This window comes from Providencia sp. PROV205 (assembly GCF_028479505.1).
In the GTDB taxonomy this organism is placed as follows: domain Bacteria; phylum Pseudomonadota; class Gammaproteobacteria; order Enterobacterales; family Enterobacteriaceae; genus Providencia; species Providencia huaxiensis.
This window is the reverse complement of the sequence record NZ_JAMPNU010000028.1, coordinates 1-83,728: the sequence shown is the minus strand read 5'-3', so window position 1 is coordinate 83,728 and position 83,728 is coordinate 1. Positions and strand designations below refer to the sequence as shown.

The window sequence follows — 83,728 nt, the reverse complement described above, 5'->3', positions numbered from 1 at the left end:
ATAAGTGATTTAGGTGTGTTACAAATAATATTGCATTATTTACTTGTAGAATAATATTACTTGTTACTATTAGGGTTATCTTTATATTTTATAGAAATCAAATATATCCATAGGTATTTAGCTGTTTTATTACTTTATCTGTTAGTTCATTAGCGCGACTCCATTGATTAATCTTAGCTAACTTTGTGTTGCTACCGAGTCTTAAAACAAATTGGTCGAGTTGCTCTACAATAAAATTATTTTGATTAATTTCTTGATTTCTTTCATTAAAAGGGAGATTTTTCTCTACTTCATATCGGTTATTACATTGTTTTAAAGACAGTTTGTCTGAAACCTTTCCTGTATTGAAAAAGATTTCAAATGAAATCAATAAACCACCTTCTTGGCGAAAGTTAATCATCAATACATCGCCATCAGCTCTTTTCGTGAAGGGATGTGAGTATTGGATCGCAGGGTTTGAAAGTACAACATCAGGTATTAAAGATAACAATAGTTCTATATTTTTTGCGATAGTGTTTCGTAATGTATTGAATGGCAATTGGTTTTCAGTCTCTAATATTCTGTGTGTTACGATACGTAATAACCCTGTTTCTGTGCCACGTTTAGACATTAATGACGTTTTTATTTGGTTGAACTGGTAATCAAAGCTAAGAGGCTGGCTATAGTTAATCAATGTGTCATGGAATATTGCTTTCTTTAATACTTCCTTCAATTCGCTTTCACTATAGTTGGGGATATCATTTAATAGGATATCTTTTCCTGCTGTTACAGCCATCTGAATAGCAAATTTTAGTAACTCATCACTGCAAGTGGATGTCATTATGATGCAATCAACATCGTCATTATTGATCAGTTCTTCTATCTTTTTCTTTTGGCACATAAAGTCAGTCATAGAAGGGAGTGATGGAGTCAAATGGCAAATTGACTTTAGCTCACTATGATGGGTGCAGCATTTTATCGCATCAATATAAAGTTGGTTATAAGGTGCTGTGCCGATTAAACCAATACCAGAGCGATTAATTGACGTGACAGAATGCTGTTCTTCAAGTAAACGAAGGTGGCCGAGTAAATAAAGAAAGTGTGTATTTAACATGCTTAGCCCTCATTCTTGGTTTTATCTAACGCGAGATATAATCCCAACATAGCAGGGTGAAATAATAATTTCATTTGATTGTCTTTTTAGAATTTGTATTTTCTGATGAGATTCACAAATCCAAGAAAAAGATGAAACTTAATTAACATTCAATAAATACGTTTATGTTAATGAGGGAGAGGATTGGAAGAGGCTCTGAATTAATGGAGGTGTTTAATTACAGAGCCGTATAACTTAGACTAAGCTGCTGCCCTGGCGATAGGCTAATGCCACTGTCAGTGATTGTGCTAAACATAAGGTGGCTGATTGCGAACGAAATGCATCTACTTGGGCTTCTTTGATAACAAAACAAACATCACTGAAACTTGCCAACGGGCTGATTTGGCTGTCAGTAATAACGATCTGTTGTGCACCTGCTTGAGCTGCTTTCTCACTTACCATGACCGTTTCCGAGGCGTAAGGTGTGAAACTGATTGAAATAACAACGTCATTTTCACTGATCCGGCTGATCTGCTCCTTGAACATCCCACCAAGTCCATCAATGAGTACTGGGCGACATTCCAAATGGCTAAGGGCATAGCTCAAATACGTTGCAACGCTGAATGAGCGACGCAAACCGATAATGTAGATATTTTGTGCGTTCGCTAATAACGATACCGCTTTTTCGATATCCTCTGCGGGAGTTCTAGCTGCCATTTGTTGCAAAGCTTGGGCGTTAGAGTGCGCGAATTCCTTCAAAATTTGTGAAGGATCATCACTTAGTTCTTGAGAGCCATCCATTTCACGAAACATGCGCGCTCTATCGGTGTAGCTGGCGGTTTCTTCAACAAGGTTCATACGAAACAATTGTTTCATTTCATTAAACCCACTGAAATTAAACGCATTTGCAAAACGGATCAGCGTCGAAGGCGGAACTTTCGCTTCTTTTGCAATGACGGCGACAGTATCAAATGCGACGCTATTCGTATTGTCTAATACGTAGCGTGCCACTTGCTGTAGCCGTTTACTTAATTCGTCGTATCGCGAGCGAACCTGCTCTTGAAACTCATTTAAATTTGATGCACTTGACATATAACCTCCAGAATTTGGCTCTAATTGTAGTTGTTTTACGGCGTTAGTCGAATCTTTTTGAAACACTTAGTTCATATTTAAAAATTTTCTTTTCTTGAAATCTCAAAATAATTTGAATTTGGGATAATAAATTGAACAGCTTACATCAATTTGTTCTCTTGTTTTCTTGATTGAAAGCAAGACATATTTTGCTCAACACAACAGCCAAATAGCCAATAAATAAGTGATGAAAGTAAGTTTAAGTCTGGTGCTTTTTCGTCACTATTAGAAATTACATAAAAACTTTGTCTAGATCACATAAATTGAATGTTATTTCAAATTTAGTTGTAAGTGAAACAAATATTTCATATACATTGAGTAACTAGGTAACTCTGTCAGCTAAAGAGAGGCAACATGGAACAGATTCATAATTTTATTGGTGGTGAAATAGTATCCAGTAAAAGTGGGCGTTTTGCGCCCGTATTCAACCCAGCAACGGGGGAGCAAAGTGCTCAGGTTGTGCTTAGCAGTGCCGATGAAACAAAAAAAGCCATTGAAATTGCGAATAAAGCATTTCCTAAATGGTCAAAACTTTCTCCTTTGAAACGTTCTCGGATCTTATTCAAATTTAAAGCATTGCTTGAAGAGAATATGGATGAACTGGCGCGTTTAATATCACAAGAACACGGTAAAGTTTTTTCTGATGCGGTAGGTGAATTAACTCGTGGCTTGGAAGTTGTTGAATTTGCATGTGGTATTCCTCACTTACAAAAAGGTGAGCACTCAGCCAATGTTGCTACAGGGGTTGATAGCCACTCATTAATGCAGCCTTTGGGAGTTTGTGCGGGGATCACGCCATTTAATTTCCCAGCAATGGTACCGATGTGGATGTTCCCAGTGGCTATTGCAACAGGAAATACCTTTGTTTTAAAACCGTCAGAAAAAGATCCTTCTTTAGCCTTAGCATTAGCTAAATTGTTAAAAGAAGCTGGCTTACCTGATGGCGTATTTAACGTTGTTCAAGGGGACAAAGAATCTGTCGATGTGCTCTTAACTGCACCAGAAGTTCAGGCAGTTAGTTTTGTTGGTTCAACGCCTATTGCTGAATATATTTACACGACGGCATCAGCGCATGGCAAGCGCTGCCAAGCACTCGGTGGCGCAAAAAATCACTGTATCTTAATGCCGGATGCGGACATGGGACAGGCAGCTAATGCTATTATGGGTGCGGCATTTGGTGCTGCAGGTGAGCGTTGCATGGCATTATCCGTCGTCTTGGCAGTCGGTGATGAAACAGCAGATGCACTCATTGCTAATTTGAAAGGCCAAATTGCTAAAATGTCCGTTGGTCCTGGTATTACCGAAGGCAAAGAAAATGACATGGGACCCGTCATTTCAGCACAGCATAAAGCTAAAATCTGTGACTATATTACCAGCGGTGAAAAACAAGGTGCGACTTTATTGGTTGATGGCCGTGATTTTAAAGTTAAAGGCTTCGAAAATGGTTATTTTGTAGGGCCAACATTATTTGATAATGTCACCCCTGAAATGGACATTTATAAAGAAGAAATTTTTGGGCCTGTATTAGCGGTGGTGCGTGTTCCAGATTTCGAAACAGGTTTGAAACTAATTAACCAACATGAATATGGTAATGGAACAGCGATTTTTACCCGTGATGGTGAAACTGCGCGTGAGTTCCAAGAAAATGTCCAAGCGGGGATGGTTGGCATCAATATTCCGATTCCAGTACCGATGGCATTTCACAGTTTTGGTGGTTGGAAACGCTCTATTTTTGGTCCATTAAATGTACATGGAAATGACGGTGTTCGCTTCTATACTCGCATGAAAACAGTCACTAGCCGTTGGCCTGCAAGCGTTCGCTTAGAACACCATGAAAGTAGTTTCACAATGCCTACCATGGAATAAACGGAGACCCGTATGAATAAGCAGAAAATGACGACAGCTCAAGCGTTGGTTAAATTTCTAAACCAACAATACGTTGATGTTGATGGTGAGCAGTATCCGTTTATTCAGGGGGTATTTACGATTTTTGGCCATGGTAACGTTGTGGGATTAGGTCAGGCGCTCGAAGAGGCGCCTGGGCATCTACGTGTTTACCAAGGTTGCAATGAGCAAGGCATGGCACATATTGCCACAGGCTTTGCAAAGCAAAAAAAACGTAAACAAATTTTTGCGGTTACGTCCTCTGTTGGCCCTGGTGCTGCGAATATGATCACAGCTGCAGCAACAGCAACGGCGAATCGCATCCCACTGTTATTACTACCAGGCGATACCTTTGCAACACGTCAGCCAGATCCCGTTTTGCAGCAAGTTGAACAGTATGGTGACGGAACAATAAGCACCAATGACTGTTTTCGTCCTGTTTCACGTTATTGGGATAGGATCTCACGGCCTGAGCAATTGATGACGGCCATGATCAATGCGATGCGAGTGTTAACTGACCCTGCAGATACTGGTGCAGTAACCATTTGCCTTCCGCAAGATGTTCAAGGTGAGGCGTGGGATTACCCCGATTACTTTTTTGAAAAACGGGTTCATCGTATTGAGCGTAGGCCACCGACGACGGTGAGTATCGAAGAAGCCGTAAATTTGATCCGCAGTAAGAAAAAACCACTGCTTGTGTGTGGCGGTGGTGTACGTTACTCCGAAGCTCACGAAGCATTTTTGCAATTTGCTGAAGATTATCAGATTCCATTTGGTGAAACCCAAGCGGGTAAAAGTACTGTGGTTGCCTGCCATCCCTTGAATATGGGGGGAATTGGGACAACAGGTGGGTTAGCCGCAAACTTGTTAGCTAAAGAGGCCGACTTAGTTATTGGTGTCGGTACGCGTTTTACTGATTTTACCACCGCATCAAAGTCTTTATTTAGTCATCCAAATGTGAAGTTCTTGAATATCAATGTTGCGGAGTTTGATGCAAGTAAGTTAGATGCATTGAAAGTGGTTGCGGATGCCAAAGAAGCGTTACAAGCACTGAGTATAAAATTGAAAGATCCTCACTATGAAACTCAATGGGGGGATGAAATTCAGCAGGCTAAGCAACAGTGGAAGGATGAGCTAGAACGATTATTTAGTATTCAGTATCGCCCATTGGATTTTGTTCCTGAGATTGCAGGCCATCTTGATGATAAGCTTGAAGAATACAGTAAAACTTTAGGTACAGAGCTGGCGCAAACACGGGTATTAGGTTTGATGCAACAATACATGGAAGACGATGCCATTATTGTCGGGGCAGCAGGTTCATTACCGGGTGATTTACAACGTATTTGGCTACCAAAACAACGAGATACCTATCATCTTGAATATGGCTATTCATGCATGGGGTACGAAATTGCGGCCGCTGTTGGGGCTAAAATCGCTGCGCCGAAGCAACCTGTTTATGCGATGGTCGGAGATGGCTCTTATTTAATGCTACACAGTGAGCTGCAAACCGCGATTCAGGAGAATATTAAGGTCACCATCTTACTGTTTGATAATGCAGGATTTGGCTGTATTAATAACCTGCAGATGAGCCAAGGAATGGGGAGTTTTGGTACAGAAAACCGCTACAGGAACCCACAAACGGGCTTGATGGATGGGCCGTTAGTGAAGGTGGACTTTGCCAAAAATGCAGAAAGTTATGGTTGTAAAAGTTATCGGGTACATGATGAGAAACAATTGATTGCAGCCCTGGAAGACGCTAAATCTCATTCAGGCTGTGTATTGATTGATATTAAAGTACTCCCAAAAACAATGACAGATGGTTATGAAGCGTGGTGGAGGACAGGAACAGCACAAGTTTCTAAAAAGCCTCAAATAGTTGCTTCCGCTGAAAAAATTAAACAGATGGTTGAGCATAAAGTTCGTCTTTATTAATCAATCTATTGCGGTAGTGCTTTATATTATCGAAATAACTCGACGGTGTTTTACCGTCGAGGAATGTTCTTCGTTTTCTTAATGAGTCTGATGTAACTAAGTAGGGTAGTTATTGGAAATTTAGCAAGGATTGCTTTGGTTTTAATTTACATAGTGGTTATTACTCGTCGTTCTATATTCGTCATACTTCAAGTTGCATGGGGAACTGCGCTACGCTAGTCGCCTACATTCAACTCGAATTATTTGGATCATATACCCAGCTTAGGCTGGGTTTTTTTGTGATTTTTATAGTTTAAAAATTTCACAATTGAAATGTATGTTTTGTTTGGGGGTGGGTAAAAATTTAAAAAAGAGGCTATGAAAAATTAATATGCCAGCAAACACAGACTTTATTGTTAAATGCTTCTCGCTTACATTGTCAATTTGTGATCTGAATAACACTAAAAATACACTTTAATATAACATTTGTTATCTAGAGCCCAAAAATATAACTTTCAAAAAATTATAAATTGAAATGAATGTTTTATTTGGTATATTCCATGATATCCAAATAGTGGATTTAAGGTATCAAGGAGCATTTGAATGTTCAATATAGCACTATTCGGCGCAGGACGTATCGGACAGGTTCATGCTGTTAATATTGCCGGCCATAAAGAAACTAAACTTTATTCTGTCATCGACCCTTACCAACCGAATGCGGTTGCCTTGGCTGAAAAATACCAAGCAAAAGTGCAGACGACAGAAGAAGCGATGCAAGACCCTAATGTACAGGGTGTCTTAATTGCATCAGCCACAGATACTCACGCTGATTTAATCGAACTAGCCGCTAAACATAAAAAAGTGATCTTCTGTGAAAAACCGGTTCATCTAGATCTTGAGCGTGTGAAACAGTGTTTAAAAAGTGTGAAAGACCATAATGTTCCACTGTTCATTGGTTTTAACCGTCGCTATGACCCTCAATTTCGCCACTTGAAAAATTTATTCCAACAAGGCGCGATTGGTAAAGCAGAATCTTTAATTATCACGTCTCGCGACCCATCACCACCACCTGCAGAATACGTCAAAGTCTCTGGTGGTATGTTCAGAGATATGACTATTCATGATTTTGATATGGCTCGCTTTATGATTGGTGAAGAGCCTTGTTCTGTCTACGCACAAGGCAGTAATGTTGTTGACCCTGCTATAGGTCAAGCAGGTGATATTGATACCGCGTTTATTATCTTAAAATTCCCATCTGGTGCAATGGCGACAATTTCTAATAGCCGTCGTTCAGGTTATGGTTATGACCAACGGATTGAATTGCATGGTGAAAAAGGCTTATTAACGGCAGGAAATATCAAAGAGAATAGTGTTGCGCTTTTAAGTGAAGTTGGATGCTTATCTGCTAAGCCAGAATATTTCTTCCTGCAACGTTACCACGAAGCATACAAAGCAGAGTGGCAGCATTTTGTTGATATCTTAGCAGGTCGTACGGTGCCTGAAACAACAGGTACCGATGGCGAGCTGGCTTTATATCTTGCAGACAAAGCACTGGAGTCACTCAAAACAGGTAAAGAAGTTAAATTGTAATTAATACGATAATACTATTTAACTTGGTTATAAGCTTGCGGTTAAAAAACGCTTTTTGGCCGCAATAGTGAATATATTTATTTATCAATGAATATATAAAATATTGACCTTACATTTTATTTAATACTCTTTAGGCTTTCAATGAACAGAGATTAATTGAGGCTGTTGTAATCTTATTTTTTTAATTTAGCTGCTGTATTTATTATTTTAAATTTGCGAAAACTATTTTTAATAAGTTTATAGAACAGGCCTAAAGCTAGCAAAGTAGCGATTCAAACCAGAGTGCCAGAAATCATTTCATTATTTAATCTTTAACATTAAACATTTATTTAAATATTGAAAAATTGTTTTTTTGGTAAGACATAATGATTCAAATAATAAGGTAATAATATGTCATTAATCATGAATCTCAATCAACAACAGAGAAAAAGGTTGCACCAAATAACCTTGGTTGCAACCTTTGGTGGATTACTATTTGGTTATGATACAGGCGTCATTAACGGTGCATTTTCATCATTGAAAGAAAACATGAGCTTAACGCCAACCACGGAAGGGCTGGTGATGAGTGTCCTATTAGTGGGCGCGGCATTAGGCAGTGTGTGTGGTGGACGTGTAGCAGATTTTATTGGACGTCGGACTTATTTGCTTTATCTCTCATTTCTGTTTTTATTTGGGGCATTTTTATCTGCAGCAGCCCCAAATATTGAAATTCTTCTTATTGCTCGGTTTATATTGGGCTTTGCGGTGGGTGGGGCCTCTGTGACGGCACCGACATTTATCTCTGAGGTGGCTCCGACTGAAATGCGGGGAAAACTCACCGGGCTAAATGAAGTTGCTATTGTTATCGGGCAGTTAGCGGCATTTGCTATCAATGCGATTATTGGTTCAATTTGGGGCCACCTTCCTGATGTTTGGCGTTATATGCTGTTAGTACAAGCTGTGCCCGCACTGTGCCTGCTATTTGGTATGTGGAAAGCGCCTGAAAGCCCGCGTTGGTTAATGAGTAAAAACCGTCGTGAAGAAGCCTTGAAAATACTGAAGCAAATTCGCCCTGAAAAGCGTGCCATTCAAGAATATGAAGATATCGTGACCTTGTTAGATGTTGAAGCTGCGGAAGCTAAACGTCATCCGAATGCCAATAAACAAAATTTAGCGTTAATTTTTAATACGCCTTGGATTTTTAAATTGGTATTAATTGGGATGGTGTGGGCGGCATTACAGCAAACGACCGGGGTTAACGTTATTATGTATTATGGTACAGAAATTCTCAAAACAGCGGGTTTTTCTGAGCAAACCTCTTTAGTTTTCAACGTATTAAATGGTGTTTTTTCTGTTGGTGGTATGGTGATAGGGGTGTTATTCCTTGTCGACAGATTTAAGCGTAAAACACTGATAGTTGGTGGTTTTGCACTAATGGCATCGCTACACTTATTGATTGCAGCAACAGATTACTTCTTAACAGGGGATGTTAAAGCCACATTAATTTGGTTACTTGGTGCGGTATTTGTTGGGGTTATGCAAGGAACGATGGGCTTTTTAACGTGGGTGGTTCTTGCCGAGCTATTCCCACTTAAAATCCGCGGGTTATCCATGGGGATCTCGGTCTTCTTTATGTGGATTATGAATGCGATTGTGAGTTATTTATTCCCTGTATTACAAGCAGAACTTGGTTTAGGCCCAGTATTCTTAATTTTTGCGGTAATAAACTACTTAGCTATCGTTTTTGTGGTGAAGTTATTGCCAGAAACATCAAACAAATCATTAGAGCAATTAGAAGAAGAGCTCTCATCAATGTAATTATTACTTATTGGTGGTGTGAATATACCTAATTAACTTAATCGAGGGTTGGATATGATAGAACAACTAACCACAAGTAATTTGCATTTAGGTTGTCAGGCAAGAAATAAAGCTGAAGTACTCAAAATGGTTGGTACGGAATTTAAAAATAAAGGTTATGTTGATAGGGACTGTGTCCATTTCTTAACGGAAAGGGAACAACAGATATCAACATTCTTGGGGAATGGTATCACATTGCCACATCTCCCTAAGTCGGCCAATGATATTATCTTGCATACTGGTGTTGAAATTTTTCAATTCCCTGATGGTGTGATATGGGACAGAACCAATGTGATGTTTATCGCAATAGGTGTGATTGCAAAATCAAGGGAACATATTGATGTACTTAGGGAAATAGCATTGATTTTTAGTGATGAATTTATTGCCAATGCATTGTCTCTGACGTCAAGTAAGGAAGAGTTTTTAAGTATTCTTCATCGCTAGTTTTTGCTTTTGAAGAGAGTATGGGATTTTTGCCGGATCCCATACTCAATAAATTTCATTTTTAGTTATTCTATTTCATTTCATTCCGCTCTATTACGTCCCTATTGTTTTCTATTCCTCTGAATTGAATATTTATTTTCTTATATATTAACTAATTACATCAAAAGTTAACGTCAGATCACATAATGAAATTAATATTTCCAATAATATTGAAAATGAAATGAATGTTCCGTATAACATGATTATTGAAATAAAATCTGGAACGAATATTGGGCCAGCCATTGCACTACAGGAAATGAGCGAGAGGTAGAACAGATGAAAGAGATCCGTATCGGGATGATAGGTACTGGCTATATAGGGCGAGCTCATGCCATTGCTTATGCACAAGCTCCAACCGTTTTTCCATTGCAGGGGAAATTGGTTCGCGAAATGATTGCAGAAATTACCCCTGAGCTAGCACAAACCCGAGCTCAGGAAATGGGGTTTAACCGTGCAACAGATGACTGGCGCAAATTAGTTGCAGATCCAAATATTGATGTAGTGGATATTTGTTCGCCTAATTTCCTGCACAAAGAAATGGCAATGGAAGCTATCAAGCATGGTAAACATGTTTATTGTGAAAAACCATTAGCACTCAATTCTGAAGATGCCAAAGAAATGGTCGAAGCGGCTAAAAAGGCTGGCGTCCTAACGTTAGTGGGTTTTAACTATATGAAAAACCCCACCTCGCAGCTAGCCAAAGAAATTATTGCTAATGGTGAAATCGGCGAAGTTATCCATTTTTATGGCACCCATAATGAAGATTATATGGCTGACCCTAGCGCGCCAATTCACTGGCATTGTTTTAAAGAAAAAGCAGGGTTAGGTGCTTTGGGGGACTTATCTGCACACATTATCAATATGGCGCAATTCCTAGTAGGCGATATTGAAACCGTCTGTGGTGATATGGAAATTGTGATTAAACAGCGTCCTGAAAAGGCGGGTTCAACCGTTATGGTTACGGTTGAAAATGAAGACCAAGCGCATGCCATGGTACGTTTTGCTGGCGGCGCCATGGGCGTCATTGAAACTTCACGCATCGCAGCTGGTCGTAAAATGGGGCTAACCTATGTGGTGACAGGCACCAAAGGAACGCTGTCTTTCACTCAAGAACGAATGGCAGAGCTAAAGCTCTATCGTCATGATGAACCTAGCAACCGCCAAGGCTTTAAAACCATTTTTGTTGGGCCAGAGCACCCAGATTACGCGCCATTTTGTAATGGTGCGGGTCATGGTATTGGCTTCAATGACCAAAAAACGGTCGAAGTACGCGATTTAATTGATGGTGTTGCAACAGGGCAACCAATGTGGCCTGATTTTGAAGAAGGCTGGAAAGTATCACGAATATTAGACGCGATAGCACGTTCATATGATGAACAACGTTGGGTTAACGTTAAAGAAATCAATTAATTCTGTTGTAGTTAAGGGGTAATTAATGGATAAGCAGAAGAAGTTAGATGTTATCTGTATGGGCCGTATTGCCGTTGACCTGTACGGACAACAGATAGGTTCTCGTTTAGAAGATGTGAGCTCGTTTGCCAAATATTTAGGCGGCTCTTCAGGAAACGTTGCATTCGGCACTGCAATACAAGGATTGAAATCATCAATGCTTGCCCGTGTGGGGGATGAGCACATGGGGCGTTTTTTACGTGAGGAATTACAGCGTGTAGGTTGTGATACCAGCCATCTTATAACAGACAAAGACAGATTAACGGCATTAGTTATCTTAGGGATCAAAGATCAGGATACTTTCCCATTAATTTTTTATCGTGATAACTGTGCTGATATGGCGATTACGCCAAATGATTTTACAGAAGAATATATTGCATCCGCACGTTGCTTGGCAATTACAGGAACGCATTTATCTAATCCAAAAACTCGCGCTGCAGTATTGAAAGCATTGGAATATGCTAAACGTAATAACGTCAAAACAGCTATTGATATCGATTATCGCCCAGTCTTATGGGGGCTGACCTCTTTGGGTGATGGTGAAACGCGCTTTATTGCTTCCGATAGTGTCACGCAACAACTGCAAGATGTGTTATCGATGTTCGATTTGATTGTCGGGACAGAAGAGGAGTTTCATATTGCAGGTGGGACAACGGATACTGTACAAGCACTCAAGAACATTCGCCAATTAACGGGTGCGGAACTGGTGTGTAAACGTGGATCTCTTGGTTGCTCCGTATTTAGCGGTGCGATCCCTGAAACGCTGGACGAAGGGATCACCGTTCATGGTGTGAGAGTTGAAGTACTTAACGTATTAGGTGCTGGCGATGCATTTATGTCTGGCCTACTACGCGGTTATTTAAACGGTGATGGTTGGGAAAAAGCCTGCGCCTACGCGAATGCTTGTGGGGCTTTAGTGGTTTCGCGCCATGGCTGTGCGCCTGCAATGCCAACAAAAATCGAGTTAGATAATTACCTTGAACGTGCTGCGGCAGTTCCTCGCCCAGATCTCGACCCGATGCTTAACCATTTGCACCGTGTAACCACACGCAGCACACAATGGAATGAACTTTGTGTCATGGCATTCGACCATCGCATTCAATTTGTTGACATGGCACGCCTCGCAGGGGTTGATATTTCTTGCATTCCAACCCTGAAAAAATTGATTTACCGCGCTAGTAGTGAAGTGGCCGAAGAGGCAAATCTGCAGGGGAAAGCAGGGTTACTCTGTGATAGTACATTTGGCCAAGACGTATTGAATGATGTGACCGGACGTGGTTGGTGGATAGGCCGCCCAATCGAGCTACCTGCCTCAAGACCATTATGTTTAGAGCATGGCAATATCGGCTCTCAGCTGATTAGCTGGCCAAAAGAGCATATTGTGAAATGTTTGGTATTTTTCCACCCAGAAGACAACCATCCACTGCGCTTAGAGCAAGAAAAAACCGTTCAAGAAGTGTATAGCGCATGCTGCCAATCAGGGCATGAATTATTGCTCGAGGTGATATTGCCCGCAGATATGGAACGCAACGATGAGCTGTACTTACGCGCAATCAAACGCTTCTATAACTTAGGTATCAAGCCTGACTGGTGGAAATTGCCACCACTACAAGCGGAAAACTGGGATGCCGTTGATCAATTAATTCAAGAACGTGACCCTTATTGCCGCGGTGTCGTGCTCTTAGGGCTTGATGCACCACAAGCTGAGTTACAAGCTGGTTTCAATGCAGCAGCAGGTAAATCAATCGTCAAAGGATTTGCCGTTGGCCGGACTTTATTTGGTAAGCCTTCGTTGGAGTGGATGAAAGGTGAAATCAATGACGATGAGCTGGTACAGAAAATCAAAACTAATTACTTAAACCTGATAGCCCTATGGCGTCAGCGTAAATAATATTACTTTTACCTACACAGGAGCTTCATCATGGCAATCCAACTTGGTATCAACCCGTTGACATGGACGAATGATGATTTACCCACTTTAGGGGCAGAAACGTCTCTAGAAACATGTTTAACTGAAGGCCGTCAAGCAGGTTTCGCTGGTTTTGAGTTAGGTAATAAATTTCCACGTAAAGCGGAAATTTTAGGGCCGATTTTAAAACAGTATGACTTACAACTGGTTTCAGGCTGGTATTCGGGAGAATTATTATCTCGCAGTGTGGAAGAAGAAATTGAAGCGGTACAAGAGCACTTAGCGTTATTGCGTGATTTAGGCGCTAAAGTGATGGTTTTTGCGGAAGTGACCCATTGTATTCATGGCGATCAAAATAAACCTGTTCATATGCGTCCATTGTTCCCAGCCGACCAATGGGAAGAATACGGCAAGAAACTGACTGAATTCGCAAAATATACGTTATCTCAAGGTGTGAAAATTGCCTATCACCACCATATGGGAACTGTGATCGAGTCTGCAGAGGATGTGGATAATTTAATGAAGCACACGGGTGATGAGGTCGGTTTATTGCTAGATACTGGCCATTTAACCTTTGCTGGCGCAGACCCTGTTGAAGTGGCAAAACGTTGGGCAAAACGTATCAATCACGTGCATTGCAAAGATGTCCGTGCAGATGTCCTAAAAGATGTTAAAAACCGTAAAACCAGCTTCTTAGATGCAGTATTAGCAGGGGTGTTCACGGTACCTGGAGATGGCTGTGTTAACTATCCCGAAGTGTTTAAAGTATTGAAAAATAGCCAATATGAAAATGGTTGGCTAGTGGTTGAAGCAGAGCAAGACCCTGCGATTGCACACCCATTGACTTATGCCACACTGGGTTATAAAAATCTGTCTAAGTTTGCTAAGGATGCAGGTTTAATCTAAATCGTCGTCATATTTCAGTCTGTGGCGTTGTTGGCTTCGTTTGCCAACTCTAGCCACAAACTGAAATATTTAATTGATAAAAAGGTTAGTGGCTGAAAAGAATTACCTATCTATAACCTAAAAAGTGTCAGAGGAAAGTTATGTCAAAATTACTGTCGAAATACCATGCTCCAGATGCACATAAGCGTACTCAGCATATCACTCCACAAATTGCTAGCTGGGGATATGTTCACTTTGATGTATTTGAATTAAAACAAGGCGAATCAATCTCTTTGCCTGCTTCTGAAAACGAAATGTGCTTAGTGCTGGTGGCGGGGAAAGCGACGATTAAAACGCCTAATCAAACGTTTGAAAATATTGGCGACCGTATGGAGCCTTTCGAACGCAAGAAACCTTATGCGGTCTATGTTACAGCACAAGAGTTTGCTGAAGTCATCGCAGATACCGACCTTGAATTGGCAGTTTGTAAGGCTAAAGGAAAAGGAACGTATCCAACTCGTTTAATTGGCCCTGATGATATTAGTGCGGAACAACGTGGCCATGGTTATAACAAACGCTATGTGCATAATATTTTGCCGGATAATAAAGCGGCTGACAGCTTATTAGTTGTGGAGGTCTTTACAGACGAAGGCTGCACTAGTTCTTATCCAAGTCATAAACATGACACCGATAATGAACCCAATGAAACTTATCTAGAAGAAACCTATTATCATCGTTTAAACCCATCTCAAGGTTTCTGCATGCAGCGCGTTTATACGGATGACCGAGAGTTAGATGAGTGTATGGCGGTGTATAACAAAGATGTTGTCATGGTACCAAAAGGGTATCATCCAATGGCGACTGTGGCGGGTTATGATAACTATTACCTTAATGTGATGGCAGGGCCAACACGTAAGTGGTTATTTACATGGGAAAAAGACCATAATTGGGTGAATAGCGAAGCCTATGCCGCTAAACACCGTGAAAAGTAAGTCAAAACAGTAATATGTGAATTAAGTTCTGTTATCTATCTTTGCCGGTAAATATTTACCGGCTTTTTTTATACCTAAATTTATTTTGTTTCTCTAAATAACTTCAAGATAATACTCGTCATAATGGCTATGGCTCCCCCTAAGGCAGTTTCAAGAACGCGGTCAAACAATAGTTCATAGGTTGGGTGACGCCAATATACAACGAGCTCAAGAATGGACAAAATTAAGCTTGTCACGACAAACGTCATAAATGTATATCCGTGATGAAAACTCATTGGCATTAAAAAGGCGAATACCACAACTGCAATTAAACCGATGTATGGCATAAAGGATAAATTGAACAGAAAATATAGTAATAAGACAGAAATGAGGCTGCCTAAGACCCTCTGCAAAGTAATTTTAACGATACTTTGTGATTTTGGGTGCAATACAAAAACGAAGGTCAGTAATGTCCAATAAAAGTGCCCTAGATCTATACTGCGTGGAATGGCTAGTGTGAGTAATAGCCCGAAAGTATAAATCATTGAACGTGGAATAATGTTTTTTCTTAAGGTAAACAAATTTTGTTCAACTAAAGCACTCGTAATTACGCTATGGCGTGTCATTTTATGGCTAAGGACATAATACGTAATCAACGTGACTCCACTGCCAATAATAAAGCCTAACGCTAAGCTCTTCGATATATCAGGTAATATGGTCCCAATTGTTGACATGATGATCATAAACTTCATGGTTAAATCCATCGCGGGATCTGTGCCATACAGTTGGTAATAAATGAACGAAAAAATAGCGAGATAAATATAATATGCTGTACCGAGACGTAAGGTATCGCCAATAAAAATAGCCACTAAAATCATCAACAAACAACAAGCCGTGTAGGCATAGTTTTTATATTCTTTTGCCGCATTAAATAAATTGAATGAATACAGTGTTGAGAATGTTGCCCACATTGCGGCTTGTGCATCTAAAATCACAAAAGCGGTTGCGGCACTAAAAAACATACAACTGGTAAAAATAACGCCATCGTGGATAGCAGGAAACGTTCTCATAATGCGATGCTCAAAAAAAGATACCTAACTTATTAATTAATAACATAATTAGATAATATATGGTATGAAATTTCAAGGTGAAAACTCAGTATTTATGACAAGTTATCATTAAATGGCATCAGTGAAATTGTTGGTTGCGATATTCTGTTTTTATGTGACAAAAAAGGCATAATAGGGGTGAGCAGTCGTAGCAATCATAAAGGGAATAAAATGCAAATAATTAATCCGCATGATTTTGTTTGGGTTGGTAGTAATGAAGACGTTGCGCTAGATACGCTTCCAGAATGGGTTGCCTCACAGTGGAATAATAAACTTCCTCTGACTGTTTATCGAGATAAAGCAGAAAATAACAAGCTAACAGTTGCTATCAGAGGCATAAAACCACATCAACGTGTGACCACTCAGATTGAAAAATCGGCGATCACTCACATTATGAATGTTGAGTCACTGGTTGCTAATTCAGTTGAATTACAACGTTCTATGTTTATTGCATTACCGCCAGTTCAAGTTTTATGGATAATTTCACAGACTAAATGGCCTTGGCAATGGGGAGTTACAGGGAGTTGTGCTTACACTTTAGCGACAGATATCCAAAGTATGTTGTCAGACTGCGACCTTGATGTGGTCATTCGCTGCCCACATCCTCAAGAAAAAGAAGATTTTGCTGAGTTTGCTATTAAGGCGAATACTCCTTATTGCCCAATTGATATTCATATCGAAACCCCTAAAGGTGGGTTTTCATTAGCTGAGTGGTTTAAAAATGAACAAGTTACATTACATACACCACTTGGCGACGTGATGACGTCAGACCCTTGGGATGAAAAGCTATAGGCGGTTAATTGTCTGTTAAATAACCTATCGTGGTTTGAATAGCCAGCAAATTGGTTGAATATTAATTTTGATGTTCGAGCAGGTGATTTTTTTCTAATCAAATAAAATGGAGGCACATATTGCCTCCTTATTCGCCCATTTTAATGCTCAATATTCGGCTCTTGTAAGCCGGCTTCATGCCACTCTTTCATTGCGGGTAAAACTAAAATTCGGTCAACCCATTGTTTAGCCGCTGGGTTTACAGGTAAGTGATAACTGCGAATTCGGAAGGCAACTGGTGCAAAAAAAGCATCTACAGCCGTAAATTCACTACCTGCAAGCCAAGGGCCACCAAATTGGTTTAGCCCATCTTGCCATAATTTCTGCAAGCGGTTTAAGTCAGTTTGTAATTCAATTGAAATATTATTAAGTGGTGCATTATGAGCACCATCCATAGGACACTGCTGGCGTAGTGCACTAAAACCTGAGTGCATTTCTGCGCTAGCACTTCGAGCCCATGCTCTGGCTTTGCGATCTTTTGGCCAGACTTGAGGAAAGTCTTCTGCAATATATTCGCAAATGGCTAAAGAATCCCATATTGTTTGGTTTTCATCGATTAAACAAGGGACTAAACCGGTAGGGGAAAAACGACTGAATTTTTCATGGCTGCTTTTACCGTTTTCAAATAAACACAAATTTTCTTCAAACGGGATTTGTAATACCTTTAGTAAAACCCATGGGCGCAATGACCATGAAGAGTAGTTTTTATTTGCTATCCAAAGTTTATACATAGTATTTAACCTATCAGTCAGTTCGCAATGTTAAAAGGAAGAATACCAATGTATGGGGAAAAAGGCAGACCTACAAATGTTATTTTATCGAAAATAGCTTATATCCATTAGGAATAAGTTAGATTTAATTGAAATTAATAAATAAATGAACTAAGTATTTAGTTACGACCATTTACAAAAGTGGAAGAATCTTTATTCAACTTTTATAATTAAAACTAGACAAAATCAAATAGTAATCTATTTTTTATTATGTTGATCGTATTTGAATATCTTCAACAAAATATTTGTTTAACTTTGGGATAGGAATAAAATTAATTTCACCTTATGATTATTACGGCTTAGTTAATAAAATATTACCTTCTTCTCTAAATGGTTTTTATCATGCAATGGAAAAATAATGCAAGCCGCTATGGGCATATCTCTTTGCTCGTACATTGGCTGGTCGCAATTGTCGTATATGGAATGTTCGCTTTAGGTTTATGGATGGTGACACTAGGTTATTATGATAGTTGGTATCATCAAGCTCCAGAGATACATAAAAGTATAGGAATATTATTATTTATTGTTATGGCATTTCGTGTGATTTGGCGATTTATTTCACCGCCACCGAAGCCATTAGCAAGCTACAGTAAATTAACGAAAGCTAGCTCTATTATTGTTCAAATTCTGATTTATATTATTTTATTCAGTATTTTGATCAGCGGTTACTTAATCTCAACCGCTGATGGACAGCCTATCAGTGTATTTGGTTGGTTTGATGTACCTGCACTATTTACTGGTGCTGCAACACAAGCGGATACCGCAGGTGAAGTTCATTTATATTTAGCTTGGGCAGTGGTTTTATTATCAGTGTTGCATGCTTTTGCAGCTTTTAAACATCACTTTTTTGATCGTGATATTACATTAAAAAGAATATTGGGTTTTAACCCCGATAAGTAACGTGGAGATAATTATGTTGAAGAAAACGGTTCTTGGTCTGGCTACTGGTGCACTTTTTTTAATGGCAGGTTCAGCATTAGCAGAAACTTACCAATTTGATAAGCAAGGCCAACACGCGTTTATTGAATTTCGTATTCAGCATTTAGGTTATAGCTGGGTATATGGTAGTTTTAAAGACTTTGATGGGACTTTTACTTATGATGCAAAAGATCCATCAAAAGATAAAGTTGAAGTGACTATCAAGACTGGCAGCATTGACACTAACCATGCAGAGCGTGATAAACATTTACGCAGTGGTGATTTCTTAAATGCAGCAAAATTCCCTGAAGCGAAATTCGTTTCAACAGAAGTGAAGAAAGACGGTGAAGCATACAAAATAACGGGTGATTTCACGTTAAACGGTGTCACTAAACCGATTACGTTAGATGCTAAATTAATGGGCGAAGGTAAAGATCCTTGGGGTGGATACCGTGCAGGTTTTGAAGCTCAAGGTAATATCAAGTTGAAAGAATTTAACATCAAATCTGATTTGGGGCCTAAATCTCAAGAAGCACAACTGTTAATTTCAGTTGAAGGTGTTCAAGTTAAATAAGATTTTTGCCATAAAAAACCTTCGGGCTTTCGAATCCTGAAGGTTTTTTTATATCCAACGTATTATAAATTGCTTCTTTGTGGCAAATTCCCTCGTCTTAACCTCGCAATTTCCTTTATTCCTATAGCTAGACGACTTTGATACAAGCTAAAATAAGCATTATCACTTTTTATAGATCAATTCATGGATTAGCGCTTTAGATACGTGAAGATTAGCGTTTTTAGATGCCATGACATTATATTCAATTAGTTTTGCAATCTATAATCAGCTTGAAAGTGTTTGTGGGGAACCGTTTTACCAAGAAAAGGCAGGGTAACTTTGAATACAAATAACTCACGTAAAACCGCATTAATTGTTAGCATTATTTTTATTGCATTTGCATTCGGTTTTTATTGGTTAAGTAAAGATAACAATGTGTTATCTACAGAAAATAATAGTGCCATTCATTCAGAAGCACTTGCTCAAGTAGAAAAAGAACTGCCGATTATCGCGACGGTTAAGAAAATAAGCCCTGAAACCTACCAAAGTTTTGAGCACTTAATTACACAGTACGACCCAGCTAATGAAGACTTACGCCGCCAACTGTTTGATCAGGTTGTTGGAAATGTCATGAAGTTAGTACTCGAACGAATGGAATATGCCTCTGATGATTCCGTGATTAATTTTACCAGTAGAGTGAATGATTACCTGAAAGTCTTATTGGAAGAAGATCCAACAGGAAAAACATGTTTTTATTCATTGTTTCCGCACCTAAGAGAAACAGCAGAAATTATTCCGCCACAAAAAAGCCAAGCTGTTTTGCTGAAGCAAATTCAAGCAACTAATGAACTCTTAATTTCCAGTGAGGAAGGCGTAAGACAGACATTGATGTCCCCTAAAGAGTATTCGGATGAGTTAACGCAACTTGCTAGCGGTCTTTCTGCAAAGTATGGTGCAGATACTGCAATCCTTGGGAATTTAGAGGCTGGGAAGAAATCTCCTGCACTAGCTTGCCGTATTTCTATCAGCTTTTATGATGAAATATTATCGATTCCAGATAATCCGAAAAAAGCCGCATTGTTACGTTCTTTATTTTCATCAGTAAATAATTAATTCTTTCTCGCAAAATGGCACTGGTTAATATGGGTGCCATTTTGTGTCATTATTTATTATATTTCATTGTGTTAATCGCACTTTTTTTAATACATTATTCTTTGAGCATAAATAGTTCGTATTTATGTAGTATGCTTATTATGTAAATTTATTTTTAACTATTTTGGAGATGGCATGCAATTTATTAAGAAAAGTATCGTAGCACTTGCCGCAACTGCAGCGATATCAATGCCGATTACAGTTAGCCAAGCTTGTACTCGAGTTGTTTATTTAGGTGAAAATGAACAAATAATGACCGGAAGAACAATGGATTGGAAATATGATATTGGTACCAATCTATGGATCTTTCCTCGAGGCATGGAGCGTGACGGTATTGCAGGGCCTAACTCTTTAAAATGGAAATCAAAATACGGTAGTGTGATAGCCTCGGGTTATGACATTTCAACGACTGATGGAGTGAACGAGGAAGGCCTTGTTGCTAATTTACTCTGGCTTGCGGAATCAAAATACCCTCAACTCGATAACAAGCAACCTGCATTGTCGATATCTTTATGGGCGCAATATGTTCTAGATAATTATGCGACAGTAGAAGAGGCGGTAGCTGACCTAGAAAAAAATCCACTTGTCGTCGCAACGGATAATGTTCCAGGACAAGATAGACTAGCAACGTTGCATTTATCATTATCAGATGCGAGTGGCGATAGCGCAATTATTGAATATATTGATGGTAAGCAGGTCATTCATCATAGCCGCAAATATCAAGTGATGACTAACTCACCGGCTTATGAAAAGCAATTAGCAATGCAGGAATATTGGCAAGGTATTGGTGGCACTGTCATGTTACCGGGGACTAACCGTTCCGCTGATAGATTTGCTCGCGCTCAGTTTTATATTAATGCAATCCCTCAAAAAACAACGCCTAATAAAGCGGTAGCTAGCGTTTTCAGTGTGGTACGTAATGTGTCCGTTCCTTACGGATTGACGTCCGAAAGTTCGCCTGAAATTTCATCTACACGTTGGCGAACATTAGTTGACCATAAACGCCAGCTCTACTTTTTTGAATCGGCATTAACGCCAAATATTTTTTGGACTGATTTAGCAAAAATTGACTTTTCGGCTGAAACGGGAAAAGTGAAGAAATTGGACCTTGGTGAAGAGCAGAGCCATATCTATTCAGGGGATGCGACCAACAGTTATGTAGTTTCAAAACCTTTTGAATTCTTAGGATTAAGCGCGGAACAATTAAGTTATTAATATCGCTTATAAAGCATATCAGCCTTCTTTACCTTTAGGGGGTTGATATGAATCAAGTCCTCGATAGTTTATTCATGAATATTTTGCAGATAGCAAACTAACGGTATAAGATGTATTTAAAATGCAACTTATTGATGGTGATGATATGAATGATCTCGTGTGTTACAAAACTATGCCAGTTTGGAATAAAAATTCCTTACCGTTAATGTTCCAAGAGCGCCATAATACAAAAGAGGATACATACGCACAGTTGAAAGTGCTAAAAGGCTCTTTAGACTTTATCATTTTTAATGAAGATGGCAGCGAGCAACACTTTACCTTTGATATTCATAACCAACCGCCTATTATTGAGCCTCAGGTTTGGCACCGCATTTTCGCGTGTAGTGATGACATGGAGTGCCAACTCGATTTTTTATGCAAATCAGAACTGAAATTTTATAAAGAGCACGGGCTAACGACCCCACATTCAGAAGTGCGCTATTTGTGTGAGAATCACCTTAGTAAGCCATGTAAAACATTGGACTTAGGTTCAGGACGGGGCCGCAATAGTTTTTATCTTGCCTTGCAGGGGTACGACGTGACCTCGGTAGATATTAACCCTCAACATATCCAAGCGATTGACTTTGTTAAAAAACAAGCCGGAGTTGAAAATATTCATACAGCGGTTTACGACATTAATAGTCACCAGATACAAGAGGATTACGAACTTATTATTTCCACTGTTGTACTGATGTTCTTGCAAAGAGAAAAAATTGCCAATGTTATTACTAATATGCAAGAACATACTCTGCCAGGGGGAGTTAACGTTATTGTGTGTGCTGTTGAAACGCCAGATGCACCACTGGATTTAGTGCCATTCAAATGCTTCTTAAAACCAGGCGAGCTAGAAGGGTACTATAAAGATTGGGATATTTTGAAATATAATGAAAATCCTGGTCACTTACATCGCACGGATTCACAAGGTAACCGTATTAAATTAAACTTTGCGACACTCATTGCCAAGAAAAAATAAGTAAGAAACTAGCATAGGTTATCTTAATAAAAGAGTTGCCACTGTCGGCAACTCTTTTTACTTCTACTATTTAAGGTTTGTCAGTGGCGGGGGGAGCGGTTTCTTTTTCGCTACGGGCTAAGGTTTTTTCTAACAACACAGAGTAAAGCGGTTTGCCACCTAAAAATTGAGCCACCATTGTGGCGCCAATGCAGGTAATAATCATAGGTAAGATTAACTGGTAGTTATTTGTCATTTCTAAAACTAAAACTATTCCCGTTAATGGCGCTCTGACGGTTGCGGCAAATAAAGCTCCCATGCCAGCAATAGCGAAAGTAGCCACTTCAATTTGGTAATTAGGGAATATTTCGAGGGCAGCATAGCCGAAAACACCACCAAATAAGGTCCCAAGGGCGAGTAAAGGGGAGAAAATGCCCCCTGGAGCACCAGAGCTAAAGCTGATCGTTGAAGTCAAAAACCGTAAAGCAAAAAATATGAATAACAATGTGATGGTGAATTGGCCTGCAACCATCTGGTGGATCACTGAATAACCACCACCAACAATTTCAGGCAGGTAAACACCAACTGCACCACAGGCACCACCAATTAACCCGCCCATCAAGACAAAGCGAGAAATTTTATTTTGGTAAAATGCTAAAAATTTGCTTTGTAAGTACAATAAAAAGCCATTAAAACAGATACCGATGACACCAAACATTAAACCTAAAATTAAATAAAGCCATAAAGTATTCATTGGCGCAGAAGAAAATTGGCCGATATTTAATACAATAGCTTCCCCATTAATTAACCGATAGACAATCGTGGAGGTAACAACACCGATAAATACCGCTTTAATTGAAATTAAACTGTATTTAAATTGTGGGCGCATTTCTTCAATAATAAATAAAATACCGGCTAAAGGGGCATTAAATGCAGTGGATAAACCCGCGGCAGCACCAGAGGCAAGCAACGTATGGCGTGACTCATTGTCTTTTAAACGAAATAAATCATAGAACATTTGGCTAAGGTTCGCACCAAGTTGCACGGTTGGCCCTTCTCGTCCTAACACCATGCCTGAGCCCAATGTCCCTAATCCACCAATAAACTTAACCGGGATGACCCTCCACCACCTTACAGGGCGTAAATCCTGTAATGCACCTTCAATTTCTGGGATCCCAGACCCACCTGATTCAGGAGAGAACCGTTTAACAAGGTAGTAACCTAACATGGCAAGAAGTGCAGAGATAAAAAACATCCCCACAACCATCAACCATTTAGGGGCAACCCATTCACTCACCGATTGAATGCGATAGTTGCTAATCCAAGTTGTTCCTAATTCAAATAGTGAGCCGATAAGACCGACTGCTGCACCAATCAGTGCGGCGAGTAGTAAGATTTTTACAGGTGTTTTATCTGACTCTTTTAACCGTTTAAAAATCCGCAATCTATTTTTCATCATAGATTTACTTACTGAATTTACTTGGCTCATCTTTATTGGATTCTCTTTATACGATGGAATAACAAACACTTATAGGTAAGTATAACAAGAGTTATCGTAAGAACGTTATCAGGAATAAAATAAAATGCAAAATAGGGAATTTAAGCAAGAAAGGTGAAAAATAAAATTAATCAGCACGAATAGCATACTTTTAATATTGTTAATAGTTCTCATTTGCAATGAATATTAATATAGATCAATAAACCGTTAGATAACGAATAATTCCACTTTTTTATTCTAATAAAGAGCGTAGTCTTAATGTTGTATTTGAAATGCAACTTTAAGAGGCCAACAACATGTACTGTGTGCAATGTGAACAAACAATTAGAACTCCAGCTGGAAATGGCTGTGCATACGCGCAGGGTATGTGCGGTAAAACAGCAGAAACATCTGACCTACAAGATTTATTAGTTGCTGTATTGCAAAGCTTATCTGCAAGCGCAGTCACTGCTCGCTCACTGGGTATTATTGACCATGATATTGATAGTTTTGCTCCGCGCGCATTTTTCTCTACCTTAACCAACGTCAACTTTGATTCAGAGCGTATTATTGGTTATGCCCGTGAAGCTATTTATTTACGTGATAAATTAATCAAACATTGCCTATCTGTGAATAGTGCAGTGGCTTTCAATCACCCATTAATTAATTTGCAATTAAATGGGACTGATATTCCAACCTTGCAGGAACAGGCGGCTCAATTTTCATTAGATATTGATAAAGCTGAAGTCGGTGAAGACATTCACGGTTTACGTATGTTATGCCTGTATGGCTTAAAAGGTGCAGCAGCCTATATGGAACACGCCCATGTTTTAGGCCAGTATGATAATGATGTTTATGGTCAATATCATGAAATTATGGCTTGGCTTGGAACATTGCCATCAGATATGAATGAGCTGCTTGATAATGCCATGGCAATTGGTTTGATGAATTTCAAGATCATGGAAATTCTGGATGCAGGTGAAACGAGTGAATTTGGTCATCCAACACCAACGGAAGTCAACGTTCGCCCAGTCGCTGGGAAATGTATTTTGATTTCAGGCCATGACCTGAAAGACTTAAAAATGCTGTTAGAGCAAACCGAAGGTACGGGTATCAATATTTATACTCACGGTGAAATGCTGCCAGCACATGGTTACCCAGAACTGAAAAAATACCCTCATTTAGTCGGTAACTATGGTAGCGGTTGGCAAAATCAGCAAGTGGAATTTGCAAAATTCCCAGGGTCTATCTTGATGACCTCTAACTGTATCATTGACCCTGATGTTGGAGATTATAAAGACCGTATCTGGACGCGTAGTATTGTGGGTTGGCCTGGTGCAAAACATTTAGTTGGCGATGATTTTTCTGCAATGATAGCTCAAGCTCAGTCGCTTACCGGTTTCCCGTATACTGAAATCGAGCACAAAATTACCGTTGGTTTTGGTCGTCAAACACTGTTAGGCGCGGCAGATGCGGTGATTGATTTAGTTTCACAGAAAAAATTACGTCACGTATTCCTTGTTGGTGGTTGTGATGGTAGCCGCGGTGAGCGTAGCTATTACACAGATTTTGCGCGTAGTGTGCCTGAAGATTGCTTAATCCTAACACTTGCTTGTGGTAAGTATCGTTTTAACAAATTAGATTTCGGTACATTAGAAGGGCTGCCACGCTTACTGGATGTAGGACAATGTAACGATGCGTATTCTGCAATCATGCTTGCAGTGAATCTATCAGAAAAACTTGGTTGTGGTATTAATGATTTGCCATTGAGTTTGATTCTGTCTTGGTTTGAGCAAAAAGCGATCGTTATCCTCTTAACATTGTTAGCGTTGGGTGTGAAAAATATTTATACCGGCCCAACAGCACCGGGTTTCTTAACTGAAAACTTATTAAATGTGCTAAATGAGAAGTTTGGCATGCGTAGTATTACGACGGTTGAGCAAGATCTGGCAGAAATCTTACCTGCATGATCAATAAAACGATAGAAAAAGCTTAAAAACGATGTGAAAGACGGGGGCTGCGACCCCCTTTAAAGGAGTAGCGCGATGACCATGCCAAGCAGTTTATGTCCAAATAGAATGCAAGTTCATTCGATTATCCAAGAAACATCGGATGTCTGGACAATCAATCTTATCAATCATGATTTTTATACATATTCACCTGGTCAATATGCCTTGGTCAGTATTAAAAATAGTGATGATGTCATGCGTGCTTACACTCTTTCATCATCACCCGGGCAAAGTCGATTTATATCCATTACAGTCAGGCGTTTAGATGATGGTCAAGGGTCAAATTGGTTAACACGTTCGGTTAAAGAGGGCGATTATCTTTGGCTTTCTGAAGCTCAAGGGGAATTCACATGTGCTAATCTAAAAAATACTCAGTATTTGATGTTAGCAGCAGGGTGTGGTGTGACACCGATTATGTCAATGACTCGTTGGCTGATGGTAAATCGTCCGAGTTCTCATGTAAAAGTACTCTTTAATGTTCGCGATGATAAGCAAGTTATTTTTGCGCAGGAGTGGCAAAAGCTGGTTCAGCTATACCCAGAACGATTGCAGTTGTGTGTCATGCCAGAAACTCCCGATAATGGCGATGTTGCTCAAGGGCGTTTAACTGAAGAGAAACTAAAAGCTTTAGTACCCGATATTGATTCACGAATTGTAATGACATGTGGGCCAGTGCCTTATATGAAAAATGCACAGCAATTTGCTGCGAATTTAGGTGTTCCTACTGAACATTTCTTTATGGAGCGTTTTTCTACTGAACCAGATATTGTTGATAGTGAAGATATTCTTACGTTAAAAATTCGTCAACGATTGGTCGATTTTAAAGTCCCAGTAGGTACTTCTTTATTATCTGCACTGGAGCAAAATAAACAGCCCGTTATTGCGGCTTGCCGAGCAGGGGTTTGTGGAAGCTGTAAAACAAAAGTGCTATCAGGGAAATACACAACAACAAGCACAATGACATTAACTGAAGCAGAAATCGCTGAAGGTTATGTTTTAGCTTGCAGCTGCCAATTACAAGGTAACACTGAAATAGCGTAAAACCATTTAATATACGCAAACTGTCTCATTAGATTATTAATGGGACAGTATTATAAAATAGATCATAGTAATTATTTACAGTACTCAGAATGAGAGTGTAATTAATGTTCTGGTAGTGAACCACGTAAAAAATAAATAGATAGCTTACTCAGTGTATTAATCGCTGATACAGCCACTTCTTTGTTTGGATCTTGACATAACTCTATGATCCGAATGATGGCATCATTATATTCAATCGTTGCTTTGAAATCACCTAAAGCGGAAATAGCTGCAATTTTGATTTCATCGTTTACGCGAAATGTTAAATTTGTTAACATCCCAACAATTACTTTATCCATAATAAAACTTTCACTGTTAAATAAAATAAAAAATATTCTAAGATAATTCCCGTAATATTTAATACTAAATTGATGCTTGATATTAAATATTAACAATCTAAAAAAATGCTTTCCAATAACAATGTCGATTTAAATAGCGACATAAGTGTATTTTCTTATTTCATTATTTGTTTATTTGCACATTGTTAATATAAAAAACCAATTGGCAGTTGGCATTAGTTATTGCATCTACTCTTATAGAGCGTATTGTTTATATTTAATTATGCTTACTCCTTTATGTTGTTATTTTTGTATTGTAAGGTAAATAGAAGGATAAGTTTTGACTAATTATCGATAAGATTTGTTAAATAATATTACAGATCTTACTTTGATTTATCCAAGGATTGGTTGTAGGGAAGTAACTAAATATATTTATTTTAATTTGAATATCTAATTTTATTATTAGTTACATTTTATTACATTATGTGGATGTAATTCATATGAACTTAAACAGAACTTAAACAATAAGTTTCCCATGCGTAAAAAAACGTAGATATAGGGTGGCAATTAATTCACCAGTGGGTATAATTCGCGCCGCATCCAAAGTGCAGTATCTCGTTAGGCGAGGCTCCTATACAAACATAGGTTACTGATCTGACGACGTCGAGAGACGCCCAAGATCAGGACAGGATATATCGACCGAAGGTATATCCCCATGTAACTTCCTGCTAAAGTCAGGATACGTTGTATAGTGCTAAAACCGAGACGAAGAGATAGCTTTTGCATTCTCTCATCTGGTTTCGCCCCTATGTGAGTACTGTTTGAGTAACCAACAGTAATAGGGACTAAAAAATGACATTCACTACCCAGAACAAAGCGGGAGCAGTTGCTATTGCTCAGTCCGCAATGAAAGGCGCACGCCTCAAAGACAATAATACACAATCACCAAAAGTTGATGATGCAACAGTAAGTGCTTATATGAGCCAATCATATTTGCCAGTATCTGTCGCGGACTCAATAGCTTGCGTGAAACAAAATCTTATTGAGCATCTTGATGGCGAGCAAATCCCAACCTATTTATTTGTTGTCGACAACGACAATTATTTAAATGGTATTCTTTCAGTCAAATCATTATTAGCTTCACCTGAAAATTTATTAGTGTCTGATATCATGCGACACAATTATTTTTCTGTTGCCCCGGAACAGTCGCGTCATGATGTTTATGATCTGATTAATCATAGCGGTTTAGATATGATACCTGTGGTGCAATTTGGCAAATTAATGGGTGTTTTGCGTCCGCAAGATATCGCCGAACTGATTGAAGATGAGAATACACTTGATGCGCAGTTACAAGGCGCGACCACCCCGTTAGATGAGCCTTACTTAACGACAAGCCCTGTAACTCTATGGCGTAAACGTGTCGTTTGGTTGTTGATGCTATTTGTGGCCGAAGCGTATACAGGAACAGTGTTAAAAGCGTTTGAAGAACAACTCGAAGCAGCAATTTCGTTAGCGTTTTTCATTCCACTGTTGATTGGTACAGGCGGTAATAGTGGAACGCAAATTACATCGACATTAGTCCGTGCAATGGCGCTCGGCGAGGTGAGTTTACGCAACCTTGGTACCGTTCTGAAGAAAGAGGTCTCCACCTCATTTTTAGTGGCGGTGACTATCGGTGGTGCAGCATTAATCCGTGCGTGGATTTTAGGTGTTGGCCACGAGGTCACTATTGTGGTTAGCTTAACCATCGTTGCTATCACAATGTGGAGTGCGGTTGTTTCTTCAATTATTCCAATGGTATTGAAGAAGTTAAAAGTGGACCCAGCAGTTGTTTCTGCACCGTTCATTGCGACTTTTATTGATGGAACTGGCTTAATTATCTACTTTGAAATCGCAAAATTAGTGATGACGGAGTTTGCTTAAGCGCACACCTCAAACTTGATGCGGCAGAAAAGCTAATTTTCTGTCGCAACGATAGAAATCTCTTCTTGTTTTAACACTTCCCCACATTTTCGACATAAATATTGGTTCTCACCCCGTAACACTTTGTTATGACGGCGTATGGTTAATTCATGGGTCATTTCACAGGCACAACGGTAGCGAAATGTTCGACTTTTTACTGTTGTAACCGCAAAGTTGTGTGTACGTTTCGCAGTGACTTCCAGTACATGTTGCATCATCCATTTCCATTCTTTGCCATGTGGAGCGATACCTTTGCGGCCAAATACATGAAAAACCAACAGATGTGCTAATTCATGAGGCACAACCTCATCAATAAATTGTTCTGTATTTTCGATGAGTAAACTGGGGTTAAGGCGGATTTCCCATTCTTTTAAATAAGCACTCCCCGCGGTTGTCCCTCGTTGCTTGTAATTAACCGTTGGTTCCGAAAATGACTGCTCGAGTTTGTGCTCTGCAAGTGCGAGCTTTTCTCGCAATATGCGCATGACTTGTTGCTGTAAAAAGAGTGGCACACGGATTGTTTTCATGGGGTAAAGGATACGTGAAGGTAATGGACATAAACAAGCAATAATTGACATACATTATACCGAAAGATATATTGTATTTTTATATAATAAATGTCAGACATAACATATGCACAATAATACCTCTGAACAGCAACTGTTAGCGATGAAGCAGGCCGCGTTAGAAACAGCTTCGTTACTGAAAACACTAGGGAATCCAGATCGTTTAATTTTACTATGCCAGTTAACACAGGGTGAAGCCTGCGTTAGTGAGTTAGAAGAGCAGCTAGGAATATTACAACCGACACTCTCTCAACAATTAACGGTATTGCGTAATGAAGGCTTAGTGATGACGCGCCGAGAAGGAAAGCGTATTTACTATGCGATTGCAGATGAGAAATTATTTACGCTGCTCAATACGTTATATCAGCTTTATTGCCCCGTGAAGGAGAAATGAAATGACCATAGATTGGGCTAATTTTACGCCACTGTCTGCCGCAGTTGGGGGAGTGTTGATTGGCTTAGCCGCTGCAATTTTATTAGTATTTAACGGTCGTATTGCCGGTATCAGTGGTATCCTAGGCGGGTTGTTGAAACCGACTAAGGGGGATACAGCGTGGAAAGTGGCTTTTATTATTGGCCTGATGAGCGCTCCAATGTTATTTACATGGTTGGTGTATACACCTGAAGTTAACATTGCGACCAGCACACCTATTTTAGTTTTAGCTGGGCTGTTTGTCGGCTTTGGCTCACGGCTGGGAAGTGGCTGTACTAGCGGTCATGGGATCTGCGGTATGGCAAGGTTATCCCGTCGTTCCATTGTTGCAGTATTGCTCTTTATGATCGTTGCTTTTGTGACTGTCGCTCTAGCCAACCATTTTGGGATAGGGAGATAAAGCAATGCCTATTCTTATCGCATTAATTTCAGGGATATTATTTGGCCTAGGATTAGTCATTGCCGGAATGGGAAACCCAGCAAAAATTTTAGCGTTTTTAGATATTACTGGAACGTGGGATCCTTCTTTATTAATTACGATGGCCGTTGGAATGGTAATTAGTGGAATGACTTTTTTATGGGTCAAAAAACGTTCTGTTAGCCTACTTAACTGCCCATTACAAATACCCACAAATCAAACGATTGATAAAAAACTAGTCACTGGAAGTGTGTTATTTGGTGTGGGGTGGGGGCTAGCCGGGATCTGCCCAGGGCCTGCATTATTGTTAACAGGAATGGGATTAACGCAAGGAATAATATTCACATTAGCGATGGTTGCTGGAATGGCAATTTTTCAGTTTACGCAAAAAAATTAATCGTTCATTGTGAGCAATAAAAAACCCATCAAATGATGGGTTTTTTTGTATGTAATTTATTTACTAAAGTAATTACAAGCCCGCAGCGGCGCGCAATGCTTCTGCTTTATCCGTTTTTTCCCAAGGGAACTGAGAACGACCAAAATGGCCATATGAAGCAGTTTGTTGGTAAATAGGGTGTAATAAATCCAGCATCTTAATTAAGCCGTAAGGACGTAAGTCAAAGAATTCACGAACTAATTGGATTAACAGTGATTCATCAACTTTACCTGTGCCGAACGTCTCTACCATAATCGAGGTAGGTTCTGCGACACCGATAGCGTAAGAAACTTGGATTTCACAACGGTCTGCAAGGCCAGCTGCGACAATATTTTTTGCCACGTAACGTGCTGCATAGGCTGCTGAACGGTCAACTTTTGATGGGTCTTTACCAGAGAATGCCCCACCACCATGGCGAGCCATACCGCCGTAGGTATCTACAATGATTTTACGGCCTGTTAAACCACAGTCACCCATAGGACCACCGATAACAAAACGGCCCGTTGGGTTAATAAAGTATTTTGTCTCTTTTGATAACCATTCTGCAGGGAGAACTGGCTTGATGATTTCTTCCATCACGGCTTCATGCAGGTCTTTTTGTTGAATATCTTCAGAATGTTGAGTAGATAAAACAACAGCGTCAATACCCACAATTTTATTATTGTCGTATTGGAAAGTAACCTGACTTTTCGCGTCAGGGCGTAACCATGGCAACGTGCCATTTTTACGAACATCTGCTTGGCGCTGCACTAAGCGGTGTGCATAAGTAATAGGAGCAGGCATTAATACATCAGTTTCGTTGGTTGCATAACCAAACATCAGGCCTTGGTCACCCGCGCCTTGTTCTGATGGGTCAACACGGTCAACACCTTGGTTGATATCGGGCGACTGTTTACCAATCGCACTTAAAACGGCACATGAATTGGCATCAAAGCCCATTTCGGAACTGGTATAGCCAATTTCGCGAACAGTTTTGCGCGTGATTTCTTCAATATCAACCCAAGCGCTGGTGGTGATTTCTCCCCCGACCATTACCATACCTGTTTTGACGTAGGTTTCGCAGGCAACGCGAGCTTTCGGGTCTTGTTCCAGAATAGCATCAAGTACTGCGTCAGAGATTTGATCAGCAATTTTATCTGGATGCCCTTCTGATACAGACTCAGAAGTAAAGAGATGTGTAGCCATGAGATTAATACCTTAAGAATTCGCAAATTTATAATTGGATGTTTTAACATCTAGACGGCTATTTTAGTCCCATACAGTAAAAATTTCTACCTGTATTTATACAAAAAACGAATAGGGACATAAAACAGCAATAGGTAAAGTTTTATCGCAATTTAGTCATTTTGGTTTTGCTTTTTGAGCGTAATAGATGTATAAACTGCGACCGTAACGGATGGTTGTTATTTCCCGTTATATACCAGCAGGATAATATAAAATGACTGCTATCTATCAGGAATGTTTATAAGCTTTTGAATTTCAATAAAAAATAAGGTGATATAGCTTAAATCAACAGGTCAACCTGCCAAAATAGTGCTACCACATTGAAATTTTAAAAGGGTAAACAGTTATATTGGGGGTTAATGGGTAATGATCCATAATCTACTGAATAACAGTATCCAACCGTCATATGCGGACCGCCGCGTGACTTTGGCATTTACTTTCCTGTCATTCTTTACTTCATCACGAAGTTACCGTCACATCTTTAATACACCTTCGAGGCTGAGTCATTAATCTGTCAGCTTAAGGTCGTATATTGTCACTGTTTAGAAGTTCTAAGCACTTTTTATTAAAATCTGAGTATTGCCGTTTCCCCAACATAACTGCCTTGCAGTGTTATGTCTTCACTGACATACATCAGGAAGGAGAACGCGTCACTCACCCCTCCATAAAGGAGTTTATTATGAATGATAATATCGCTCGCAAAATGCGTCAGACGTACAACATCGCGTATTGGGGTGGTGGTTACTATCAGGTGAATGAGCGCGGAAATGTCTGTGTTTGCCCGAACCCTGAGAACCCTGACACCTTTGTTGATTTAGCTGACCTTGTTAATCAAGTGAAAGAAGAGCAGGAGCATTTACGCTTACCTGCACTGTTTTGTTTCCCGCAAATCTTACAGCACCGTTTGCGTTCAATAAACGCAGCATTTAGACGCGCACGTGAGTCTTATGGCTATAAAGGCGATTACTTTTTGGTTTATCCAATAAAAGTTAACCAACAACGCCGAGTCATTGAATCATTAGTTAATTCTGGGGAACCGTTAGGGCTTGAAGCTGGCTCAAAAGCTGAGTTAATGGCAGTTTTAGCGAACGCAGGTAAAACACAAACCGTTATCGTCTGTAATGGATATAAAGACCGTGAATATATCCGATTAGCGTTAATTGGGGAAAAATTGGGTCATAAGGTTTACCTTGTTATCGAAAAAATGTCTGAAATTGAGATGGTGTTAAAAGAAGCGGAAAGCTTAAATGTCACGCCACGCTTAGGGGTTCGCGCCCGTTTGGCTTCTCAAGGCTCAGGTAAGTGGCAAGCAAGTGGTGGTGAAAAATCTAAATTTGGTTTGGCTGCAACCCAAGTATTACAGTTAGTGGAAATTTTACGCAATGCAAATCGCCTAGATAGTTTGCAGTTGCTTCATTTCCATTTAGGCTCTCAGATGGCCAATATTCGCGATATTGCCACTGGTGTCCGTGAATCAGCCCGCTTTTATGTGGAATTGCATCGCTTAGGTGTCAATATCCAGTGCTTTGATGTGGGCGGTGGCCTTGGTGTTGATTATGAAGGCACTCGTTCTCAATCCGATTGCTCCGTCAACTATGGCTTAAATGAATACGCTAACAACGTCATTTGGGCGATTGGGGATGCGTGTGAAGAGTTTAATTTACCGCACCCAACGGTGATCACGGAGTCTGGCCGAGCACTTACCGCTCATCATACCGTTTTAGTCTCCAATGTGATTGGGGTTGAACGCAATGAATTTACCAAAACAACACCGCCACATGAAGATGCACCGCGTTCATTAATTTCCTTATGGGATACCTGGGAGTCGATGCAGCATCAGGGCAATAGCCGTTCATTACGTGAATGGTTGCATGATAGCCAATTCGACTTACAAGAAGCGCACACTCAGTATGCACATGGCGTGTTAGATTTGACTCAACGTGCATGGGCAGAAGAGCTATACCTGAATATTTGCCGTCGTATCCAGCAAGATCTCGACCCAAGCAATCGTGCTCATCGTCCAATCATCGACGAACTGCAAGAGCGTATGGCTGATAAGTTTTATGTGAACTTTTCTTTATTCCAATCGCTGCCAGACTCTTGGGGAATTGACCAAGTGTTCCCAGTATTACCGATTGAAGGGTTAGATAAACCATTAGACCGCCGTGCGGTATTGTTAGATATCACCTGTGATTCTGATGGTATTATTGACCACTACGTTGATGGTGATGGCGTTGAAACCACAATGCCAATGCCGGCTTATGACCCTGAAAACCCGCCGATGATAGGTTTCTTTATGATTGGCGCGTATCAGGAAATTTTAGGAAATATGCATAACTTATTTGGTGATACTGCCGCAATAGATGTCTGGGTTGATAGCCAAGGTAACCTGCGTTACTTGCAAAGTGAAGAGGGCGATTCTGTGGCAGATATGCTGCAATACGTTAAATTAGTCCCTGAAGTCCTATTAGAAAGTTTCACAGAGCAAGTAAAAGGCACGGGTTTGAGTGAGCAGTTGCAAAAAGACTTTGTCGAAGAGTTCGAGAATGGTTTGTATGGGTATACTTATCTCGAAGACGAATAAATGCTCAATGCGCGTTATATTTCGCACCGTCGCGTTGTTGGCTGCATTTGCCAACCCTAGTCACATACTTGTGTATGCTCCTAGGGATTGGCTCATCTTGCCGCCTAGCGACAGCACGAACTATTTAGCGCACTATATGAGTCATAACGTATTAAGATACTGAACAGATAATAACTTTGTGCAAATAATATGATTTGTTTATTATTTATACTGTGCGAAGTTAATTAGGTAAAAACTATTCGAATTGAATATTAAAAGGGCTTGCTAATGGGCCGGCCCGTTTTGAGGAACAGAAATGATTAATAGTACTTTAGGTAATCAAGTTGATAACTCACTGGTTTCTAACGCATTTGGTTTCTTACGTTTTCCGCTGAATTTTCAGCCTTATAGCTCAGATGCAGAGTGGGTGATCACCGGTGTACCGTTTGATATGGCAACCTCTGGTCGTGCTGGTAGCCGTCATGGGCCAGCTGCAATTCGCCAAGTTTCCACGAATCTTGCGTGGGAAAGCCACCGCTGGCCATGGAACTTTAAGTTAACTGAACGTTTAAATGTGGTTGACTGTGGTGACGTGGTATTTGCTTTCGGTGATGCACAAGATATGAGTGACAAACTGCAAGCCCATACTGAAAAACTGCTTGAATCAGGTAAACGTTGCTTGACCTTTGGTGGCGACCACTTCGTTACATTGCCATTGCTGCGTGCTCATGCGAAACACTTTGGGAAAATGGCCTTAGTTCATTTCGATGCACATACAGATACTTACGGTAATGGTAGCAAGTTTGACCACGGAACCATGTTCTATCATGCGCCAAAAGAAGGCCTAATCGACCCAAATCATTCAGTGCAAATTGGTATTCGTACTGAACATGACAGCGACAATGGTTTTACTGTATTGGATGCAGCTCAGGTGAATGATCGCAGTGTGGATGACATGGTTGCACAGATCAAAGAGATTGTTGGCGATATGCCTGTTTATCTGACTTTCGATATTGACTGCCTTGACCCTGCCTTTGCGCCGGGAACGGGAACCCCTGTTATTGGTGGTTTAACGTCAGATCGTGCATTGAAATTATTGCGTGGAATACAGTCATTAAATATCGTGGGTATGGATTTAGTGGAAGTCGCTCCCGCTTATGACCAATCTGAGATCACAGCATTAGCCGCCGCATCTATCGCATTAGAAATGTTATATATTCAAGCCGCTAAAAAATAAACAATTTAACGTTTACGCGAACAAAAGCCACCTACTCGGTGGCTTTTTTATATTCAAACCTCATTAAATCGTTTGTTAATCGTACAAAGTTAAAGGAATAGCATTTTTTGTTTATCTTATTGAGAATGATTTTTATTAAAGATTATCTTCGAATTTCATTATTCATACCTTTTTCTTTGGTAAATAAAAAATATTCACAGTCTCAATAGTGAAATGTTTTTTATTAGTTAGGAATAGTAGGTAAAAATCATTACTTTGTAACTTGTTGTTATTATTGTTAACTTATGAGGATTGGTGGACTAGTCAATTTGGCTATTATTCAGTAGGAGATAAGTATGGCGTTAAATAATAAAGTTATTTTAGTTACTGGTGCAGCGCAGGGTATTGGTCGTGGTATCGCACTGCGTTTAGCGAAAGAAGGGGCTGATATCGCACTGGTGGATTTGAAAAAAGACAAACTCCAAGATGTTGCCAAAGAAATTGAAGCATTAGGCCGTAAAGTTACCACATTTGCTGCAGATATCAGTCAGCGTGACCAAGTCTTTGCCGCGGTGGCTCATGCAGAAGCGGAGTTAGGTGGTTTTGATGTAATGATTAACAACGCAGGGATTGCACAAGTTAAGCCAATCGCTGATGTTCGCCAAGAAGATATGGATTTAATATTCAAAATTAACGTAGATGGCACCATGTGGGGTATTCAAGCCGCGAGCGAGAAATTCCAAGAACGTAAACATAAAGGGAAAATCATCAATGCATCCTCTATTGCAGGGCATGATGGTTTCGCGATGTTAGGTGTGTACTCTGCAACTAAATTTGCGGTTCGTGCGTTAACCCAAGCCGCGGCCAAAGAATACGCAAGCTCAGGTATAACGGTGAATGCGTATTGCCCTGGTATTGTTGGTACTGATATGTGGGTGGAAATCGATGAGCGCTTCGCTGAAATTACAGGAGCGCCAAAAGGTGAAACTTACAAAAAATATGTTGAAGGGATCGCGCTTGGTCGTGCTCAAACCCCTGATGATGTCGCGGGTCTAGTGGCATTCTTAGCAAGCGATGACTCTGACTATATTACTGGTCAATCTATTTTGACTGACGGTGGGATTGTCTATCGTTAATTCACTCATGTGAATTTAGGGTGTAAATAATAGCCGCGATGAATAACTCATCGCGGTTTTTGCTTATGCAGCATGCTGCTGAATATCGGCTAAAATAGCTTCCGCTTGTGTCCAAAGTAGTGAGCCTCCCTCATCGCTTAATAAATGATGTTGGCAATTGGGAAAACGGCTGGCTAATATTTTGCCAAAATCAGGGGAATGGACTGTGCTCATATCGAGTTCGCCATACCATAAAGAGACGGGCACGCAGGTCGTTTCAGGGGCGAATTCCCATTTCTGCAATGCAATTAATAAGTCTTGAACATATCCTTGGTTGCCTTGGGCGAAAGCACGTCGCATGCAATGGCTATATGCCTCAAGGAAATGTTCTTCATTGTAGAGTTGTTGGTCGATTTCTGCACTGCAATTAAGAATAAACGCCAATAGCCACTCACCAGTGACATTTTTTAATAGCCAATCAGACAGCGCTTCAGGGCTGTTAAGGGCTTGCTCTTGCATGTTCACGATATCAGCACTGAGTATTGCGCGAGTTGCAGGGTATTCAAATTGGTCTTGCCCTGACACAATAGACAGTGAGATAGGTTGGCAATAGTGAGCGATAGCCATGGCAAAAACAGCACCTTGAGAAAAACCGATGACAGAATATTGAGTAATGGACTGCTTATCTAACAGTGCTTGAACATCCATAGCAAAATTTTTTAATGATTTTTCAGGGTGAAATGTTGACTCACCAAGCCCCGCACGTTCAGGAACAATCAAACGAATATTCAGTTGTTCGAGTAAATCCAAACCAAATCCTAATGAACCACTCATACCCGCACCGGTACAAAAAATAACAGGAAAGCCTGTTTTAGGGCCCGACTCAAACCAGCAAAATTGACGGCTATCAGGTAATTGCATCGTGTGTTGATGTGGGTTGGTCAGTGGCGCGTTATACATGGTGAATTCCTAACACAAAGCAGGTACAGATGGGTGATAAGATAGGTCAGTTAATAATTATTAAAACTGGCATTGTTATAGTTGCAATTTTAAAGTATTAAATAGGTAAAATGCAAAATATTCGCTTAATAAATATCAATTCATTCACAAGAGGATCGTCAAATGGCATTTTCCGAATCAGAAAAACAGATTTTATTGGCTGTCAAAGGTGTTGGCCCCATGGTGATTAGCCGTTTAGAACAAATGGGGTTTAGTTCACTCGCACAATTAAGTGAAGCCTCCTATGATGAAATTTTAATTTCTGGAGCCGCATTAACAGGCTCAAGCTGCTGGAAAAATAGCCCACAAGCAAAAAAAGCGGTAGAAGGGGCTATTTTAGCGGCTAAACAAGCGGTTAGATTGCCATCTTAATCAGTTTGGTTTCTGTTTTTCCATTTCTTACTGCGCAAGATATTGAGAACTTGCACTGCCATAGAAAAAAACATAGCAAAATAAATGTAGCCTTTAGAAACATGGACTTGAACACTTTCAAGCAGCAATGTGAAGCCAACTAAAATCAAAAATGATAAGGCCAAGATTTTTACGGAAGGGTAACGTTCAACAAAGTCGCCAATGGGTTTGGCCGCAAGCATCATAATGAGTACAGCGATGACCACTGCTGCCATCATGATAAATAAGTGGTCTGAAAGCCCCACCGCGGTGATCACTGAATCTAAACTGAAGATAATGTCTAATAAAGCAATTTGTACGATAGCGCCCCAAAATGAGCTCACTTTCTTATTGGCTAGATTATTTTCACCTTCTCCTTCAATGGTTTCAAAAATTTCTTGGCTTGCTTTCCAAATAAGGAATATTCCACCTGCGCATAATATGAGATCGCGTGCAGATACCACATGGTCAGCAACTGTAAAAAGTGGGGTGGTAAGGCGTGATAACCAAGCAATCGAAGCCAATAGCGCAAGGCGCATCACCATTGCTGCAATAAGGCCTGTCCGTCTGGCACTATTTTGCTGGTGGCTCGGAAGCTTGCTCACCACAATACTCAGAAAAATAATATTATCGATGCCTAGGACAATTTCTAATATGGTTAGGGTGGCAAGTGCCATCCATGCATTGGGGTCGAGTATCCACTCAAACATCTGTGCACCTTCTACAATGAAACAGTGATAAATTTTTATCGTCTGCTTTGGTACAGGCGACACCTTGTTGATTAAGATAAACTAAAATGCCGTGCTAACAGCGGGCCTGTAAAATCCTTTTTTAGATAAAAGCCACGAGGTAGCGTCATAATAGGTTGACCAAACTCACCAATAGCTTCAGTTAATGCTTTATTGTTCGCCGCTTTAGGACGGATCTGTAATACCTGCCCATGACGTGCAGTGATACTTTCCACTTTGCCTAACACAATGAGATCCATTAACTCTTCCCAATCTTGTCGTAGTAACTGCTCTTCTAAGGGGGAGGGGCTCCAGATTAATGGGTTTGCGACTCGGCGCTGTGAGAGCGGAATTTGCCTTTCCCCTTCGATAGGAAACCATAAAATACGGGATAGTTTGCGACGAACATGGCTATTTTCCCATGTTAAGCCGCTATTTCCCGTTAACGGTGCAACAGAAACAAAGGTGGTTTCGAGTGGAGCACCATGACGGTCAATAGGAATAGTTTTTAATTCAATACCAATATGGGCGAAATCTTGCTCTGCCTTACTTCCCGCGCTCGCGCCTAAATAATATTCCAATAACATGCCAACCCAGCCTTTGTCTCGCTTGAGATCAGGAGGAATAGGGATCGCTGCATGTTGGGCGAGTTGACCAAGCGTGTAGCCAGCAAGAGCTTGCGCTCGGGCCATTAAGGTCGCTTCGTTATCTGGTGGTGGCGGTGCAATAAATGGCGTCATGGTTTGAATAGTAATGTATAAAAAGTAGCCAGTGGAAATACATATAACTTAAGAAGTATAACACTTTTTCTATGGTATTTTTAACCATATGATATATATGAATATAATGTTATTTATTTATCTGAATTATAAATTATTACAGAGGTTATTCAAGTTCATCCCAAGATAATCACAGGATCATGCACTAGGTTATCCACAGGATTTCTGGATAACTGTGAAAAATCGAGATTACTGTGTGTATTTACAGCCTTGACGAAACGGTTTTTATGACGAGAGTCACAGAATATGAGTAAGTTAAGCACATATCTTGTGGATAAATACAACGTTGTTTGATCTTTGCTCAGTTGAAGTCTTAGGCATTTTAGTAAAAAAAATAGTCAGTGGATAAACTGATTTTTCGTTATTTATTTATTTGATTTATCAGTGATTATTTAATTTTTCTTTTTTCTGATAAAAAAGTGATTTGGGGATATACCCTGATTACCATGAGGTTGTTCACATGGATATCCACAGAAAAAGTGAATAACATCCTTATTATTCATTTTATCTGTTCATAACTATCAATATTTTGTTAGGTTATCCTCAGAAGGTTTAAACCAGGCGGATTTAAAATCAAACCAGCCAAAGGTGTTCATCCGTACACCGCGCATGGTGTTTTGGCCTTGCAGTTCGAGCCAATGATGAAAGATGGGGTGAAAAATTTGTGAGTCAATTAAGCTTTCACACCAAGCTTCAACATCTAATTGGTTATTACGCCATAGATTGAGTTCATCACTGAGGGGGTTATTAAGGCACTGACGTAACAACGGCATTTCGTACAAGGTTGCAAAAATGGAAAACTCAAGAGGTTTAAAAAAGTTAGCGGTTGTTAACCAGATATCACTTTGCCCATTGCCATTAAACCAATCATCGTAATCAATAATATTGATCTTGAGCTCCACACCTTGCTGCTGCAACACGCGTTTCATGATTTGGCTAATCGCATAGAACTCATGGTGGTTGCGATAAAAAGTGACAGTTAGCTCTGTTAAATCTTCAGGCTTAGGGAACAAGGTTAGCATTTTACTGTGGTGCCAATGGAGTAACAGGCCATAAGCAGGGGCCCAATGGCGCTGATAAAACGGCTCACAGTGGGCAAGCAGGTTAATTGGGGTTAAAAAGCTACACAACCATTTACGGACATCTTCACGCTGAGTAATGGTTGAACGCTGGTCCATTAACAGAAAATAACAGCCTTCTTCCATACGGCTTTCGAGCGAGCCATTATGGTGCTTATCACCATCCATTTTTAATGTCGTACAAACCATTTGTTCTGAGAGTTCAGGAACCACCCAAATAGTCACTTCATCAAGCAGCGCACGATAACCAAAATAGCGGTCAAAAGCCGTAATAGTGAGTTTTTGTGGCAAGTTTTTTTCCACTTGATAAGGACCCGTGCCGATTGGGCAACGGCTAAAATTTTCTAGGCTCTCCCACTCCTTCGGTAAAATAGCCGCATGATGGCTGCCTAACAACCAAGGCAGTTGTTTATCAGGCTCACTTAACGTGATATCAATAACATAAGGGTGTGGTGAGCTGACGGATTGTATATGAGAGAACAGAGGCCAACAGGTTTTTAAGCGTAAAAGGGAATAGATAATATCGTCAGCAACCATTTCTCGCCCATGATGGAAATAAATAGCGGGGCGTAAATAGAAACGCCATTGGGTCTCATTGACGGACTGCCAATGGTGGGCAAGGCCATTTTCCACTTCCCCTTTTTCCTCATTTATATGGGTAAGGCCATTAAATATTTGGCTCATTAAGTGAATTTCTGAGCGGCGCATTGGCGCACCGGGAAGCAGTGTCGGAAAATCACGATAATAAATAATCCGTAATAAGTTTTTACCTTGTCGATAGCTGCGTTCCAGTTCAGACAATACCATTTGGCGAATGGTTTCCTTATCACCAACCAGTGCAACCAATTTCTCAATACTTTCTTCTTTGAGTAATTGTTCAGCCTGTGCCTGTTGTAGCTCTAAGCCATTAACATGGAAAATAAGAGTGGAGCGCTTTCCTCGACCAGACTCTGCTTGCCAGCTAAGCCAACCGTGTGATTGCATATTATTAAGCAGTGTCCGAACATGACGGCGAGAGCAAAACAGCGTATCAGCTATATCTTGCAGCGTTGTTTCACTGTCTTGGCCCTGAAAATGTTGCCAGAGACGAATAAATTGGGTTTGTAATCGAGAATTAGACATAAAAGAGGAACTCCGGCAAAAAACACATCAATTTTAATTTCCTAAAATCTCACGATAATAGAAGGCAGTAAGTAGCTCGTTTGGTCTGCATGTTGCCGACCGACTCCCCCATTTAGAGTAATGGTGTTTATCACCGAGCCGGTTTTTACCGGCTTTTTTTTATTTTTTCGTCATATTTTGCGCCGTGGCTGTGTTGGCTGCGCTCAGCTATCGCCGTCACATACTTATTTTTTCGTCATATTTTGCGCCGTGGCTGTGTTGGCTTCACTCCGCTACCCTAGTCACATACTGGTGTATGCTCCTAGGGATATCCTCGTTTGCCGCCTTGCCACAACACAAACTATTTAGAAAAAATAGTTAAGCCAAAAGCCAAAAGCCAAAAGCCAAAAGCCAAAAGCCAAAAGCCAAAAGCCAAAAGCCAAAAGCCAAAAGCCAAAAGTATGTAATTTGTAGTGGTATTGGTGTCGTCGAAAGATATTTGAGTTAATTATACAGGAAGAATTTAATGGGGAAGTACTTTTAGGTCGTAAATTTGTTAATAAGGATTAATTCCGCATTTTTGGTGCGAAGTAGGCGGTTTAGTTGGAGAATTAGAGCTAAAAGAGGAACTACGCCCACCAAAGTAGGCGTAGAAAAGGATTTATTGCATAAATGATGGGATCTTGCTTTCAAAATCCTTGATTTGGTCGACATGTTGCAGTGTCAAACCAATGCTATCCAAACCATTCATCATGCAGTGGCGGCGGAAGCTGTCGATTTCAAAATGATAGGTTTTATCTCCTGCGGTCACGGTTTGGGCTTCTAAGTCCACCGTAAATTGGCAACCTTCATGGCTATTAACATAATTAAACAGCTCATCCACTTCGGTTTCACTTAATTTAATTGGTAATAATTGGTTATTGAACGAGTTACCATAAAAAATATCAGCAAAACTTGGGGCGATAACCACTTGAATACCAAAGTCAGTTAATGCCCAAGGTGCGTGCTCACGAGATGAGCCACAACCAAAGTTTTCACGAGCTAATAAAATACTTGCCCCTTTGAAAACTGGTTTATTTAATACGAAATCAGGATTAGGCTGTTGCCCGTTCTCATCTAAAAAACGCCAGTCATTAAACAAATGTTGGCCAAAACCCGTCCGCGTGACTTTTTGTAAAAATTGCTTAGGGATAATGGCATCAGTATCAACATTTGCTGCATCTAAAGGAGCGACAATCCCGACGTGTGTAATAAACTTTTCCATCATTTTTCTCCTTAGATTTGAATATCACGTACATCAGCAAAATGGCCATTAATCGCCGCAGCGGCTGCCATTGCTGGGCTAACCAAGTGAGTACGACCAGCACGACCTTGGCGGCCTTCAAAGTTACGGTTACTGGTTGATGCACAGCGCTCGCCTGGGTTTAAACGGTCATTATTCATCGCTAAACACATGGAGCAGCCTGGCAAGCGCCATTCAAAGCCTGCTTCAATAAAGATTTTATCCAAACCTTCTTGCTCAGCTTGGGCCTTAACTGGGCCAGATCCGGGAACAACAATGGCTTGTACGCCATTCGCCACTTTTTTGCCTTTGGCAATTGCAGCGGCAGCACGTAAATCTTCAATACGTGAATTCGTACATGAGCCAATAAAGACTTTATCAATTTTGACGTCAGATAATTTAATGCCAGACTCTAACCCCATGTAAGCTAATGCTTTTTCAGCAGATGCTCGCTCAACGGGGTCTGCAAATGACTCAGGAGCAGGGATCGGTTGGTTGATGGCAATCACCTGCCCAGGGTTGGTTCCCCAAGTAACTTGTGGTGCGATGCTACTAGCCTGAATTGTAATGATTTTATCGAACTCAGCATCGTCATCGGTTTTTAATGTTTTCCAATAAGCAACTGCATCGTCCCATTGTTGGCCTTTAGGTGCAAATTGGCGGCCTTTCATATAGGCAAAGGTGGTTTCATCCGGTGCGATAATCCCGGCTTTTGCGCCTAACTCGATAGCCATATTACACACAGTCATACGGCCTTCCATACTCAAGTTTTCGATGGCTTCACCGCAAAATTCAACAATATAGCCAGTACCGCCTGCGCTGCCAGTTGTACCGATAATGGCTAACACGATATCTTTTGCGGTAATACCTGCTGGAGCTTTGCCTACGACTTCAATTTTCATTGTTTTAGCGCGTGCTTGTTTCAGCGTTTGAGTCGCCATCACGTGCTCAACTTCAGATGTTCCGATACCAAAGGCTAATGAGCCAAATGCACCGTGGGTTGCGGTGTGGGAATCGCCACATACAATGGTCATACCGGGCAAAGTAATACCTTGCTCAGGCCCCATCACATGGACAATACCTTGGTATGGGTGATTCAAATCATACAAAGTTACGCCGAACTCTTTACAGTTCTTCATTAATTCTTGCATTTGAATGCGGGCCATATCACCACAAGCATTGATATCTTTGGTTTGTGTCGATACGTTGTGATCCATTGTTGCAAATGTTTTACTTGGCTGATGCAACGGGCGGTTTTTAGTTCTCAAACCGTCAAAGGCTTGAGGTGATGTCACTTCATGCACCAAATGGCGATCGATATAAATCAAAGGGATTTCATTTTCGACCTCACGGACAACGTGGGCATCATACAATTTTTGATATAAAGTCTTGGCCATGTTAAACCCCTTCTGCAATATAACGAGCAATAATATCGCCCATTTCACTGGTACTTATTGACTGACCTGCACCTGCTAAGTCTGATGTTCTATAACCTTCTTCTAAGGCTTTATTGACTGCGCGTTCGATGGCATCTGCGGCATCGGCTTGGTCTAAGCTAAATCTTAGCAGCATGGAAGCAGATAAAATTTGTGCGATTGGGTTAGCAATATTTTTTCCAGCAATATCTGGTGCAGAGCCGCCCGCAGGTTCATACAAACCAAATCCTGCTTCATTCAAGCTCGCAGAAGGCAGCATGCCCATGGAGCCAGTGATCATCGCACATTCATCAGAAATGATATCGCCGAACAAGTTAGAACATAACACCACATCAAACTGAGATGGGGCTTTGATCATTTGCATGGCCGCGTTATCAATATACATATGGCTGACTTCAACATCTGGATATTCTTTTGCGATTTGATTGACCACTTCACGCCATAATACTGAGCTTTGCAATACGTTTGCTTTGTCAATTGATGTGACTTTGTTATTACGTTTGCGAGCCGATTCAAACGCAATACGTGCAATGCGCTCGATTTCATAGCGGTGATAAACTTCAGTATCAAATGCATACTCTTCTTGGCCTTCACCTTTACGGCCTTTGGGTTGACCGAAGTAAATCCCACCGGTTAATTCACGCACACAAAGAATATCAAAGCCTTGAGCTGCGATGTCTGCACGTAATGGGCAAAATGCTTCTAATGCTTGATATAAACGAGCAGGGCGTAAATTACTGAATAATTTAAAATGCTTACGTAAAGGTAATAATGCACCACGCTCAGGCTGGCTGTCGGGTGGCAAGTGTTCCCATTTCGGCCCACCGACAGAACCAAATAAGACAGCATCAGCTTCCTCACAACCTTTTACAGTGGCCTGTGGTAATGGCTCACCGTGTTTGTCGATTGCCGCACCGCCCACATCATACTCAGTGGTGTTGATTGTTATTGCAAAACGTTTGCTGATAGCAGCTAAAACCTTGTGAGCTTGCGCCATCACTTCTGGACCGATGCCATCACCCGGTAATACGGCAATTTTATAACTAGACATTGTTAAACAGCTTCCTTTGTGTTTGATTGTGATTCTTGATTTATTTTTTGTTTTTCTTTTTCAACTTGCTCTGAGCGCCAAATGCTATTCAACACATGCACCATGGCTTTTGCTGATGATTCGACGATATCTGTCGCTAACCCCATCCCGTGGAACTTACGGTTATGGCACTCAACCACGATATCCACTTGACCTAATGCATTTTCACCGTGGCCTTTAGCCGATAACTGATAAGAGACTAATTTCATAGGGAATTGGGTAATGTTGCTGATGGCTTGATAGATAGCATCAACAGGGCCATTGCCGGTTGCCGCTTCAGATTTTACTTCATCGCCACACTGCATTTTGACTGTCGCTGTTGCGACGATACTCGAGCCTGATTGTGTACTGAAATAGTCCATGACGAAGTGGTCAGTCTCATCTTGTTGTTTTGTGAAGAAAGCCAAAGCTTCTAAGTCATAGTCAAAGACTTGGCCTTTTTTATCGGCTAAATTCAAAAATGCAGTATACAATTCATCCAATTTGAAATCTTTACCTTCGTGATACCCCATCTCCTCCATACGGTGCTTAACAGCGGCGCGGCCAGAACGTGAGGTTAAATTCAATTGCTGTTCTTTTAAACCAATGGACTCTGGCGTCATAATTTCGTAGGTTTCACGGTTTTTCAGCACACCATCTTGGTGAATTCCTGATGAGTGAGCAAATGCGTTGCTGCCGACAACCGCTTTATTGGCTGGGATTGGTGTATTACATAATTGGCTAACTAATTGGCTGGTACGGTAAATTTCTTTGTGATTAATATTGGTATGCACATTCAACATTTGTTCGCGCAATTTAATGGCCATAATCACTTCTTCTAATGCCGTATTGCCTGCGCGTTCACCTAAGCCGTTGATGGTACCTTCTACTTGGCGGGCACCGGCTTGCACGGCACTGATTGAGTTAGCAACGGACATCCCTAAATCATCATGGCAATGAACAGAAATAACGGCTTTATCAATATTAGGCACTCGGTTATACAAATCAGTGATAATACCACCAAACTGGTAAGGTGTTGTATAACCGACAGTATCTGGAATGTTAATCGTGGTTGCGCCTGCATTAATCGCGGTTTCTACAATGCGGCACAAATTGTCGGGATCAGTACGGCCGGCGTCTTCACAGGAGAATTCAACGTCGTCGGTATAGCGTCTAGCGCGCTTGATGGAGTTGATTGCCATATCCATTACACCATCAAATGATTTATTTAATTTTTTCTCCATATGCAAGTTGGAGGTGGCTAAGAAAATATGAATACGGAAAGCTTCGGCAACTTTTAATGACTCGGCGGCCACATCAATGTCATTTTCAATACAACGCGCTAATGCGCAAATTCGGCTATTTTTTATTTCTCTCGCGATAGTTTGAACAGATTCGAAGTCACCCGGTGAAGAGACTGGGAAACCAGCTTCAATGATATCAACGCCTAAACGCTCTAATGCGAAGGCGATTTGTAATTTTTCTCTGACTGACAAACTTGCCTGTAATGCCTGCTCACCGTCGCGTAAGGTGGTATCGAAGATAATGACTTGGTTGCTCATATTGTGTTCCTCATATCGAATTTTGTTTTTACTTAGCGTTATGTTCTTCCAAAGCCGCAGGCATAAAAAAACCCGCGGGTTGCGCGGGTTCTTCATGTTTGTGGACAGTTTATTTCTATTTTTCGTCCATAAGCATACCGCGCAAATTTAATGCGAGTAGTAGTAGGCTTAGTAGGCGAATAGAAAATGTCATTTTAACTGTCTCTCTTGAGTATCTTAATCAAACTGTATTTATTGATACGTTATCTTAAAGTTAATGTCAATCATAGATTTTTAGCATATTTTTACCAATCATGAATTATGGCTCTCGCTTGGTGGTTGTTGCTATTTTTTTGGTGTATCTCTTCTGTTTTATCTGGATTTCTATGTAGTTATAAGGGTAAAATTCTTTCGTTAAGTGTGGTTGAGTGTTGTTTTGATTAAACTCATTGATTTTTATGTGGTTTTTATTGTTTTGATGTGAAGTGAGACTCAATACAGGGAATAAATCATCTTCGCCAATACTTTTTAATTAAGTTAATTATCTAATAAATGAGTATTTAAAAAATAATCTGATAATGAGAATATTTATTGATTCTAAATGCGATTTATTATGATTTCTTGCAAAAATTGCTTTATTATTTTTATGGTGAGTGAGCGAAAGGCTAATAAGTGGTTATCATTCATTATGTTGATGAATATTTACGTTTTATAATGATATTTATACTGCAAGTTTAATTAATAGGTTAAGTAATATAAACGTCGTTTTAATAAATGCAGGGAAAGCGAAATAGCTTATTATCTATAAGTTGTTTTAAGAATAATATTTAATGAATTTATATATTCGTCGGTTTTTAAGATGAATGACTCTTTTCGTTAATGAAAAATGATAAATATATTAGTGGAGTAAAAAATGACTGATTTTGATACAATTTCAACAGCTAAAAAAGACAGTAGCGATATTCATTTGCGTAATGTTGACCTCAACCTATTAACGGTTTTTGACGTAGTGATGCAGATGCAAAACGTAACAAAAGCGGCGCAAGTTCTAGGGATGTCTCAGCCTGCAGTGAGTAATGCAGTTTCACGTTTAAAATCAATGTTTAATGATGAATTGTTTGTGCGCTATGGGCGTGGTATTCAGCCGACATCTCGTGCTAAGCAACTGTTCGGGCCTATTAGGCAAGCATTACAATTAGTTCATAATGAGTTACCTAGTGCAGGCTTTAATCCGCAAAATAGTGAGCGAGTATTTAATTTATCTATTTGTTCGCCATTAGACATTCGTCTGGCTGCTATTATTGTCGAAAAATTTAAGGTAGTCTCGCCTAATATTAATATAGTTATCCACTCTTTCATGGATAATAAGATTGCTCATCAATTAAAATACCAAGAAATGGATTTTTTCCTTGGCTATAACCAATTAGAAAAGGCAGAGTTCCAACATCAAGTTTTATTTGATGATGAATTGGTCTTAGTAGTTGCAAATCATCATCCACGTATTGGTAATTCAATTTCTGAAATTGAACTAAATAATGAACGTCATGCCATTATGTCGATGGATAACATGGGGTCATTTAGTAAACCTTATTACAATAATACTGAGTTATCGCATACGATTAGCTATCAAGGTACTGACTTAAATAGTGTATTGAGCATTGTTGCTCAAACGGATCTCGTGGCTATTGTACCCAAATGGCTAGTGGGTCATTACTTTGGCCAACTGAAATTACGTACATTAACATTACCTTGGCTTAGGGACTCACTACCTTGCTATTTAACGTGGCATGAATCAACGGTTAGAGATAAAGGCCATCAATGGATGAAATCTCAATTTAACCAATTGATTGAAGAACTCCCTGAACAAGCCGCAGCAGCGTAGAACGCCTATTTAAACATTGTGAGAGGTTGTAGGCTGTCCTAGACATGATGAAAAATAAATAGTCATTTTGTTAAGGCTTACAATCTCTATGTTCTTGCAGACGCACCTATAAATATACACACCAATAAGGTAATTAACTCATTATAGTTAGCCCTATGATGTGTTTTGTTGCAGACATAACATTTGCAAAAAATTTACATATAAATGCTTTTCACGCATCTCTTTAGTCGATACACTGCGAATATTCAGCTAACACTTGTAAGCTGAAATAATAAGAATGGTTAAGTGCTTGTGAATGTGCCGGGTAACTTATATCGATAATGACTTATAGGGAATACACTTTGATTACTGAAAATCTATATCCATACCACTTGGTTAATCGCTTACGTAGCAGGGTCACTGCACACGAATCAGCGAACCGGATAGCTTTCAGTCAATGGGATAACGGGCAACGAAGCTCATTAACGTGGGGTGAGGTAGGCGATCGTACATCAGCGATTTCTCTGCGTCTCTTAGCATTAAACGTTATCGCACAAGAAAATATTGGGTTATTTGCCCATAACAGTATGAACTGGTCATTGGTTGACTTTGCCGCGCTACAAATTAGGGCAGTCACGGTGCCACTTTATGCAACTAGCAGTATCGAGCAAGCCGCGTATATTATTAATGACGCGAATATTAGAGTGCTGTTTGTTGGGGACGATGCGCAATATCAAGTTGCATGCCAATTACCCGCTCTTTGCCCTCAATTAACGACGATTGTTGCGATGAATGACAATGTTGAGTTAGCTGATATCTCAATCGACACATTGCATTTATCCACCTTTATGGCGCAATCACAAGCGACATACCAAGCAGAACTTGATGAACGCATCGCTGCACATAATCTCAGTGATTTATTCACCATCATCTATACATCAGGCACCACCGGAGAACCAAAAGGCGTTATGTTGGATTACTACAACATGGCTGCGCAACTGTATCTCCATGACGAACGATTACAACTAACTGCTGATGATGTCTCTTTAAGTTTCTTACCACTTTCACATGTTTTTGAACGTGCGTGGAGCTTTTACGTTATGCACGTTGGCGCACTAAACGTTTATTTAACGGACACCAATCAGGTCCGGGAAGCGTTAGCTGAGATAAAACCAACAGTGATGTGTGCGGTTCCTCGTTTTTATGAAAAAGTTTATTCAGCAATACAAAGTAAAGTAGCAAAAGCGCCTCTAGTGCGTAGAGCGCTATTTCGCTGCGCAATATCTCTTGGCAAGCAGCGTGTGAAAGCCTTAGCTAAAGGCCGCAAACCCTCTTTTATTAACCGCGCTATTTTCCCGATAGCCGATAAACTGGTACTCAATAAAATTCGTGAAGGATTAGGTGGACGAATTCGCTTCATGCCAGCCGCAGGCGCTCGTCTAGATGACGATGTGATTGCGTTTTTCCTTTCCGCAGGGGTAAACATCAAATATGGCTATGGTATGTCAGAGACCTGCGCCACGGTATCTTGCTGGGAAGAGGGCAAATACCCATTAGGCTCGATTGGTACACCGCTATCTTCTGTTTCAGTGCGTATTGGCAGGGACGATGAAATACAAGTGAAAGGGCCGGTGGTTATGAAAGGCTATTACAACCGCCCGATTGAAACCTTAGATACGTTTACAGCAGATGGCTGGCTTAAAACGGGTGATGCAGGGAAAATTGACGAACAAGGCAATTTATATATTACAGATAGACTAAAAGATTTAATGAAAACGTCTAACGGAAAATATATTGCACCACAAATGATTGAAGGCGTATTAGGGCAAGACAAGTTTATTGAGCACATTGCAGTCATTGCCGATGCACGCAAGTTTGTTTCAGCGCTGATCGTACCTTGCTATGAGAGCCTAGAAGAATATGCGAACTCAATAAATTTGAAATATCGGGATCGTTTAGAACTCTTAAAAGACTCGAATATTGTGGCATTATTTGAAAACCGTTTAAGAGATTTACAGAAAAATATCGAAAACTTCCACCAAGTTAAGCGCTTTACTTTGTTACCCACAACTTTTTCAATGGAAAAAGGCGAATTAACACCGACTTTAAAGCTGCGACGTAAAATTATTTCTGAGCGCTATCAATTAGAAATTGAATCAATGTACAAAGAATAATTTATAACTTAAGTAACCTAGCTTACCCGTATTATGGGTAGGTTGGGCCTTGTTTTTGTTCTATTTTTATCAATTTATTCAGATAATCGCTTAATATCACAATTTTAACGGTGCCAACTAATTAAATTGGCACTGTATTTTCATTCATACCAGTCATTTTTCCTCCCATTATTTTTATCTGCAGTCAATTTATCTATCAAATACCCATGTTCAAGATGATGTGAAAGTTTCGTGATCCTTGCACTGAAATGGTGTTTGCTTCGTTTCAGCCAGAGCGATATGTTAATAGCACGAATTTCATAATTTAAATGATAAAAATAAAGGGGTAGATCATACCTCTTCACTTGCAAATAATGTCTGGGGGCAAACTCATGGAGATGTTGTCGGGAGCGGAAATGGTCGTCAAATCGTTGATTGACCAAGGAGTAAAGCACGTGTTTGGTTATCCAGGCGGTGCAGTATTAGATATTTATGATGCACTTCATACAGTTGGCGGGGTAGAACATATATTAGTGCGTCATGAACAGGCTGCGGTGCATATGGCGGATGGTTATGCACGTTCAACAGGGGATGTTGGGGTCGTGTTAGTGACATCCGGCCCTGGGGCAACGAATGCTATTACTGGTATTGCGACCGCGTATATGGATTCTGTACCGATGGTGGTGTTATCGGGGCAGGTTGCAAGCTCGCTAATTGGTAATGATGCGTTCCAAGAGTGCGACATGGTTGGGATCTCAAGGCCAATAGTTAAACACAGTTTTTTAATTAAAAGCGCAGAAGAAATTCCTGAAACTATTAAGAAGGCTTTTTATATTGCGGCAAGTGGGCGCCCCGGTCCTGTAGTGATTGATTTCCCTAAAGACACCGTTAACCCTGCCTTAAAGTTTGCTTACCGTTATCCCGAAAACGTTTCTTTGCGTTCTTATAACCCAACGTTGCAAGGCCACAAAGGGCAAATCAAAAAAGCATTAACCAAATTGGTTTCGGCAAAAAAACCAGTTTTCTATATTGGCGGGGGTGCGATTAACGCGAATTGCTCTGCTGAACTTATTGAGTTGGCAGAAAAACTGCAATTACCAGTGGTATCAACCTTAATGGGATTAGGGGCTTTCCCAGAAACTCACAAGCAGTCTGTCGGGATGCTTGGAATGCATGGAACTTACGAAGCCAACAAGGTTATGCACAACTCTGATGTGATTTTTGCCGTTGGGGTTCGTTTTGATGATAGGACAACGAACAATTTAGAAAAATACTGCCCAAATGCGACAGTCATTCAAATTGATGTTGACCCAACGTCTATTTCAAAAACAGTTAATGCGGATATCCCAATCGTGGGTGATGCGAAACTCACATTAAAGCAAATGTTAGGTCAGTTAGACCAAGCTTCAGCTAAACAAGATAGCCAAGCACTCACCTCATGGTGGAAAGAAATTGAACAATGGCGTAGTAAACAATGCTTACGCTACGAAACAAGCCAAACCAAAGTTAAACCACAACAAGCCATTGAAATGATTTACCGTTTAACAAAAGGTGAAGCCTATGTGACGTCTGACGTTGGGCAGCACCAAATGTTTGCGGCATTGTATTATCCCTTTGATAAACCTCGCCATTGGATAAACTCAGGAGGGCTTGGAACGATGGGATTTGGTTTGCCTGCCGCATTAGGGGTGAAATTAGCGCATCCAAAATCAACCGTTGTCTGTGTGACGGGGGATGGCAGCATCCAGATGAACATCCAAGAGCTTTCAACCGCTCTGCAATATGGCTTACCGGTTTTGGTTCTCAATTTAAACAACGGTTTCTTAGGTATGGTAAAGCAGTGGCAGGATATGATTTATCAAGGCCGTCACTCACAATCCTACATGCAGTCATTGCCTGATTTCATCAAGTTAGCGCAAGCGTATGGCCACGTTGGTATTTCAATATCAACACCTGATGAACTGGAAGAAAAACTAAAACAAGCCCTTGTTGAAGTGAATGAAAATCAGCGATTAGTCTTCGTTGATGTCAATATTGATGAAACTGAGCACGTTTATCCAATGCAGATCCGTGGTGGTGCAATGGATGAAATGTGGTTGAGCAAAACAGAGAGGACCTGATCATGCGTCGTATTTTATCCGTTTTATTAGAAAATGAATCAGGTGCTTTGTCCCGTGTCATCGGTCTGTTTTCTCAGCGTGGTTATAATATTGAAAGTTTGACCGTTGCACCAACAGATGACCCAACCTTGTCACGTATGACTATCCAAACGAAAGGGGATGCAAAGGTTCTTGAGCAAATTGAGAAACAACTGCATAAATTGGTTGATGTGTTGCGTGTCAGTGAGCTGACGGCGTCAGCACATATCGAACGTGAAATCATGTTAGTGAAGCTACAAGCCTCTGGATATGGGCGTGACGAAGTGAAGCGTTGTGCGGATATTTTCCGTGGACAAATTGTTGACGTCACTCCAACGCTTTATACCGTTCAGCTAGCGGGAACAAGCGAAAAACTGGATGCTTTCATCGAATCAGTACGTGGTGTTGCTGAAATTGTTGAAGTTGTACGCTCAGGGATCGTCGGTGTTTCACGCGGTGATAAAATTATGCGATGAAAAATTTATCATCCGAAGGTAGAATAAACGCGTTTAAGGCCCCGAATGACTCGGGGCTATTCCCAAAATTGTAAAGAGGTTAACGTGAAACTGGATGAGATAGCCCGTCTAGCGGGTGTTTCCCGCACAACGGCTAGTTATGTGATCAACGGCAAGGCCAAGCAGTATCGAGTCAGCGATAAAACTGTAGAAAAAGTGATGGCAGTCGTCAGAGAACACAATTACCATCCAAATGCAGTTGCTGCGGGGCTACGAGCAGGGCGCACCCGTTCGATTGGGTTAGTGATCCCTGACTTGGAGAATACTAGCTATACCCGTATAGCAAATTACCTTGAAAGGCAGGCGCGTCAACGTGGTTATCAATTGCTGATAGCATGCTCGGAAGACCAACCCGACAATGAAATTCGTTGTGTTGAGCACCTTTTACAGCGGCAAGTTGATGCGATTATTGTCTCGACAGCATTACCGCCAGAGCACCCGTTTTATCAGCGTTGGGCGAACCGTTCGTTACCGATTATCGCACTTGATAGAGCCCTTGAAAAAGAACACTTTATTAGTGTCGTTGGTGATGACCAAGAAGATGCTTTCATGATTTCAGCAGAATTACGCAAATTTAAAGCTGAGTCAGTGTTGTATTTAGGGGCGTTACCTGAACTGTCAGTCAGTTATCTACGCGAACAAGGTTTCCGTAAGGCGTGGAATGAAGACCCGCGCAAGATTGATTACCTGTATGCAAATAGCTATGAACGCGATTCAGCCGCAGAGGTGTTTGCGCATTGGCTGGATAGCGGTAATGAGATGCCAGACGCGTTATTTACAACATCATTTTCCTTACTACAAGGTGTCTTGGATGTTGCGTTGAAGCGCAGTGGTCGTTTACCTGAGCACATGGTTATTGCCACATTTGGTGATAACGAGCTATTAGATTTTCTTGAATGCCCAGTGTTGTCCCTTGCACAGCGCCATAGAGATATCGCTGAACGTATCTTAGAACTGGTTCTTGCCAGCCTTGATGAAAAGCAAAAACCAGAAGCGGGTATTACTCGTATTCGTCGTGATTTATGTCGCCGCGGAAGCTTAGGTCGTAAGCAGTAATAAAACAGGCCTAACTTTAATCGAATAGTGAATATTTACACGATAATGAGTGATGTTAGTCACAATAATGAGTAATATAACGGCCCCTATCTTGTAGGGGCTTTTTTTTTATAGGCTAAAAATAGGTAAATATTTAACTTTAGGATTTATCTTAATATATTTATTGCTGATTTTAAAATGAAAGCTAAATTGGATTATGAAATTAATACAAATTTATTGTGGGTGTATTATTGATTCGTGCGATAAATATTTAAAATTGAATACTGTTTATTAAAACAGTTATTTATTGTGTTGATATTTAATGATTTTATTTTTCTTTCGGGGTGATTTTATCATCACTAGATATTAACGATTATTTGAGGACTCAATAAAAGTAAATTACCGGTACAAGATATACTGATTAAAAATGAGACATAAGTTGAATTTATGATGATTTGTATGATTTTGCAGCAATCTATAGTGATCACGCTTATTTAAGTTGCACTCTATAAAATATATTAATTATATCAACCTGTTATTTCCCATTTTCTTTCCAAGTTATATTTTACCTATCCTTATTTTTTCTGAATTGTTCTGTAAATAAAGCTAAAGCTGAGTGCGACTGGCTTGACAACGTTTTCATACCATTCGTAAACTTTATATGTGGTGAATTGTGGGGTAAAGTGGGTGAGTTGAAAATAAAAGGGGTATAATCGGGTATGTTTCGTGGGGCAACACTGGTTAATCTCGACAGCAAAGGGCGTCTAACCGTGCCGACTCGTTACCGAGGTATGCTGAACGAGGAATCGAAAGGGCAAATGGTCTGTACCATTGACCTTCACCAGCCGTGCCTACTGCTTTATACCTTACCGGAGTGGGAGATTATCGAAGAAAAGCTTTCTCGGTTATCGACGATGAACCCAGCGGAACGACGCGTGCAACGGCTGTTACTGGGCCATGCAAGTGAATGTCAAATGGACAACGCGGGGCGTCTTTTGTTAGCCAATACATTGCGTCAGCATGCAGGGCTAACAAAAGAGGTCATGTTGGTTGGCCAGATTAATAAATTTGAACTTTGGGATGAACAAACTTGGTATCAGCAAGTGGAAGATGACATTGCCGCTGAGCGCCTTACCAATGAACCACTTTCAGCCCGCTTACAGGATTTGTCACTTTAATAATGACGCAACAGCAATTTAAACACGTAACAGTATTACTGGATGAAGCCGTGAACGGCTTAAACATTAAACCTAACGGTATCTATATCGATGGCACATTTGGGCGTGGGGGCCATTCAAGGCTGATATTAAGCCAGCTTGGCGAACAAGGGCGGTTGATCGCCATTGACCGTGACCCAGAAGCGATAAAAGCAGCTCAAGCAATTGATGACCCTCGTTTTATGATTAAACACGGCCCATTTTCTGCGATTGCAGAGTATGTGGAAGAAGAAGGTTTAGTTGGGCAAATTGATGGTGTATTGCTGGATTTAGGCGTCTCTTCACCGCAGTTAGATGACCCAGAGCGTGGCTTTTCATTTATGCGTGACGGGCCGTTAGATATGCGAATGGACCCAACCAAAGGGCAATCTGCACAGCAATGGTTGATGGACGCAGAAGCGGATGACATTGCTTGGGTTTTAAAAACTTTTGGTGAAGAACGTTTTGCGAAACGAATTGCGAGAGCGATTGTTGAGCGTAACCATAACCCAGAAGAAGAGCCATTAACGCGCACACGGCACCTGGCTGAATTAATCGCAAAAGTTAGTCCGATGAAAGATCGGCACAAACACCCAGCGACGCGTAGCTTCCAAGCCATACGGATTTATATCAATAGTGAATTGGAAGAGATAGAAAAAGCGCTAGAAGGCGCAATGAACGTTTTAGCTCCACAAGGTCGTTTATCGGTTATTAGCTTCCATTCTTTGGAAGACAGGTTAGTAAAGCGGTTTATCCGCAAAAATAGTAAAGGGCCATCAGTACCAGCAGGTATTCCGCTAACTGAAACGCAGATTAAAGCATTAGGCGCAGCGCAGTTACGTGACCTAGGCAAGATGAAACCTTCTGAAAACGAAATTGACGAAAATCCACGCGCACGGAGTTCTGTGTTGCGGTTTGCTGAAAAGGCGGCGGAATAATGGTTCCAGAAAGGCACAGCCTAGCACGCGTCATTGGGCGTGATTTATTTCGTTATGGCATCGTTCCTTTGATTTTATTGTCTGCAATTATAATTAGTGCCGTTTTTGTCGTGACTACCGCACATGAAACGCGTTTGTTAACGGCCGCAAAAGATAAATTGTATGAAGAAAAAGACTTATTAGATATCGAATGGCGCAATCTGATCCTTGAAGAAAATGCCCTTGCGAGCCATAGCCGAATAGAACGTTTATCGGTTGAAAAATTACAGATGGTACAAGTTGAACCATCACAAGAAAAAATTATTGTTTCTAAGCAATAAAAAAGGTTCCTAATGAAAGCACCAAAAACAGCGAAAAATAAGAAACAAGAAGAAAGCACCAGCTTTGTCCGCTGGCGCTTTATTTTGCTGTGCGGATGCATTGTCTTGGCGTTAGCAGGGTTGCTAACTCGGGTGGCTTATCTGCAAATTATTGCGCCAGAGAAACTGGTGAAAGAAGGCGATATGCGTTCTTTACGAGTGCAAGAAGTTGCAACCTCTCGAGGTATGATCAGCGACCGAGAAGGGCGGCAACTGGCGGTAAGTGTGCCAGTCAATGCGATTTGGGCAGACCCCAAAGAGGTGTTTGAAAAAGGGGGGATCAGCAATGACGAACACTGGAAAGCACTGGCAGACGCACTTGAAATTCCACTAGAACAAATTACGAGCAAAATATCGGCCAATCCAAGAGGCCGTTTTGTGTATTTAGCGCGCCAAGTTAACCCCTCTATTGGCGATTACGTTAAAAAACTAAAAATACCGGGTATTTACTTACGTAAAGAATCTCGTCGTTATTACCCATCAGGCCCAGTTACCGCTCACTTATTGGGGGTAACAAACATTGATGGTGAAGGGATTGAAGGGGTTGAAAAAAGCTTTGACCGTTGGTTAAAAGGTGCGCCGGGCGAACGTACAGTCCGCAAAGACCGTAATGGGCGAGTGATTGAAACGATTTCGTCTATTGACAGCCAAGCTGCGCATAATTTGACATTAAGTATTGATGAACGAATTCAATCGATTGTTTACCGTGAACTAACACGTGGCGTGCAGGAAAACAAAGCTGAATCGGGTGTGGCAATTTTAGTGGATGTTCATACCGGTGAAATTTTAGCTATGGCGAATAGCCCATCCTACAACCCAAATAACTTAACCGGTACATCAATGGATGCAATGCGTAACCGCGCCATTACGGATATTTTCGAACCGGGTTCGACGGTAAAACCGATGGTGGTAATGAGTGCGCTACATAACAGAATTATTAAAGAAAACTCAGTAATTAATACTTATCCATATCGTATTAGCGGCCATGAAATCAAAGACGTAGCACGGTATGCAGAGCTAACAATTACTGGGATTTTACAGAAGTCGAGTAACGTAGGTGTTTCAAAACTTGCGTTAGCGATGCCTGCCACTGAGCTGGTGGATGTGTATAGCCGCTTTGGGTTTGGCAAGCCGACTAATCTGGGGTTAGTCGGGGAAAGTAGTGGCATCTTTCCAAGTAAAAAAACACGGTGGTCTGATTTAGATAGGGCCACCTTTTCTTTTGGCTACGGGCAAATGGTAACACCGTTACAGTTAGCGCGAGCCTACGCAACCATTGGTAGTTTTGGTATTTATCGGCCGCTATCCATCACAAAAGTTGATCCTCCTGTGTCAGGAACACGCGTTTTTCCTGAACCAATCATGCGAACAGTGGTTCATATGATGGAAAGCGTGGCTTTACCCGGAGGCGGGGGAGCACGAGCGGCAATTAAAGGCTACCGTATTGCGATTAAAACAGGGACTGCGAAAAAAGTGGGTCCTGAAGGGCGTTATATTAATAAATATTTAGCTTACGCTGCTGGTGTTGCTCCTGCGAGCAATCCACGCTATGCGTTAGTGGTGCTTATTAATGAGCCAAGCGCGGGTAGTTATTATGGTGGTGCAGTATCTGCACCGATATTTGGTTCGATTATGGGCGGCGTTTTACGGTTGATGAACGTTGAACCTGATGCATTGCAACCAAATGAACAAAATGAAATTGTAAATAGTCAAAAAGAGGTTAAAAGTGGCAGATCGTAATCTTTGTGATCTACTCTCACCCTTTGGTGTGAGCACAACTCCAATCTCACTACGTGAGATGACGCTAGACAGCCGAAAGGCTGCCGCGGGCGATCTGTTTATTGCAATAAAAGGCCATCAATCGGATGGGCGACACTATATTCCTCAAGCGATTGCTCAAGGGGTTTCCGCTGTGATAGCGGAAGCAGAAGGTGAAGCCGTTGAAGGCGAAATTCGTTTTGTTCACGGTGTACCTGTTATTTATTTAAATGACCTGAATAACCGTTTATCAGCTCTTGCGGGTGAGTTTTATCAGCAGCCATCAGCAAATATGAAACTTGTTGGCGTGACCGGTACTAATGGCAAAACAACCACGACACAATTAATTGCTCAGTGGGCTCATGGACTAGGGGAAACTAGCGCTGTAATGGGAACTGTGGGTAATGGCTTATTAGGCCATGTATCACCAAGCGAAAACACCACAGGCTCTGCGGTAGATATCCAACTTGAATTGACTCAGTTATTAAACCAAAAAGCGACATTAACCGCGATGGAAGTGTCTTCTCATGGCTTAGTGCAAGGTCGTGTTGCCGCTTTACAGTTCGATGCCGCTGTGTTTACTAATTTAAGCCGTGATCACCTTGACTATCATGGTGACATGGAGAGTTATGAAGCCGCGAAATGGCTATTGTTTTCTACACATAATGCAAAATCGCAAATCATCAATGCAGATGATGTTATTGGCTTGAAATGGCTACAACGTTTACCACAAGCTTGCGCTGTTACGATGGAAAACCGTATCCCAGCAGACTGGCAAGGGCCATGGTTGAAAGCCACTGAAGTGGAATACCACGACAAGGGCGCGACCATTCATTTTGACTCCACTTGGGGCAAAGGCGCATTTGAAAGCCCACTGATGGGGGCATTTAATGTCAGCAACTTATTAGTTGCAATGGCAACCTTGCTAATGATGGAGTATCCATTGGATAAACTGCTTGCGGCGGCCTCTTCATTGTCACCCGTTTGCGGTCGAATGGAAGTGTTCAGTGCACCAAACAAACCGACCGTTGTTGTTGATTATGCACATACACCAGATGCGTTAGAAAAAGCCTTAGCGGCAGCGCGTTTACATTGTAAAGGGCAACTTTGGTGCGTATTTGGGTGCGGTGGTGACCGTGACAAAGGCAAGCGCCCTCTAATGGGAGCAGCCGCAGAAGAGTATGCAGATAAAATCGTTATCACTGACGATAACCCACGCAGCGAAGACCCAATTGATATTATCAACGACATCATGGCGGGCTTATTAGATTCGAGCCGTGCTTTGGCCATTCCGGGTCGCCCAGAAGCCGTGACAAACACCATTTTACAAGCATCTCCTGATGATGTGATTGTGATCGCTGGTAAAGGTCATGAAGATTATCAAATTATTGGCAATCGTAAATTAGATTACTCAGACCGTTTAACGGTAGCACGTCTGCTGGGGGTAATCGCATGATCTCGCTAACACTCGCTCAATTGGCACAAGTAACTCAAGGGCAGGTTGAATCTGTTGCAGATACAACGCTCTTGATTAGCGCAGTGAGTACGGATAGCCGCAAAATTGCTGAAAATTGTCTCTTTATTGCTTTAAAAGGTGAACGCTTCGACGCCCATGATTTTGTACAGCAAGTGGTGGTTTCGGGAGCGAAAGCATTACTCGTTGAGCGCAAACTGGAAGTGGATTGCCCTCAAGTCATCGTAAAAGACACGCGTATTGCGATGGGCCAATTAGCAGCATGGGTTCGTCAGCAAAGTAGAGCTCGAATTGTTGGTTTGACGGGGTCTTCAGGCAAAACATCGGTCAAAGAAATGACCGCATCCATATTATCTGAGCGCGGTAAAACTTTATATACTGCCGGTAATTTAAACAACGATATTGGTGTGCCTTTGACACTATTTCGTTTAACCCATGATGATGACTTCGCTGTGATAGAAATGGGTGCTAATCACCCAAATGAAATCGCCTACACAACCAATATTGTTAAACCAGAAGCGGCGTTAGTTAACAATTTATTTGCTGCGCACTTAGCGGGCTTTGGTTCACCTGAAGGGGTTGCTAAAGCGAAAGGTGAAATTTATCAAGGCGTTCCTGAAGAAGGAACCGCGATTGTTAACCTTGATAGCTACAGTGAAAAATGGCAGTTTCAGCCACGCCAAACAGTGTGGCATTACTCGCTAACGCCACAAGCAAAAGCGGATTTCTATCCTTCTGATATCCAAGTGAAACAGCTGACTACGGATTTTGTGTTACATACCCCTGTTGGAAGCGTTGATATCACTTTGCCATTACCAGGGCTACATAATATCGCGAATGTATTAGCAGCGAGTGCATTGGCGATTTCAGTTGGCGCTAGCCTAGAAGACATCAAAAACGGCTTAGCAAAAACACAAGCAGTACCAGGGCGTTTATATCCAGTGCGCTTGAGTGAGCACAAAGTGGTATTAGACGACACTTATAACGCGAATGATGGCTCGATGATTGCGGCAATTCATGTCCTTGAAAAAATGCCGGGCTACCGCATCTTGGTGGTTGGGGATATGGGAGAGCTGGGCGATTATGCAGAAGATTGCCATCAGCGTGTTGGTGTTGCCGCTAAGCAGGCTGGCTTAGACAAAGTATTCAGTGTTGGTCAATTAAGTGAGTTGATCAGCCAATTTAGTGAGTGTGGTGAGCATTTCACAGTGAAAGCAGATTTATTAACCCGACTAATTCCGCTAGCACAGCAGAAGGACGTTGTTTCTATTTTAGTTAAAGGTTCACGCAGCTCCGCGATGGAAGATGTGGTGAATGCATTGAAGGAGTGCTTCGAATGTTAGTCTGGCTTGCCGAAATGTTGGTCCACAAGTTTTCTGTTCTGAACGTCTTCTCTTATTTGACGTTCAGGGCCATTGTCGGTTTGCTGACAGCACTCGCTATTGCATTGTGGATGGGGCCTCATTTAATTGCTTACCTACAAAAAATGCAAATTGGTCAAGTCGTTCGTAACGAAGGCCCTGAGTCTCACTTTAGTAAGCGTGGAACCCCAACCATGGGCGGGTTATTGATTTTATTTTCAATCACCGTTTCAACGTTGCTATGGGCTCGCTTAGACAACCCTTACGTTTGGTGTGTTCTGCTTGTGCTCGTTGGGTATGGTATTGTCGGTTTTGTTGATGATTACCGTAAAGTGGTACGCAAAGATACTCGTGGTTTAATCGCCCGTTGGAAATATTTCTGGCAATCCGTGATTGCGTTAATTGTTGCCTTTTCCATGTACGCGATTGGTAAAGATACCCCGGCAACTCAGTTAGTTGTGCCATTTTTCAAAGACGTAATGCCACAGCTGGGCATGCTGTATATTTTGCTGACGTATTTTGTGATTGTTGGAACCAGTAACGCCGTAAACCTAACCGATGGTTTGGATGGCTTAGCTATCATGCCAACGGTATTTGTTGCAGCAGGTTTTGCATTAGTGGCATGGGCAACAGGTAACGTCAATTTTGCCAGTTACTTACATATTCCATTCTTACCCCACGCAGGTGAATTAGTGATTGTCTGTACTGCCATTGTTGGAGCAGGGTTAGGCTTCTTATGGTTTAACACTTATCCAGCGCAAGTATTTATGGGGGATGTTGGCTCATTGGCGCTTGGTGGTGCTCTAGGGACTATTGCGGTATTACTGCGCCAAGAGTTTTTATTAGTGATCATGGGCGGTGTGTTCGTCGTTGAGACGCTGTCAGTTATTTTACAAGTCGGTTCATTTAAATTGCGCGGACAACGTATTTTCCGTATGGCACCAATTCACCACCATTATGAATTGAAGGGTTGGCCAGAGCCACGTGTTATCGTGCGTTTCTGGATTATCTCGCTAATGTTAGTCCTGATTGGGCTGGCAACCTTGAAGGTGCGTTAATATGGTCGATTATCAGGGTAAGAACGTAGTCATTATTGGGCTGGGGATCACCGGCCTATCTTGCGTTCACTTTTTCTTGGCACGTGGTGTTGTACCCCGTGTTATGGATACCCGTGCAGTGCCGCCAGGTGTAGACAAACTCCCAGCAAGTGTGGAATGCCATAGCGGTAGCTTGAATAATAGCTGGCTACAAGCAGCCGATTTAATTGTTGCTAGTCCAGGAATTGCGTTGGCAACGCCTCAGTTACAGCAAGCGGCAGAAAACGGCATCGAAATTGTGGGTGATATCGAACTGTTTTGCCGTGAAGCGGATGCACCGATTGTCGCCATTACCGGTTCAAATGGTAAAAGTACCGTCACGTCATTGGTGGGTGAAATGGCGAAAGTAGCGGGTATTTCAGTTGGTGTTGGTGGAAATATTGGTACGCCTGCGCTTTCATTACTCAATGCAGGGCATCGTTTATACGTTTTAGAGCTTTCAAGCTTCCAACTAGAAACCACATCAAGCCTAGAGGCGACCGCTGCGACGGTCTTAAATATTAGTGAAGATCATATGGATAGATATCCATTAGGTCTAGAACAGTACCGTGAAGCGAAATTAAAAATTTATCACAATGCTCAAAACTGCATTGTTAACGTACAAGATGCGCTGACCTTACCTACGAACCATACATTGGGTGAATGCATTAGCTTTGGCTTAAATAGTGGTGATTATTTCTTTGATACTCAAAAACGGGTGTTAGTGGCGAAAGGAAAAGAGCTGCTCGATGTCAACGAAATGCACCTAACGGGTCAACATAATTATCTCAATGGGTTAGCCGCGTTAGCATTGGCGGATGCCGTAAATGTTCCTCGCCCTGCATGCCTTCAAGTCTTGAAAGAATATACGGGGCTAGCACATCGCTTCGAGTTAGTGTTATTCAACAACGGTGTGCGCTGGATTAATGACTCTAAAGCCACAAACGTTGGAAGTACGGAAGCGGCGTTAAATGGGTTACATGTGGATGGCAATATCTATTTATTATTGGGTGGTGATGGTAAGTCAGCTGATTTTTCACCATTAAAACAATATATTGCTGCGGATAACTACCGTCTATACTGTTTTGGTCGTGATGGGAAAGCATTAGCCGATATGGCACCTGAAAAATCCGTATTGACTGAAACTATGGAACAAAGCTTACGCCAAATTGCGCCACAATTAAAAGCGGGGGACATGGTGTTGTTATCCCCTGCATGTGCCAGCTTGGATCAGTTTAAAAGTTTTGAGCAGCGTGGGACCGTCTTTGCTCAATTAGCCCAGGAGCTAGGTTAATGACGATACCGGGTGCGATGCGTTTAAAAAATTGGGTCATTGGTGAAAAAAATGGCGTGATTTCAGGCTCAACGCTTTACGACCGTACATTGGTGTGGTTGGCATTCGGTTTAGCCGCGGTGGGTTTTATTATGGTCACATCCGCCTCCATGCCAGTTGGCCAGCGCTTAACGGAAGATCCTTTTTATTTTGCTAAACGTGATGTGGTGTATATCGTCATCGCGTTTATTTTAGCCCTAGGTGTCATGCGTATTCCGATGGCGGTTTGGGAAAAGTACAACTTCGTATTGTTGATGGTTTCACTTGGCATGCTCGTCGTGGTACTGGTGGCAGGGAGTTCAGTTAACGGGGCATCTCGCTGGATAGATATCGGTTTGGTTAAAATTCAACCGGCAGAAATTTCGAAATTTACGTTATTCTGTTACGTGTCCAGTTATTTAGTGCGTAAGTCTGATGAAGTCAGAACCCGTTTTCTTGGCTTTATCAAACCGATGTGTATTTTGATTGTGATGGCGTCATTGCTTTTATTACAACCTGACTTAGGGACCGTTATCGTATTAGTGGTAACCACTCTGGGGTTGTTGTTTTTAGCGGGAGCAAGGTTAGCCCCCTTTATTATTGGTATTGCCGCTTGTGCGGTGGGGGTATTGGCTTTGATTTGGTTCGAGCCGTACCGCTTACGTCGAGTGACGTCGTTTTTGAACCCGTGGGATGACCCGTTTGGCAGTGGTTATCAGCTAACCCAATCTTTAATGGCCTTTGGTCGTGGTGAAATGTTTGGGCAAGGGTTAGGAAATTCAGTACAAAAATTAGAATACTTGCCAGAAGCACATACTGACTTTATTTTCTCAGTTTTAGCCGAAGAGCTCGGGTACTTTGGCGTTGTATTGGTTCTGCTGATGGTCTTTATGTTGGCATTTAGGGCGATGATGATTGGCCGTCGCGCATTGATGTCGAACCAATTATTCGGTGGTTATTTGGCTTGTTCAATTGGTATTTGGTTTACCTTCCAAGCTTTGGTTAACGTCGGTGCCGCATCAGGCATGTTACCAACAAAAGGTTTAACACTGCCGTTAATTAGTTATGGTGGTTCGAGTTTACTGGTGATGGCTGCCGCCATTGCGATATTACTGAGAATTGATTTTGAAACACGCCTTGAAAAAGCGCAGGCGTTTGTAAGGAGCACTAAATGAGTCAGGCAAAGAAATTACTCGTCATGGCAGGTGGAACCGGAGGGCATGTTTTTCCGGGGTTAGCTGTGGCTCATTATTTGCAGGCTCAAGGCTGGGAGATCCGTTGGTTAGGTACGGCTGACCGAATGGAAGCCACATTAGTCCCTAAGCATGGTATCGATATTGAATTCATTCAAATTTCGGGACTCAGGGGTAAAGGTATTGCCGCACAACTGGGGGCACCATGGCGTATTTATAAAGCTATCCGCCAAGCAAAAACGATTATCAAACGTTATCAGCCAGATGCAGTATTAGGCATGGGGGGCTATGTTTCAGGTCCTGGTGGTATTGCGGCATGGCAATGCGGTGTACCCGTTGTGCTTCATGAACAAAATGGAATCGCGGGTTTAACGAATAAATGGTTATCGCGGATCGCAAAAAGAGTGTTACAAGCCTTTCCGGGCGCATTTCCTGACGCACCAGTTGTCGGGAACCCGGTACGTGAAGATGTTTTAGCACTACCGGCACCCCAGGTACGTTTAGCAGGCCGAGAAGGCGCTGTACGCGTATTAGTCGTTGGTGGTAGCCAAGGGGCACGGGTTTTGAATCAAGTGATGCCTCTTGTTGCTGAAAAAGTAGGCAAACAGTTAAATATCTGGCATCAAGCGGGAAAAGGCAGTAAGGAATCAACAGAAGCATTGTATAATGAGCATATGCAAGTTTCAGGCAATTCCGAGTATAAAGTTACTGAATTTATTGATGATATGGCGCAAGCTTACGCATGGGCAGATATTGTCGTCTGTCGGTCTGGTGCACTAACAGTAAGTGAAATTGCAGCCGCAGGTTTACCGGCTATTTTTGTTCCTTTTCAACATAAAGACCGTCAGCAGTATTGGAATGCATTACCGCTAGAAAAAGCAGGGGCGGCTAAAATTTTAGAACAGTCACAATTTACCGCAGATGCTGTGGCGAGCTTATTAGAGCAATGGGATAGAAACGAATTACTCTCAATGGCTGAAAAAGCGCATAGCTGTGCAATTACTGATGCAACAGAACGAGTTGCTGCCGTGATTTGCGAAGTGGCTAAATAATATTAGCCATAATTGATACCGAATTAATTAGAAGCGAAGAAATATAGTGAATACACAACAATTAGCGAAATTAAGAACATCAGTGCCAGAAATGAGAAGAGTCAGGCACATCCATTTTGTCGGCATCGGCGGTGCTGGCATGGGTGGTATCGCTGAAGTGTTGGCAAATGAAGGCTATGAAATTAGCGGTTCAGATTTAGCACCCAATGCAGTGACACAACAATTAACCGCATTAGGCGCAACGATTTACTTTAATCACCGCCCAGAGAACGTTGAAAATGCGAGCGTTGTCGTCGTATCAACAGCGATTTCAAGCGAGAATCCTGAAATTCAAGCCGCCAAAGAATTGCGTATTCCAGTTATTCGCCGTGCAGAAATGTTAGCTGAATTAATGCGTTACCGTCATGGTATTGCCGTTGCAGGTACCCACGGGAAAACCACCACCACAGCAATGATTTCTGGGATTTATGCACAAGCAGGCCTTGACCCTACATTTGTGAATGGGGGCTTAGTTAAATCAGCAGGAACACACGCGCGTTTAGGTAGTAGCCGCTACTTGATAGCAGAAGCTGATGAAAGCGATGCTTCGTTCTTACATTTGCAACCGTTAGTTGCCGTTGTGACAAATATCGAAGCAGACCATATGGATACTTACCAAGGCGACTTCGATAATTTAACGAATACCTTCATTAATTTCTTGCACAATCTGCCATTTTACGGGCGTGCAGTGATGTGTATTGATGACCCAGTGATCCGCTCGTTACTACCAAAAATTGGTCGTTACATTACCACTTATGGTTTTAGTGAAGACGCTGATGTGCGTATCACCCAATATGAGCAAAAAGGAAATCAAGGCTTTTTCACCATTGCCCGTGAAAATATGCCAGAGCTGACGGTGGTTCTAAATGCACCGGGACGTCACAATGCCCTTAATGCGACAGCTGCCGTTGCTGTTGCAACTGAAGAAGGTATTGATGACCTTCATATTTTATCTGCACTAGTTGAATTTCAAGGTACGGGTCGTCGCTTTGATTTCCTAGGGAATTTCCCTCTGCGTAATGTGAATGGTAAAGAGGGGGAAGTGATGCTAGTCGATGACTATGGTCACCACCCAACGGAAGTTGACGCAACGATTAAAGCAGCGAGAGCAGGTTGGCCAGATAAACGCATTGTTATGGTATTCCAACCGCATCGTTATACTCGTACTCGTGACTTATACGATGATTTTGTTAATGTTTTAGGGCAGGTAGATGTGCTGCTAATGCTAGATGTATATTCAGCGGGTGAAAAGCATGTACCGGGTGCGGATAGCCGCTCATTATGTAGAACAATTCGTGGCCGCGGTCAGATTGATCCTATTTATGTAGCAGATACTGAACAAATTCCACATATTTTAGCTCAAACTCTTGATGAAAATGATTTAATTTTAGTTCAAGGCGCAGGAAATATTGGTAAAATAGCCAAAAACTTGGCAGAAGCAAAATTACAGCCACCGATGGTTGAGGAATAAAAATGACAGAGAAAGTTGCGGTTCTATTAGGGGGCTCATCCGCTGAACGTGAGGTTTCACTTCAGTCAGGAAATGCTGTGCTGGCGGGGTTACGCCAAGCAGGCATTGATGCTCATCCTATTGACCCCCAAGATTTCCCTGTAGAAACACTGAAAGATGCAGGTTTCAATAAAGTTTTTATTGCATTACATGGCCGTGGTGGTGAAGACGGGACATTGCAAGGGCTGCTAGAAACATTAAATCTGCCTTATACCGGCAGTGGTGTTATGGCTTGTGCACTTAGCATGGATAAGCTGAGAACAAAACAATTATGGCAAGGTGCAGGGCTAAGTGTATCGCCATATGTTTACTTAACAAAGCAGCAGTATAAGCAGGCTTCTCGTGAACAAATTGTTGCTAAAGTACAATTGCTAGGGTTACCGCTCATTGTGAAGCCGAGCCTAGAAGGCTCAAGTGTTGGCATGAGTAAAGTTGATAGCTTAGAGGCATTGCCCGCTGCATTGGAGCTCGCGTTTCAATTTGATGAAACATTGTTAATTGAAAAATGGTTGAGTGGCCCTGAGTTCACGGTTGCAGTGTTGGGAGATAACGCTCTGCCGTCAATTCGTATTCAACCACCGGGTATTTTTTATGATTACGAAGCGAAATATTTATCTGATGAAACCCAATACTTTTGCCCAAGTGGCCTAGGTGAACAGCTCGAGTCTGAACTCACAGACTTAGCGCTGAAAGCATACCAAGTTGTTGGCTGCGAAGGTTGGGGACGAGTTGATGTAATGCAAGATAACGATGGTCAATTTTATCTGCTGGAAGTTAATACATCGCCAGGTATGACAAGCCATAGCTTAGTACCGATGGCAGCTCGTCAAGCGGGGATGAGTTTTTCACAGTTAGTTGTACAAATTTTGAAATTGGCTCGTTGATATGTCACAAGCAGCACTAAATGTTAGGCATCATAATCAGAAGAACGACGAGGATCCGCGTTCAGGGCCAAGTAATGGTGCGTTTTTAGGTGGGTTATTTTTCTTTCTATTTGTGGTTGGCACTATCATCTGGAGTGGTTGGATGGTGATGACTTGGATGAAAGATGCTGACAGGCTGCCGATGTCTAAATTGGTGCTAACGGGTGAACGCCATTACACCAAAAATGATGATGTCAGAAAGGCCATTTTAGCGTTAGGGCAGCCGGGAACGTTTATGACCGTCGATGTCAACGCTATCCAAAACCAAATAAGTATGATGCCATGGGTACGCCAAGTGACAGTGCGTAAACAATGGCCAGATGAATTGAAAATTCATATTGTTGAATACCGCCCATTCGCTAGGTGGAATGATCAAAACATGGTGGATGAACAAGGCCGAGTATTTAATTTGCCGGTTAGCGAAAATGGTAAAGGGGACTATGTGTTGCTTTATGGGCCACAAGGTAGCCAGAAAGAGGTTCTCAAAGAATATTCTATCTTTAAGAACACATTAGCGGCACATAACCTAAAGCTAAAATCACTATCGATGACAGCCAGACACGCATGGCAAATTATTTTAGACAACGATGTTAGAATTGAATTAGGTAAGAAAGAAGTGTCAGAGCGGTTAAATAGGTTCCTTGAACTGTATCCGCTTTTGCAGCAAACAACGGATAAACGTGTTGACTATGTTGACTTACGTTATTCCAGTGGTGCTGCGGTGGGCTGGGCGCCACTCTTGGTCGATGCTCCACCGGAGTTACAATAAAGACGATGACTAATAACAAAAATTAGGCAGAAAAAATGATTAAAGCAACGGACAGAAAATTAGTGGTAGGCCTTGAAATTGGAACTTCCAAGGTATCAGCCCTTGTTGGCGAAATTCTGCCCGATGGTATGGTTAATATTATTGGGGTGGGAAGTTGTCCATCTCGTGGAATGGACAAAGGTGGCGTAAACGACCTTGAATCAGTGGTAAAATGTGTACAAAGAGCCATTGATCAGGCGGAACTTATGGCCGACTGCCAAATTTCATCGGTTTACCTTGCACTATCGGGTAAGCACGTCAGTTGCCAAAATGAAATTGGTATGGTGCCAGTTTCAGAAGAAGAAGTGACGCAAGAAGATGTTGACAGTGTTGTGCATACAGCAAAATCAGTGCGTGTTCGTGATGAACACAGAATTTTGCACGTGATACCGCAAGAATTTGCAATAGATTACCAAGAAGGGATTAAAAACCCAGTTGGTTTATCGGGTGTACGTATGCAAGCTAAAGTTCATTTGATTACCTGCCATAACGATATGGCGAAAAATATTGTTAAAGCCGTTGAACGTTGTGGGTTAAAAGTTGATCAGCTTATTTTTGCTGGTCTCGCTGCAAGTTATAGCGTTTTGACGGAAGATGAGCGTGAATTAGGTGTATGTGTCGTCGATATCGGCGGCGGTACTATGGATATGGCGGTTTATACTGGTGGGGCTTTGCGTCATACGAAAGTGATCCCCTATGCAGGTAACGTGGTGACAAGTGACATCGCGTATGCGTTTGGAACACCTCCAAGTGATGCCGAAGCCATTAAAGTGCGTCATGGTTGTGCAGTCGGTTCTATCGTTAGTAAAGATGAAACTGTCGAAGTGCCAAGTGTTGGTGGGCGACCACCACGAAGTTTACAGCGTCAAACCTTAGCAGAAGTTATCGAGCCACGGTATACTGAGCTGTTAAACTTAGTAAATGAAGAAATTTTAAATTTACAGGAACAGTTGCGTCAACAAGGTGTCAAACACCATTTGGCAGCTGGTATCGTGTTGACGGGTGGAGCCGCACAAATTGACGGTCTAGTCGAATGTGCGCAAAAAGTGTTCCATACGCAAGTGCGAATTGGTACACCGCTCAACATCACAGGGTTAACGGATTATGCGCAGGAGCCATATTACTCAACAGCAGTAGGGCTTCTGCATTACGGTAAAGAAAGTCACTTAGGCGATGATACCGAAGTAGAAAAACGTGCATCAGTTAGCGGATGGTTTAGTAAAATCACCAGTTGGCTGAGAAAAGAATTTTAATTTTGATAAAGAAGCATATTATTAGCTTCAAAAGTAGTAAGCACAAAACGGAGAGACATTATGTTTGAACCAATGGAGCTAACCAACGATGCGGTGATTAAAGTCATCGGCGTTGGCGGCGGCGGCGGAAATGCCGTTGAACACATGGTGCGTGAACGTATTGAAGGCGTCGAATTCTTCGCTGTCAATACAGATGCACAAGCGCTGCGTAAAACCGCAGTTGGACAAACTATCCAGATCGGTACAGGTATTACCAAAGGTCTGGGTGCAGGTGCAAACCCTGAAGTTGGCCGTAATGCCGCTGAAGAGGACCGTGAAGCGCTGCGTAATGCTTTAGATGGCGCAGATATGGTCTTTATCGCAGCCGGTATGGGCGGTGGCACAGGGACTGGCGCAGCTCCGGTTGTTGCCGAAGTTGCCAAAGAATTGGGTATTCTGACAGTTGCTGTTGTGACTAAACCTTTCAATTTCGAAGGGAAAAAACGCATGGCATTCGCAGAAGCCGGTATCACTGAGTTGTCAAAACATGTTGACTCACTGATCACTATCCCAAATGATAAATTATTAAAAGTACTTGGTCGTGGTATCTCATTACTGGATGCTTTCGGTGCGGCAAATGACGTACTAAAAGGTGCAGTACAAGGTATCGCTGAACTGATTACTCGCCCAGGTTTAATGAACGTAGACTTTGCTGACGTACGTACTGTGATGTCAGAAATGGGCTACGCGATGATGGGGTCAGGTGTTGCTCGTGGTGAAGATAGAGCAGAAGAAGCGGCAGAAATGGCTATTTCTAGTCCACTTCTTGAAGATATCGACCTGTCTGGTGCACGTGGTGTATTAGTTAACATCACGGCTGGCTTCGACCTGCGTTTAGATGAGTTTGAAACGGTAGGTAACACTATTCGTGCCTTCGCATCTGATAATGCAACAGTGGTAATCGGTACATCTCTTGACCCAGAAATGCACGAAGAACTGCGTGTCACTGTTGTTGCTACAGGTATTGGTATGGACAAACGTCCAGAAATTACTTTAGTTAGCAACAAAATGTCTCAGCAGGCGTCAATGGAGCAACGCTATCAGCAAATGCAAAATAGCATGTCTTCATTAACAGAAGAGAAACCAGCTGCTAAAGCAGTTAACGACCAAAATACGCAAACAAACAAAGAACCAGATTATCTTGATATTCCTGCGTTCTTGCGTAAGCAGGCCGATTAATTTTATTTATATTGGTTTCTCCGCTTTTTGTGCTAAAATTTCCTACTGATTATCTTGTATGATGATCAGTAGGACTTATAACATTGCGAGAAAAATACGATGATCAAACAACGGACACTAAAACGTATTATTACAGCGACTGGTGTTGGTTTACATACCGGCAAGAAAGTTACGCTTACATTACGTCCAGCGCCGGCCAATACCGGGGTCATCTACCGTCGTACTGACCTTAATCCACCGGTTGATTTTCCGGCAGATGCGAAATCAGTTCGTGACACCATGTTATGTACATGCTTAGTTAATGAAGATAACGTGCGTATTTCGACTGTTGAGCATTTGAATGCTGCCTTAGCAGGGTTAGGTATCGATAACATTGTTATTGAAGTCAATGCGCCTGAAATCCCTATTATGGATGGCAGTGCAGCACCATTTGTATTCTTACTGCTTGATGGCGGTATTGAAGAGTTAAATTGTGCGAAGAAATTTTTACGTATAAAAGAAACTGTACGCGTTGAAGATGGTGATAAATGGGCTGAAATGCGACCTTATAATGGGTTTAGCCTTGATTTCACAATTGATTTTCAACACCCAGCAATTGATAGTAGCACACAACGCTACTCACTTGATTTCTCAGCGGAATCATTTGTAAATCAAATTAGCCGTGCGCGTACTTTTGGCTTTATGCGTGATATTGAATATCTGCAATCAAAAGGCTTATGCTTAGGCGGTAGTTTCGACTGCGCCATCGTTGTTGATGACTATAAAGTTCTTAACGAAGATGGTTTACGTTTTGAAGATGAATTCGTTCGTCACAAAATGTTAGATGCAATTGGTGATTTATTCATGTGTGGGCACAACATTATTGGCGCATTCACTGCGTTTAAGTCAGGCCATGCATTGAATAACAAGCTGTTACAAGCAGTTTTAGCGAAAGAATCTGCTTGGGACCTCGTCACATTTGAAGACGAAGCTCAATTGCCTGTCGCATTCAAAGCACCTTCAACGGTGTTTGCATAATACTTGATTATGCAGCTACCTTCGAAAGCTAATCGAAGCTAGCCTTTTCTGTTGGTTGCACTAGTACTCTCTCCGGCTAGTGCAGCCAGCCGCTCAAATCTTTCTTTTAATCCTTTCGGGCTATTTTCCGCTAATTTCAAAAGTGTTTGCGCTGTTTGTGTGCTAATCTGACGTTCGTTCATTTTTTGACTTGTTGAAGCTGTTTGCTTAGTTATTGAGCTATTTTGCTTCGATTTTCGCACAAGATCGGGATTGATTCTGATGTCGATAGAAGATAAAGATGGTAGAATAGATGTTCTTAATGCAGAAAGAAGATTGATTTTTTCGTAATTAAGTCGGGTCATCCAACTGGCATTTGCCACTTCAATGACCATAATATTATTACGGTAGTTTGCAACACGGCACATGGGTTTAATTTCAGCCGGTAGTAACCCTTTTACAGCCCGATTCAGTTTGATAATTGCTTTTGCATTACGCTGAATAGTTTGTAAAGTGTTCGATGATGTTGCCAATGATCCTTCAAGAACATCAAAAAGTGCTTGTGGATGACTATCTCTCATTTTTAGCTCCAGCTGAGAATGAAACAACGAATTACAGATAATAATTTTGTCACTTATTTATTATATAAGAGTTTGATGGGCATTTTAAATTTTTGGCGACAACTTGGTAGAAAATACTTTTGGTCCCACCTGTTATTAGGTGTGGTTGCCACGGGTGTCGGCTTGCCTACAATTTTAAATGCGTTATCAGAGTCTCAACATACACAGGTTAACTCTTCACCAGTTAATCGCCAAAACCAAGCTGTTAATGCTTTTGACAATTTATTTGCTCAACAGAATTCCCAACGCTCTTCGTCATCATCGTCATCTTATTCAGTAAATTACTGGCAGCAACATGCGGTAAGAAATGTCATTCGGCAGCTAACTTTTGCTTTTTCGGCAACGGAAGACGATGATGTAAACGCTGCAACAGAAGAGACTGAACAGCTTATTGTTCCACAATTGATGTTAGATACGCTGTATGCCATGTTAGCACAGCGCTCACTTCAGTGGGATGAAAGTGTTATCCAATTTAGTCATTATAACTATCCTCATATTATTGCCTACCAGCCTGCAATTTGGATTGCCCAAGTTCACGGTATTCGTGCCGGTCCGTTAACAGCCTAATCATCATTCATGACAAGCCAGCTTATTGCTGCGCTGTTTTATGTCATAAAATTTATTAAAATTTAAAACAATTAATTGATTATTAGAGATTAAAATATGTTAACAAAGATTTTAACCAAAGTTTTTGGTAGTCGTAATGACCGCACGTTACGCCGCTTACGTAAAGAAGTTGAAAAAATTAACCGCCTTGAGCCAGACTTCGAAAAATTATCTGATGATGAGCTAAAAGCAAAAACGGTGGAGTTTCGTGAACGTCTAACGAAAGGTGAAAGCTTAGAAAGCATCATTCCTGAAGCATTTGCAACTGTTCGTGAAGCGAGTAAACGTGTATTTGGCATGCGTCACTTTGATGTACAGCTTATCGGTGGGATGGTACTGAATGAACGCTGTATCGCTGAAATGCGTACGGGTGAGGGTAAAACATTAACGGCAACATTGCCCGCTTATATCAACGCGTTAAGTGGCAAAGGAGTTCACGTAGTTACGGTGAATGACTACTTAGCCAAACGTGATGCTGAAAATAACCGTCCATTATTTGAATTTTTAGGCCTAACGGTAGGTATCAACCTGCCAGGTATGGCTCCTCCTGCAAAACGTGAAGCGTACGCGGCAGATATCACTTACGGTACGAATAATGAATTTGGTTTCGACTACTTACGCGACAACATGGCATTTAGCCCTGAAGAGCGTGTTCAACGCAAATTGCATTATGCATTGGTGGATGAGGTCGACTCCATTCTTATCGATGAAGCACGTACACCGCTGATTATTTCAGGCCCTGCAGAAGACAGCTCTGAATTGTACCAAAAAGTAGATAAACTTATTCCACATCTACAACGTCAAGAGAAAGAAGATTCAGACACTTTCCAAGGGGAAGGCCACTTCTCTGTTGATGAAAAAGCACGTCAAGTGACCATAACTGAACGTGGGCTGGTATTAATCGAAGAGCTTCTGGTAAAAGAAGGTTTAATGGATGAAGGTGAGTCCCTATATTCGCCTTCTAACATCATGTTAATGCACCATGTAATGGCAGGTTTGCGTGCACATGCGTTGTTTACCTTAGACGTTGATTATATTGTAAAAGATGGTCAAATCGTCATTGTTGATGAACACACTGGCCGTACAATGGAAGGGCGTCGTTGGTCTGACGGTTTACACCAAGCAGTTGAAGCGAAAGAAGGGGTTGAAATTCAAAATGAAAATCAAACCTTAGCTTCTATTACTTTCCAGAATTATTTCCGTTTATATGAAAAACTTGCAGGTATGACGGGGACTGCAGATACCGAAGCATTTGAATTTAGTTCAATTTATAAACTCGATACAATTGTTATCCCAACTAACCGCCCAATGGTTCGTAAAGACTTACCTGATCTCGTTTATATGAACGAAACTGATAAGTTTGCAGCAATTATTGAAGATATTCGCGAAAGAACCGCCAATGGACAACCAGTTCTTGTTGGTACGATTTCTATCGAGAAATCTGAATTGATTTCTAATGCATTGAAAAAAGCCAAAATTGCTCATAATGTTTTGAATGCTAAATTCCACGCAATGGAAGCGGATATCATCGCGAATGCAGGTCAAGCTGCTGCTGTGACGATCGCAACTAACATGGCGGGTCGTGGTACTGACATTATGTTAGGTGGTAGCTGGCAAACTGAGGTTGCAGCATTAGAAGAGCCAACCCAAGAGCAAATCGATGAGATCAAAGCAAACTGGAAAGTACGCCATGATGCAGTATTAGCGGCGGGTGGTTTGCATATTATCGGTACAGAGCGTCATGAGTCACGTCGTATCGATAACCAGTTACGTGGTCGTGCGGGTCGTCAAGGGGATGCGGGTTCATCTCGTTTTTACCTATCTATGGAAGATGCGCTGATGCGTATTTTTGCCTCAGACCGCGTTACTGGAATGATGAAAAAGTTAGGTATGAAACCGGGTGAAGCTATCGAGCACCCATGGGTGACTAAGGCTATCGCTAACGCACAGCGTAAAGTTGAAAGCCGCAACTTTGATATTCGTAAACAGTTACTTGAATATGATGATGTTGCAAGTGACCAGCGTCGTGCTATTTATACTCAACGTAATGAATTACTTGATGGCGGTGATATTAAAGAAACGGTTGATAGCATTCGTGAGGATGTGTTAACCACAACTATGGATGCCTATATTCCACCTCAATCACTTGAAGAAATGTGGGATATTGAAGGTTTACATCAGCGTTTAGTCAATGATTTTGACCTCGATTTACCAATCAAAGAGTGGTTAGACAAAGAGCCTGAGTTACACGAAGAAACATTGCGTGAACGCATTATGGCAAAAGCGATTGAAGTTTATGGTCGTAAAGAAGAAATTGTTGGCGCAGAAGCGATGCGTAATTTCGAAAAAGGTGTCATGTTGCAAACATTAGACACGTTATGGAAAGAGCACTTAGCGTCAATGGATTACTTACGCCAAGGTATTCATTTGCGTGGTTATGCGCAAAAAGATCCTAAGCAAGAATACAAACGTGAATCTTTCAGCATGTTTGCTAACATGCTTGAAGCCTTGAAATATGAAGTCATTAGCACTTTATCTAAGGTACAAGTTCGTTTACCTGAAGAGGTTGAAGCATTAGAGCAACAGCGTCGTGAAGAAGCTGAGCGTTTAGCGAAAAGGCAACAATTAAGCCATGAAGCAGGTGCTGAATCTTTAATGACTGAAAATGAAGCTAAAATTGCAACTCAAGGTCATAAAATTGGTCGTAATGATCCTTGTCCTTGTGGTTCAGGTAAAAAATATAAGCAATGTCACGGTCGCTTAAACTAGTTCATCATTAACTCTAATATAAAGAAAAGGCGGGGTAACCCGCCTTTTTGACGAAAAAATTATGGAAAAAAAACATTTACATATCGCAGCTGGGATCATTCGTAATTCTCAGGAAAAAATTTTTATTACTAAACGGCCTGAAGGCTCACACATGGCTGGTTTTTGGGAGTTTCCTGGCGGAAAACTTGAAACTAATGAATCTCCTGAAGCAGCATTAGTTCGTGAGCTTGAAGAGGAAGTTGGAATTATAGTGACTAAGAGCGAGTTATTTCATCGCGTTGATCATGAGTTTGATGATCGTTTCATTACACTCTATTTTTTCATAGTTTCTTCGTGGGAAAATGAACCGTATGGTAAAGAAGGGCAAGACTCGCGTTGGGTTTATCAACATGATCTTATTGCAGATGAATTCCCTCCAGCAAATCGTATCATTGTTGATTTATTAACGTAGAGAAGTGATCAACATAATAGCTGATATTGATATTAAGTGGAAAATACACAATGATATATTTTCCACTTAATTTTATGCTGTCGCGACTTAACGTATTATTTATCTGGTTGTTAGCTCCAATCATCGCTGTCAGATATATCCCCTTGGCTAGCAATTCGTTTCTCTTCACTAGCCCACTCACCAAGGTCAATAAGTTGACAACGTTTACTGCAAAATGGCCGGAAAGGGCTATTTTCATTCCAAACAACGATCTTTTTACATGTAGGGCAATTTACTTCAATGATTTCACTCATAAATATATATCTCTAGCTAGCAACAGGATAACTCAAAATTAATAACATCTGGAAGTATACCATTCTCACTGTCGATATGTAGAAAGCGTAAGGCAAATCGTGTTTTATGGCCTGAAATTTGCGGGTAAATGAGATGTTCAATGGATAATTTGATGCGTAGTAACTCTTTACCCTCGACATTATCTTGATAAAAACCATTATGAGATTCTTTTATCTCAAAATTTCCACTTTGTCGAATTAATGTAAGAACGGTGTTTAATGCATTCTTCAGTGGGTCGAGGCTTTGTAACCATCCATTGATGGACTTATTTCGCTCGATCTGTGAAATGTTCAACCAAAGCTGTAGTGTGGGGAGATCAAAACTACAGCAGCCACCAGGGATGCTTAAACGTTGACGTACCATACTGATAATTTTATCTGTTCGTAAATGGTGGCCAAAACGTGGGGCTGACATTAATTTGGAGATTGTTTCAGATAATTGTTCAAGCAATGTAGAAATTAATTGGTTATCGGCATTAGGCGCTTCGGCCCAATTCGCTAACTGGATCCGTTGTTTTTCGAGCTCTTTCATGAGCTCAGAACGTACCTCTCCTCTATCTAGAATTTCAATTAGTTCTGAAACAGAACGGAAAAAGGCAATACCAGTAGAGTAGGAAGTAATATTACTTAGCTCATAAATTTGAGATAAAAGTGTTTCAAGGCGCAGCCACGAACGAATTTTTTCATTCATTGGGTATTCATAAGTAATAAAATTTGTTGCAATTAATTCGCCCATTTTAATTCCTATTTTTTTATTTTTGCTAGCGTTAAGTACTGGTTATGAAAAGCAGCGACCTTGCCTGAGAGATCCGTATCATGAGAATGGTTTGTTATTATATCATTGGCATAATTAAGTCGTTTTTCACGGCTAACTTGTGCATTAAGTATATTAGTAACTTGTTCTAAACTGGTCTTATCTCTTTTTAATGTACGCTGAATTTGCTCTTCAGTAGTAACATCAACAACTAATACCCTATCGGCCAAATGATGAATATTATTTTCAATTAATAAAGGGACTACCCATAACACATAAGGGTAATTTATTTGCTGAAATTGCTTTTGTGTTTCTTGCTGGATCAATGGATGAAGCAAAGCATTCAGCCATTTTTTTTCATCGGGCTTGGAAAAAATAATTTCCCTTAAGCGTTGTCTATTTAGCTCTCCGTTCGGAAGAATAACACCCTTACCAAAGTGGCGTGTAATGCTTTCTAAGGCAGGGGTATTTGGCTCAACAACCTGCCGAGCAATCACATCTGCATCAACTAGGGGGACTCCAAGTTTAGCAAATTCATTTGCAACGGTTGTTTTACCACTTCCAATACCACCAGTTAAAGCAACTATATAAGGCATATGATTATTCATTTACTCGTTGAAAAAAAATAGATTACACTGAAATAAATCATTTGTCTTCATCCAAAGTAATATTACGATGAATAGGTTAAAAAACAAATTTTTATATAAAATATTTAAGGTGAAATACCATATTCATATCTACATAAAATTATTTATAACTCAGTTATAACATTTCCTAAGTTAAATATCGGTAGATACATTGCTAACATGATCATTCCTACCAGTATAGCAATTAAAAGGAGTAAAATAGGTTCAAGATTTTTTAAGTTTCTTTCTGTAATAAAAACATATTGCTCTGAATAATATTTGAATAAATAATTTGAGAAATAGTGTATTTTTCCAGATTCTTCGGCAATAGACATTAGCTGTACAGATAAATCAGGGAAAAATTTGGTTTGCTTCATTGCACAGGACAGTAGTTCTCCTCTATGTACCGACATATGTACGTATTTACAGTCTTTTTGGTATTGAGGATTGCTGATAGTTTGAATTGTACATTTCAAGCATTCAGATAATGACAATCCTACGTTAATAGTTGAGTGCATCGTTAAGAAATATAGGCTTAAATTATGAAACTGTAATGATTTTTTGAATATGGGGAGGTGCATGATTGTTTTTTTCAATAAAACTAATGTTTTCATCTTAAATTTAAATGCTATAAAGGATGCAAATAGTAAAGTAATAAATAAATAGGAGGAATAATCTCGTAGGGAGTTAGAGATAAAGGTTATTATTTTTGTGATGAGAGGTAATTCATGTGTAACATTTTCATAGATGCTCTCAAATTGGGGGACGACATAGAACATCATAATGAATAATAATATTATTGAGAATACAGAAAGGATTATTGGGTATCGTATTGACTTGTTGATAAGTAGTGATGTTCTATTATTATGCTCTAAAATTTTGTTGATTGTACTAAAGCTTTCCTCATATTGACCTGTTTTTTCTGCAATGGTAATAATACTTATTACTGTGTTATCAAAGATTATTGGGTATTTTTGTAAGTACTGTGAGAGTTTTTCTCCTTTTTCAATATGAATTATTGAGTTCTCAATAATATCAATCCAAAAGGGGAGTTGGCAGTTGGTCTGTAATATTTTCAAACATTGTACAAGATTAATACCGGATGAGGATAATAAAGATAACTGATGAAAAAAATGAATTCTATAATTAATGTTGTTTTTGTCTAAAGTGAATATTGTTTTTAGCTTTATGTGTATAGGAATTAAGTTCCTTTCAGATATGTTGATGAAAGCCTGCTTTTTACTCTTCGCTATTAGCGTACTATGTGTTAGTTGATCGTTAAAATCAATGGCGCTATATGAATAAATAAACATGTTAACTCACTCCATTTCCGATAATGGAATAGATTTCTTGAAGAGTTGTTTCACCCATTTCAACAAGTTCTATACCTGCATTAAAAAGACTAATAAAATTATTTGGACTCTCAAGTGTATTCTTTGTGAGTATTTCACAGATGCTTTTATGGTCGATATATTCATAAACTGCGGTTCTCCCCATAAAACCAGAAAAACAGAGTTCACACCCTTTTGCTGACCATTCATTTATTATATGGTTAGCATGTAGTTTGGTTTTCTTAGGTATTGCTTCTTTGCAGTGAGGGCAAAGTTTTCGTACCAATCTTTGTGCAATGACCATTTTGAGACAAGATTTTAGTTGGCTATTTTCTATCCCTAGTTGATTCATTCTTTCTATTGCACTGAATGTACAATTTGTGTGTAATGTCGACAAAACTAGATGGCCAGTTTGAGCTGCTCTAGTCGCTATTTTGGCTGTTTCTTCATCACGAATTTCACCAATCATAATGACATCCGGGTCTTGTCGCAGAAGTGCTCTTAAAATAAAAGAAAAATTAAGTTTGTATTTTTCATTAACTTGGGTTTGATTGATCCCTTGTAGTGGAATTTCAATTGGGTCCTCAATGGTTGTTATATTTCTTGAGGACTGATTTAAATATTCTAAGTAACTATAAAGAGTTACTGTTTTACCGCTTCCTGTGGGCCCTGTAACTAAGATTAGCCCTTGTGGTCGATTTAAATATTCTTTTAATGAATCAAGAAGGGAAGAGCACATCCCTATGTGCTCTAAAGAATATTTTAATTGTGTATTCAAAATACGTAGGACTAATTTTTCACCGTGAATTGTCGGAATACTTGAAAGACGAATGCTATAATTTTGCCCGTCAAAGTACCAACTCATTTGGCCATCTTGTGGAAGTCTTTTTTCCGCAATATTCATTTTTGCGAGTATTTTTATACGAGCAATAACTTCACTATTAATCTCATAAGGAGGAGAAGGAATAAAATATAGTTTTCCATCGACTCGTAATCTAATTTTCAACCCATGCTTAGTCGGTTCAAGGTGTATATCCGATGAACGTTTATGAACCGCTGTTTTTAGTAATTCATCCACAAAGTTAATCGCAGGGGATGAAGTATTTAATGGCTCGGGTTCTTTTGGTTGATAATGTGTCTCCTCCTCTTTTATTTCATGTGTTGTATTATTGAAATAATGATCTATTTTTTCTTTCGGCCAAATGTCATAGCATACAGGGACACTGGCAATAAATTTTAATGTGGCTATTAAATTATCATCCGGCTTTTTAACTACAGCTATAGATAACCGTTTTTGATTATAGTCGATGATTATAATGTAATTCCTATCACATAGACTCTTAAGTTCTTTATAAATGAATTGATCGTTTCTAGATATATTCATATGTATATTTCCAATTAAAATACAAAGGTTTTTTCGCACAATGACTTTAATTTGATATTATTTTTGTTTTCACAAGCAACTGCCCAATTAAAGGGAGTATTTAAGGATGGAATGGTTGGTGTCAATGTAACCTTTAAGCCTGCTAGTGATTTATCTGTGGAAAATGTAATAACGCCTGATTTAACCTCTATTTTACTAATATATCTCCCGGTTATATTGGTAGGGATATCATCATTGCCTCCGTTGCATTGTGATAAACTACCCCGGTTAAAACTACATATTTCTACACTGTTTTTATAAGGGATGACGGTTTGGAGCACATCAGTAATCGCTGCTTTTTGCATATAGCTTTGATAGCCAGGGATCGCAATAGCACTTAAAATTGATATGATTGCAATGACTACCATAATTTCAATGAGTGAAAAGCCTTGTTGATTCATAAATAAAACCTCCGTTGTTAAGTGAGGCTTTATCATAATTAGATTTTTAATTTGAAATTAGAGGTTAAAAAAGAGAGTGCGAAGCAATTTGTAAATGTTTATTGAAATGTAGGTTAGGTTGCATTTTTCTTCGAGCAGCTTCGCAATAAATAACAAGAATAAAATAGAAGCTGGGGTTTTAGGATGAATTAGGTGAAAATAAATGTATCTATATTGCATTAACGGATAATTTTAATATGGATATTATCCGCTAATAATTATTAAACTAATAATTCTTTAACTTATTCTTATAATATAGCCAATCAAAGAATGGACCAGGATCTGTTTTACGGCCAGGGGCGATATCACTGTGACCAGTAATATTATTTTTAATTAGTGGGTATTCAATTGTAAGCAAATTAGTTAA

The 83,728-nt window shown here is 40.8% G+C and carries 72 protein-coding genes, 1 pseudogene and 1 riboswitch; of the genes and pseudogenes, 49 read left to right on the top strand and 24 right to left on the bottom strand.

Annotated features, from left to right (window positions below; all coding sequences use genetic code 11):
* Positions 1–97: 97 nt before the first annotated feature.
* Both PR800_RS16395 and PR800_RS16390 read right to left on the bottom strand, forming a co-directional pair.
* Positions 98–1,093: a hypothetical protein gene (locus PR800_RS16395; protein WP_229597474.1), complete on the bottom strand. Its 996-nt coding sequence runs from the start codon at positions 1,091–1,093 to the stop codon at positions 98–100.
* A 234-nt stretch (positions 1,094–1,327) separates the two neighbouring features.
* On the bottom strand, positions 1,328–2,164 hold the full coding sequence (locus tag PR800_RS16390; RefSeq protein ID WP_004913314.1) for a MurR/RpiR family transcriptional regulator: 837 nt from the start codon (positions 2,162–2,164) through the stop codon (positions 1,328–1,330).
* A 393-nt stretch (positions 2,165–2,557) separates the two neighbouring features.
* On the opposite strand from PR800_RS16390, the gene PR800_RS16385 reads away from it, so the two are divergent.
* From PR800_RS16385 to iolB, 9 genes are all read left to right on the top strand, one after another.
* Positions 2,558–4,069: a CoA-acylating methylmalonate-semialdehyde dehydrogenase gene (locus tag PR800_RS16385; protein ID WP_195697558.1), complete on the top strand. Its 1,512-nt coding sequence runs from the start codon at positions 2,558–2,560 to the stop codon at positions 4,067–4,069.
* A gap of 12 nt (positions 4,070–4,081) precedes the next feature.
* The gene (gene iolD / locus PR800_RS16380) at positions 4,082–6,019 is read left to right on the top strand and encodes a 3D-(3,5/4)-trihydroxycyclohexane-1,2-dione acylhydrolase (decyclizing) (protein ID WP_272531146.1); all 1,938 of its coding nucleotides are present in this window, start codon (positions 4,082–4,084) and stop codon (positions 6,017–6,019) included.
* A gap of 582 nt (positions 6,020–6,601) precedes the next feature.
* Entirely contained in the window at positions 6,602–7,588 is a 987-nt protein-coding gene (gene iolG, locus PR800_RS16375) for an inositol 2-dehydrogenase (protein WP_102137347.1), read from the top strand.
* 390 nt (positions 7,589–7,978) lie between these two features.
* Entirely contained in the window at positions 7,979–9,385 is a 1,407-nt protein-coding gene (locus tag PR800_RS16370) for a sugar porter family MFS transporter (protein ID WP_102137348.1), read from the top strand.
* Positions 9,386–9,439: 54 nt separating this feature from the next.
* Positions 9,440–9,868, top strand: a complete 429-nt coding sequence (locus tag PR800_RS16365) for a PTS sugar transporter subunit IIA (RefSeq protein ID WP_004262128.1) — start codon at positions 9,440–9,442, stop codon at positions 9,866–9,868.
* Positions 9,869–10,183: 315 nt separating this feature from the next.
* Positions 10,184–11,317: a Gfo/Idh/MocA family protein gene (locus tag PR800_RS16360; protein ID WP_102137349.1), complete on the top strand. Its 1,134-nt coding sequence runs from the start codon at positions 10,184–10,186 to the stop codon at positions 11,315–11,317.
* A gap of 25 nt (positions 11,318–11,342) precedes the next feature.
* Complete coding sequence (locus PR800_RS16355) at positions 11,343–13,247, top strand: bifunctional 5-dehydro-2-deoxygluconokinase/5-dehydro-2-deoxyphosphogluconate aldolase (RefSeq protein ID WP_166265474.1); 1,905 nt, start codon at positions 11,343–11,345, stop codon at positions 13,245–13,247.
* Positions 13,248–13,277: 30 nt separating this feature from the next.
* Positions 13,278–14,171, top strand: coding sequence for a myo-inosose-2 dehydratase (iolE, locus tag PR800_RS16350; RefSeq protein ID WP_195697554.1), 894 nt, complete (start codon positions 13,278–13,280; stop codon positions 14,169–14,171).
* Positions 14,172–14,311: 140 nt separating this feature from the next.
* Positions 14,312–15,142 carry a 5-deoxy-glucuronate isomerase gene (gene iolB, locus PR800_RS16345; protein ID WP_102137352.1) on the top strand — a complete coding sequence of 277 codons (831 nt, stop codon included), beginning with the start codon at positions 14,312–14,314 and terminating at the stop codon, positions 15,140–15,142.
* A gap of 80 nt (positions 15,143–15,222) precedes the next feature.
* Here iolB and PR800_RS16340 read toward each other — a convergent pair whose 3' ends face one another.
* Entirely contained in the window at positions 15,223–16,191 is a 969-nt protein-coding gene (locus PR800_RS16340; RefSeq protein ID WP_272531145.1) for an FUSC family protein, read from the bottom strand.
* Between the two features lie 210 nt (positions 16,192–16,401).
* Between PR800_RS16340 and PR800_RS16335 the strand changes: the two genes are divergently transcribed.
* Positions 16,402–17,022 carry a malonate decarboxylase holo-ACP synthase gene (locus tag PR800_RS16335; protein WP_166265467.1) on the top strand — a complete coding sequence of 207 codons (621 nt, stop codon included), beginning with the start codon at positions 16,402–16,404 and terminating at the stop codon, positions 17,020–17,022.
* 140 nt (positions 17,023–17,162) lie between these two features.
* On the opposite strand, the gene PR800_RS16330 is transcribed toward PR800_RS16335, so the two are convergent.
* Positions 17,163–17,792: a glutathione S-transferase family protein gene (locus PR800_RS16330; RefSeq protein ID WP_166265465.1), complete on the bottom strand. Its 630-nt coding sequence runs from the start codon at positions 17,790–17,792 to the stop codon at positions 17,163–17,165.
* A 381-nt stretch (positions 17,793–18,173) separates the two neighbouring features.
* On the opposite strand from PR800_RS16330, the gene PR800_RS16325 reads away from it, so the two are divergent.
* The 5 genes from PR800_RS16325 (at position 18,174) to tehB (ending at position 22,681) form a co-directional block, all read left to right on the top strand.
* Positions 18,174–18,731, top strand: coding sequence for a cytochrome b (locus tag PR800_RS16325; protein WP_166265462.1), 558 nt, complete (start codon positions 18,174–18,176; stop codon positions 18,729–18,731).
* Between the two features lie 13 nt (positions 18,732–18,744).
* Complete coding sequence (locus tag PR800_RS16320; RefSeq protein WP_272531144.1) at positions 18,745–19,323, top strand: YceI family protein; 579 nt, start codon at positions 18,745–18,747, stop codon at positions 19,321–19,323.
* Between the two features lie 318 nt (positions 19,324–19,641).
* The gene (locus PR800_RS16315) at positions 19,642–20,415 is read left to right on the top strand and encodes a topoisomerase IV (protein WP_195697553.1); all 774 of its coding nucleotides are present in this window, start codon (positions 19,642–19,644) and stop codon (positions 20,413–20,415) included.
* A 174-nt stretch (positions 20,416–20,589) separates the two neighbouring features.
* On the top strand, positions 20,590–21,669 hold the full coding sequence (locus tag PR800_RS16310; RefSeq protein WP_195697552.1) for a linear amide C-N hydrolase: 1,080 nt from the start codon (positions 20,590–20,592) through the stop codon (positions 21,667–21,669).
* Positions 21,670–21,790: 121 nt separating this feature from the next.
* Positions 21,791–22,681 (top strand): SAM-dependent methyltransferase TehB, encoded by an 891-nt coding sequence (gene tehB, locus PR800_RS16305; RefSeq protein ID WP_272531143.1) that lies wholly within the window; start codon positions 21,791–21,793, stop codon positions 22,679–22,681.
* Positions 22,682–22,751: 70 nt separating this feature from the next.
* Here the strand turns inward: tehB and clcA are convergent, their stop codons facing one another.
* A complete protein-coding gene (gene clcA / locus PR800_RS16300; protein WP_102137361.1) occupies positions 22,752–24,149 on the bottom strand; it encodes a H(+)/Cl(-) exchange transporter ClcA in 1,398 nt (465 codons plus the stop codon).
* A gap of 305 nt (positions 24,150–24,454) precedes the next feature.
* Between clcA and hcp the strand changes: the two genes are divergently transcribed.
* Positions 24,455–26,107, top strand: a complete 1,653-nt coding sequence (hcp, locus tag PR800_RS16295) for a hydroxylamine reductase (protein ID WP_102137362.1) — start codon at positions 24,455–24,457, stop codon at positions 26,105–26,107.
* A 75-nt stretch (positions 26,108–26,182) separates the two neighbouring features.
* Positions 26,183–27,187: an NADH oxidoreductase gene (hcr, locus tag PR800_RS16290; RefSeq protein ID WP_166265456.1), complete on the top strand. Its 1,005-nt coding sequence runs from the start codon at positions 26,183–26,185 to the stop codon at positions 27,185–27,187.
* Between the two features lie 101 nt (positions 27,188–27,288).
* Here hcr and PR800_RS16285 read toward each other — a convergent pair whose 3' ends face one another.
* A complete protein-coding gene (locus tag PR800_RS16285) occupies positions 27,289–27,525 on the bottom strand; it encodes a HEAT repeat domain-containing protein (RefSeq protein WP_102137364.1) in 237 nt (78 codons plus the stop codon).
* Between the two features lie 586 nt (positions 27,526–28,111).
* Positions 28,112–28,284, top strand: a riboswitch (M-box (ykoK) riboswitch).
* A 72-nt stretch (positions 28,285–28,356) separates the two neighbouring features.
* Here PR800_RS16285 and PR800_RS16280 point away from each other — a divergent pair.
* Positions 28,357–29,427, top strand: coding sequence for a magnesium transporter (locus tag PR800_RS16280; RefSeq protein WP_102137365.1), 1,071 nt, complete (start codon positions 28,357–28,359; stop codon positions 29,425–29,427).
* A 32-nt stretch (positions 29,428–29,459) separates the two neighbouring features.
* Here PR800_RS16280 and PR800_RS16275 read toward each other — a convergent pair whose 3' ends face one another.
* The gene (locus PR800_RS16275) at positions 29,460–29,993 is read right to left on the bottom strand and encodes a SprT family zinc-dependent metalloprotease (RefSeq protein WP_272531147.1); all 534 of its coding nucleotides are present in this window, start codon (positions 29,991–29,993) and stop codon (positions 29,460–29,462) included.
* Positions 29,994–30,099: 106 nt separating this feature from the next.
* Between PR800_RS16275 and PR800_RS16270 the strand changes: the two genes are divergently transcribed.
* Genes PR800_RS16270 through PR800_RS16260 form a run of 3 tightly spaced genes read left to right on the top strand, consistent with a single transcriptional unit; the run spans position 30,100 to position 31,280 of the window.
* Entirely contained in the window at positions 30,100–30,426 is a 327-nt protein-coding gene (locus PR800_RS16270; RefSeq protein ID WP_102137366.1) for an ArsR/SmtB family transcription factor, read from the top strand.
* A gap of 1 nt (position 30,427) precedes the next feature.
* The gene (locus PR800_RS16265) at positions 30,428–30,865 is read left to right on the top strand and encodes a YeeE/YedE family protein (protein WP_272531142.1); all 438 of its coding nucleotides are present in this window, start codon (positions 30,428–30,430) and stop codon (positions 30,863–30,865) included.
* Between the two features lie 4 nt (positions 30,866–30,869).
* Positions 30,870–31,280 (top strand): DUF6691 family protein, encoded by a 411-nt coding sequence (locus tag PR800_RS16260; protein WP_102137368.1) that lies wholly within the window; start codon positions 30,870–30,872, stop codon positions 31,278–31,280.
* 72 nt (positions 31,281–31,352) lie between these two features.
* Here the strand turns inward: PR800_RS16260 and metK are convergent, their stop codons facing one another.
* Positions 31,353–32,504 (bottom strand): methionine adenosyltransferase, encoded by a 1,152-nt coding sequence (gene metK, locus PR800_RS16255; RefSeq protein ID WP_047755768.1) that lies wholly within the window; start codon positions 32,502–32,504, stop codon positions 31,353–31,355.
* 718 nt (positions 32,505–33,222) lie between these two features.
* Here metK and speA point away from each other — a divergent pair.
* The 3 genes from speA (at position 33,223) to PR800_RS16240 (ending at position 37,458) form a co-directional block, all read left to right on the top strand.
* The gene (gene speA / locus PR800_RS16250) at positions 33,223–35,127 is read left to right on the top strand and encodes a biosynthetic arginine decarboxylase (RefSeq protein ID WP_102137369.1); all 1,905 of its coding nucleotides are present in this window, start codon (positions 33,223–33,225) and stop codon (positions 35,125–35,127) included.
* Positions 35,128–35,422: 295 nt separating this feature from the next.
* Complete coding sequence (gene speB / locus PR800_RS16245) at positions 35,423–36,343, top strand: agmatinase (protein ID WP_210848574.1); 921 nt, start codon at positions 35,423–35,425, stop codon at positions 36,341–36,343.
* A 335-nt stretch (positions 36,344–36,678) separates the two neighbouring features.
* Positions 36,679–37,458: an acetoin reductase gene (locus PR800_RS16240; RefSeq protein WP_102137372.1), complete on the top strand. Its 780-nt coding sequence runs from the start codon at positions 36,679–36,681 to the stop codon at positions 37,456–37,458.
* A gap of 63 nt (positions 37,459–37,521) precedes the next feature.
* On the opposite strand, the gene PR800_RS16235 is transcribed toward PR800_RS16240, so the two are convergent.
* Positions 37,522–38,397, bottom strand: a complete 876-nt coding sequence (locus tag PR800_RS16235) for an alpha/beta fold hydrolase (RefSeq protein ID WP_102137373.1) — start codon at positions 38,395–38,397, stop codon at positions 37,522–37,524.
* Between the two features lie 162 nt (positions 38,398–38,559).
* Between PR800_RS16235 and PR800_RS16230 the strand changes: the two genes are divergently transcribed.
* Positions 38,560–38,808: a helix-hairpin-helix domain-containing protein gene (locus PR800_RS16230; RefSeq protein ID WP_166267618.1), complete on the top strand. Its 249-nt coding sequence runs from the start codon at positions 38,560–38,562 to the stop codon at positions 38,806–38,808.
* Here PR800_RS16230 and PR800_RS16225 read toward each other — a convergent pair.
* The 7 genes from PR800_RS16225 to leuA all read right to left on the bottom strand — a co-directional run bounded on the left by PR800_RS16225 (position 38,805) and on the right by leuA (position 47,862).
* A complete protein-coding gene (locus tag PR800_RS16225) occupies positions 38,805–39,536 on the bottom strand; it encodes a TerC family protein (protein ID WP_272531141.1) in 732 nt (243 codons plus the stop codon). The two genes, PR800_RS16230 and PR800_RS16225, sit on opposite strands and share 4 nt — an antisense overlap.
* Positions 39,537–39,607: 71 nt before the next feature.
* Positions 39,608–40,294, bottom strand: coding sequence for a DNA mismatch repair endonuclease MutH (gene mutH / locus PR800_RS16220; protein ID WP_206276814.1), 687 nt, complete (start codon positions 40,292–40,294; stop codon positions 39,608–39,610).
* A gap of 560 nt (positions 40,295–40,854) precedes the next feature.
* Positions 40,855–42,534 (bottom strand): HTH-type transcriptional regulator SgrR, encoded by a 1,680-nt coding sequence (gene sgrR / locus PR800_RS16215; RefSeq protein WP_102137377.1) that lies wholly within the window; start codon positions 42,532–42,534, stop codon positions 40,855–40,857.
* Between the two features lie 640 nt (positions 42,535–43,174).
* Entirely contained in the window at positions 43,175–43,780 is a 606-nt protein-coding gene (gene leuD, locus PR800_RS16210; RefSeq protein ID WP_166267626.1) for a 3-isopropylmalate dehydratase small subunit, read from the bottom strand.
* Positions 43,781–43,788: 8 nt separating this feature from the next.
* Positions 43,789–45,192 (bottom strand): 3-isopropylmalate dehydratase large subunit, encoded by a 1,404-nt coding sequence (leuC, locus tag PR800_RS16205; protein ID WP_210848575.1) that lies wholly within the window; start codon positions 45,190–45,192, stop codon positions 43,789–43,791.
* Position 45,193: 1 nt separating this feature from the next.
* Positions 45,194–46,282 (bottom strand): 3-isopropylmalate dehydrogenase, encoded by a 1,089-nt coding sequence (leuB, locus tag PR800_RS16200; RefSeq protein WP_181488268.1) that lies wholly within the window; start codon positions 46,280–46,282, stop codon positions 45,194–45,196.
* 2 nt (positions 46,283–46,284) lie between these two features.
* Positions 46,285–47,862 carry a 2-isopropylmalate synthase gene (leuA, locus tag PR800_RS16195; RefSeq protein WP_166267630.1) on the bottom strand — a complete coding sequence of 526 codons (1,578 nt, stop codon included), beginning with the start codon at positions 47,860–47,862 and terminating at the stop codon, positions 46,285–46,287.
* A gap of 892 nt (positions 47,863–48,754) precedes the next feature.
* Here leuA and leuO point away from each other — a divergent pair.
* The 21 genes from leuO (at position 48,755) to lpxC (ending at position 74,030) form a co-directional block, all read left to right on the top strand.
* The gene (gene leuO / locus PR800_RS16190) at positions 48,755–49,723 is read left to right on the top strand and encodes a transcriptional regulator LeuO (protein WP_102137382.1); all 969 of its coding nucleotides are present in this window, start codon (positions 48,755–48,757) and stop codon (positions 49,721–49,723) included.
* Positions 49,724–50,043: 320 nt separating this feature from the next.
* A complete protein-coding gene (locus PR800_RS16185) occupies positions 50,044–51,876 on the top strand; it encodes an AMP-dependent synthetase/ligase (RefSeq protein WP_272531140.1) in 1,833 nt (610 codons plus the stop codon).
* A gap of 371 nt (positions 51,877–52,247) precedes the next feature.
* Complete coding sequence (ilvI, locus tag PR800_RS16180; RefSeq protein ID WP_102137786.1) at positions 52,248–53,975, top strand: acetolactate synthase 3 large subunit; 1,728 nt, start codon at positions 52,248–52,250, stop codon at positions 53,973–53,975.
* A 2-nt stretch (positions 53,976–53,977) separates the two neighbouring features.
* Positions 53,978–54,469, top strand: coding sequence for an acetolactate synthase small subunit (gene ilvN / locus PR800_RS16175; protein ID WP_004262045.1), 492 nt, complete (start codon positions 53,978–53,980; stop codon positions 54,467–54,469).
* 84 nt (positions 54,470–54,553) lie between these two features.
* Positions 54,554–55,564 carry a catabolite repressor/activator gene (gene cra, locus PR800_RS16170; RefSeq protein WP_102137384.1) on the top strand — a complete coding sequence of 337 codons (1,011 nt, stop codon included), beginning with the start codon at positions 54,554–54,556 and terminating at the stop codon, positions 55,562–55,564.
* A gap of 698 nt (positions 55,565–56,262) precedes the next feature.
* Positions 56,263–56,721, top strand: a complete 459-nt coding sequence (gene mraZ, locus PR800_RS16165; RefSeq protein ID WP_102137385.1) for a division/cell wall cluster transcriptional repressor MraZ — start codon at positions 56,263–56,265, stop codon at positions 56,719–56,721.
* 2 nt (positions 56,722–56,723) lie between these two features.
* Positions 56,724–57,677 carry a 16S rRNA (cytosine(1402)-N(4))-methyltransferase RsmH gene (rsmH, locus tag PR800_RS16160; protein WP_102137386.1) on the top strand — a complete coding sequence of 318 codons (954 nt, stop codon included), beginning with the start codon at positions 56,724–56,726 and terminating at the stop codon, positions 57,675–57,677.
* The gene (gene ftsL, locus PR800_RS16155) at positions 57,677–57,997 is read left to right on the top strand and encodes a cell division protein FtsL (protein ID WP_102137387.1); all 321 of its coding nucleotides are present in this window, start codon (positions 57,677–57,679) and stop codon (positions 57,995–57,997) included. The genes rsmH and ftsL overlap by 1 nt, the downstream gene beginning before the upstream one ends.
* A gap of 12 nt (positions 57,998–58,009) precedes the next feature.
* Positions 58,010–59,776, top strand: a complete 1,767-nt coding sequence (ftsI, locus tag PR800_RS16150; protein ID WP_166267636.1) for a peptidoglycan glycosyltransferase FtsI — start codon at positions 58,010–58,012, stop codon at positions 59,774–59,776.
* Positions 59,763–61,250, top strand: coding sequence for a UDP-N-acetylmuramoyl-L-alanyl-D-glutamate--2,6-diaminopimelate ligase (gene murE, locus PR800_RS16145; RefSeq protein WP_272531139.1), 1,488 nt, complete (start codon positions 59,763–59,765; stop codon positions 61,248–61,250). Before ftsI ends, murE begins: the two co-directional genes overlap by 14 nt.
* The gene (murF, locus tag PR800_RS16140; RefSeq protein WP_166267640.1) at positions 61,247–62,611 is read left to right on the top strand and encodes a UDP-N-acetylmuramoyl-tripeptide--D-alanyl-D-alanine ligase; all 1,365 of its coding nucleotides are present in this window, start codon (positions 61,247–61,249) and stop codon (positions 62,609–62,611) included. Before murE ends, murF begins: the two co-directional genes overlap by 4 nt.
* Complete coding sequence (gene mraY / locus PR800_RS16135; RefSeq protein ID WP_004262035.1) at positions 62,605–63,687, top strand: phospho-N-acetylmuramoyl-pentapeptide-transferase; 1,083 nt, start codon at positions 62,605–62,607, stop codon at positions 63,685–63,687. The genes murF and mraY overlap by 7 nt, the downstream gene beginning before the upstream one ends.
* A gap of 1 nt (position 63,688) precedes the next feature.
* The gene (gene murD, locus PR800_RS16130; RefSeq protein WP_239979049.1) at positions 63,689–64,999 is read left to right on the top strand and encodes a UDP-N-acetylmuramoyl-L-alanine--D-glutamate ligase; all 1,311 of its coding nucleotides are present in this window, start codon (positions 63,689–63,691) and stop codon (positions 64,997–64,999) included.
* Positions 64,999–66,192, top strand: a complete 1,194-nt coding sequence (gene ftsW, locus PR800_RS16125; protein WP_102137392.1) for a cell division protein FtsW — start codon at positions 64,999–65,001, stop codon at positions 66,190–66,192. Before murD ends, ftsW begins: the two co-directional genes overlap by 1 nt.
* Entirely contained in the window at positions 66,189–67,262 is a 1,074-nt protein-coding gene (gene murG / locus PR800_RS16120) for an undecaprenyldiphospho-muramoylpentapeptide beta-N-acetylglucosaminyltransferase (RefSeq protein WP_195697540.1), read from the top strand. Before ftsW ends, murG begins: the two co-directional genes overlap by 4 nt.
* 46 nt (positions 67,263–67,308) lie before the next feature.
* Positions 67,309–68,772, top strand: a complete 1,464-nt coding sequence (gene murC, locus PR800_RS16115) for a UDP-N-acetylmuramate--L-alanine ligase (RefSeq protein WP_102137394.1) — start codon at positions 67,309–67,311, stop codon at positions 68,770–68,772.
* Positions 68,773–68,774: 2 nt separating this feature from the next.
* Positions 68,775–69,695 (top strand): D-alanine--D-alanine ligase, encoded by a 921-nt coding sequence (locus PR800_RS16110; RefSeq protein WP_210848580.1) that lies wholly within the window; start codon positions 68,775–68,777, stop codon positions 69,693–69,695.
* A gap of 1 nt (position 69,696) precedes the next feature.
* Positions 69,697–70,503: a cell division protein FtsQ gene (ftsQ, locus tag PR800_RS16105; RefSeq protein ID WP_102137396.1), complete on the top strand. Its 807-nt coding sequence runs from the start codon at positions 69,697–69,699 to the stop codon at positions 70,501–70,503.
* A 35-nt stretch (positions 70,504–70,538) separates the two neighbouring features.
* A complete protein-coding gene (ftsA, locus tag PR800_RS16100) occupies positions 70,539–71,795 on the top strand; it encodes a cell division protein FtsA (RefSeq protein WP_004262024.1) in 1,257 nt (418 codons plus the stop codon).
* A 60-nt stretch (positions 71,796–71,855) separates the two neighbouring features.
* Positions 71,856–73,013 (top strand): cell division protein FtsZ, encoded by a 1,158-nt coding sequence (gene ftsZ, locus PR800_RS16095; RefSeq protein WP_004262022.1) that lies wholly within the window; start codon positions 71,856–71,858, stop codon positions 73,011–73,013.
* 99 nt (positions 73,014–73,112) lie between these two features.
* A complete protein-coding gene (gene lpxC / locus PR800_RS16090; RefSeq protein WP_004262020.1) occupies positions 73,113–74,030 on the top strand; it encodes a UDP-3-O-acyl-N-acetylglucosamine deacetylase in 918 nt (305 codons plus the stop codon).
* Between the two features lie 38 nt (positions 74,031–74,068).
* On the opposite strand, the gene PR800_RS16085 is transcribed toward lpxC, so the two are convergent.
* Positions 74,069–74,590, bottom strand: coding sequence for a DUF721 domain-containing protein (locus PR800_RS16085; RefSeq protein WP_210843287.1), 522 nt, complete (start codon positions 74,588–74,590; stop codon positions 74,069–74,071).
* A gap of 75 nt (positions 74,591–74,665) precedes the next feature.
* Between PR800_RS16085 and secM the strand changes: the two genes are divergently transcribed.
* The 3 genes from secM to mutT all read left to right on the top strand — a co-directional run bounded on the left by secM (position 74,666) and on the right by mutT (position 78,455).
* Positions 74,666–75,196 carry a secA translation cis-regulator SecM gene (gene secM / locus PR800_RS16080; protein ID WP_210843285.1) on the top strand — a complete coding sequence of 177 codons (531 nt, stop codon included), beginning with the start codon at positions 74,666–74,668 and terminating at the stop codon, positions 75,194–75,196.
* A gap of 96 nt (positions 75,197–75,292) precedes the next feature.
* Positions 75,293–78,004 (top strand): preprotein translocase subunit SecA, encoded by a 2,712-nt coding sequence (gene secA / locus PR800_RS16075; protein WP_102137399.1) that lies wholly within the window; start codon positions 75,293–75,295, stop codon positions 78,002–78,004.
* 61 nt (positions 78,005–78,065) lie between these two features.
* Positions 78,066–78,455, top strand: a complete 390-nt coding sequence (gene mutT / locus PR800_RS16070; protein ID WP_210848582.1) for an 8-oxo-dGTP diphosphatase MutT — start codon at positions 78,066–78,068, stop codon at positions 78,453–78,455.
* 110 nt (positions 78,456–78,565) lie between these two features.
* Here mutT and yacG read toward each other — a convergent pair whose 3' ends face one another.
* The 7 genes and pseudogenes from yacG to PR800_RS16035 form a co-directional block, all read right to left on the bottom strand.
* On the bottom strand, positions 78,566–78,748 hold the full coding sequence (yacG, locus tag PR800_RS16065; protein ID WP_272531138.1) for a DNA gyrase inhibitor YacG: 183 nt from the start codon (positions 78,746–78,748) through the stop codon (positions 78,566–78,568).
* Between the two features lie 16 nt (positions 78,749–78,764).
* A complete protein-coding gene (zapD, locus tag PR800_RS16060; RefSeq protein WP_102137401.1) occupies positions 78,765–79,523 on the bottom strand; it encodes a cell division protein ZapD in 759 nt (252 codons plus the stop codon).
* 8 nt (positions 79,524–79,531) lie between these two features.
* Complete coding sequence (gene coaE / locus PR800_RS16055) at positions 79,532–80,137, bottom strand: dephospho-CoA kinase (RefSeq protein WP_102137402.1); 606 nt, start codon at positions 80,135–80,137, stop codon at positions 79,532–79,534.
* A 155-nt stretch (positions 80,138–80,292) separates the two neighbouring features.
* Positions 80,293–81,480, bottom strand: a complete 1,188-nt coding sequence (locus tag PR800_RS16050; protein WP_272531137.1) for a type II secretion system F family protein — start codon at positions 81,478–81,480, stop codon at positions 80,293–80,295.
* Between the two features lies 1 nt (position 81,481).
* Complete coding sequence (locus PR800_RS16045; protein WP_272531136.1) at positions 81,482–82,882, bottom strand: ATPase, T2SS/T4P/T4SS family; 1,401 nt, start codon at positions 82,880–82,882, stop codon at positions 81,482–81,484.
* A gap of 14 nt (positions 82,883–82,896) precedes the next feature.
* On the bottom strand, positions 82,897–83,322 hold the full coding sequence (ppdD, locus tag PR800_RS16040; protein ID WP_195697534.1) for a prepilin peptidase-dependent pilin: 426 nt from the start codon (positions 83,320–83,322) through the stop codon (positions 82,897–82,899).
* A 265-nt stretch (positions 83,323–83,587) separates the two neighbouring features.
* Positions 83,588–83,728 (bottom strand): annotated as a pseudogene (locus tag PR800_RS16035) (1,6-anhydro-N-acetylmuramyl-L-alanine amidase AmpD); the annotation flags it as partial.

Excerpts from the sequence above, each read along its gene's own strand:
- PR800_RS16395 (WP_229597474.1), bottom strand. The coding sequence starts at position 1,093 with ATGTTAAATACACACTTTCTTTATTTACTCGGCCACCTTCGTTTACTT.
- PR800_RS16390 (WP_004913314.1), bottom strand. The coding sequence starts at position 2,164 with ATGTCAAGTGCATCAAATTTAAATGAGTTTCAAGAGCAGGTTCGCTCG.
- PR800_RS16385 (WP_195697558.1), top strand. The coding sequence starts at position 2,558 with ATGGAACAGATTCATAATTTTATTGGTGGTGAAATAGTATCCAGTAAA.
- iolD (WP_272531146.1), top strand. The coding sequence starts at position 4,082 with ATGAATAAGCAGAAAATGACGACAGCTCAAGCGTTGGTTAAATTTCTA.
- iolG (WP_102137347.1), top strand. The coding sequence starts at position 6,602 with ATGTTCAATATAGCACTATTCGGCGCAGGACGTATCGGACAGGTTCAT.
- PR800_RS16370 (WP_102137348.1), top strand. The coding sequence starts at position 7,979 with ATGTCATTAATCATGAATCTCAATCAACAACAGAGAAAAAGGTTGCAC.
- PR800_RS16365 (WP_004262128.1), top strand. The coding sequence starts at position 9,440 with ATGATAGAACAACTAACCACAAGTAATTTGCATTTAGGTTGTCAGGCA.
- PR800_RS16360 (WP_102137349.1), top strand. The coding sequence starts at position 10,184 with ATGAAAGAGATCCGTATCGGGATGATAGGTACTGGCTATATAGGGCGA.
- PR800_RS16355 (WP_166265474.1), top strand. The coding sequence starts at position 11,343 with ATGGATAAGCAGAAGAAGTTAGATGTTATCTGTATGGGCCGTATTGCC.
- iolE (WP_195697554.1), top strand. The coding sequence starts at position 13,278 with ATGGCAATCCAACTTGGTATCAACCCGTTGACATGGACGAATGATGAT.
- iolB (WP_102137352.1), top strand. The coding sequence starts at position 14,312 with ATGTCAAAATTACTGTCGAAATACCATGCTCCAGATGCACATAAGCGT.
- PR800_RS16340 (WP_272531145.1), bottom strand. The coding sequence starts at position 16,191 with ATGAGAACGTTTCCTGCTATCCACGATGGCGTTATTTTTACCAGTTGT.
- PR800_RS16335 (WP_166265467.1), top strand. The coding sequence starts at position 16,402 with ATGCAAATAATTAATCCGCATGATTTTGTTTGGGTTGGTAGTAATGAA.
- PR800_RS16330 (WP_166265465.1), bottom strand. The coding sequence starts at position 17,792 with ATGTATAAACTTTGGATAGCAAATAAAAACTACTCTTCATGGTCATTG.
- PR800_RS16325 (WP_166265462.1), top strand. The coding sequence starts at position 18,174 with ATGCAATGGAAAAATAATGCAAGCCGCTATGGGCATATCTCTTTGCTC.
- PR800_RS16320 (WP_272531144.1), top strand. The coding sequence starts at position 18,745 with ATGTTGAAGAAAACGGTTCTTGGTCTGGCTACTGGTGCACTTTTTTTA.
- PR800_RS16310 (WP_195697552.1), top strand. The coding sequence starts at position 20,590 with ATGCAATTTATTAAGAAAAGTATCGTAGCACTTGCCGCAACTGCAGCG.
- tehB (WP_272531143.1), top strand. The coding sequence starts at position 21,791 with ATGCAACTTATTGATGGTGATGATATGAATGATCTCGTGTGTTACAAA.
- clcA (WP_102137361.1), bottom strand. The coding sequence starts at position 24,149 with ATGAGCCAAGTAAATTCAGTAAGTAAATCTATGATGAAAAATAGATTG.
- hcp (WP_102137362.1), top strand. The coding sequence starts at position 24,455 with ATGTACTGTGTGCAATGTGAACAAACAATTAGAACTCCAGCTGGAAAT.
- hcr (WP_166265456.1), top strand. The coding sequence starts at position 26,183 with ATGACCATGCCAAGCAGTTTATGTCCAAATAGAATGCAAGTTCATTCG.
- PR800_RS16285 (WP_102137364.1), bottom strand. The coding sequence starts at position 27,525 with ATGGATAAAGTAATTGTTGGGATGTTAACAAATTTAACATTTCGCGTA.
- PR800_RS16280 (WP_102137365.1), top strand. The coding sequence starts at position 28,357 with ATGACATTCACTACCCAGAACAAAGCGGGAGCAGTTGCTATTGCTCAG.
- PR800_RS16275 (WP_272531147.1), bottom strand. The coding sequence starts at position 29,993 with ATGAAAACAATCCGTGTGCCACTCTTTTTACAGCAACAAGTCATGCGC.
- PR800_RS16270 (WP_102137366.1), top strand. The coding sequence starts at position 30,100 with ATGCACAATAATACCTCTGAACAGCAACTGTTAGCGATGAAGCAGGCC.
- PR800_RS16265 (WP_272531142.1), top strand. The coding sequence starts at position 30,428 with ATGACCATAGATTGGGCTAATTTTACGCCACTGTCTGCCGCAGTTGGG.
- PR800_RS16260 (WP_102137368.1), top strand. The coding sequence starts at position 30,870 with ATGCCTATTCTTATCGCATTAATTTCAGGGATATTATTTGGCCTAGGA.
- metK (WP_047755768.1), bottom strand. The coding sequence starts at position 32,504 with ATGGCTACACATCTCTTTACTTCTGAGTCTGTATCAGAAGGGCATCCA.
- speA (WP_102137369.1), top strand. The coding sequence starts at position 33,223 with ATGAATGATAATATCGCTCGCAAAATGCGTCAGACGTACAACATCGCG.
- speB (WP_210848574.1), top strand. The coding sequence starts at position 35,423 with ATGATTAATAGTACTTTAGGTAATCAAGTTGATAACTCACTGGTTTCT.
- PR800_RS16240 (WP_102137372.1), top strand. The coding sequence starts at position 36,679 with ATGGCGTTAAATAATAAAGTTATTTTAGTTACTGGTGCAGCGCAGGGT.
- PR800_RS16235 (WP_102137373.1), bottom strand. The coding sequence starts at position 38,397 with ATGTATAACGCGCCACTGACCAACCCACATCAACACACGATGCAATTA.
- PR800_RS16230 (WP_166267618.1), top strand. The coding sequence starts at position 38,560 with ATGGCATTTTCCGAATCAGAAAAACAGATTTTATTGGCTGTCAAAGGT.
- PR800_RS16225 (WP_272531141.1), bottom strand. The coding sequence starts at position 39,536 with ATGTTTGAGTGGATACTCGACCCCAATGCATGGATGGCACTTGCCACC.
- mutH (WP_206276814.1), bottom strand. The coding sequence starts at position 40,294 with ATGACGCCATTTATTGCACCGCCACCACCAGATAACGAAGCGACCTTA.
- sgrR (WP_102137377.1), bottom strand. The coding sequence starts at position 42,534 with ATGTCTAATTCTCGATTACAAACCCAATTTATTCGTCTCTGGCAACAT.
- leuD (WP_166267626.1), bottom strand. The coding sequence starts at position 43,780 with ATGATGGAAAAGTTTATTACACACGTCGGGATTGTCGCTCCTTTAGAT.
- leuC (WP_210848575.1), bottom strand. The coding sequence starts at position 45,192 with ATGGCCAAGACTTTATATCAAAAATTGTATGATGCCCACGTTGTCCGT.
- leuB (WP_181488268.1), bottom strand. The coding sequence starts at position 46,282 with ATGTCTAGTTATAAAATTGCCGTATTACCGGGTGATGGCATCGGTCCA.
- leuA (WP_166267630.1), bottom strand. The coding sequence starts at position 47,862 with ATGAGCAACCAAGTCATTATCTTCGATACCACCTTACGCGACGGTGAG.
- leuO (WP_102137382.1), top strand. The coding sequence starts at position 48,755 with ATGACTGATTTTGATACAATTTCAACAGCTAAAAAAGACAGTAGCGAT.
- PR800_RS16185 (WP_272531140.1), top strand. The coding sequence starts at position 50,044 with ATGACTTATAGGGAATACACTTTGATTACTGAAAATCTATATCCATAC.
- ilvI (WP_102137786.1), top strand. The coding sequence starts at position 52,248 with ATGGAGATGTTGTCGGGAGCGGAAATGGTCGTCAAATCGTTGATTGAC.
- ilvN (WP_004262045.1), top strand. The coding sequence starts at position 53,978 with ATGCGTCGTATTTTATCCGTTTTATTAGAAAATGAATCAGGTGCTTTG.
- mraZ (WP_102137385.1), top strand. The coding sequence starts at position 56,263 with ATGTTTCGTGGGGCAACACTGGTTAATCTCGACAGCAAAGGGCGTCTA.
- rsmH (WP_102137386.1), top strand. The coding sequence starts at position 56,724 with ATGACGCAACAGCAATTTAAACACGTAACAGTATTACTGGATGAAGCC.
- ftsL (WP_102137387.1), top strand. The coding sequence starts at position 57,677 with ATGGTTCCAGAAAGGCACAGCCTAGCACGCGTCATTGGGCGTGATTTA.
- ftsI (WP_166267636.1), top strand. The coding sequence starts at position 58,010 with ATGAAAGCACCAAAAACAGCGAAAAATAAGAAACAAGAAGAAAGCACC.
- murF (WP_166267640.1), top strand. The coding sequence starts at position 61,247 with ATGATCTCGCTAACACTCGCTCAATTGGCACAAGTAACTCAAGGGCAG.
- mraY (WP_004262035.1), top strand. The coding sequence starts at position 62,605 with ATGTTAGTCTGGCTTGCCGAAATGTTGGTCCACAAGTTTTCTGTTCTG.
- murD (WP_239979049.1), top strand. The coding sequence starts at position 63,689 with ATGGTCGATTATCAGGGTAAGAACGTAGTCATTATTGGGCTGGGGATC.
- ftsW (WP_102137392.1), top strand. The coding sequence starts at position 64,999 with ATGACGATACCGGGTGCGATGCGTTTAAAAAATTGGGTCATTGGTGAA.
- murG (WP_195697540.1), top strand. The coding sequence starts at position 66,189 with ATGAGTCAGGCAAAGAAATTACTCGTCATGGCAGGTGGAACCGGAGGG.
- PR800_RS16110 (WP_210848580.1), top strand. The coding sequence starts at position 68,775 with ATGACAGAGAAAGTTGCGGTTCTATTAGGGGGCTCATCCGCTGAACGT.
- ftsQ (WP_102137396.1), top strand. The coding sequence starts at position 69,697 with ATGTCACAAGCAGCACTAAATGTTAGGCATCATAATCAGAAGAACGAC.
- ftsA (WP_004262024.1), top strand. The coding sequence starts at position 70,539 with ATGATTAAAGCAACGGACAGAAAATTAGTGGTAGGCCTTGAAATTGGA.
- ftsZ (WP_004262022.1), top strand. The coding sequence starts at position 71,856 with ATGTTTGAACCAATGGAGCTAACCAACGATGCGGTGATTAAAGTCATC.
- lpxC (WP_004262020.1), top strand. The coding sequence starts at position 73,113 with ATGATCAAACAACGGACACTAAAACGTATTATTACAGCGACTGGTGTT.
- PR800_RS16085 (WP_210843287.1), bottom strand. The coding sequence starts at position 74,590 with ATGAGAGATAGTCATCCACAAGCACTTTTTGATGTTCTTGAAGGATCA.
- secM (WP_210843285.1), top strand. The coding sequence starts at position 74,666 with ATGGGCATTTTAAATTTTTGGCGACAACTTGGTAGAAAATACTTTTGG.
- secA (WP_102137399.1), top strand. The coding sequence starts at position 75,293 with ATGTTAACAAAGATTTTAACCAAAGTTTTTGGTAGTCGTAATGACCGC.
- mutT (WP_210848582.1), top strand. The coding sequence starts at position 78,066 with ATGGAAAAAAAACATTTACATATCGCAGCTGGGATCATTCGTAATTCT.
- yacG (WP_272531138.1), bottom strand. The coding sequence starts at position 78,748 with ATGAGTGAAATCATTGAAGTAAATTGCCCTACATGTAAAAAGATCGTT.
- zapD (WP_102137401.1), bottom strand. The coding sequence starts at position 79,523 with ATGGGCGAATTAATTGCAACAAATTTTATTACTTATGAATACCCAATG.
- coaE (WP_102137402.1), bottom strand. The coding sequence starts at position 80,137 with ATGCCTTATATAGTTGCTTTAACTGGTGGTATTGGAAGTGGTAAAACA.
- PR800_RS16050 (WP_272531137.1), bottom strand. The coding sequence starts at position 81,480 with ATGTTTATTTATTCATATAGCGCCATTGATTTTAACGATCAACTAACA.
- PR800_RS16045 (WP_272531136.1), bottom strand. The coding sequence starts at position 82,882 with ATGAATATATCTAGAAACGATCAATTCATTTATAAAGAACTTAAGAGT.
- ppdD (WP_195697534.1), bottom strand. The coding sequence starts at position 83,322 with ATGAATCAACAAGGCTTTTCACTCATTGAAATTATGGTAGTCATTGCA.